Raw genomic sequence first — 113,853 nt, forward strand, 5'->3', positions numbered from 1 at the left:
ACGGGCCCGCCTGGGTTCGCCTTGACTCGGCTGGACCGATTATCCCGACCACCGTTCCATCTTCTCTTCATCCAGAACCATGCCCAGCCCCGGACCCTCGATAGGAGCGAGTTCACCGCCCTCGACGGTGAAGGGGTTGGCGCATACATCGTCCTGAAGCAAACCGGGCCCCACCAGGTCCGAGGGCACCTCGACGTTCGTCGATGAAACGGCGAGATGCACCGACGCCGCGGTACCGGGTCCCAGTTCTATGGTGCTGCCCAGCAAGGCGGGCATGCCCGCGGTCTCCGCGGCGTGGAGCAGGCGGCTCGCGCGGCGAAGCCCGCCGGCCTGGCAGGGGACGACATTGACGATGTCCACGGCGCGGTGGCGGATCAGGGCCGTCAGGAAGGCGTCCCCGAGATCAGCGACATGCTCGATAATGGGAATGGGGGAACGGTTGCGTACTTTCGCCAGCGCTTCGGCAATACCCTCGGCATCCGCTTCGATACGGGCGGGATCCTCCCGCGACATGGGCCGCGATAGCGCGCGAATCGGCGTCTCGCACGCGTCGGCCCCGGCCTCCGCCATGTCGCGCAGCCTGGACAGGGCTTCGTCTTCCTCCCAGAAACCGCTGGCATCCACCTTGATGTAGGCTACGGTTCCCGCGATCTTGCGAGCAAGCCTCACCCGCTCGAGGTCCCTTTCGTGGTCCTCGCCCACCTTGAGCTTGAAGGCCTTCATGCCCGATCCCACCTGGTCGGCAACCTCCCGTTCGAGAGCCTGCAGTTCGTCCTCGAGCGTGGCGTCTCCGCGCAGGTAGGCCACCCAGGAAACGGATGCGGCGCGCCGGCACCGGCCGCCCAGGAGTTCGTACAACGGAAGGCCGTGCGTCTTTCCGACCAGGTCTAGCAACGCACATTCGACACCGAAGAGCATCAACTGCCGCAGTTCGGGGTACCAGTCGCCGGGAAGCGCCTCGTCGACCCCGTCATAGAGGTTGCGCCACGCACGCACGTCGCCTCCGGCCAGCACGCCAGCGTCGACCAGCACGCCGGCCGACACGCCAGCGCCGCCCGGCACGCCAGTGTCGACCAGCACGCCGGACAACAGGTCCTGGAGCGTCGCCGGCGAAGGAGCGTCCATCCGCGGCGCGATATCGGAGACCTCGCCGATACCGGTCAGGCCGTCAGAAGTCGTCAATTCGATGATCTGGTAGGTGGACCGCCCGTGGTCGATGGTGGCCTTCAGTTGCTTGGGGTCCGCACAATAGGTGTCGTAGATGCGCGGGACGGCCACCTGGCGCACGCGGACGTCGGAGATTCGCATTTCGGTATGTTACCGCCGTCGTGTTCCGGGGTCAATGGCATCTTCATTCGTCGTTCGCGCGGCTTCCCTGCCCGTTGCCGGGCGCATTCCGGCAGATCAAGTACGTGAATCGCCCGGACCGCCGGACCGCCTGGACCGCCTGGTTACGTACCGGTTTGCAACTTGCCAGCGGGGTTCGAAGTCTTTATCTTTAGAAAGCCAGAATCCGAACACACATTCCGATTACACAGGGGAAGTACCTCATGTCTCGACATATGAAACTGGTCTTGATGACCGGCTTGATCGCGCTGATGGGTGGATTTCTGCAGATCGGACCGGGTGCGGAGCGTTCGGTGGCGACCGATCGCCTGCGTTCGGCCGATGACGCGGCGCGGATCACAAAAGGCGCAGTCAACGCGGAAAACACAGAAAATGCAGAACGAGCGATCCGGGAGATCACCGGACTGTTCGGCCCATTCGGTCCGGAGGAGGCCTACGCCCGCCGCGGTTTCGGCGGTTTTCGAAGTTCACGGTCCCTCTGGAATCGCCGCAGTTCATTTGGCCGGCGCAGCCCCTTCGCCCGGAGAAGCACGCCTGCCGCCACGCGCCAGACGCCGGCGCGCAGCACGTCGGCCGGGCAGCCCTCGGCCACCGCGGCGCGGTCGACCCGGGCAGGCGCCGCAACCGCCGGCCGGGCCACGGCGCGGTCTTCGGTCATGGGCCGGCGGGTCCAGAGCGAAACGGCGCGCCGGTCGCTGGCCACGCACCAGTCCAGGCAGGCCGGTTTCGCCCAGTCGTCCAATTCGGCCGCCAATACGAGCACCTACCGGGATAAGGGCCTCTACAACCGGGGCTCGCAGAACCGCACGTCCTATGACAACTACTACGCAGGCCGGGACAGTTATTACGGTGGCATGGGCTGGAGGACGCCGGGATACGCCTTCATGTCATACCCCAGCTTCGGCATGTGGGACGCCCTGTTCATGTGGTCCATGCTGGACATGATGAGCAGCCGCCGTCATTACGCCGTGGCCCATCACCACGCCAATGACCCGGGATACCAGGAATGGCGCGGCGAGGCCGAGCGCCTGGCCGAGGACAACGCGGAACTGCGCGCGAAGCTGGACGAGCTGGACAAGCAGGTCGCCACGCTCGAAGGCACGCCGCGGGATCCCGAATACCTTCCGCCCGGCGTCACCCCGGCGATCGCACTGGCCGCCGAAGTCGTGGCCACCGCCGATCCGAACCAACCTCGCATCACGGTGAATACGGGGGTGGCGAACGGCAATTACCACCGATTCGGCCAGATCCTGCAGTCGCACCTGCCGGATTTCGACGTGATGCTCGAGACGACGGCGGGTTCGGAGGAGAACCTGAACAACCTGGTCCAGAACCAGGTCGACGCGATCCTCGTGCAGAGCGACATCCTGAACTCCTACCTGCGCAGGAACCCTGACGCGGAAAACCAGCTGGTCGGACTGCAGTCGACCCTGTACACCGAGTACGTTCAACTGATCGTCAACGAGGACAGCGGCATCGCGAGCGTGTCCGACCTCGAACCGAACACCCACATCGTGTACGTCGGCCCCCGGGGTTCGGGGACACACCGGGCCTGGGAGGGCTTCGTCCTGCAGGATCCGAGGTACGGGGAATTCAATACGCGGTTCGCAGGCTACGAGGAAGCGTTGAGCCAGGTGGCGGGAGATGCCAACGCGGTCATGCTGTTCGTCGCCGGCCTCAACTCGGAACTGCTCAAGGATGCGGACCGGCAGTACGGACTGCAGTTGAGCATGGTCGCCGTGGACGAGCACTATTTCAGCACGGCCGTGGACCAGTTCGGCAACACGATCTACGAGGTGGCGACGATCCCCCACGAGACCTATCCCGAGCTGCAGGAAGGCTGGCTCTTCGGATATTTTGACAGCAGCGTGGAGACACTGACGGTGGACGCCATCCTGATCCTGTCCAAGCGGTGGGTGGATACCTACGGCAGCAAGCCGATGACCCTCTTCGAAGACGCCCTGTGGAGGTCCATCGACGACATCAAGCCCATCGTGGGCGAGGAGTAGCGCGAAGGCCCGATGAGCTTTCACATCATTCGTTCCGTAGCGAAGAAGCAGGCGAAAGAGGCGGCTGGCTTCTTTCGAAAGAAACCCGTGCGGGTCGACCAGGATCTGCCCCTGGGCGTCGCCATCGACCGGCTGGTCGACATCGACGCCGTCGCGTCGTCCACTTTTACCGGCCTCGTACACTTCAACTTTCCATCCTTTCCCCTGGCCATCGAGGCGATCGGAAAGATCGACCTCGGCGAAGGGGCCATGGCCTACCGGTGCTATCTCCAGGGCACCTCGGCCTTCCTCCAGGTGGTGTCGGACCACGGGGAGCCCGTGGAATGCCGCCTGTACGTGCTCGACCGGGATCTGTATCCCCATTCCGAGGAAGTCTGGGAGCTCTGGCTGAACGGCGAGAACGGCATCATCGGATCCCCGGAAGTGCTGCACGGCGACGGGGAGGAACGGAGCTACCAGCGGGAATGGATGGACGGCGACGGGCAGTCGGCGCCGATACAGGTCGAAGAACGGATCATCCGCGACGCGTACGGAGAGCAGGTCTTCGAGGAAACCCAGCAGGCCATGTCCTACTTCCGGGTGGCAAGCGGGGATCCCCACAACCCGGAAGATCCCGAACGCGAGGACGAATTCCTGTTGATCAGCGCGGGCGACGGCGTTATAGAACTGTATCTGGGCGTGGCATTGATGCTCGAGGAAGTCACGGTTATTTAAACGCGAAAGGATGAAAAAATGATCTGGAAGTTTCTCTCCCGCGTCGGCAAGAAACAGGCCGGCAACGCCCTGGAGTCCTTCACCCAGGCCGTGGTGGCCTTCGACCCGGAAACCGCCTCCGAGGCGCAGATCTCCCTCATGGAAGAGGAACTCGACAAGCTCGGGAAGCGGGTCGGCAAGGCCGAGATGGACGTGAAGAAGGACCATGAAGAGACGCAGGCGCTCTTGACGCAGTACGACCGGTACCTGGCCGCCGCAGAACGGATCGAAGGCCAGCTCGAAGGGGCGGAAGAGGGCCAGCGTTCCAAGCTGGAGGAGAGCCTTGAAAAGCTGGTCGCGGAACTGGAGCGTCTGAACCCGGAGATCGAACGGGAACGCCAGGAGGACCAGGAAGCGGAGGCCTTCGCGACCGAACTGCGCCAGGCCTACGATGTGGCGGCGGAGAAGCTCAAGAAGGCGCAGGTCCAGCTGAAACAGGCCCAGCGCCGCATGGAGCAGGCCCGGATGAAGAAGGAACGGGCCCTCGAACGCGCAGAAGGCGTGCGGCAGGCCTCTGGGCTGAGCAGTTCAATGGGCGGGCTCGACACGGCCCTCAACGCCATGGACAAGGAAACGGAGAAGGCGGAGACGACCTCCCGTGCCGCAGAGCTGAAGATCGGCGCCTTCGGCCAGACCGAAATCTCCGACGATCCCAACATCGCGGCGGCCCTTGAAGCGGCCGACAAACCCGCGCTGCCCGCTTCTTCGACGCGGGACCGGCTGGCGGCCCTGCGTTCCAGGAAGTCCTGAGACCGCCGCAGGACCTGAAATCAAAGGCTCACCCGATGCGAAAAGCGGACGGTGGGCCTTTTCTTTAAATATGCCTTAGATAAGCCCACCGCACTCTCCCAGGAGGCAAACCATGCCGGGAATCCTGTCCTCCCTCCTTGCGGCCGTACACCGTTTCGGTCCCTACGTACTGGCCGTCAACATGATCCTCTATTTCATCGAGTTGCAATATACCCAGACGCGCAGCAGCCTGGACGCCGGCGCCTGGGCGGGGTTCATCTGGATCGAACGGGTCATCGCCGGGTTCTTCACCCTGGAGTACGTGTTGCGCATCAAGCTGGCGCCGCACAAGGGGAAGTACCTGCGCAGCGGGCTCGGGTTGATCGACCTGGTCAGCATCCTGCCCTTCTGGATCGGATTCTATCCCGGCCTCACCCAGGAGCAACTCGGCCTGGTGCGCGGCGCGCGGACGCTCCGGCTGCTCAAGATGTTCCGTTACAGCCCCAAGCTGGCGGAGTTCGCCCGGTCTATGTACACCAACCGCGTCCGGGTCATCCCCATCTTCCTCATTACCATCATGTACCTGATGATCAGCTCCACCGTGATCTACGAGGTGGAACGCCGCGCCCAGCCGGAGGTATTCAATGTCTACGGCGACAGCATCTGGTGGGCCGTGGTGACCTCCACCACGGTGGGGTACGGGGACAAGTACCCGGTCACTCCCCTGGGTCAGGGGGCCACCGTCCTGATGATGATGGTGGGCATCGGTATCGTGGGCATGATATTCGGGTTCTTCGCCGACAGCTTCCACGACTCCCGGCAACCGCTGGAACCGACGTTAATGGAGGAATACTGCAGAGGGGTTCGCGAAGAGGGGACGGAAGGCCGCACGGTGCAGGCCCTGCGGCAGACTCACCGCAGCAACCCGCAATTCCTGATCTTCGCCGATACGGTGGACCGATATATCGGTTAGGCGGAAGGAGCGAACTAGCGGAAGGAGCGAGTCAGGCTGACGGAGCGAACTAAAGGGATGAAGTTTCTTCGGACCCGGTTTCGGGATCGGTCTCGGGATCGGTCTCGGGCTCCGGCTCGAACGTCCCGATGGATTCCTTGAGGGAAATCAGCCTCCGGAGCCGTCTCCGGTCCTTGGGCGTGAAACGATCCGTGTAGGCGTCGTAGATGGGTTGCTCGGGCGCGCCGTCGATGCGCGTGACGATCACGTACAGAAAGAGATTGTCCACGTCCTCCGGGGCGTTCTTCCAGACGGGCGACAGCAGGGCGAAATTCCAGACGGCCCGCTCGTCCGGCCCCAGGTCCTTGCCCTCCGTGTGCCGGATGTTGTAGTTGAAATCGTCGTCCAGGATCCACTTCCGGGGTTCCCTTCTCATGAGCGAACCGCGGAAGTACACCTTGGAGATCCGGTGTTCCGTCCGGTTGTGTATGGAGAGTTTCACGACGGACCGGCCCCGCTGCACGTAGTACTCGACCCCACGCACCCTCACGTCCTTGAGACTTTCCATGGCGGAATCCGTGTTCTCCTGCTTCTCCTCCAGGGCCTCGATGGCCTTGTTCACCCGCTCGTTCCACTCCGCGAAGATGTCCGTCGCGTCCATGCCGTCCAGCCGGCCGCGGATCCGGTTCTGTATGGCGTCTGACGCGTTCAGCGAGCTGATTACGTTGTCGCTGTAAAGGTACACGAACGCTTCCAGCACCTCGTCGAGTCTTTCCTGGTCGTCCTCGGCCAGGGTGGCCTTGACCTCGGCGGTGGATGCGTCGAAGGTCTCGACGTCCGTGCCATCTATGGTAGGACCGGACTTGCAGGCCATCGCGACCAGCGCGAGACCCGCGGTAAACAGACTCAGGCGCACCATCGTTCGTCTCCTGCCCGTTCGTCTCCTGCCCGTTCATCTCCTGCCGAATACGCTGAAGTATGTTCTTCGCTCATGTAAATACTATCCGGTTTGTGCTGGATGTACAAGGTTAAACGTCCCCGGCGGTACGCAGTTGCTCCGCAGGTTTACGCCCCACGAAATCGTGCAGTTCACGCCGGGAAAGGACGGACGTGGCCGGTTTCTGCACGATGACGGCTGCCGCGTCGTTGGCGAGTACCCCCGCCTCCTCGAGTGGAAGTCCCAACGCCGCGCCGATGGCAAGTACCGCCCGTACCGTGTCGCCGCAACCGACCTTGTCCACGGGCTCGACCCGGTGCCCGGGCGCATGGAAGAACCCACCCGTGCCCACGCCGCAGAGTCCGTGCGCGCCGAGGGTGACCACCGTGTTCCGGCAGCCCAGCGCGTCGTGCAGTCGCCGGCAGTCGGTTTCCAGCCGTTCCATGGAGAACCCGCCGATGAGTTCGGCGGCCTCGGCGGCGTTCGGCGCGATGATGTCCACGCCGGAGAAGGCCTCCCGGTTGCCCGGTTTGAAGTCGACCACGACCGGGATTTCATGGAGGCGGCATTCACGGATGATCTGGCCGGCGTTCTTCGAAGTAAAGACGCCCTTGTCGTAGTCGCTCAGGACCACCACGTCGGTTTCCGGCAGCGCGCGAAGGACTTCCTTCACCAGCGCGGCCGAGATCCTTTCGCCCACCCGGTCGTTGCACTCGGAATCACGGCGCAGCAGGTAGTCGTCGTCCAGGTACAGCCGGACCTTGGTCGTGGTGGGCCGGCCGCCGTCCCGGATCAGGCCGTGGCGGATGGATAAACCGTCGGCCAGCTCTCGGATCTTGAAGTAATGTTCGTCGTCGCCCGTCACGCCCACGAGGGTGGTGCGCACGTCCAGGGAAGCCAGGTTGGCGGCCACGTTGCCCGCGCCGCCCAGCACCTTGATCGTCTCCTGCGCCTGGTAGGCCCGCTTCCCTGACTTCTCCGAATCGATGGGCTTGCTGTCGCCGGTCCGGCAGAACTCGTAGACGTCGAGCATGACGTCCCCGACGACGAGGGCGCGCAGTTCCGGGAAACGATCGATGACCTCGAGCGCACTTCCGGGGTTGTAGTCCGGGTTCCGGTTCATGGGCTTTCCACTCCGACGCTCTTCATCGTTGCGATGCGGGCGATGAGGCCGGCCTGGTCGAGGATGGCAAAACCTGAGCGTCGCGCCAGCGCGTGGTCGTCCGGTCCGATATACCCCCAGGAGGCCAGCATCAGTTCGAGCGGGGGCTCACCGGCGTTACCGGACTCACCGGCGTTGAAATGGGCGTCGAGTTCCACCAGGTTGCCGATGGAATCGTCGACGAACCCGTAACGCTCCCGGCCGAACCGCGCCTGGATCGCCTCCAGGTTCTCGATCTTGGTGGCCCCGTGATCGCCCGCGTACACGTTCTCCGGCCGAACGGCCAGGCCGAAGTGGTGGCACAGGGTCACGGTGGCCTCCCGGTTCTTGTTGGTCAGGATCACAATCCCCTCGGCGTCCACCCCTTTCAATTCGTCCCAGACCGGTTGGTAGACCGTGTTGAGCAACGGCCACTGGACGGGATCGTGGGCGACGAACCGCTTCCGAGCCGCGAAGAATCGGACCGTGCGCTCCTTCAGGGTAACGTCCGACGATTCGCGGATCGTTCGGTATTCCGCCGGATCCAGCCGGTGGTCGCCGGGCAGGCCGGCGTTCTCCACGCACCAGGCCATCAGGTTGATCGCGTCGCCGGCCGGCTGGACGTGGTACCGGTTGGTCACGAAGAGCGCCGCGGCGTTGCCGGGCAGATCGTCCGGGGAGGTGGCCAGTCCGCCGGTGACCGTATTGTAGGCCGTGATCGACATCTCCACGACGGAGTTCAGCAGGACCCCGTCGAAGTCGAATATGAGCATGGACTCGTTGTCGGAGGCGTGTAAACGCGTCACGGCCGCTGCACCCCCTGGGCTTCGACGTAGAGGGCGTACAACGACTGGCTGGCGGTCATGAACAGGCGGTTCTTCTTCACCCCGCCGAAACACAGGTTGGCGCAAGGCTCGGGCAGGTGGATCATGCCCAGTCGCTCGCCTTCCGGGGAGAAGCAGATCACGCCGTTCGTGTCCGGACCGCCCCAGCCGGAGGCTGCCCACAGGTTGCCGTCCACGTCGGTCCGGATGCCGTCGGAGGAGGCCGGTTTCATGTCGGTGAATACGCGGGAGTTCGTGGCTCGGGTGCCTTCGATGTCCAGTACCCGGATGTGGGCGGGTCCGTCGGGGTCGTGGGAAGCGCCTGTATCTACAACGTATAGACATGATTCGTCGGGCGAAAAGCAAAGCCCGTTGGGACGCATGAAGTCGTCGGCGATGACGGTCGCGCCGCCCGTGATCGGGTCCAGTCGATACACCCGGGTGGGCAGTTCGAATTCGGCCTTGTGCCCTTCGTAGTTCATCAGGATGCCGTACCCCGGATCGGTGAACCAGACCGAGCCGTCGGAGTGCACCACCACGTCGTTCGGCGCGTTGAGCCGCTTGCCGTCGAACCGGTCGATCAGCACGGTGATCGTCCCGTCATGTTCCGTGCGGGTCACCCGCCGGCTGTCGTGCTCGCAGGAGACCAGCCGCCCCTCGCGGTCCCGCGTATTGCCGTTGGTGTTGTTGGACGGCTTGCGGAAGACGCTCACCGCACCGGTCTCTTCGTCCCACCGCAGCAGGCGGTTATTGGGGATGTCGCTCCACACCAGGCATCGGGCGTCGCCGATCCAGACGGGGCCTTCCGACCACCGCGTCCCGGTGAACAGCCGCTCGATCCCGGCCGTGTGCAGCACGTAGGGCTTGAACCGGTCGTCGATGATCTCCACATTGGGATCGGGATAGCTCACGAGACCCCGGTCCCAGTCCCTGCCATGGTCGTTCATATCCGCTCCGTGATGAGGCGTGTCGTATCCATTCGATCGGCGTCAACGCAACGGCTCAAGATATGACGCAGGCGGCCCGCGGACAAGCGAGAAATAGGCTGGCGTCAGGTCCCGCGGGTGACCCCGTAGAGGTCGATATGTACCCGAGGGCAGTACCGGAAGCCACGGGATTTGCAGGCCTCGGCGACCCACGCGCCACGGTTGCTCAACTCCTCGGCCGTCCTCCCCTGGGGCATGAGAAGCACGCGGTTGCGGTCCGCATCATCCAGTTCCACGAGGAGCGATTCGACTTCGTCCAGGTCTTCCTGGCGGTCGACCACGAACTTCAGCTGGTAGGGATAGGCCGCCATGAACCTGCCGAGGACGGGCAGGTTGATTCGGAGTTTCTCGTGGTTCGCGGCGAACTTGCCGTTCTCCTCTTTCCAGGGCGTGGAATTGGACAGCTTGGGGCTTAGGGAAGCGAGGTCGCAGTGCAGGTCGGCGTATACGGTGCCGGCCGTCTCGATGGTCACGTGATATCCCCCGTCGCCGAGTCTCTCGGTCAGTTCGGGCAGATCCTTCATGAGAAGCGGTTCGCCACCCGTGATTACCGCGTGACGGGAGGGGAAACCTGCGATGTCCGCCATGATCTCATCCACGGAGCGCTCCACACCTTCGGGCGACCACGACGTGTATGGCGTGTCGCACCAGCGGCACCGCAGGTTGCATCCCGAGGTGCGGATGAAGACGGAGGGCACACCGGTTAGCAGGCCCTCGCCCTGAATGGAATGAAAGATCTCGGAAATGAACATGGTCAGTATGCCGTGTCCTGACGCTGCCCCGTGCTTGTACGCCGCACGGTGCTTGTACGCCGCCCGGTGCTTGACACCCCTTTCTATCGGGAATATATAGAGCGTGGACCGGTTTTCAAAGCGCCGCGCCGGGAACGCGACGGACCCGCGATGGGCGCCGGTGAAAAACAAGTATCGTACAAAGTAGAGACGACAGGAGTTAGCCGATGGAAGGCCCGAGGGGATTGAAGGCGCAGGAGTTCGATTCGCTCTGCACCCTGGTCAATACCGTTTTCCGCGGCGACGGCGTGGGACGCATGGAGGAGCAGTATCCGCTGCTCTTTGCACCGGATAACTACGATGAACTTTTCGTCATGGTCGACGAGGGCGTTGTGGTTTCCCATGTGGGCGCGTTGACGCGGGATATCTCCGTGCTCGGGTGCCGGATGTCCACCATGAGCATCGGCGCGGTGGCGACCTATGAATCCCATCGGGGACGGGGACTGGCGACGCAGTTGATGGAAGCAGCGGTCCGGAAGGCCGTTGCACAGGACGCCGTGCTCATGCCCATATCGGGCGGAAGGGGATTGTACACTCGCCTCGGCGCGAAGCGAATCGGTCAGTACGCCCTTTATACCGTTCCCCGGGACACGCTGCCCGCCTGCGATGGCCCGGGCTCGGGCGAAACGGGCGCGGATGAAACGGCCGTGGGCGAAACGGACATCCAACTGGCGGGCCCCGAAGACCTGCACGAAATGACCCGGCTGTACGCGGAAGAGCCCAGCCGGTACGTGCGATCGACGGCCGATCTCCGGATGGCGGTCGACGCCGCGTGGATCTGCGACCGGGACGGCGAGACCGTGGTGATCCGCGAGGAAGGCCGTCTGGTGGCCTACGTGGCCATCCAGAAGCGCCGGCCCGACCGCGATGACGAAGCCCGCAGGGCCAGGCTGGCCGAGATAGCCGGTTCACGATCGGCTCTTGTGCGCGCGTTGCCCTGTCTGTACGACCGCTACGATGTGGATTACCTCGAAATCGTGACCACGGCGTCAGACATAGAACTGTCCTCCCTGCTCCGGCCCCACGGCGTGACCGCGGCGCCCCAGGGATTCTCGGGCACGGTACTCGTCCTCCAACCGGAACGGCTGCTGCAGGTATTTGAGGATTACATCACGGATGTGCTCGGCAGGGACGTATTGACGTGGGACGCTTCAGCGGACGCGGTGGTATTCCGATGCGGTAAAAAGGACCATGCCGTCGCCACGGGCGACCTTGGCACTCTCGTCTTCGGCGTGGTACCGCCCGATCAGGATCCCATCGAGACGATACCGCCCGGACTGCTCAGGACCGCGCTGGCGCGCGTATTCCCCGTCCAATTGCCCTGGTACGGATTCAATTTCGTTTGACGAGCCGCGTCGGGCGAAGCGCGACGATCTACGGACCGTAGATTCCCAGCCGCCCCGGCCGCACCACTCGCGCCGCCCGCGCTTCCGCCCCGCGCCGGTCCGGCGACCCATCACTCCAGTAGTTTCATCTTCAGATGCGAAGGCGCGCTCCGAGAGAAGTATATCCGGTGCGTGGCCGCCTGGTAGTCCTCTTCCTTCGCTTCGTAGATACTCGGCACCCAGGTCTGGGGATTGCGGTCCACCATGGGGAACCAACTGCTCTGCACCTGCACCATCATGCGGTGCCCCGCCTTAAAAGTGTGGGCGACGTCCTGCATGTCGAATTCGATTCGCGTGACGTTGCCCGGCCGCATGGGCTCAGGATGGGTGAAACTGTTCCGGTACCGTGCCCGCATGACCTCGCCTCGCACCATGAGCTGGAAACCTCCCATCTTCACATTCATGGGGTTCTCGCCCACGTAGCTCGCCGTATCGGGATACACGTCGATCAGCTTGACGATGAAATCCGCGTCTTCCCCCGTCGTGACCACGTAGAGGTTGGCGAACAGGTCGCCGGCCACGGTGACGTCCTCCTGCAGCACGCCGGACTCGAAGACCAGCACGTCGGTCCGAGTTGCCGCGAACCGCTGGTCCTGGATGAGGTACCGGTCGTCCCGGTTGATGACGACCTGGGAGGTGTGGGGCACGGGTTTCGCGGGATCGCTGACGTACTCGGCATAGTCGTCCGCGCCCGTCGGCCGGTCGAAGGACAGTCCGCCGCCGGGCGCCAGGTAGAGGTTCGCTTCGCGCGCCTCCCTGGGCGGCCAGCGGTCGAAGGCGTGCCACTCGTTCGAACCCGTGACGAAGATGCTGGCTTCAGGCAACTCCGGATCGGGACCGTCCTTCAGGTAGTGGTTGAAGAAGGGCAGTTCGATGGTTTCCCGGTAGTGCGCCGCCGTGGGCTGTTCGAAATAGATGTCCTGGTACCGCAGGCCGCTGCCCCGCGCCCACCCGCCGTGCCACCACGGACCCATAACGAGGTGGTTCACGAGGCCCGGGTTGTTGTTCTCCACGGCGGCGTACGTCTTCAGCGGGCCGTACAGGTCCTGGGCGTCGAAGAACCCGCCCACCACGAGCACCGCCGGCTTCACGTCTTTCAGGTGGGGCAGCGGTGTGCGGGCCTGCCAGAATTCGTCGTAGTCCGGATGCTCCATCATGGCGTTCCAGATCTTGTTCTCCCCGTGCAGGTATTTCTCGTTGACGTTAGACAGCGGACCGAGATCCAGGTACCACTGGTAGCCGTCCGGCGTGCCGTAGTCCCGGAATCCCGTGGCTCGCCGGGTCGTGGGCTCGGGACGCGGCTGGCCGTAGAAGGACAGGAAACTGAAGCTCGCCTGCAACTGGAACGCGCCGTTGTGGTGACGGTCGTCGCCGATCCACCAGTCGGTCACCGGCGCCTGGGGCGAAACGATCTTCACGGCGGGATGGGCGTCGATCAGGGCGTGGGTGGCGTAGAAACCCGGCGCCGAAATGCCCCATACGCCCACGCGGCCGTTGTGATTGGGCACGTTTTCAAGGAGCCAGGAGACCGTATCGTAGGTATCGGTGCTCTCGTCGATGTCGGTGTCCGATGTCTTGTCCGGATTATGGGGGCGCACGGCCTCGAATTCCCCTTCCGACATCATGCGGCCGCGCACGTCCTGGTAGACGATGACGTACCCGTCGCGGGCGAACAGCATGGACGGACCGATCTGCGTCCTGTACGCCGCCCCGTAGGGCGCCACGCTGTAGGGCGTGCGCTGCAGCAGGATGGGATAGGTCCGTGAATCGTCCTTGGGCACGTAAATGGAAGTGAACAGCCGGGCCCCGTCGCGCATGGACACGTGGCGTTCCATCTTGTTATAATGCTCCGCGATGTAACGCGCGTCGGCGTTGGACTGGCCGATGACGGTGCCAGGCAGGAGCAAAAGGGCCAGCAATCCGATGAGTAAGACGGGACAGGGTACGGTTTTCATGAGGGGAACTCCTGCAGGAATCATGGATTCAGTTAAACCGGGACACCGGAAATATGGAGGGATTCCGCGGGAAGATCAAGGACGGCCCTTGTCCGTCAGCCGCTCGTAGGCGTCTACGACCTCGATGAAGGCGTCGTGGTCGCCGCCGTGGTCGGGGTGGTGGACCTGGGCCAGTTCCCGGTACCGTTGCTTGATGTCCTGGAGCGTCGCGTAGGGCGGCAGGCCGAGGAGGGAAAGCAGTCCCGGGTCGTAGGCGTCGGCCATGGAGAGGCCGTGTTCCTTGAAATACTGGAAGTAAACGCGGTAGAAGAAGGCCTCGTAGACTATTTTAAGCTCGTCGTGGTTCATATTCGCCAGCCGTTTCAGGGGATAGGCGACCCGGTCGTCGTCCGCGGTCCGCGTGGAGAAGAAGGCGTTCCAGACCAGCGTCTGGTGGTCCTCCTGCGGACGTGTCCTGAACCGGATGCGACACTCGGTCTGTTTGAGCTGACGCAGCTTGCGTTTCAGCTGGGGAATGGTCATGGCGTGGTCCGTAGAGCGTAAGCCGAGTAAGGCTGTTTCTAGTCGACAAATCTAACAAAGTCAACTATTTTGCGCTCCAGAAGTGTGTTTCTCCGGAGTCAAAAACCCGACTTCATGCAGAATCGATATCCCATGCCTGACTACGTGACACACAAAGCCATTGCACTTGTGCTTCGACCGGATAGTGCGGGGTACAGTCTCCTTGCATTGTCGGGTTATGCTCCTAGCACGTAAAACCCGTCTCCCTTGCGTTTTCCGGGCGGGAACCTGGATCCCGGAGAAACGCCCGAGGAAGCAATGTACCGGGAACTGTTTGAAGAGTCAGGCTTGGGACCACTGAAACTACTGCGCAAACTAGGCGTGCACCGTTACTACAAAGAGTTCATTCGGTCACAAGTCGAAAGACACGACTTTCTACTTCTCGCTCCGAACCATACTCCAGATCAATGGTCTCACAGGGTCACAGGAGGAGATGGCGACATCAAATGTATCTTCTCATACCGGTGGTTACAGAAAGACGAATTTGACCTACTATCTGATGAACTCACCACTTTTGTCACACTGGAACACATACCCGAACTGTTCAATGGCAAGACTCCTAGGTCATCTCATAAATAAGAGTCAGCCGTTGAGGACATAGGCTAGTTCAGCATAGACGGCAGATTCTCCATCGACTCCGCACGGGGCAGGGGATGGTCCCAGGGCCACCCCACTTCCTGTCGCAGGTACCAGGCCGCCTGGATCGCCGTCATGCCGGCGGCTGCCGCGCCGCGCAGTTCGTCAAAGCCACCATCTCCGACGAAATACGCATCGGACGGCCGGACACCCATGCGCGCGCAGGCGAGATCGTAGATCTTCCTGTCCGGCTTCATCAATCCGACTTCACAGGAAAAAACGACTTCGTCCACGTGATCCCGAAGCGGACAGGCGTTCCATGCCAGCGCTTCCCAGGGCATGGCGTTGCTGATGATTCCGATATCGAGCCCCAGGGCCCTGACTTCGCCCAGCATCTCGAACACTCCGGGATCCACTTCGGATAAGACTCGGCTCTTCCACTGTTCGTAATCCCGGGCGATTTCGCCGAGTTCCCGGTCCGAGACCGGCGAGCCGACTTCATCCCGCATGTGCAGGAACTTGGCGAGGCAGTTCGAAAACTCGCCGGTCATCACACGCTCGCCGAAATCGTCCCACCACTGCACCACCCGGTCCTGCGTGGTACGCAGTTTCACGTAGTTCGGGGATCTCGAACGAAAGGCGCTTTTCGTCTTCTCGGTGATCAGCGTTTCGAATAAATCGAAGAAAACGACTTTCATCGCGCCTCGTATTCAGGTGATCTATCAGGTGATCCCGAACTCCTGTATGGACTGGATGGCGGACATGTCGTGCACGCCGCTGTCGTCGAGGGACACGTTGGACTGCAGTTCCAGGACGGCGTCCCGGTGCAACGCCTCGATCGTGGCGCAACCCGCCGTGGCCATGCCCGACTTGAGCATCTGCATGACGATGGGCAGCTTGTCGTAGACCGACCCCGCATGGGGCACCTGGCCCACGATGCCTTCCTCGAAGAAGGTGCTGGCGAGCTGCGCGTAGCGCCGGTTGTTGAAGGCCTTCCGGCTGCCTTCCATCCAGTATTCCTTGACCAGGTCCCCGGCCGCGTTGCGGACTAGTTCGCCGTGGCTCTCGGTGAACCGTGCCAGGAGGTTGCCCATCATCAGCGTATCGGCGCCCAGTGAAAGGGCGATGAGCATGTCCGCGGGACCCTGGATGCTGCCGTCCGCCACGAGGGGGAGATAGTCGCCCGATGTCTTTGCCCGTGCGTCGCGGGCCGCGGCGACTTCCCGGATGGAGGTGGCCTGTCCGCGGCCGGTGGCCTTCACCATCTGCGTCGTGCAGCCCGACGCGATGCCCATGCCGATCTTGACGGCGTCCGCGCCGCAACCGGCCAGGTAATCAAAGCCTTCCCGCGTCACCACGTTCCCGGCGATCACCGGGATGTCGTAGTGGGACTTGATCCATTTCAAAGTCTCGCCCTGGTACTCGGTATGGCCGTCGGAGGCGTCGATGACGATCACGTCCGCCTGGTGCTCGACCAGTGCCTCCACCCGTTCCCGGTCCTCGGGATGGGTCGATACGGCGGCGCCTACCACGAGGCGCTTCTGTGCGTCCTCCGTGGAATGGGGATGGCGGATGTGCTTGTCGAGGTCCCGCTTGAACACCACCGAAACCAGCGTCCCTTCGGAAGAAACCATGGGCAGGAACCCGCGGCCGTACTCGATCATCCGCGTGTTCGCCGTCTTCAGGTCGTCCTCCTCGGCGCCGGTCTGCACGTCGGTCTTCATGCGATCGCCCACCCGCAAGCCATGATCGTACCGCTCGTCGAAGTCCTTGTCCGTGATCACGCCCACCAGCTTGCCGTGGAATACGCCCGTATCCGTCACCGGGAAGGTGTGGTAGCCGGTATCGTTCATGATGCCGATCACCTCGCCGATGGACTGTTCCGGCGACAGCGTGACGATATCGGTCTGAAACCCGGCCTTGAACCGCTTCACCGCGTCGATCTTGCCGCACTGTTCCTCGATGGTCTGGCTCACGGCGAACACGCCCATGCCGCCCAGTTGGGCCATGGCGATGGCCATCTCCACGCTGGTGACCGCCTGCATGGCCGCACTGAGGAAAGGCGTGCGCAGCTCCAGATAGCCGTCCCCCTGCCGGCAGAGGCGCGTCTCCAGCGACACGAGCTGGGCGTTCGCGTCGGCCTGCGTAAGGCGTGGCAAAATACGGTATTCCTTTAGACTGTGAGAAACGGTAGAGGCTATCTGCGCCATTTATGTCCTCCGTGGGAAGCCGTTTGAGGATCCATTTCCCCGTTTGGAATCCCGGTGCGGTGATCCGAGGTTGTGCTAATCCATTTTCACGTCAATCGACGGCTCTAGATACCTGACAAAGGCACGTCCACATTCGAGTCATTCAATATACATCATTCCGCCGATTTTGCCTTGACATAATACCGGGTTTGATATATTAGTCAAATTAATAATTTAAATACGCGCTATTACGTGGATGAATAAATGAACCTGTCCTACGATCAAGCCGTCGCCTTTCACGCCGTGGCCCGTCACGGAAGCTTTTCTCTGGCGGCAAAAGCCCTCTTCCGGTCCCAGTCCGCCGTGAGCATCCAGGTGGCCAAGCTCGAGGGCGAAATCGGCCAGCCGCTTTTCCACCGGACGACCCGTCATCTCGCGCTCACCGAGGCCGGCAAGGTGCTGCTCAAGTACGTGAGCGAGATGGAAGGGCTGATGAAAGAGGCCGTGCAAGAACTGGAAGACCTGGACCGGCTCGAGGCCGGCCGTCTCGTGCTTTGCACGTCCGACACCACGGGCTGCTACCGCCTGCCGGCCATCCTTAAATCCTTTCAGGACCGTTATCCCGGCATCGACATTGTCGTGAAGAACGCCACGTCGCTGCGGACTATCCAGGCCGTGGTCGACGGCGAGGTGGATCTCGGCGTGGTCACGCTGGCCTACCTGCCCCGGGAGATCGAGTCGATCCCGCTGTTCTCCCGCCACGACGTGCTGATCACGCCGCCGGACCATCCCCTGGCGAAACGGCGGACCGTGCATCTCAAGGACATGGAGCAGTACCCGCTGATCCTGCTCGACCAGCACTGCGCTTCGCGGCGGTTGATCGACGATTTGTGCGAGAAATCGCGGGTACAGCTCGACGTCGCCATGGAGCTCAGTTCGATCGAGGTAATCAAGCACTTCGTACGGATCGAAGCGGGCCTGTCCATCGTCCCTTCCATAGCCATCCAGGAGGAACTGGAAAACGGCACGCTCGCGCAGGTCACGATCGGGGATTTTCGAAACCGCCCCCGCCAGAAAATGGGGGCGGTCTACCTTAAGGGCCGGTATCTGTCCAGGGCGGCCCGCAGTTTCCTGGAGGCCCTGCAGGCTTACTTCAGGCCGGGGCGCAGGAAGATCGCGGCGGACCGGGGCAAGCCGGCGGCCTGATCGGGCGGACAGTTTCGGTGGCTCATCGGTAGCCCGATCAGGGTCGAAACCGGAAACTTCCCGTGCCCCACAGCGTCTAACCAATGTGAGTGCTCAGTAGCTAGAATTTAACGTACAGTATCTGCCACGCTTTGAAACTAACGAGGATGACAAGCGGTCGTACCGCGGGAAGGTCGGCTGATTTTGATCCAGACGGTTACGAACGATCTGTTGTTGTTGATTCAGCCACACCTGGCCCCTCTACTCGCCATTTGCGGAATCCTGGTAATCTGCTACGGGCTTTTTCGATTAGCACGCTCCCCACGCCGTGGCGGCGGCAGCGCGACCGTTTTCTTCGTGGGTACGACCGACGCACTACGGAACATGGACCAGCGCACGGCGGCCGAGATCATCGTACGTCAACAGACCGGGGACCGTTTGAAGGAAGAAGAAAGAGGCGGGGCGGGTAAGTGAACGGAACCAGGAGGCGGCGGAGGGAAACTCGCCCCAATCATCCGATTCACCTGGTGGGGCATTGAGGATAAGAGTAAATTCGATATAGGTTTACAAGGAGTCATATTCCGGAGGTGCAACATGTCTCTTCCCGGCACCCAACACACTACCGCCCTTTCAGTCATGGCGGTTCTCGTTCTGCTTACCGTAGTCGGATGCGCCGCCCGCAAGCCAGCCCTGGTGGAATCCAGGGATCTGGTCGCGGTGACGGTCATGCCGGCCGGCCCCAACAACTGGCGGTACACCATCGAGACGAAAAACGCCGAGTACCTTACGAGCGTGGAGTTTATCTCCCCGGACCTGGAGGGCTGCAAGGTGCTCGCACTGCCCGAGGAAATCAAAATCATACAGCAGACCACGCCCGATGGCATCAAAGTAAACCTGTGGGGAAGCATCTATGGCGAACGGTACACCCAGTTCCGCAGCCTGCAACTGGTTCTGACCAGCGATCAGCCTAGAAGTCGGGGTGAGATAGACATCCGCGTTACCGATTTTCGAGGAAACACCACGACGATTGAATCTATTGCGGGGCCGGTCGCCGCCAGAATAGGCACGCCACGATACGCATGGCAACGTGCCTGGCGGTCTTACGAGGTTATGCCCCAGCATTTCGGCCGGTTTCCGGATAACCTCGGGGGCATCAGTTTTATAGGGAATTGATGCTTGCTGTCGGTGACGGGAGTATCAACCCACTTCCAGTACACTAACCCCTGGCAGCACCTTGCCTTCCAGCAGTTCAAGCGAAGCACCGCCGCCCGTGGATACGTGGCTCATGCGCCCGGCTAGACCAAGGGCGTTGATAGCCGCTGCCGTATCACCGCCGCCGATGATGGACACGGCTCCCCGGCCGGTTGCCTCCGCGATTGCTTGGGCGACCTCTTGAGTGCCCTCCGCGAACGCCTCGATCTCGAAGACGCCCATGGGGCCGTTCCACAGTATGGTACCCGCTTTGCCAATGGTTTCGACAAATTGACGTCGGGTTACCGGCCCGATATCGAGGCCCATCGATCCGTCGGGGATCCGGTCGACATGCAGCGGAGTCGCACCGGATTCGATTGAGTCGGCGACAATATGATCCACGGGCAGCACGATCGGTTTATCCATCTCAGCCGCCCGGTCCAGGATCTCTGCCGCGAATCCCAGTTGATCCTCCTCCAACAGGCTTCCTCCGATGGCCTCGCCATGGCTTGCGAGAAAAGTATAGGCCATGCCGCCCCCGATGATCAGGGCGTCGGCGATCTCGATGAACCGGCGTGTTGCCCCGATCTTGTCCGACACCTTGGCCCCGCCGAGCATAACAACCAGCTTCCCTTTCGGGTTTTCGATCGCTCCGGAGAGGTAGTCCAGTTCCTTCTGCATGAGGAATCCGGCCGCGCGTTCAGGCAGCAGTCGCGCAACGCCTTCGGTGGATGCGTGGGCGCGGTGGGCCGTTCCGAAGGCGTCGTTCACGTAGGCGTCCCCCAGCGCAGCCAGTTCGCGGGCGAAGTCCGGATCGTTCCGGGTCTCCCCGTCGTTAAACCGGACGTTCTCCAGCAGGAGGCATTCGCCGTTCGCCAGGTCTGCTGCGGCACGTTCCGCGACCGGTCCGACCGTCTCCCGCACGTAGCCTAACGTTTGGTCCAGGAGTCCGGACAACCGGTCCGCCACCGGCCGAACCCTCAGGTTCTCCGCGACCCCTTTTGGCCGTCCCAGATGGGTCATCAGGATGGCCCTGCCACCATGGTCCAGGATATGCCGCAGCGTGGGGAGCGACGCCCGGATGCGCGTGTCGTCGGTGATGTTGCCCGCTTCGTCAAGTGGCACGTTGTAGTCCACGCGCACGAGTACGCGCTGGCCGCGCAATTTGAGGTCGGTGAGGGAGCGGACGCTCATGGACAGGACCCATCAAAGGCCTTGCTGGGCGGGCAATGGCGTGAGATCGTGGAGTGTATGTTCACGGTCATTTTCTCGGTGGAACGGTGCATTTTCTACTTTACTTAGTTGATCGCACAGGTTATATACAGGGTTTCAACCGGAATTTGGTACAAGTGCGAATAACGGACTATCCTCTCTTTTTCCTCCTTCAAGAAACCGTGTCTGTTATTGCGAATCAACGGTATTCCAGTACTCCGGTTTGAATTGAGAAACTGGAAATCGCGTTCCCGTATTCGATTTTCGCAACCGAAAGGATGCGAAAAAGGGGCGATCTTTATATGAAAAAACCCCGGGGTCTCTACGATCCAGCCTATGAGCACGACGCGTGCGGCGTGGGTGTCGTGGCGAATCTGAGCGGCGAGAAGTCGTACGCCATCATTCGCAACGCCATCCGGGTGCTGGTCAACCTGGAGCATCGCGGCGCCTGCGGATGCGATCCCCACACGGGGGATGGCGCGGGCCTGCTGTTCCAGCTTCCCCATGACTTCTTCCAGCGGCAGTGCCGGCTCTCCGGCATTTCACTGCCGGAAGCGGGCCAGTACGCCGTGGGCATGGTGTTCCTGCCCAGGGGCGCCGAACATCGCCGGTGGTGCGAGCGGGCGATCGAGAAAACTGTCTGGGAGGAAGATCAGGTTTTCCTGGGATGGCGCGACGTGCCGGTGGATTTCAGCCAGGCCGGGGAACTGGCGACCCAGGTGTCCCCGCTGATCCGGCAGTTCTTCATCGGAAGCGGCGAACAGACGGACGACCAGGATAGATTCGAGCGCAAGCTGTACGTCATCCGCAAGGTCATCGAAAACGCCGTCGACGCGAAGCTTCCCGAGGACAACCGCGACGACTTCTACATCGCCAGCCTGTCGAGCAAGACCATCGTCTACAAGGGACTGCTTCGGGCGGACCAGCTGGACTCCTTCTACCGCGACCTGTCCGACGAGTCCATCGTCACGTCCCTGGCCCTGGTGCATTCCAGGTACAGCACCAACACGCTGGGGTCGTGGCGGCTCGCCCATCCCTACCGGCTGCTCTGCCACAACGGCGAAATCAACACGATCCGCGGGAACCAGAACTGGATGCGCGCCCGGGAGGCGCTCTTCGCGTCTCCGCTGTTCGGCGACGACATGGCCAAGCTGAGCCCGATCATTCGCGAAGGGGCCAGCGATACGGCAGGGTTCGACAATGCGCTGGAACTGCTAGTCTCCACGGGACGGTCGCTGCCCCACGCCCTCATGATGATGATCCCGGAAGCCTGGGAGAATCATGAGTCCATGTCGGACGAGAAGAAGGCCTTCTACGAATACCACGCCTGCCTAATGGAACCGTGGGACGGCCCCGCCCTCATCGCGGCATGCGACGGCGACCGCATCTGCACGACCCTGGACCGCAATGGACTGCGGCCTTTCCGGTACGTGGTGACGAAGGATGATTTCGTCGTGGGCGCGTCTGAAGCCGGCGTACTGGATATCCCGCCCGAACGGATCCTCACGCGGGGACGGCTGCAGCCCGGACGCCTGTTCCTGATCGACACGGTCCGCGGCCGCATCGTCACCGACGACGAGATCAAGCACGAGATCAGTTCGCGCAAGCCCTATCGCGCCTGGCTGGACGAGCACATGGAGAACCTGGACGACCTTCAGGAGCCGGACGACGTACCCGGACTCGACCTGGCGACGCTGGAAGAACGGCAACGGGCCTTCGGATACACCAGCGAGGAGCTGAAGATCCTCATCGGCCCAATGGCGGCCCATGGGTACGAACCCGTGGGGTCCATGGGCAACGACGCGCCGATCGCCGTCCTGTCCAACAAGCCGCAACTACTGTTCCACTACTTCAAGCAGCTGTTTGCCCAGGTCACCAATCCTCCCCTGGACGCCATCCGCGAAGAACTGGTCACGTCCGTGGACACCTCGATCGGGCCCGAGCAGGACCTCTTCGCCGAAACGCCCGATCACTGCCGGCAACTCCGGATCCCCCGCCCCGTGCTGTCCAACGGGGAACTAGCCCGCATCCGGGCGCTCGACCTTCCCGGGCTGAAATCGGAGACGCTACCGGCCGTGTTCCGGCGGTCGGCCGGGGTCGCGGGAACAGATGAGTCTGCGGGACCAGGCGGGGCCGCGTCGGCCGGCGATCCAACGGAAACTGCCAGGTCCGCGTCCGCCGGCACCCTCGAGGAGGCCGTGGACGAGCTCTGCTTCGAGGCGGGCCGGGCCATCCGGGAACGGGGCGCGACGCTGCTCATCCTTTCGGACCGGAAAGTCGGACCGGACTGGGTCCAGATCCCTAGTCTGATCGCCACTGCCGCTGTGCACCATTATCTCATACGGGAAGGACTGCGGACCAGCGCGGCTATCGTCGTGGAATCGGGCGAACCGCGGGAGGTCATGCACTTCTGCCTGCTCATCGGCTACGGGGCCAATGCCATCAATCCCTACCTGACCCTCGAAACGGTGGAATGGATGAGCATCGACGGTCTGATCGATCCGCCGGCCAGCACGGTCAGCCCGGCCAGCGCGGCCAGCCCGGTCGGCCCAGGCGGTCCAGGCGGCGCGGACAAGGCGCGGAAGAACCTGATCAATGCCCTGTGCAAGGGCGTCCTGAAGACCATGTCCAAGATGGGCATCTCCACCATCAAGTCCTATCACGGCGCGCAGATCTTCGAGGCCATCGGCCTGAAGCAGTCGGTCATCGACAAGTACTTCACGTGGACCGCGTCCCGCATCGAGGGCATCGGCTTGCCCGAGATCGAAGCCGAGTACCGCCAGCATCATCACCACGGCTATCCCGAACGTCCCGTGGCGAACGGCCATACGCTGGACGTGGGGGGCTACTACCAGTGGCGGAGCGACGGCGAGCACCACCTCTTCAACCCCCAGACCATCGCGCTCCTGCAGACGTCGACGCGCACCGGCGATTATGAACTCTTCCGCCAGTACACGGACCAGATCGACGATCAGACGCGCCTGCTGGGCACGCTGCGCGGCCTGTTCGACTACAGGCAGGTGCAACCACCGGTGCCGATCGAGGAAGTGGAGCCGGCCTCGGAGATCGTCAAGCGCTTCTCCACCGGCGCCATGTCCTACGGCTCCATCAGCAAGGAAGCCCACGAGACGCTGGCCATCGCCATGAACCGCATCGGCGGCCGGAGCAATTCCGGCGAGGGGGGCGAGGACCCGGACCGCTACTATCCGGATGATAACGGCGACTGGCGGAACAGTGCCATCAAGCAGGTGGCCTCGGGCCGGTTCGGGGTGACGAGCAACTACCTGGTCAACGCCACGGACCTGCAGATCAAGATGGCCCAGGGCGCGAAGCCCGGGGAAGGCGGTCAGTTGCCGGGCCACAAGGTCTTCGAAGAGATCGCGCGCGTGCGGAAGTCCACTCCCGGCGTGGGGCTCATCTCGCCGCCGCCCCATCACGACATCTATTCCATTGAGGACCTGGCACAGCTGATCCACGACCTGAAGAGCGCCAACGACCGGGCCCGCATCCACGTCAAGCTCGTGGCCGAGGTGGGCGTGGGCACCGTGGCGGCCGGCGTGTCCAAGGGCAAGGCCGACGTGGTCCTCATCAGCGGGTACGACGGCGGCACCGGCGCCTCGCCGGAATCGTCCATGAAGCACGCGGGCGTGCCGTGGGAGCTGGGCGTCGCCGAGACGCAGCAGGTGCTGGTCCAGAACGACCTGCGGGGCCGCATCGTGGTGCAGACCGACGGCCAGCTCAAGACGGGCCGCGACGTGGTCATGGCCTGCATGCTGGGCGCCGAGGAGTTCGGCTTCGCCACGGCCGCCCTGGTGGTGAGCGGCTGCATCATGCTCCGCAAGTGCCATCTGAACACCTGCTCCGTGGGCGTGGCTACGCAGGACGAGGAGCTGCGCAAGCGCTTCACGGGCAAGCCCGAGCACGTCATCAACTTCATGATGTTCATCGCCGAGCAGATGCGGGAGCAGATGGCCCAGCTGGGCTTCCGTACGGTGAACGAGATGGTGGGGCGCACCGACTGCCTGGATACGCGCAAGGCCATCGACCACTGGAAGGCGAAGGGCCTGGACTTCACCCGGATGCTCGCGCCCGTGGAGGCCCCCGACCGCGTGGCCCGCTACTGCTGCGAAAGCCAGGACCACGGCCTGGAGAAGAAGCTCGACCAGCGGCTCATCGAATTGTCCACGGAGGCCCTGGAGGACCGCCAACCGGTCGCGCTGCGGCACGCGATCCACAATATCGACCGGACGACGGGCGCCATGCTCAGCGCGGAGGTATCGCGCAGGCACGGCGAGGAAGGCCTCCCGGAAAATACGATCCGGGTCCGGCTGCACGGCTCGGCTGGCCAGAGTTTCGGCGCCTTCCTGGCGCCGGGCATCACCTTCCTCCTGGAAGGCGAATCGAACGACTACACGGGCAAGGGACTGTCCGGCGGCATCATGGCCGTTTTCCCGCCCGAGAACGCGAGCTTCGTGCCCACCGAGAACGTGATTATCGGCAACGTGGCCCTCTACGGCGCCACCGGAGGGCAGGCCTATTTCCGCGGCCGGGCCGGGGAACGGTTCGCCGTGCGGAACAGCGGCGCCGAGACCGTGGTCGAAGGCGTCGGCGACCACGGCTGCGAATACATGACCGGCGGCCGCGTGGTCGTCATCGGTCCGGTGGGACGCAACTTCGCCGCGGGCATGAGCGGCGGTGTGGCCTACGTCCTCGACGAGAAGGGCGTCTTCCCCGGGCTGTGCAACCAGGAGATGGTGGACCTGGAACCGCTGATCGAGGAAGAGGACGTCGCCGAGGTGCGGCGGCTGATCGAGGCCCACGTGCGCTATACCGGCAGCGACCGGGGCGAGGACGTGCTGGCCCGGTGGTCCGAACTCCGGGACACCTTCGTCAAGATCATGCCCGTCGACTACCGCCGAGCACTCAAGGAAATGGCGGAACGGGCGGCGCAGGAAGCCGAGACCAACGGACATCCCGCCGAGACGGTGCCCGAAGCGGTCCCCGTGGGCGTCAACGGCGGCAAGGGATAACTTTCAACAGACGGATTTATGGGTAAAACAACCGGCTTCATGGAGTACGAGCGGGGGACGGCAGGTTATAGGGATCCCCACGAACGTGTCGGCGACTGGGAAGAGTTCGTCCTGCCCATGGCGGAAGATTCGCTGCGGGAGCAGGGCGCCCGCTGCATGGACTGCGGCATTCCCTTCTGCCACACCGGGGTTCCGATGGGCAAGGGACCCGGCGCGTCGGGCTGCCCCCTGAACAACCTCATTCCCGACTGGAACGACCTGGTCTACCGGAACCACTGGAAGGAAGCCCTCCAGCAGCTGCACAAGACCAACAATTTCCCCGAGTTCACCGGGCGTGTCTGCCCCGCGCCCTGCGAGGGATCCTGCGTCCTGGGCATCAACTCCGATCCGGTGACCATCAAGAGCATCGAGTGCGCCATCGTGGACCGCGGATTCGAGGAAGGCTGGATCCAGCCGGAGCCGCCGCCGAATCGCACCGGAAAGAAGGTGGCCGTCATCGGGTCCGGGCCCGCCGGCCTGGCCTGCGCCGCCCAGCTCAACCGCGCCGGCCACCACGTGAAGGTCTACGAACGGGCCGACCGGCCGGGCGGACTGCTCATGTACGGCATCCCGAACATGAAGCTCGACAAGGAAAAGGTCGTCCAACGCCGTCTCGACCAGATGTCGGCCGAGGGCGTCGAGTTCGTGACCGGTGTCGAAATCGGGAAAGACGTGCCCGCGGCGGATCTGGGCAGCGAAAACGACGCCGTGGTGATCTGCACCGGCGCCACCAAACCCAACGACTTCGTGCGCAACGCGCCGGGCCGCGGCCTGGACGGCGTCCATTTCGCCATGGAATTCCTCCACGCGAACACGAAGAGCCTGCTGGACTCGGGTCACGAGGACGGCAACTACATCTCGGCCAAGGACAAGCACGTGATCGTACTGGGCGGCGGCGATACGGGCACCGACTGCGTGGGTACGGCTATCCGCCACGGCTGCAGGACGATGAACCAGTTCGACGTGATCCCCAAACCGCCTCCCGAACGTGCGCCGAACAACCCCTGGCCCCAGTGGCCGGTGGTCTACAAGCTCGACTACGGCCAGGAAGAAGGCAAGGCCCTCTTCGGCGCCGACCCCCGGCGCTACGACACCAGCACCGTCGAGTTCATCGACGACGGCCAGGGCCGGGTCAAGGCCCTGCGCACCATCGACCTCGACTGGTCGGTCCCCAGCAATGGCGCGCCCTTCAGCCCGAAGAAGGGCACGGAGCAGGAGTGGCCCGCCGACCTCGTCCTCCTGGCGATGGGCTTCTCCGGTCCGGAAGATCCGGTGATCGAGCAGCTCGAAGTGGAACGGGACGCCCGGTCAAATGCCCAGGCCGAATACGGGAAGTACGCCACGAGCGTGGAGAACGTCTTCGCGGCCGGCGACGCCCGCCGCGGCCAAAGCCTCGTAGTCTGGGCCATCCACGAAGGCCGGGGCGCCGCCCGGGAAGTGGACCGCTACCTCATGGGGAGCACGGACCTGCCTTAGGCGGACCTACCGTAGGCCCCATAGTCACGCCGACTTCCTCGACCTCTCCTGCAGATCGTACAGCGACGCGACCTCGTCTTCATAGCGCGGAATGGGGAAATCCGCCATGGTGAAGCGGGCCTGTGAAGCCCGTTCGCCGCGGACCAGCCGGCTGTGCGCCTCGACCTTGTCCGACATGACCCCGCAGTGGATGGGGAAGGCGTCGGCCGCGCGGTAGCTGAGGATGAGCGTCTTCCGCGGCCGGTCCGACGAGTTGATGGCCGAAGCGTGGGGCGTCATGGCGCTCATGAAGATCGCCGTGCCCCCGGTGCCTTCCAGCAGCACGGCCTCGGTATCGTCCACTTCCTCCGTGACCTTGCCCCGGAAGAATCCCTCGGTGCTGTGGCTCATCAGCGCTTCCGTGTGGCGCCGGGGAATGACCTTCAGGCAGCCGTTCTCCTCGGAGGTGTCGTCGAGGTAGAAGAGGATGGACACAGAATCGCGGTTGGTCAGGGGGTAGTAGGACAGGTCCTGGTGCCACTCCACGATGGACCCGATGTTCTGGGGTTTCATGTTGATCTTGCTGTAGTGGAAGAGCAGGTTCGGGCCGAACAGCTGTTCGACGCAGTCCAGCAGGGCGGTCGATTCCGAGAAATCCCGGAAGGGCTGATAGTAGGTGCACGGTTCATAGATACGCCGCACCAATGTGCCGTCCGGTTCCTGGTTCGGTTCCATCTCCATGCGCGCGGCGTCGTGATTCGCCTTCGTGTTTCCTTCCGATGCCCGGTCTATTTCCGACTTCAAGGCTGCGAGGTCCTCACCTGATATGAAATCCGGGTAGACGACGTATCCCTCGCGGTTGTAATGATCGATTTGATCCGGGGTGAACATGCTTAGTCTCCGGGGGCTTCGTGGGAGTTTTTGGCTGGTCGATTATGAGGAGGAAGGTAGGCGGACAGGGGAGGAGCGTCAAGGCCGAAACGGCTCATGGCACCAGCCACCCAGGCACATTCGAGATGCCCGCCAAACGGCGCACCATCTGCCGCCGCGAGATGGCCACGGTCGCACGGGAGCGCTGCTCGGTGACCGCCCCATCGATTTCCCTGGCCGCCCGAAGGCCAGACTCGAGGGCGCGCTGCATCCACCCCCGATGCCCCGAGGCATGCTCGCCGGCGAAGTGAATGGGGCCCTCGGGCGATGCCAGTTCAGGATGCTCCGAGAACGGAGGATTGTAATTGGCGAAGGCCGCCCCGATCCAGGGCTGATGCTCCCACGCGAAGTGGGTACCATGTTCCGCCACCTCGCGCGTACCGGGGAACAGGTTATTGAAGCGACCGATGAAGCCGGGCACGATGGCACCGGGAGAGGTCGCCGCGATCCTGCGTGCCAATTCTCCAAACATATAGGACATCAGAATACCCCGAGGCCCCTCCTGGTTCCAGGTGGGATGCCAGAACTCCGAGTATCCCTCCGAGAACGTCAACCCCCATCCGTTCAAGCCGTCGCCCTCCCAGATTCGCTGCGCATACTGGACGTAAACCCGGGTGACGTCCTGGTAGGATGTGGCTTCGAAGGCCGCTTGCTTCGATGCCGAGAGGACGGGGTCAAACTCGATCTTGTCGATGACCGGGAGGGGGACCGTGCAGATGAGTTTGCGGCCCCGCAGTTCCTTCGCGGCGGGTCCGTAGGTGGCCCCCACCCCGCTCTCGTCCCGGACTACTTTCGTCACCGGCAAGCCGGTCCGCACGCGGTCTCCGAGCGCTTCGGCAAAGGCCATCGGCAAGGCATCGATCCCGGCCGGAATCTTGAGCCATGCGTCCCGACCCCCACTGAGGAACACGGCCGGTGTCTGCCGCTGGCGGACCCCCTGATTGGAGACGACGAGGTACTCACCCTCCTGGGTATAGAAGGGCGATGTCTCGATGCCGAAGTGATTGATGTAACCGAGCGTCAGATCGTGGGAGGGCGGGATGCGGGCCGGACCGGTTTCGGCGATGAGCCCGTCGTCGAAGGGCTCGCGAAGTGTCTGTGCCCGGCCCCCGATTACGTTTGATGCTTCCAGGACCTGGACGTTGTGCCCTGTCCGGACCAACTCGTACGCGGCGACCAGCCCCGACAGACCGCCGCCCACCACGATCACGTCGACCCGTTCTTCAGGTGGCGCCGGTGTCGGCGACGTCGGTTCGGGCGGCGCCTCGGTCGGGTCACTTTCGTCGGGGCCCATGACGTTGTCCGAGCAGGCGGTGCCCAGGACTAGAGGAACCAGGGCAGTGCCGCTCCGGGCGAGAAAGTTCCGGCGGCTGAGCGAATTCTTTTTCTTGTTGGCCGTCATCTAGTCGGAAGTCATCGGTATTCGGTCACCATTTGGCGAAGGTTCATGATAGATGGTCGGCCGTCGGCGGACGGTAGGTGTAAAGTCCGCGCGGCTTGGACTGGCCGGATCGTGCGTTGGCGCTTCGCGCTGATTATGGAGTTTAAACGACCACTTCATTTACTTCAATGTTAAAAGTTAGTTATGTTTCATGATAGTCGTGGCTGGGAAGACGCTTGCCGCCAACGCGTCATACTGTTTCAATATAGGCAAGGGAGTCTAAACAAAACTGATGCCAACGCCATTCGTATCCAACGCCCGTATGTACGCCTTGAGCCCAGAAGCCGAGACGTTCTGGAAGGATCTCATCGCCCACATCGCCGAGGATGTCGGCACGGCAGATCCTGGAACCCTGATGCAGTGATGTGTTGCGTCAAGCGTATCGAGTTTTAGTGAAATCGCTAACCTGATGACAATTGATGACGGATATTGTACATTCCAATAAGAAATAGCAGATGAGAAACGATGGAAAATGAGCGGATTCTAGATGAATTCTAGGGTAAGATAAAAGAAGAGAAAAGACAGGATGCGGTCCGCTTTTGCAAAATACGATCGAAAAGACGATATTCGTGATTGCCGGACCGAATGGTGCGGGGAAGACGACATTTGCTACCGAATTCCTGCCCAACGAGGCTGACTGCTCCGTCTTCATAAATGCCGATTTCATCGAGCAGGGTCTGAACCCAATTCGTCCTCATCAAACAACCTTTACGGCCGGACGGTTAATGCTGAAACAGATACACGAACACGTTCGAAAAGGCGAAAGTTTCGCATTTGAGACTACACTGAGCGGACGTATCTATGCCCGCAGGATTCCTCGCTGGCGTGAACAAGGATACCGGATTCGGCTGTTCTTCTTGCGTCTTCCGAACCCGGAAGCAGCGATTGCACGCGTTGCGCAACGTGTGTCAGAAGGAGGATACGATGTGCCCGAGACCTTGATTCGTCGTCGGTTCGATGCCGGCTGGAGAAACTTTAAGAAGATATATCGAGACCTTGTAGACGAATGGGCTCTATATGATAACTCAGGCGATGAACCAAGACTACTGCAGGAGACTGTCAAAGGATGAGTTCGGGGAATCGACAACAGCCTGAAGCGCAACGCGATCCGGTTTTTATCGGTGCCGAGGCCGCCATGCATAGGGCCGCCAAACGCGCACGCATACGAGCCGAGGCCTTCGCCAGGACCACTACGGTTTCAGAGCAATCCGTGGCGGAACCTGGTGTAATGAATGCAGCATGGCCTGTTCTCTACGCGAGAAACAGGGCTCTTGACTTAATGAGCAAAGACACCGTCCTGAATATGTTCCGAACGCATAAGGCGACCCTCATGAATCTATTCGGTGTTACCAAACTCGCCCTTTTCGGTTCCTTTGCCCACGACCAGACAATTGACGGCAGCGACATCGGTGTTGTAGTACGTTTCGACTCGCGGGCGACATCGGATCGGTATCATGGTGTCCAGTTTTACCTGGAAGACCTGCTGGGTTGTCCGGTCGATCTGGTAACAGACAAAGCGTTGCGTGCGGAGATACGACCGTATGTAGAAAGGGAAATGGTCGATGTCTGAAATCCACAACGAAGCGCATTATTGCCGACTTCATATTCAGGATATGATCGACTACTGCGAGAAAATACTTACGTATACGAAGGGGCTGAAACATGAGGCGTTCAGTGCCGATACACTCGTCTATGATGCCATACTGCGCAATCTCGTACTGATCGGCGAGGCGGCAATTCATATTCCTGACGATATACGTGGTGCGCACCCCGAGATATACTGGCGCCGCTTCATAGCAACACGTCACCGTCTGGCTCACGGATACCCGGGTATAGACGTCGACGTAATCTGGGACGTCATCCGGACCGACGTACCAAATCAGCTGCCCGAACTGCGAAACCTGTTGAACGAGGTGAAAGAGGAATCCGGGTAGAGGATTTCACTTTTCAGTGTTCCGGCCGGTTATTCGCATCCTCCATGAATCAATCTTCTGCAGGTTTCCGTTCCTCGATCCATATTTAGTGACGTGTTGGTCTTCGAGATATCAGTTCTGGATGACCAATAGACACCCTGTCATAATTGCTTCCCGCATCCGTACCTTGCTTCTCCATCCTTCGCCCAATTCGAAAGTCCTTGGCCCATGCCATTCGTATCCAACGCCCGCATGTACGCCGTTAGCCCCGAGGCCGAGACGGCCTGGAAGGAACTCATCGCCCACGTCGCCGAGGATGCCGGCACGGCGTTCGATTACGTCGCCTACCCGGCGCCGCGGCCGCTCGAGGACCTCTGGCGCCGCGATGACCTCGGGTGCGTGCAGATGTGCGGATACCCGATCGCGCTCGACCTTGCCGACGTCGTGCCCCTGGCCTCGCCCATCCCCGCCGCGTCCTGGGCCGGTGGCAAAGCGCTTTCCCGGACCGACCTGATCGTGCGCGTCGATGCGCCCTTTCGCACGCTGTCCGAGACCTTTGGCGGGACCGTGGGATGGACCGTGGTCCACTCGCAGTCGGGCTTCAATGCGCTGCGCTATCATCTTCTGCCTTATCGCAAAGAGGACCGCCCGCGCCTCTACCGCCGTTCGGTCGGCCATCTCGTCACAGCCCGGCGGATCCTCGACAGCGTGGCGGACAGGAGTATCGACGTAGGGCCACTGGACGCCTACTGGCACATGTTGGTCAGGAAGTACCTGCCGGGGCTTACAGAGAAGGTCCGCATACTCGAATCGACCGAAACCGTACCGATGCCGGCATTCGTCACCGTCCCCGCGATGCCCCGGCACACGGTCGATCACCTGCGCGAGGCTTTTGCGGCAGCCCATACGCGGCCCTGGTTCGCCCCGTTCCGAGCATCGCTTCTGATCGATGGGTTTGAGCTCGTGACGCGCGAGGCGTTTCATCGTACTTTGGAATGGGCGCGGGCCGCAGAAGTCACGGGTTACCTGGAACCGGGGTGATCCCGGCCGCCGATATGCCGGCAACCGCATAGGTTCCGGCCGCCAATCAACCACGAGCAACCCACCATGAGCTACCCATTCGATCTTGGAACCTGGTCCCGCAAAATCACGACGGACTCGGATGCCGCCCAGCGCTGGTTCGACCGCGGGTTGAACTGGACTTACGGATTCAATCACGAAGAAGCGGTGGACTGCTTCAGGCGCGCGGCCGACGCGGATCCCGCCTGCGCGATGGCCTGGTGGGGGATCGCCTATGCGAACGGACCCCACTACAACCGGGCCTGGATCCGATTCACCGAAGCCGAGATCGCCCGGGTCCTGCCAGTTTGCCACGACGCGGTGACGACCGCGGTCTCGCTCGCCGGTGACGGTACGCCGGCCGAGCAGGCCCTCATCGAGGCGCTGGCAAAACGTTACCTGAATGGCGACGAGCGCGACGCGGGGGTGCTGGACGCCTGGCACCGGGACTTCGCCGATGCGATGCTCGACGCCCGTCTGGCGCATGAGGATGATCCCGACATCGCCGCCTTCTATTTCGACGCGGCGCTGAACTGCACGCCTCGTCAGCTCTGGGATCTACGCACCGGGCAACCAAACCCACGCGGCCACACGGTCGAGGTATTGCCGGTGATGAAATCCTGGATAGAACGGATCGCGCGTGAGGGGCCCGTCCATCCGGGGATCTGCCACCTGTACATCCATATGCTGGAAATGTCGCCCATGCCGGAGCAAGGGCTCAACGCGGCCGACCTGTTGCGCGGGTTGCTGCCCGACGCCGGCCACCTGGAGCACATGTCAGCGCACATCTACGTCCTTTGCGGCGACTGGGCGCAGTCGGTTGTCCAGAGCGAACGGGCAGTCGCCGCCGACGACAAGTACCTCGACTACGCCGGTGATCAGAACTTCTACACCACCATGCGGTGTCACGATCTCCATCTCTACATGTACGTGGCCATGTTTCTGGGACAGTTCGGCAAGGCCACCCATGCCGCGGAGCGGATCCGCGCGATGGCCACGCCCGAACTGATCGCCGGGAGCGCGCCATTTATGGCCTCCATCCTCGACGGCTACGCCGCCATGACTACGCACGTACTGGTTCGCTTCGGCCGCTGGCACGACCTGATCGCATCGCCCGAACCGGAGGAGCCCGATCTTCGCCCCATCGAAACCGCCATGCACGCCTACGGTCAAGGCGTGGCGCACGCCGCCCTCGGTCAGATCGAAGGGGCCGAAGCCGCCCGCGAAGAATACGATCGAGCGGTGGCCGCGATTTCCGAGGAAGCGATATTCTTGAGCAACACGGTGCGCGACATGCTCCGCATCGGCGAGGCCATGCTCGACGGCGAACTCGAATACCGCAGGGGGAACTACGACCGGGCGTTCGATAGCCTGCGTCTCGCCGTCTCGCGGGACGACGCACTCAACTACACCGAACCCTGGGCCTGGATGCATCCCCCGCGCCACGCCCTCGGCGCGCTACTCACCGAGCAGGGCGAGTTCGATGAAGCCGAAGCCGTGTATCGCGCCGACCTCGGCTATGACGGAAGCCTGCCCCGATGCTGCCAGCATCCCGACAACGTGTGGGCGCTCCAGGGGCTGGTGGAATGCGTCGAACACGCAGGAGACGCCAACGAGCTTCGGTTCCTGAGACAGCGGCTGGCGTTCGCCAAGGCCCGGGCCGACGTCCCCATAGAAACGTCCTGCTTCTGCCGGTAGGTGGCGGCAAAGGTGAGAGGGGTGAGTGGACCGGGTCTCTATTCTGATTCTGCGGAAATTACGCTATTGAGTGATTTTACTCAATACAGTAAACGGGAGAGTACTGGCTGTTGGCCGTAAGGCCGAAATCCCGGGAGCCGGCAGTTCTCTCCTACAGTCGTTATGGACCTATAATCTCGCAAAGTCCTTCTATGATCCTATCCAATTCGTCACCGGTGGCATGGCCCAACCTGCTACCGATTCTCTGTGTTGAAAGGGTTCGGACCTGGCCGATCTTAACCCACGACTGTTTTGGAAGATCTGCCGAATTGAGCGAAAGGGTCAGCGGGAAACCGGCACGTTGAGGCTGACTCGTAATCGCCATGGAAATTACCGTCTCGGTTCGCTGATTAAAAATCTCGTGGCTCAAGATTAGAACAGGCCGTCGTACAGCTTGCTCCCGGCCACGTGTGGGACTCAAATTCGCCCAGCGGATTTCACCCCTCAATATTCGGGCCAATTATCCGCATCCTCCTCTATTCCTTCTTCAGCCAGTTCCCGTTCCTCTACCGGGTCCAGTTTCGCACATTCCCGCGCCAGCCTTCCCCGCTTGAGACGATCCAGCTTCTCCGACACGGCTTCCTCAATCGCCTGACTTCTGTTTTTATATGACTGCTGCATGATTAGATAGTCGAGTTGCCTGACGATTTCCTCGTCCAGCGTTATCGCGATTTTGGATTTCATAACTTAATCCTCCTGGTATGATAATATGTCATACCTTCTGATTGTCAAGTGCGATACCAGGTTTTATTCGGATGACGTTAGGATTTTGCAGACGACCCAGTTGTGTCAACTTCCGCGGGTCTGACGATAAGGTGTGATTGACGATGAGGTGTGAATATGGAATGCTTGCCCAGGGTACCGAAATCGGTGTAGGTTTTAGAAGAAAGTCGACCCGTCGAGTTCGGAGCCTGACACCATGCGCATCTGGGACCTTCCCCCCGAAATCCTGTGCCGACAGCACCTCCTCGGTGAGCACCGGGAGTTGCACGGGCTATGGAACGTCATAACGCTGGGGAAAACAGGATACCGGAAGCATCCGGAGACGAAACGTTGGGTCGGCCGACTCGCGGCGCTGTACGACCGGCACGAAGCATTGGTTGCGGAGATGCAACGGCGGGGTTACCGGCACAATACACCGCTGGATGGTACGCTTGCCGATGGCCGGAAGGAGCAGGATGTTCTGATCGACAGCCTGGATGAACAGATCCAGATGTTGACCGAGAAGCCTTGTCCGTGCCCGATGGCGCCCTGGCCATAGGATATAACGCCGCCTTATTCCGCCCCTTCACTCGTTCTCCGTTACGTTTTGCGTCCTCTTCTAGATTTTCAGTGTCTATACGGACTCCCAATCCTCGTTCTCCAACGCCCTTCGTACTGCATCGGCCATACCCCTCGGGCGGATGGGGAATACTTCCAGAGCAGACTCGTCGACAACGACCGTTTCGTTCCGGAGGCTTTCGACGAGTTTTCGTCCGACCCGCGCGTAGACGGGTGTGAACAGGCCGAGCCACAGGCTGGAGAGGCGGGGTGAAAGGACAGGCACGGAGATCAGCATGCGCTTCAAGCCGCGCAGCCGGGCGTATTCCGTCATGAGATCCCGGTAGGAGGCGCGGTCCGGTCCACCGATTTCGAATACCTGACCGCGGTCAGAGTCCGTGCTGGAAATATCGAGTGCGGCGGCCAGGTAGTCGAGAACGTCATCGATGGCAATGGGCTGACACTGGGTATGTACCCATTTTGGAGTCAACATCACCGGGAGTTTTTCGACAAGGGCCCGGATTAATTCAAACGATAGACTGCCGGAGCCGATGATGATGGATGCCCTGAATTCGATCGTCGGCACGCCGGAGTTTCGAAGGATTTCCCCGACTTCCCGCCTGCTTGCCAGGTGGCCGGACAGTGGCCGTCCATTGCCCAGGCCGCCAAGGTAAACGATTCGCCCTACCCCGGCCGCAAATGCCGCCGCCGCAAAGTTTGTCGCGGCCTTTCGATCTTCCAGTGCGAAGTCACCGCCGGACGCCATGGAATGGACCAGGTAGTAGGCCGTCGATACGCCTCGCAGGGCATCCGGCAGTGTTGCCGGCCGCAGCAGGTCGCCGCCTGCTACATCGACATCGTTCGCTGCCAACGAGGACAACGCATCCGGGCGTCGAACGAGACAACGCACCCGATGTGATCCGTTTACCAGACGCCGAAGCAACCGGCTCCCGATGTACCCCGTGGCTCCGGTGATGAGGACTGTCTCTGGCTGCGATGAATTCGTCGGCTGGGACCCGGTCATGCACCCTCTGTCCAGAAACGAGATGAGCAGGCCTTCAAAACCCACGCCAGCCCGGCATGTCGGCCGCCTGCCGGATCCACCTCGCCATCTGCTCTGTATCGAGTTCATCCTCGTAGATGTCGATCCAGCGCGAGTCCCTGTCCTTGCCCGAACCGGGAGGAACGGGTCTCAGTGCCGCGCCCTGGAAGAACGTCACCTTCACGTAGCGGGTGAATACGTGGTAACTCAGGAACCAGCCCTGGTCCTCGATGCCGTAGAAGGGCGAGTTCCATCGTACGGCCTTGCGCACGCCGGGTACGGTGCGGACGATGAGTTCGTCGAGGCGGCGTCCCACGTCGCTCTTCCAGCCCGGCATGGCCGCGATGTAGGCCTGCACGGGGGCGTCTCCGTCGGCCTTCGCGATTTGAGGGTTGCCGCCCGAGAGGAGGACCGGCTTCGGGCCAGCCTCTTTTGCGACGGCCTTCACTACCGCCTTCGCCGGTTTCCCGGCCGTCTTGCCTTCCATGATGTTCACTCCAGTCCGCGCCTTTTGGCCGTGCGTGGCACCAGGGTCGGCACTTGGTGCTCTAACGTCGTAGCGCCACCGGCTCCTGGCGTCGATGGCGGATCCTGTTCCGAAAAGAAACAGGAGACGGAAGCGGCGTCAAGCGGACTTCCCGGCCGGGCGCAAAAACCAACAATCATGCATGATCACGCGACAGGCACAGGGCGTCCGCCCGGTCGTTATACTGCATTGGCACAGGAAAGATCGCCCGCCAGGCCTGAGCGTCCGACTTCCCGTGGTTTTGCGTTGACACCGATAGAACGCGGTGGGTAATTGGATGGACGAGCGTGGATGAGTGCGGACGAGCGTGGAAGGACAAGGACGGCCTGCGGGTAGTCCAGGACAAAAGCTATTAGACACGAAGGGTGGCTTGATGGATTTCGAATGGATCACCATTGCACTGGGTGACATCACATGGCTCGCCGTGGCGTTCGCGCTGGGTCTGCTTTCCCGGGCCGTAGGGCTGCCTCCCCTGGTTGGATTCCTCGCTGCGGGATTCGTGCTCAACCTGTTCGGCATCGCCAGCGGGGATGTGCTCCGGAAGCTGGCCGATCTCGGAATAACGCTGCTGTTGTTCGTCGTCGGCCTGAAGCTCAACTTGCGGACCCTGGCGCGACCCCAGGTATGGGCCGTCACCGGCCTGCACATGGCACTGGCTGTGTTGATCCTGGGAACGATCGTCCTATTGCTCGCCATGCTGAATGCGCCTTCCTTCTCCGATATCGGGATTTACCCGTCGTTGCTGATTGCCTTCGCACTGAGTTTTTCCAGTACGGTCTTCGTCGTGAAGGTCCTGGAGGACAAGGGGGAGACGGCCGCCTTGCATGGCCGTATCGCGGTCGGCATTCTCATCGTTCAGGACCTGGCTGCCGTGGCTTTTATCGCGATCTCGGTGGGCATGTGGCCATCCCTTTGGGCGTTGCTCGTCCTGCTCCTCATACCGGCGCGTCCGCTGCTGTTGTTCGTTCTGCAGAAAGTCGGCCATGGCGAGCTCCTGGTGCTGAGCGGGCTGCTCCTGGCCCTGGGCGGCGCGGAAGTATTCGAACTGGTCGGACTGAAGGGCGACCTGGGCGCACTCGCCCTCGGTGCGCTGATCGCCAACCATGCGAAAGCCAATGAAATGGCGAAGACCATGATCGGATTCAAGGACCTGTTCCTGCTCGCCTTCTTTTTGTCCATAGGGCTTTCAGGTCCGCTGACGCTGGACGCGGTGCTCATCGGCGCAGCCGTCACGCCGCTTGTTTTCCTGAAGTCGGCCCTGTTCTTCGGCCTTTTGACGGCGCTCAAGCTGCGTGCGCGCACCTCGCTGCTCGCGACGCTGAACCTGACCAACTTCAGCGAGTTCGGACTCATTGTGGCGGCCATCGGGGTAGCCAATGGCTGGATCGACGGCCTTTGGCTGATCGTCATCGCGATCTCCCTGGCGCTGTCCTGTGTCATCTCGGCGGCGCTGAACGTCGCCGCCCACCAGATCTATGCCCGGCACCGGGCGTTGTGGGACCGGCTTCAAAAGTCCGAGCGTCTTCCCGACGACCAGCCGCTCGATACCGGTGGAGCAACGATCGCCATCATCGGCATGGGCCGCGTGGGCACCGCGGCCTATGACAACATGCATCAGGAATTCGGAGACACCGTCGTAGGCGTAGACCTCGATCACGTCAAGGTGGAACGGCAGCAGTCGAGTGGCCGCCACGTACTGCTCGGCGATCCCAGCGATGCGGACTTCTGGGACCGCGTTCAGGCCGCCCACACCCTCGAACTGGTTCTGCTGGCGTTGCCGAACCTGGCGTCCAACCTCGCCGTACTCGACCAGCTCAAGGCTTCCTCGTCCTACTGCCGGGTCGCCGCCACGGCAAGGTTCCCTGATGAGATCGAGGTGCTCAAAGCGGCCGGCGCATCGAGCGTGTACAACCTCTACGCGGAGGCCGGCTCGGGATTCGCTGCGCACGTGGCGGCGCAGACGCCGAATGCGGGTACGTAATTGGGAAGAGCGGTATGCTGCGAACTTCCCGGCCACGAAACTTCATGGTGAAATCAGTTTGTATTTTAAACTTCGTGTGGTAAATTTGGCCAATCTGCGCCCGGTAGCAACCATGATTCACTTGGGATGCCTCCAGTCATTCAGTCAAATCCGCTAAGGGAATTCTCATATGCTTTTCGACCATGATACCAGGGGAAAATCAGCTTCGCCCTCCTCAGCCGGTTACGGTATTGCACGATACACCAAAAAGGCCATCCTATGGAATCCGATCCGCCTCTTCTGCTTACTCGCGCTTCTTGTGGTGACCTCCTGTGGCAAGGATAGTCCAACCGGACCGGCCGGACCGGCAAACGTCGTCGTGACGCCCAACACAGTCACACTGACCGCGATCGGCCAGACCGTGCAGCTCGACGCAAAGGTGCAGTACGAGGCCGGCGCGACATCATCAGGACACACGGTGGTCTGGGCAAGCCGGAATCCATCCGTGGCATCCGTGAATAGCGGAGGGCTTGTCACCGCGCTCAGCAACGGTACGGCCGATATCACGGCCACCGCGGGACAGAAACAGGGCAAGTCCACGATTACCGTATCCCAGGCTGCGCGAACGATAACGGTTGAGCCGTCGTCGGTAATACTGACCATGGCCGACGAAACCGCGACGCTGAAGGCATCGGTGCTGGACGAAAACGGCCGAGCCGTGGAAAACGCGGTGGTGAAATGGTCGATCAGCGACGAGTCCGTGGCGACGGTAAGCGACGTCGGCCTGGTCACGGCCGTGCGAAGCGGCAGCGCGGTCGTGACCGCTACCTTCGGCGAGGTTTCGGCCAGCGTGACGGTCACGGTATCCATCGATGTCAGCAATCGCACCACGCTGATCGATTTCTACCACGCGATGGACGGTGCGAACTGGAATGAGCGCGATAACTGGTTGAGTGAAGAACCTCTGACCGAGTGGCACGGTATCACGACCGACGCCAACGGAAGGGTGATCCGGCTGGAACTGCGCTCGAACAACCTGTCGGGCACGTTACCTGAAAACCTGGTCAATCTGTCGCTGTTGCGGGAACTGGATTTAGCGGGCAACCAGGTATCGGGCGCCATCCCGGTCATTCTTTCTCAACTCGAGGAGCTTAGGATTATCGACCTGGGCGCCAATGAAATTTCTGGATCCGTTCCGGCTGCGCTCGCGTTGCTTGACCATCTGGAAATACTGAACCTCGGAAACAACAGCCTGTCCGATTCGGTCCCCGCGGAACTGGGGCAGATGACCACCCTGACACGGCTGGACATTGGCGGCAACGACCTGACCGGTACGATTCCGCCGGAACTGGGCCGGCTTTCCAGTCTGGAGCACCTGGAGTTGGACAAAAACGAACTGGATGGATCGATTCCTGCCGAACTGGGCGACCTGTCTCAACTGGAAATACTGCACTTGGACACGAACAAACTGACCGGTCCGATCCCGCCGGAACTGGGTAATCTGGAAAGCCTGGAGTTTTTGAACCTCTGGCGGAACAAGCTTTCAGGAGAGATTCCGGTTGAATTGAGTCAACTGGAAAACCTGGAACGTATGGATCTGGATGAGAATCAGTTGTCTGGACCGATCCCCACCGACCTGGGACAGTTCCACAATCTCGAGATACTCTACCTCAATTCCAACAATCTGTCGGGCGAGATCCCGGCGGTCTTAGGCGATCAACCCAGGCTGCGTCTACTGAGTCTGTATGGAAACGAGCTCACCGGACCACTACCGGTCGAGTTGAGCCAACTCCCCAATCTCGAAATTCTTTATCTCCATAACAACGAACTGTCCGGACCGATCCCATCCGAGTTTGGACGGCTCCAGGATCTCGAAGCGCTGTATCTCCATGGCAACGAACTGTCCGGGGCTGTTCCATCCGGACTGGGACAACTCGACGATCTGGAGGTATTGTACCTTCATGACAATCAGCTCACCGGTTTGATACCCGATACGTTTTCGGGCCTTACGGACGTCACCCACTTTTTCTTTCAAGAAAATGACGGCCTGTGCCTACCGAGCACCCCGGCCTTGCTGAACTGGGTCGACGGCCTGGATGATTGGAACGGGTCGCGGTGCGACGAAGCCGGCTTCGCCGAGGGGCTGCTCATGGTGGGCAAAGGCGCCGACCGGCTGTACCAATTGAATCCGAATACGGGGGAAGCCAAACCCGTGGGAGAAGCCGTGCGATTCGGCGTCGACGAATATGAGCCTTACGGCCTGGCCGCGCATCACGGCACGTTGTACATGACGGGCGGATGGAACGCGGCGCTGTACACGCTGGATCCGGAAACGGGCGTGGCAACGCGGGTCGGCGACGCCGTGGAATTCGGAGTCGGCGAAAGCCAGGCCTTCGGTCTGGCGTCCCACAACGGAACGCTGTACATGTCCGGCGGGACGAATTCCAGACTCTACACGCTGGATACGGCAACGGGGGAAGCCACCCCGGTCGGCGACGCCGTGGAATTCGGGGTCGGCGAAGACCACCCCTTCGGCCTCGCATCCCACGAGGGCGATCTGTTCATGGTCGGCTACAACTCGGCCCGGTTATACGTACTGAATCCTGCCACAGGGACCGCGTCACCCGTTGGCGACACGGCCGACTTCGGCGTCGGAGAAGATCTGCCGACCGGGCTGACCTCACACCGAGGCGTGTTGTACATGGCCGGCGGGTGGACGGCGAAACTATATACACTGGACGCGGAGACAGGGATGGCCTCGCCGGTCGGGAATGAAGATGAGGAAGTCAGTCAGTTCGACGTCGACGAAAACGGTCCAACGGGGTTGGCCTCGCTGATGCGGGAGGTGTCGGCGCGGAGAACGGTAGTACCGGTTTTGAATCTGTACAAGGAGTGAGGACTTCTTTAGGTATAGCCCATTAAGGAATGGCCTGTACCGTCGGAAATAGCCGGCGTCAGCAAGTGGATAAGAAGGGTCGTAAAAGGTCCGGCCGATGAAGAGAAAGTGGATCTGGTGGGCAGGCGGCGCTGTACTGGCAGTACTTGTGCTTGCCTACACCGTCTTGTTCTGGTTAGATCCGGCGCGGCGCACGACCGACCCCGAATTCTCCGGATTGAGCAGAACCGTTACCGGAAATACGCTTTTCTCACAAAGCGATCCGCCGGTGCGAATGACATTTGACGAGCGATTCCGGCATATCGGAGGGCAGAAGTTCGTGCTCTACGGCACCGCCAACGTCGAGCAACATTTCTTTGTCGAAGAACATCCGGACGGTACCCTGAAGAGTTTTATCTGGATCCAGTTCGAAGGCTTCCTGCCCGATAACGACTACACCTACGACTATTCCGGTTCTCCGATGCGATTGCGGATCGGGGCGTTCGATTTCTACTCCGACACCGAACCTGGAGCGTCAAACCGGTTTCTGCGACTCGGCTGGCCTGGGACCGACGGGTATCTCGCCCGCAAGTTTGCGGCCGACAAAGGCTATACCATGCCGGACAACTACGCCTACGCGCGGCTTGTACACATTCCGGACGACGCCAGCCGTAAAGAGCTGTTGATCATCTTCATGGAAGACCTGGCGCCAACGGGCTGGACCGGCGAGGCATTGCGCGAGGGTGGGGAGCACGAAGAACGCTGGCCCGAGGTCGAGGCCGCTCATCTTGATCGGATCAAGCGGGTGATGTCGCTGACGCGGCCCGGGTAATGCTGAAGTAGCACAAGTATCGAGTTCTGGGCCTTTGGGTATTTGGGTATTTAGGCAAGCGTTCTAAGGCGGTATATGAAGTATGGATCACAGGAAGGAGTCGGGTCGTGCGTTCACTGAGTCTTCAGGGCTTGCCTGACAAGAGAAGGCAGAAGGTCCTCGTGCCGGATTGGCCGGACCCGGAAGGGCCATCGGGCAACGAAGTAAAGACCAGAACGATTTACACGGGCGTGACGAACGGAACGGAACGCAATCAGCTGACTGGCGGAAATTACGCCCCAGCCGACAGCGAACTGCCCACCGGGGGCAACGGCTACCAGAACGTGGGGAAAGTCATCGAGGTCGGGCAGGACGTCTGCGAACTGAAGATCGGCGACGTGCTGTATATGAGCGCGGTCCACGCCGAGTATGCCGTGATGCCGGAAGACGGCCTGCTCGTGAGGCTGCCCGATTCGATGGATCTTACTGAGGCCGCCCTGCTGGGCATATGCAGTGTCGCGATGCGTACCTGCCGCAACGCGGAACTGAGCGTGGGCGAACGCGTGTTGATCGTGGGCGCGGGCATCCTCGGACAGGTCGCCGCGCAGGTCGCCGCCGGCATGGGCGCGCGCGCTACGATCTGCGACATCGATGGAGGGCGGCTGGCGATCGCGAGGGAGATCGGAGCAGCGGAAGCTGTGCTGGATGTTTCGGGGGAGCAATGGACGCAGAATGTCAGTGAGGCCTCATTTGACGTCGTGATCGATTTCGCCGGCGTTCCGGGTATGGAAGACCAGCTGATAACCTCGTTGCGTCCGCAAGGCAGGATGCTGTTCATCGCCGGCCGGGACAAAGTGACATATACCTTCAATCTGGGTCAGGGCCGTGAAATCCGTATAAGGCAGAACAGTCATTTCGATCGAGACGACTTACACAATACGTGCCGCCTGGTTGCCAGGGGGATGATTAAGATTGGACCGCTGATCCGCGATGTCGTCCCGGTCAGCGAAGCCAAAAGGATCTACGACACCTTGCGGGATGCCCCGGATCAACTGCTGGGAACGGTGTTTGCCTGGTAGGTGTGCGTTTATATGTAAGTGCGCAACTTCCGGTCGCAGGATTTGGACCGGAGGGCAAAGCTGCCTCTTCGGTCCGCGAGGGCCGAGTCTTCACAAAGCACTTGCGTAGTGAACGGTATTACCGTACACTTAAGTATGGTAATACTTTCGGTACGTCACAAGGGCCTGCGTCGGTTGCTAACAGACAACGACCCCCGGTTTGTGAATTCAGACCTGGTCGCCCGAGTGCGTAGAATCTTGACCGTGCTTGTCTTGGCCGAGGATATAGAAAGCTTCGCGGCAGATGCACCTCGCGGCTGGCGGCTTCACCGCCTCACGGGTGACAGGCAGGATGTGTGGAGCGTTTCGGTTTCAGGTAATTGGCGAATAACCTTTAGTGAAGTTGACGGTTACATCGAGCGATTAAATCTGGAGGATTACCACTGATGACTACCACCGGAATCACTGTAAAAATGACCCCGTCCCATCCGGGTGACTTCATTCGTTCAGAGATCATCGAGGAATTGGACCTTAGTGTCACGAAGGCTGCTGAGATTCTTGGCGTCCGAAGAGCAACGCTATCCGCACTGCTGAATAGCAACGCCGCTTTATCGGCGGAGATGGCCCTTCGCATCGAGAAGGCCTTCGACGTGAACATGGACATGTTGTTAAGGATGCAGGCGTGGTACGACGCTACGCAAATGCGTGCTCGCGCAGGAGAGATTGACGTAGAGCGCTACGAGCACCAGACGGCGTGAAGTAGTTTTTCTAATGTGGTGATGAGTGCAATTACTTAGCGAGAGGGGATTTTGACTAGTAATGTCGGGGTAGCAAAATTCAGGATTACAACTCCTCGGGTTGGATTCGAACCAACAACCTAGTGGTTAACAGCCACCCGCTCTGCCATTGAGCTACCGAGGAAAACGCTGTCCGCGCAATGCGAAAAAGCGCGGTCACAACAGCAACGGAATATAGCGCGCAGACGCCTTTGTGTCAAGCGATATGTAAGCCATGTAAGCCGCTCCACGTCCGACGAATCTGAGGCTATACCCCGAGTGCCCGCACCCACACCTCAGAAACTGTACATCATATTCAGACTGACGCCGACCATTGAAAGCTCGTCGGTCGAAATCCCGTAAATGACGTCGAATCCCCGCCCCACGGACGAGGCGTGGCTTCGAAGCTGCGTCCACATTTCTTCGTCGTCGAATTCGCTGAACTTTGACCAGCGAACCTTTGCCCCGATCCCCAGGTTACCGCTGAGGGCGTAGTCCACGCCCACGACCGCCTGGTAGGCGGCCAGGAGATCGTTCATCTTGTGTCGGCCGATGGTGGTGGTCCCGGCGAGTCGCGCTTTTCGCTCCGGATGCAGGAAGGTCGAGATCGCGGCCGGGTCGTCATTGCGCTTGAATCGTCCGTAATAGTCGAGCGAAGTGCTGGAAAGCCCCACGCCGACCCCGATGTAGGGCGTGTAAGGCGAGTTGCTCTTGAACTCGTAATACACGTTGGCGAAGACGCTGTGCGAAAGCAGATCTTCCAACCCGCCGTCGATGATTTCGAGTTCCTGCTGCTGCTTTTCCTGGGTCACGGCATCCAGGATCTGACCGTCGCCCTCGCCGCGTGTGTAGGTCGTGGTCCGGTAGAGGTATTCACCCTCGAACCGCAGGCTTTTCCAGGTGTATCCCAGGGCCAGCACGCTCTGCACGCCATCGCCCGCTCCGACTTCGTGCGTCCACTCCGCGGGCGGCGGCGCGCTCGCGCATTCATCCGGACGTGTTTCGGCGAGCCCCGGATTAGACAGCTTGTCGCAACGGGTCCCCCAGTCATTGTCCCTGGCATGGACGGTCAGGCCCGGGGCTACCGCGAAACCCAGGTTGGTCCGCAGGTACCAGCCATCCTGTGATAAGGCCTGTGCCGATGCCGAAGTGGAGGTCTGCGCGGATACCGGCGTGGTGGCCTGAGCGGATGCGCGTCCGGTGATAGCTGCTACGATCAGGCACAGGGTCAGAACCCCGATTCTGTGTATCATGATGCGGTCTCCTTTTGATTCGGGGAGAGGAGGCCCCGGTTGAAGCGATGCTCTCCGGTGGAAGAGGCGCTCTTCTGCAGAAGTAGTGCGCTCAGATTGAAGCGGCGTGCTCCGGTCCGGTCGCGATGTACGCAGTAGTCCCACCGTCACGCCGCGGTCGGCGCATCCAGACCGCTTCCGGTCTCCTCGACCACGAGATCCACCACGGCCCGCAGGGCTTCCTCTTCGGTGTCTCCTTCGAGGCGGCGCAACCTGTAGTGATCGATCTGCCGGTCCGACCCGGTGCCGTACCGGATGAGGTCGAGAATGTGGCGCAGTTGGTCCTCGCACTCCATGGCGCGCGCGTCATCGGACAGTGTTTCGACCAGGGCTTCGGCGTACTCGTCGATATCGAGCCGGCCCGATCCCTCCGTATCCCCCAGGAAGGCCACCACGCCGTACCGCTGGGCGAGCCAGCAGTTCTCCTTAATCAGTTCCGTCGGCGGTTCCGGCGGAAGGCGGCCTTCCATGTCCAGGCGAAGCAGATACCGAACGAGACAGGTGTAAAGCGCCACCACGCACATGGCGTCGTCCACGGTCTGGCAGATGTCGCAGATCCGCAGTTCAAGGGTGGGGAAAGCCCGGGACGGCCGGATGTCCCACCAGAGCTCGCTGCTGTCCTGGATGAACTCCATCCGCTGGAAGTCTTCCACCAGTTTCTCGAATTCCTCCCAGGAGTGCAGCGGCCCGGGCAGCCCTGTGCGCGGCATGCTGCCGAAGAGGGTCAGGCGGTAGGATTTGAAGCCGGTCTCCCGCCCGCTGCTGAATGGCGAGGATGCCGAGAGCGCGTGGAGCAGCGGCAGGTAGCGGCGCATGGCCGTCATCACCCGGACGCGGCTGCCGCCGTCGCCGAAACCCGCGTGGATGTGCATCCCGCCCACGAGCAGTTCCCGGACGGCCTGCTGGTAGGTCATGGCGAACTGTTCGTAGCGACGCCCCGCCGTGACGACCTGGTTGTGCCAGGCCGCGAAGGGATGGGTGGAGGCGGCCAGCACCGCGGCGCCGTGCTGCGTAGCCGCGTCGATGACGAGGCGGCGGGTCTCGATGAGGGCCGAATGGACGTCCGCCACGGACGTGCAGACCCGGGTGGTGGTTTCGATCTGGGACCGGAGGAACTCGGCCACGACCTTGTGTTCCCCGCGGTTTTCGTTACAATACTCGAAGATCCGTGGATCGGGGTCGGGCAGCAGGTCGCGCGTATCCGGGTCGACCAGGAAGAACTCTTCCTCGACGCCGAGGGTGATGGAGAGGGGATCTGCGGTGCTGCCTTTTGCCATGGTTCCTCCCGGGCTGGATTCCGGGGAGATTTTACATGGCGGGCAAGACATAGTCAACCTGTATCGAGTAACGCGTTCCGGACCTCTTGCCAGTCCATGGTGCTGTCTGCGGGGTCTTGCAGACGCTCGTCGGCCAGGTTGAAATCTTCAACGTCTTCTACGTAACGCTGAAGTGCCCGGCGAATCAGGGTTGATCGGCTTGTATCGAGTTCCGCGGCGGCCCTGTCCAGTGCTTCGAGGAGGCTGTCCGGTACCCAGACTGAGATTTTAACCATGTGACGGTTTCCTTTGTGGATTGAAGGTGAGTTTGAAATCGTTACAATCCATAGTAGGAAACCTCACTGGATTTCTCGAATGTCCACGAAAACTCTCACTTTTTAGGAACGCTCTATCAAGTTGACACTTCATGACTTATGGGCTAACTTCTACGAACCCAATCGGTATGGCGGGAGTGCCCCATGTCAAATAAGACTCCTAATGAACGTCCCCTAGACGATGAATCCTCTACGACGAAAGATCGAGCCTACTGGCTGAGCAGGACGTCTGAAGAACGCCTCGCTGAAGTTCAACGTCTGCGTCGTCAAGTATATGGAGACAAACTCGACGACCCCATACAACACGTTGCTCGGATCGTCAGGCGAACCTCAAGAGGAGTTGTTGAAATTCGAAATTTACCGTCAAAGTCCTCGACATCAGACGCGACAAGCTCGATAAGACCAACTCATCAAGAACAAGCGGGCAACGGGGAGGCACCGGGACCTGGCAGACCTGGAGATGCTTGAAGTTGAGAAACGTAATTCAATAAAGGAAACCACCATGCGACGTTTATTCTTCCTGCTGGCGATGCCCTGTATGCTGGCGATGCCCTTTCTGACGGCCGGCAAAGCCCAAGCCCAGGTTTCACTTGAAATCGAGGGGCATGCGTCTTTCGCCCTGGAAGAACTGAGCAGGCTGGCGGACGGACAGGGGGTCGGTGGATTAGTGACGGCTGTCTATCCGGTCCGGCCTTCGAGTATGTTCAACATCATCGGCAAGGTTGGATTCAATCATTATGGTACCAAGTCGGGTGAGGTTGAACGAGGCATATCCGTGAGGTTCGTCGACTCGGTGTACCAGGGCATTCCGATCACCGCGGGCGGCAGGCTGTATTACGATCAGGACCGGCTATTCTACACCGAAGGACATATGGGCCTGGAGATCAAGCGGGGCGACCTGGACCCCTTCGACGATAATGACCAGACTTTAACGATCCATCCAGTGCTGGCGATAGGCGCCGGATACTCCGTCTCCCAGAGACTGGCCTTGATTGCATCGCTCGGCTTGAGCAGTGATCTGTGGAGATATGCGAATCTGGGGGTATCGATTCGATTGAGGGATTGAGTAACCGTCGAGGTTCAGGTACGCTGCTGCGGTAGCGTGATGCTTCGTATGCCGCCGGCGTTCGTGTGCGTTATTTGATTTAACATCAAAAAACGCGGGACTCACCTCGAGCCCCGCGTTTTGGTTTTTCTAAGCTAATGAACTTCGGCCCGACCTCGGGCCCTCCCTCAGTTCACCACCTCGTAATCCGCGTCGATGGCGCCGTCTTCCTTCTTCTTTTTCTGCGCCTGCGGATCGCCGTCCTGCTGTGGGCCCGGCGGGGGAGGTGGCCCCTGCGGACCGTCCTGCGGACCCTCGGGACCGGCCGCGCCCGCCTGTGCAGCCTGGGCGGCGGCCTGTTCGGCCTGGGCCTGCTGGTAGAGGACTTCCGCGAGCTTCTGGGAGGACTGGGTCAGCTTCTCTGTGCCCGCCTTGATGGCCGTCGGGTCGCTGCCCTCCAGGGCCGTCTTCAACTCGGCCAGGGCCGAATCGATGGCGCCCCGGTCCTCCGCGGATAGCTTGTCGCCGTGCTCTTCCAGCGACTTCTCCGTCGAGTACACGAGCTGGTCGGCCTGGTTGCGGGCTTCCACCTCTTCCTTCTTTTTCGAGTCCTCGTCGGCGTGGGCCTCGGCGTCCTTCACCATCTTGTCGATCTCGGCATCCGACAGGCCGCTGGACGCCTCGATGCGGATCTGCTGCTCCTTGCCCGTGCCCATGTCCTTGGCCGAGACGTGGAGGATGCCGTTCGCGTCGATGTCGAAGGTCACCTCGATCTGCGGCATGCCCCGGGGCGCCGGCGGGATGCCGTCCAGGTGGAACTTGCCCAGCGTCCGGTTGTAGAGGGCCATGTCGCGCTCGCCCTGGAGGACGTGCACCTCCACCGAAGGCTGGTTGTCCGCCGCGGTAGAGAAGACCTGGCTCTTCTTCGTGGGTATCGTCGTGTTCCGCTCGATGAGCCGGGTGAAGACGCCGCCCAGGGTCTCGATGCCCAGGGAAAGCGGCGTGACGTCGAGCAGGAGCACGTCCTTCACGTCGCCGGACAGCACCGCACCCTGGATCGCCGCGCCGATGGCCACGACTTCGTCCGGGTTCACGCCCCGGTTGGGCTCCTTGCCGAAGAGTTCCTTGACGATCTCCTGCACCTTGGGCATGCGCGTCGAGCCGCCCACGAGGACCACTTCGTCGATGTCCGAAGCCGAAAGGCCCGCGTCGGATATCGCCTGTCGGCACGGCGCCACCACCCGCTGGATGAGCGGATCCACGAGCTGTTCGAGCTGGGCCCGCGTCATGGTGCGGTTCAGGTGCTTGGGACCGGAGGCGTCCGCCGTGATGAAGGGCAGGGCCACTTCGGTCTGTCCCGCGGTCGACAGCTCGCACTTGGCCTTCTCGGCTGCTTCCTTGAGCCGCTGCAGAGCCATGGCGTCGTTGCGGAGGTCGATGCCGGCCTCCTTCTTGAACTCGTCCGCCAGGAAGTCCACCAGGGCATCGTCCAGGTCGTCCCCGCCCAGGTGGGTGTCCCCGTTGGTCGCCATGACCTCGAAGACGCCGTCGCCGATTTCGAGAATCGAAATGTCGAAGGTGCCGCCGCCGAGGTCGAATACCGCGATCTTCTCGTTGCTCTTCTTGTCGAGCCCGTAGGCCAGCGACGCGGCCGTCGGCTCGTTGATGATGCGCTTGACGTCCAGGCCCGCGATGCGGCCGGCGTCCTTGGTGGCCTGGCGCTGGCTGTCGTTGAAATAGGCCGGTACGGTAATCACGGCCTCCGTGACGGTCTCGCCCAGGTAGTCCTCGGCCGTCTGCTTCATCTTCTGCAGGACCGCCGCGGAGATCTCCGGGGGCGAGTACGACTTCTCGTCGATTTTTATGCTGACCTGGCCGTTCGATCCTTCCACCACGCTGTAGGGCATGCGGGTGCGCTCGTCGGGCACCTCTTCGAAGCGGCGTCCCATGAACCGCTTGACGGAGTAGACCGTCGCGTCGGGGTTGGTGACCGCCTGGCGTTTGGCCGTCGCGCCGACGAGCCGTTCGCCGTCCTTCGAAAAGCCCACGACGGAGGAGGTGGTCCGGCTGCCTTCCGCGTTCGGTACCACGGTCGGCTCGCCGCCTTCCACCACCGCCACGCAGGAGTTGGTCGTGCCCAGGTCGATTCCAATGATCTTGCCCATGTGTTTCGCTCCTTAGAAACGGGTGAAGCCCGCCTCCCTATGGAGACGAGCCGTGCCCGTTTGCGTGATGAGGCGGGTGCTCCCGCCTCGAGTTGTGCCGGTCCCGCCTGGTCCCGCCTGGTCCCGCCTGGACCCGTCCAGTCCCCGGTTGGAGGACCGGCCGGGTTCGTCCATTTCCAGCCGCGCGGCCCCTCAGGCCACGGTAATCGGAATCTGCCTGGGCTGCGACTCCTTCGACTTCCGCAGCGTGAGGGTCATGACGCCGTCCTTGTACGTGGCGTCGATAGATTCGGTATCCACTGCGTCCGGCACAGGAAACGCGTGCTCGAACTTTCCGCGGGGCTGCTGCTCCGCGTCGCCGTTGAGACCGAAGGGACTCTTGCGCTCGCCGCTTACGGTGAGCACGCCCTTTTCCAGGCTGATCGACACGTCCTCCGAGGCCACGCCCGGAAGGTCGACCGCGACCAGGAAGGCGTCCTCGGTCTCGTGGGTGTCCACGCGAGGCGACCAGCGGGACGGGAATCCGGACCGCAGCGGGAACGGCCGGAACATGCCGTCGAGTTCGGTCCGCAGGTTATGCAGGTTCGACAGTGGGAAAATGGTCGTCGCTCTCATGATGCTCCTCCCTTTAAAGTTACCAACTGACCTCTTCACCATCTCTTCGAAATCTCTTTGCCCCTTTCGGAACCGAATGGCCATCCCCGGCGTACATTAGTTTAGAAACGCGGGTGATGCGGCAGTTCCGTCATCTGCAACATAGTTAGCGCAAAGAGCGTGCCAGTTCGAAAGGATGCATCCGAAAGTAAGTAAGGGGAGCACCGTAAGTCGTTGATATTGGGCTGGTTAGTTTGTTGTAAAAAAAAGCGCAAGATTTGCGTGGTGGAATTTGACTAATCTGATGTAAGAGCACATTGAATATGCCAAATTGGCAGAACATGACAAAATGGCATATCGTGACTGCCAACAATAATCGCGTAACAGGGCTGGCAGGGAGGTGATACGGTATGAAACTGACCACGAAGATCCAGGTCAGAGATGACGAGTCACTTGATTTATACCTGAAAGAGATCGGCGATACGGAACTGCTCACGCCCGAGGATGAGGAGGAACTGGCCCGCCGCATCCGGGACGGCGACGAGAAGGCACTGGAGACCATGATTCACGCGAACCTGCGTTTCGTCGTCGTGGTCGCCAAGCAGTACCAGAACCAGGGCCTCGCCCTTTCCGATCTGATCAGCGAGGGGAACATCGGCCTGATGAAAGCCGCGCGTCGTTTCGACGAGAAGAAGGGGTTCAAGTTTATCTCATACGCAGTCTGGTGGATCCGGCAGGCGATCCTCCACGCGCTGGCCGAGCAAGCCCGGCTGATCCGGCTGCCCGTCAACAAGATCGAGGAATTGCGACGGATCGAGCGTTCCATCAAGAAGCGTGAGGCCGAAATCGCACAGGCCGGGGAAGCTTCCGGTGACGGCGCCGACGAGAGCGAAGAGCGGATTTACGGCAAGGGTCGCCACCACGCCCTGCCGGAATGGGCAAGCACGCCGCTTTCGCTGGACGCGCCGGTCGGCGACCAGGATGCCTATACCCTGATGGACCGGCTCCGGGACCAGGACAGCAAGATGCCGGACGAAGCGCTGCAGGAAGAGCTTCTGCGTACGGAAGTGAGGCGTGCGGTTTCGAACCTGACCGATCGCGAGAGCGAGGTGTTGAACCTGTACTTCGGTCTGAACTCGGACCGGGCGTACACGCTGGAAGAGATCGGGGTTCGATTCGGCCTGACGCGGGAACGGATCCGCCAGATCAAGCAGAAGGCCATCAACAAGCTGCGCCATACCCGCCACGGCAGCCGCCTGGCCGCCTACGCGGACTAATTCGCGGACTAGACTAAAACGCGGACAATGAGGAGTTAAGAAGGAAGGGTCCGGTGGGCACGGGATATGGCCGACCGGGCCGACCGGGCCGACCGACGATCGAATCGGCCGGCGTATGACAAAGCGGCCGACTTCGAGCAATCTGCGGCGTCACGTGAACTCTTGAACGGATTTGACACAGTCCGTCTGCCATTGCCCCGGCGGGAGTTCACCGGCGCCGCTTTGTTTATTTCTCGCCGCGCTTCTCCCGCTCCATGTACATGTCGAAGTCCATCTTCTCGTACCATCCGCCTTCGACGAAACGCAACATGGGCGCGAAGAGATCGGGACCGTAGTATCCCATGACGGGTAAGAGGGGACGGCCTTCCGAGGTAAGAAACCACGTGGTGGGATAGCTGCCCACACGGAACATCAGGGCTACCTGGTATTCCGTCAGGGTCCGGCCTTCGATGATCAGCGGTTGGGAGGACTCCGCGTTCAGTTTCACGGAAATGAAGGATTTGGCCAGTTGCTTCAGGATGCCCTCGTCCCGGTAGGTCTTCTCGTTCATCCTTCTGCAGTTGGGACACCAGTCGGTGTAGAAGTTGACGATGATGAGCTTGCCGGAGTCCCTGGCCATCGCCAGGGCCTTGTCGAGCCGCTGCCAGTCGGGTTCGGCCAGCTTTTTCTCATTGACTTCGCCAGCCGTGGCGACCGGAACACCAATGGTCGCACCGGCAAAGATCGCCATGCAGAGTATGGCCAAGAGGATGACCGCAAGGGCGGTACCTGGCCGTCGTCCTGTGCATCTTTTCACGGACCGCGTTTCGATTACTACTGAATGCTTGGACGGCATGGATTGAAATCCCGGATGGGTAAGTCATCGGTCATCTTGGTACTGAGATTTCCAATAACCAACCTACTATCTACACGCCGAAAGTCAAGCCGAAACCCCCGCATCGCCCCGTTTAGATAGGCCTTGTCATCCCCCCGCATACCCCGTATTTTTAGGGATTCGACAACCACGCCACACTTCCTGTCATAGCACGGCACACGGCCGGTCATTGCACTCCAAAGACTCCGGCGTTTCCGGTGCGGAGGGCAGTTTCTGCGGGACGACCTCCATGACCATGCTCGAAACAACTTATCGGCAGGCCTTCGGCCAGTCGGCCGCGCTGTATGAGCGCGCGCTCGAGCGGTTCCCCAACGGGGTGACCCACGACGGCCGGTTCATGCGCCCCTTTCCGGTGTACATCGACCGAGCCCAGGGGTCGCGCAAGTGGTCGGTGGAGGGCCGGGAGATCATCGACTACTGGATGGGGCACGGATCCCTGATCCTGGGTCACAGTCATCCGGTGATCGTCGAGGCGATCGCGGAACAGGCGGCCCGGGGCACCCATTACGGCGCCTGCCACGAACTCGAGATCGAATGGGCGGACATGATCCGGCAGCTCATGCCCTCCGCGGAGACGGTCCGCTTCGTTTCTTCCGGCACGGAAGCCACGCTCATGGCCATCCGGCTGGCGCGGACCTTCACGGGACGGCGCAAGGTCATCAAGTTCCGGGGGCATTACCACGGCTGGCACGACCAGGTGCTGGACGGGGTCGGACCGGGGAACAGACAGCCCATGCCGGGCGTGCTGCGGGAGGTGTTCGATACACTGATCAGCCTGCCGGAGGTCAACCTGGACCGCGTGGCGGACATCCTCAGGCGCGACAACGACGTCGCTTGTCTCATCCTGGAGCCGACGGGTGCCATGTTCGGCGGCGTCGAGCTGTCCGACGACATCGTCCCGGGTCTGCGGGAGCTCACCGAGCGGTACGGCGTGATCTTCGTCATGGACGAGGTGGTCACGGGGTTCCGTTGCGCGCCGGGCGGCGCGCAGGAGTATTACGGGGTCCGGCCGGACCTGAGCACGCTGGCCAAGATCGTGGCCGCGGGCCTGAACGGCGGCGCCCTGGTGGGTCGCGCAGACATCCTGGAACTGCTGGAACTTCGGGACGACGCGGAGTGGCAGACCGACAAGAAGATGCTGCACTACGGGACCTTCAACGCGAACCCCCTATCCGCGGCTGCGGGCATCGCCATGCTCAGGCGCATCGCCGATGGCCGCGATATCGCCGTGGCCAACGAACGGGCGGCGGAACTGCGTAAGCGCATGTCGGAGGTGCTGGCCGCCAACGGGCTGGATGACTGGCGGGTCTACGGCTCCTTCTCCGGGTTCAAGATCCTGTCGGCGGGAACGGCCACCGCGGACCGCCGGGGCGACGCGGACATGCTGCACGCCATACGCCAGGCTTTGCTCTTGAACGGCGTGGACTGCATGGGGGTCGACGGTCTTACTTCTTCGGTCCATACCACCGAGGACGTGGAACGTACGACAGAGGCCTTTGACGGCGCGATTTCGCTACTTAAGCGGGACGGGATAATCCCTTGACAGCGCGGGTGCCCGCGCGTAGGTTGCGCCGGTGTTGAGCAAGCCGTTTCCAACCAACGATTCGTACAAGGAGAACAGACATCATGGCGACTGAAAGAGCCGGTGCGGCGACCTTTCAAGGCAATGGTTTGACCCTGGTGGGCGACGAGGTGAAGGTGGGAGACGCGGCGCCGGACTTTTCGGTGCTGGCTGACGACCTTTCCGCCGTCACGCTGGCGAGTTACGCAGGCAAGGTGAAGGTCATCTGTCTCGTGCCGTCCCTCGACACCCCGGTCTGCGACACCGAAATCCGCCGGTTCAACCAGGAAGCCTCGGGGCTGGGTGACAACATCGCGGTGCTGGCGGTGAGCGCGGACTTGCCCTTCGCCCAGAAACGCTGGTGCGGCGATGCGGGTGCCGACAACGTGACGGCACTGTCCGACCACCGCGAAACTTCCCTGGGCGTGGCCTACGGCGCCGTGATCAAGGAACTGCGCCTGCTGTCGCGCGCCGTCTTCGTCATCGACGCTTCCGACACCGTGCGGTACGTGCAGTACGTGACGGAAATCACCGAGGAACCGGATTACGACGCCGCCCTGGCGGCCGCCCGCGCTGCCGTCTAAACGCCGTCTGATCGAGGAACTTAAGCCATGGCCGAACTCACCTATCACGCCCACGCCAGTTACTCGCTGTCGGACGGCCGCCACGACCTGCTTTTCGATCCCTTCATCACGGGCAATCCACTGGCGACGATTTCAGCGGACGACCTGAATCCCGACTACATCCTGCTGACCCACGGGCACGGCGACCATATCGGCGACGCGGTGCCCATCGCCCGGCGCAGCGGGGCGACGATCATCGCCTCCTACGAACTCGCCAATTACTGCGAGGCCCAGGGCGCCGAGACGCACGACCTTGGGATCGGCGGTTCGTACACCTTTCCCTTCGGGCGGGTCAAGCTCACGCAGGCGACCCACAGTTCGTCGATCACCACGGACGACGGGACCATTGTGTACCTGGGCAATCCGGCGGGTATCATCGTGCGTTTCGACGGGAAGACGATCTACAACACGGGCGACACGGGGCTCTTCGGCGACATGGCACTGATCGGCCGCCTGGAGAAGCCGGACGTGGTGATCATGCCCATCGGGGACAACTACACCATGGGGATCGACGACGCCGTGGAGGCGGTGAGGATGATCGGCGCCGGCACCGTGATCCCGGTCCATTACAATACCTTCCCGGTGATCGAGCAGGACCCGAACGAATTCGCCGACAAGGTGGGCGACCTGGCCCGCTGCGTCGTGCTGAATCCGGGCGAGTCGGTCCGGTTGTAGGTTGTCTCAGTCCATCCGCCGTAGCCGCACGGCCATCATGGGCGGTGTTTCCCTGAAGTTCGCCCAGGACAACTCGCGGTCGGCTTCCACGCTTTCGTCGAAGGCGCGTTCCTCCAGGCCGTCCAGCACGAACCCCGCTTCGAAGCACATGGCCAGCAGTGCGGACAGGGGCCGGTGAAAGATCAAGTTGGGCACGGGCTGACCCACGATGGCCAGTCCCTCGAAGGGCTGCGGCGTCAGATAGCGGTCGATCTTGATTCCGACTTTCTGAATCATTCTCCCATCCTGGTCCACCTGTTCCGCATACCGAACGGCGTACGGCGCCTGGAAACACGGGTGCGTGAGACTGAAGACAAAAACGCCGCCAGGTTTGAGAAGGCCGTGAACGGCGCCTAACATCGGTCCGATCTCGGCCATGTCCATGACGGCCATGTTCGACACGGCCGCATCAAAACAATTCGTCCCCAGTGCCACCAACTCCTGTGTATCCGTCACATCGATCACGCGGTAGTCGATTTCGCCCGCGGTTTCGTTTTCTGATGCGCCGGTCCCATGGCCTTCCGAACGATTCCGCGCCTTTTCGATCATCCCGGCGCTTCCGTCGATCGCCGTGACCCGGGCGCCCAGCCCGGCGAGAAAACGCGAGAAGTTCCCGTTCCCGCAAGCAATATCCAGCACTTCGTCCCCGGCTTCAACGGCCAGCAGCCGATCCATGGCGGGCCGCACCAGCAGGTTGTGGAAATCGTTGCTGTGTTCGCCCATGTAGTCGTCCCAGAACCCGGCGTTCAGGTTCCATCTATTCTGCGCGTCTTCGGCTAGTTCCGGCCAGTCTGACGTGGGCATGTTGGCTCCTTTCTACGGTCACGCGCTGAATAACGCCCGGCCCGCTACACAAACACTCGCATGGGCGGATCTTCCACCGGCAGGCCGTGTTCCGCCGCCCATGCGCGCAGGGGCACGTCGTCGCCCTCCCGGGGCTGGCAGAAGAGCTGCGCCGTGATGGGATCCATGGTCTCGAGCACCTCGTCAGGCGGGGTGGGATGCTGCTGGGCCCACCAGCGGTAGGCGTAGCTGACGAGCAGGGCCTTGGTGGTATCACGGGTGAAGTTGACGGCGGGCGTGTGATAGGTACTGGTGCTGAAGAGGTAGGCGTCGCCCGCCTTGAGCGATGGCTCGATGAACTCCGGAGGATCGAGCGCACCTTTCTTGAACCGCAGGGCCTCGTTCAGCCTGTGGCTGCCGGGGACGAGCATGGTCACCCCCGCGTCGGGCGAGGGGAAATCCGTCAGGCAGTAGCCCACGCGGATCGCCACCGTGCCCCGGATGGGGTGGTCCGGCGTGAAGTTGTTCAGGTCGCGGTGCCAGTTGCGGAACGAGCGACCATCGCCGTCGGGATAGAGCGGCTCGTCGGAGGCGGCCTGTGGGTACTTGTAGATGAGGTGTCCCCGCATGAGGTGTATGTTATAGGAAAGCAGTTGGACGACCAGGGGTACCGTACGGCTGTTGGTGGTGAGTTCGACCAGGGCGTCGTCAAAAGTAAGGTCGATATACCGGTTGGCGTAGTAGTTGTGGATCGGCCCGGCGGTCTCCATGAACCGATCGCCGACGGCCACGACCCGGTTCCGCAGATTGTCGTCGAGGGCGTTCTTGACGATCAGGTAACCGTGTTCCCGGAAGTGATCCCGCTGCTCGGGGGCGAGTGGTGTGAACTCCATGGTGTACCCTTGGAAGATGTCGGAGGATTCGGGCGGCATGCGCAAATATAGAACCCGGTAAGAGGTCCGTCAACGCTCCGGTACATTGGCCAGGACGCCATCCTGCGGCGTTGTCATCCTGCCGTCCGCGGTCGGCATCCTGAATCACGTTGGCCAATACACCGGTTTGATACGCTACCTTTTTTCCACATTCCTTCGCAGTTTACAAGGATTTAACCTCCGGGAAATATCCCTGTAACAGATGGGGATTATATTGGAAGCTCAGTTTTACATGGAAGTTTCCAATCCATCACAACAGGGAGGTTTTCCGTATGTCCCTTAGCGGCATATTACGTATCACCGCGTGCCTGGCGCTTGCCGTTCCCGGCGCGGCCATCGCGCAGGAAGAGGCGGCGGCCCCGGCGGCCGTGCTGAACTCCGGAGACACCGCCTGGATGCTCGTCAGCTGCGCCCTGGTGCTGCTCATGCTGCCCGGCCTGGCCATGTTCTACGGCGGGCTCACGCGCACCCGGAACGTGCTGGGCACCATGATGCACAGTTTCGCGGCCATGGGCATCATGGGCGTGCAGTGGACGATCTTCGGATTCGCCCTGGCCTTCGGCGCGAGCTCGATCATACCGGGCGTCCTCGGCTGGAGCACCGACTACTTCCTGCTGGGCGGCGTCGATCCCGGAACCCTGTGGGACGGGACGAACATACCGACGTACCTGTTCGCCATGTTCCAGGGCATGTTCGCCATCATCACCCCCGCCCTGATCGCCGGGGCCATCGCCGAACGCGTGAAGTTCGGCGCCTACTGCCTGCTGATCCTGCTCTGGGGATTCGTGGTGTACGAACCCCTGTGCTACATGGTGTGGAACGCGGACGGCATGCTCTTCAAGGACGGCGCCATTGACTTCGCCGGCGGCACGGTGGTGCACATATCTTCCGGCGTGGCGGGCCTGGTGGCCGCTATGGTGCTCGGTCCCCGTCTCGGCTATCCCTCCCGGGCCATGAAGCCCAACAACCTGACCATGACCCTCATCGGCGCGGGCCTGCTCTGGATCGGCTGGTTCGGCTTCAACGCCGGTTCCGCCGTGTCCGCGGGTGAAACAGCCGTCCAGGCCCTGACGGTGACCCAGATCTCCGCCGCAGCGGGGGCTGTAGGCTGGATCGTCACGGAACTGATCCACCACGGCAGGGCCTCGAGCCTCGGTATCGTCTCCGGCATCCTGGCCGGCCTGGTCGCCATCACGCCGGCCGCGGGCAGCGTAACCCCGGCCTGGGCCCTGGTCTTCGGATTCGGCGCGGCCGTGGTCTGCTTCCTTATGGTGCAGCTCAAGGGCAAGCTGGGGTACGACGATACGCTCGACGTCTTCGCCATCCACGGCATCGGCGGCATGTTCGGCGCCCTGCTCGTCGGTCTGGTTGCCACAGACGTCGGCGGGTGGTCTCAGTTCCTGATCCAGATCAAGGGCGTGGTCATCGCCATCGCGCTGTCGGCCGTCGGTACGGGCGTCCTCGTGTGGTTGATCGATCGGACGATCGGGCTCCGCGCCACGGACGAGGATCAGCTGGTCGGCCTGGACCACTCCCAGCACGGGGAGGACGGTTACGGACTGACGCACCTGTAGTCGACCACGCTGAGGTCACGTGCCTGGAACAGGCCCGAATCTATCATTAGACCTTTACTTCAGGAGTCGTCAGACCTATGAAACTAATCGTAGCCATCATCAGACCGGAGAAGCTCGACGACGTCCGGAACGCGCTCGACGAGAAAGGCATCCCCGGCATGACCCTGTCCAGGGTGTCGGGGCATGGCCGCACCGCCCATCGCACGGGGCTTTACCGGGGACAGGAGATCGACATCCCCCTCGCGGCCAAGATACGCATGGAAATTGCCGTAACCAACGATCAGAAGGACGAGATCGTGGACGTGATCTGGAAGGCCGCCAGGTCGGGCGGCGACCGAACAGGAGACGGCAAGATATTCGTCGTGCCCGTCGAAGAGAGCGTCCGCATCAGCAGCGGGGAACGCGGCGAGGACGCGGTGTAGGGGCGTGGTGCGGAGTAGTGTTAGAAGGGGTTTGTAAGTGCTTAAGTAGTGACCGCCGGTCCGGTGGCGTCATCGGGCCGGCGGTTTTCTTTACCTGGCAACAGCCGTCGCCATTCCCTGGCATCGGGCAGGCGTTTTACGGCCAGAGGACGACGTACAGGGTATCGGCCTCAACTCCCCTGGTCCACGAACCGTACGTGGGTGTTCGGTCGATAGACCTCGCCTTCCGTGTACGGCCGTTCTTCTTCTTCCGTCCTTAGCACGATCAACTCCAACTTTCGGTCCTCACAGTCGCCGAACAGCAACAGGGAATTCCTGTACGGATCACCCACCAGAAAATCACGGTAAACCCACGTCCCGCCCGGTTCGATGGGGTCGAATATATACTGGTAACCTTCCTCCTCCGCCACGGCGGCGCTCCAGCCGGTAAATCCGTCACTGCGTGAATTACACTGGAAATCCAGCAAGACCATGATGATGGGCTGATCCATCTGGTTGCGAAAACCCCAGTCCACAAAAGGGAATCCATCGAGGCTCCTTTTGGTGATGATGAGCACGACCTCTATGGGCGGGTTGTCGTTTATACCAACAGACGGAATCGGGTTAGGTGCCGGGTGGTTATATGTAATGGGCGAACGGACGGGATCAGGCTCCGAAACCGGATTACCGCAGGACAAGGCAAAGGCAGTGAGCGCGAAAAGAAGCCGCGGAAACTGTTTCGACATGATTTGTTTTACCAACGCTTTAAAACAGGACATTTGGACGGTAAACACTCAAAGCGCTTCGGCCCGCGCTCTGAGATCTTCAATTCCTTCTGCCATGGTCCGCAGGCGCGGGCTTTCCGACCGCATGATCCGCTCATGGGGCTCCAGGGTGTAGGGACTGAACCGCTTGATGGACGCCAGGTGGGCGTCCGAAGTGGGACGGGCCGCGTACTTGAGGGCGACATAGCGCCTCCGCCCGGCCTTGCCGTAGACGGCGTGGTAGAGACTTTGGTTGAATACGACCGCGTCGCCGGGATCCGTCTCGAGGGGGTGACAGGGGACCTCGCTGCCCGGAGATCCGAAGAAGGCGGGATCGTCGAGTCCGTGCCGCTGCTGGAACGGGGTAAGTTCTTCGTGGAAGGGAGACCGGTGCGATCCGGGTATGACGCGCAGCGCTCCCCCGTCCTTCCGCATGGGATCCAGGTACATCATGACCTTGATGCGCAGGTAGCCGAGTTCCTGCGGCCCGGGCCGGTCCGCGTGCCAGTGGTGAAAGGGTCGCCGGGTCATGGTGCCCTGTACGCCTTCCGACCCCGACCAGATCATGTCCTGGCCGAGCAGCTGCACCATGGGCGTATAGAATCGGTCGTCCTCGATCATCGGCAGGGCGGCCGGGTGCAACTCGAGGAACGGCGCGATGGACACGTGCTCGTCCTCCGAGGGCTGATGTCCCAGCTCCGCCGTCCATATCACGTCCGCCAGGCGTCCCAGTTCTTCGGTTTCCTCCACATTCAACACCTGCCTGAGCATGATAAATCCGAACACCCTGAAATGATGGATATGGTCTTCTGTCAGCATGGTGGGATCCTGCCTGAAGGTGGTTTACGTGGCCGCGTGATGTTGCAAGAAGGTCTTGAACAATAGCCGTATCCTTAATAACATGGGTGCATTGCGAACCGCAAGACTAATTCAACTGGACACGTAGCCGGCGCGGCGCGACCAGCCCAAGGGCCGACGCGACTGATTCAAGCGCGGCGCCACCTGCTCAGGTGCGACGCGGCCTGCTCCAGTGTTGCGCGACCGGCTCATGCGCGACCTGCCTTGCATGGTGTGGCCAACCTTAGCGCGGCCGACCTATCACTGGATCAATTGACGATGGCCCTTACCGAAGGCAAGACCGTAAACGGCAAGAAGGACGGATACTGGGTCACCTATTTCGCCAACGGAAACAAGCGGTCCGAAGGCAACTACCGCATGGGCGTGAAGGACGGGAACTGGATCCAGTACCACAGCAACGGAAAAAAGAAGAGCGAAGGACGGTTCAAGAACGGCCTCAACGAGGGCTGGTACGTCTGCTGGCACGAGAACGGAACCAGGCAGTGGGAAGGCGATTACGGTCCCCACGTGGGCAAGTCCTACGACGGCAAGAAAGAAGGCCGTTGGATGTGCTACTCGGCGAAGGACGGCGAGACCGTGTGGCGCACCATTGAGTACAAGCACGGCACGCGAACGAAACCCGACGAGTATCCCCTCGGACCGTGTTCCTCATGCGGAGATCCCATCCACGATCTCGATACGGATCTGTGCCCGGTGTGCGGCCGCCCGTGAAACCCCGGATGACGCGCCGCGCATTCCTCCAGTCGTCGACCGCCGCGGGCCTGGGCCTGGCGGCCGGCTGCAACCCGGCGCCGGCGCCCGGCGTCATCTTCAAAGGCTGGGTCTACGAACCCGACCTGGTCCGTGAGAACCTGGACTACTTCGAACGGCAGACCGGCATCCGGGTGGACTACAACGCGGTGTCGGGCAACTACCACGACAAGATGGTGGCGCTGCACGTGGGCGGCGCACCCATGGAATGCTGCTACGTACGCGACGACGACTTCGCCGAATGGGTCGAGGCCGGCTGGCTGCGTCCCTGCGACGACCTCCTTGCCGCGGATCCTGATATGTCGGCGACGACCGCGGATCTCTTCCCCTACAACCTCTCGTCCATGACCTACGGCGGCAAGCGCTACGGGCTGCCGTACTACACCGACTTCAACATCTGGATCTACAACGCGCCCATGCTCGAGGCGGCGGGGTTCGACACCCCGGCCCGCACGCTGGATGAACTGACCGAGCAGGCCATCAAGGTCCGGGAGGCGCGGGTCCGCACGCCGGCCGGGGACGTCATCGAGTACCCGATCATGCTGAACTTCCGGCAGAGCGTGCTCGGATTCCTCGACTGGTGGACGCTGAATTACGCCAGCGAGGCGACGCTGTTCGACGATGACCTCAACCCCACCTTTCCGGACGACGAGGACCGCCGGGCCGAGACCATCCTGCAGTGGCTCACCGATGGGATCCACCGTCACCGCATCATCTCCCCCTCGTCGCTCACCGCGGGGCAGATGCGCGATCACGTCGCCAGCGGCCGCCAGGTCTACGGCATCCTCAACAAGTACGACCTGGAGTACGTGAACAATCGCCGGAACTCGGCGGCCGCGGACAACAAGCTGAAGCGGCGGGGATCCGACGCGCAGCACTCGAAGGTGTACCGGATGGCGCCGGTGCCGTCGATCTCGGCGGAACAGAACGGCACCCTGGGCTGGACGCGCATGTACTGCCTGACCTCGAGATGCCGGGAAGACCGGATGCAGGACGCCTGGGCGCTGATGAAGTTCCTGGGCGCAAAGGACGCGGAAGGGGAGTACTACACGGCGCGGCGCTGGTTCCGCCTGCGGGGACTGGGGTTCGCCTACCGGTCGCTTCTGGACGATCCCGACATCGTCGCGCAGACGGAGCAGTGGGGTGAAATCGACAAGGTCCGGGAGCAGTCCCGCCACGTCCGGCCGCGGGAGAACATCAAGGCGCCGTGGTTCCCCGATTTCAAGATCTACTACCAGCCGGAGATCCAGAAGGTCCTCCTGGGACAGCTGACCCCCCGCGACGGTCTCGCCCGGATCGCGGGGCGCTGCCGCCAGCTGATCGCGGAATGGAGCTGAACACGCAAATATGACCGTATTGAGACCCTCCCTTCTAATGACGAGGACGCGGGACTTCCTGCCCCTGCTGCTGAACCTGCCGGCGGTGATCCTGCTCCTCGCCTTCATCGCCTATCCCATCGGCATCTCCTTCTGGATGAGCCTGCACCGGTACAACCTGCGGCGGCCCGACCAGGTGTATTTCCACGGCCTGGAGAACTACGCGACCATCCTGGCGAGCCCCGAGTTCTGGAACGCGCTGTGGATCTCGCTGTACTTCACCTTCATGGCCGTCCTCCTGGTCATCGCGACCGCCATGGCCATCGCCCTGCTGCTCCACGAGTCCTTCCGCGGCCGCGGCGTCGTGCGCGCCTTGCTGCTCATACCCTGGGCCATACCCGGTGTGGTGAACGGTCTCATGTGGGTGGGTCTGCTCGGGGACTACGGCGCCTTCAACGCCATGCTGGAGGACACGGTCGCCGCCGTCAACTACCTGTTTGGTATAAACATTGTATATACGGGCATGGCGTCGCCCTTCGTGGCGCTGAACGCCGCCATCGGCGCCCACGTGTGGCGGAGCGTGCCCTTCGCCTGCATCATTTTCCTGGCGGCCATCCAGGCCATTCCGACGGAACAGTACCGGGCCGCCCGGGTGGACGGCGCCACGTCGTGGAACCGCTTCCGGTTCATCACGCTGCCCTGGCTTTACCACGCCGTGCTCGTCGTCGCCATCTTCGAGACCATGAACGGCTTCCGGGCCTTCGACCTGATCTATGCGCTCACGGGCGGCGGGCCCGGCGACGCGACCCACGTCATCGCCTGGCAGACCTACAAGGAGGCCTTCGCCCGGCTCGATTTCGGCGGGGCCAACGCCTATTCCTACCTCATCACGCTGATTACCATGACCCTGGCCATCATCTACATCCGGCTGCTGTACCGCCGCGGACTCGTCCAGGGATAGGGGATTTGCCATGTGGCGACGCGCCTCGCTCTATATCTACGCTTTGGTGGCCGTGATCTACCTGACCCTGCCCTTCGCCTGGGTGGCGGCCGTCAGCTTCATGCCCGAACGGGAGGTGACGCAGCAGCGCTGGTGGCCCGAGGAGCCCACCATCGGGAACTACAGCCTCTATTTCGACGTGGAGGGACAGTCAGCGGACGTGGGCGCCGCCATCGCCCGGCAGTTTCCCCGGGCCATCGTCAACAGCCTGATCATCGGGACCGCGGTGATGCTCCTGAACCTGACCTGCGGTTCCCTGGCGGCCTACGCCCTGTCGCGCCTGCCGTTCCGGGGCAACCTGCTGCTCCTGCTGTTCTATCTGGGTTCGCGGAGCGTACCCGGCGTGGCCATCATGATCCCCATGTACCTGCTGATGCGGAGCTACGGACTCCTGGACACGCACCTGTCGGTGATCCTGTCCCACACGACCTTCACCCTGCCCTTCACCATCTGGATCCTGAAGGGCTATTTCCAGACCGTGCCTCTGGACCTGGAACGGGCCGCGCGGGTCGACGGCTGCACGCCGCTGGGCGCGCTGCTGCGGGTGTTCCTACCGGTAACGACCCCCGGGCTGGTCGCCGTGGGCATCTTCGCCTTCATTGCATCCTGGGGCGAGTTCCTCTTCGCCCTGCTCTTCACCACCACCATCGCCTCCCGGCCGGTGACGGTGCTGGCGTCGGATTTCGCCCAGGAACTGCAGGTGCCCTTCACCGTCATCGCCGCGGGCGGCGTGCTGGTCATCCTCCTGCCCCTGGTCCTGTCCTTCCTCTTCCAGCGGCTCATCATCCAGGGTATCGGCGGGTCGGTGACGGGGTAAGCGGGCGACTGAATAACTAGATGTCCGATGATCCCGCGGCCGGTTCATCGTTAGTTAAGGAGAAACTTCATTGGCTCGAGTCCGGTTGAACAACCTTACGAAGCACTTCGGCGACGTGGTGGCCGTGGACGACGTGACGCTCGACATCGCCGACCGCGAGTTCCTGACGCTTCTGGGCCCCTCGGGCTGCGGCAAGACCACCCTGCTCAACATGATCGCCGGCCTGGAATCGCCCACGGCGGGCGAGGTGTGGTTCGACGACCGGAACGTGACGGCCGTGCCGCCCGAGCGGCGGGACATCGCAATGGTATTCCAGACCTACGCCCTCTATCCCCACATGAGCGTCTTCGACAACGTGGCCTTCGGTCTCAAGATGCGCGGCGTACCGGCGGAGGATCGAAAAAGACTCGTGCTGGCGGCGTCAAAGACCATGGAGATCGAACACCTGCTGGACCGCAAGCCCCGGGCGCTGAGCGGCGGGCAGCGGCAGCGGGTCGCCCTGGCCCGCGCCATCGTCCGCGATCCGGGCGTGTTCCTCCTCGACGAACCGCTGTCCAACCTGGACGCGCAGCTTCGCGTGGTGATGCGCACGGAACTGAAGCGCCTCCACGGCGAGCTCGAAATGACCTTCGTCTATGTCACCCACGACCAGGCCGAATCGCTCATCCTCTCCGACCGTATCGTGGTCATGAAGGATGGGCAGATCCAGCAGATCGGCACCCCCGAGTCCATCTACGACAGCCCCGCCAACACATTCGTGGCGGGTTTCGTGGGGAGCCCGCCCATCAACCTGCTCAAGGGTACGCTGGAGCAGACGGCCGGTGGCGCCTGGCGGGTGGTCGGCGAGGGGTACACCTGCGGCGTGGCTAAGTCATTGGTCGAGCGGATGGAACCGCCGGAAGGGCGGGAGGTTTACCTGGGCGTTCGGGCGGAGGATATCGAGGTGGGCGAGGTGACGGCTGCGGAATCGACCGATGAGGCGCCGGTTGCGGCGACTGCGGTAGTAGCGGCGTCTGATTCCGAGTCGGACAACCCCGCGGCGAATGCCCGGGCCTCCGTGGTCGTGCGCGAACCCATGGGCAGCGACCTTTACCTTACGGTTGACGTCGGAGGTATCAACGTCAAAGTGCGCACCCGGCCGGACGTTCGTTTCGACCGGGGCGACAGCGTGGACCTCTCTTTCGACACTGAGAAGATTCACCTGTTCGACGGGGAGAGCGGGACGTCGTTGACACCTGTTATTTAAGTCAGGGAAGTCCGGCCAGGTGTTCTTGCGCACGTATTCTGATCCCGGTTTGAAATCACGAGGTTAAAATGACCGCAACATCACAGCGCGTATTGGTGGTACTGGCTTGGGCTTGTGCAGGTTGCTGGCTGATCTATTGCCTGATGCTCAGGAGCCAGTTGCCCGCTGACATGGCCATTAAGTTCAGCATGGACGGCGATCCGAACCTGTGGCTGGGGCGCGAGATGTTTATATTGATAACCGTCCTGTTGATCGCTGTCGATGCCGGAATTTTCCATCGCATGGTCAGCCAGGTCGGTGACGCATTAACTTCAGTGGTTGTTTATGTTTTCTTTCTGTTCTACGGGGGTGTGATCGGTGTATTCTGGGAGGTCCTGGCGTTTAATTTGAGTGATTCACCCATCCAATGGATGTGGATCGGTACATTCGCTGTCGTATCGGGTCTGATTACCCTGGTGGTCGATATGGCGGGGAGGATGTCAAAATGAGATTCGGGGCACCCTGGAGTACGTCTGTAAAAGTAACCACGATGCTGGTAGTCGTGACGATTGCCATCGTAGTGATTGTTGGAATTTCCCTTTGGGAGGATGTTAGATCCGGTTCAAGCGTCCTGATTGCCCTGTTTGCGATCGTAATTCCTGCGCTGACGCTCGTCGTGTCCGCATGCTGGATGATCCGGGGCTACACAGTCACAGGTGAAATGCTATTGGTTCTACGCCTGGGCTGGCAATCGAAGCTGGACCTGAAGGCACTGGAGTCCGTGGAGGCCGATCCGGAGGCGATGGCTCGCTCTCTCAGGACGTTCGGTAACGGCGGGTTGTTCTGCTTCTGCGGCCGTTTCAGGAACAAGCAACTAGGCGCCTATCGCGCATACGCGACCGACCCGAAGCGGTCCGTCGTTCTGAAGTTTCAGGACCAGACTGTCGTGGTCACGCCGGACAGGCCGGATGATTTCGTCGCCTGTATTAAAGACCGGACCGGGCTTTAAAATGCCACGTGTCCGAACATCGCTGCGGAGTTTTTCAGTGTGTACAAGAGGTCTGTAATGGACGGTATACAGGCTGCCAGAACTTTTATGAACGTTTACTTCCCAGACTGCATCTCGGTCGTACTATTCGGCAGCGTTGCGAGAGGCGAAGCGTCACCCCGTTCTGACCTGGATCTTCTCGTGCTCATGCCCCATGAGGTTCAACCATATCGCAGATCGTACGCCGAGTACGGATGGTTTATCGAAGTATGGGTCGTTTCCCGGCGGTATGCTGAGGCAACAGTACGCCGACCTGATCGTAACCAAAACCCGGTCGCATTAACTGCCTACGCCGAGGGGCTCGTTCTGAAGGACGAGCAGGATTTCGCCAAGTTACTCCGAGGAAAAGCCCGCGCGATCCTGAAAGAAGGGCCACCGCCACTGACAAACCAGGAGATCGATACGTACCGCTACGTGATTACAGACTGGCTGGACGATTTCGTGGATACGTCACAGTACGACCAGGCGATTTTGGTCGCCCACGACCTGACGGTGAAGGCAGCAGAATTCATGGTAGCCCTGCACGGCCATTGGATCGGAGAACGCCGATGGTTGTATCGGGCGCTTCAAGATATCGATCACCCGCTAGCAGGCCGGTTTCTGGAGCAACTTGTCGGATACTGCAAGACCGGGAAAAAGGACGGCCTGGCCTCACATATAGAAGCCGTTCTGGCGTTGGCCGGTGGCAGGTTATACGCGGGATTTCAACAGGCTTTGGATGATTGACCCATCCTCCCCCTATACGAACCCCACGCGGCATCCCCTCAATACTTCTGCTCATCCGGCGCGTTCGGCTGGCCCGGATGGGATCCGCCCGCGTTCTTGGCCGTGTTCCCGCCGTCCAGCGGCATCAGCGCCCCGGTGACCCAGCTTGAGGCGTCGGAGGCGAGGAAGATGGCCAGTCCCTGGATGTCTTCCGACTTGCCCAGGCGGCCGATGGGGATGCCCCGCAGGTAGGTGTCGCCAAGCTTGGCGTCGGCGTCGATGCGCTTGCGCAGGCCTTCATTCATGATCTGGGCGCATACGATGGCGTTGACGCGCACGCCCTTGCTGCTCCACTCCGTGCTCATCTCCCGCGTCATCTGGGCCACGCCACCCATGGCGATGCTGTAGGACATGTGGCCGCGGCCGAGGGCCGACAGTCCGGCGATGGACACGATGTTGATGATGCTGCCCCGTCCGCCCTCGATCATGCGCTTCGCGCCTTCCTGGCAACTGACGTACCTTCCGACGACCAGGGTGTTCAGGGTCTGGATGAGCCCGGCCTCGGTGATTTCCAGCGGCAGTTGGTTGATGCCGCCCTCCCCGGCGATATTGGCCAGCACGTCGATGCGTCCGTAGGTTTCGTCCAGCCGTGCGAACATCTTTCGGATCTGCGCCCCGTTGGAGACGTCGCATACCACCGGCTCCGCGCGCCGGCCCCGGCGTTCGATCTCCCGGACCGTATCCTGCATGCCTTCTTCATTGATATCGGCCAGCATGAGATCCGCGCCCGCTTCGGCATAGGCGATGGACGTCGCCCTGCCCATGCCGGCGGCCGCGCCGGAGACCAGGGCCACGCGTCCGCTCAGGTCGAATAATGGATGAGACATTGCCACTCCCCCTTTGCATTTGAGACTTCTACGGCTATATTATATGGGTCGTTGCGCCCATTTATCCAGTCGAAATTACGGCCAGCCATCTCGACGGACATTCGTATGCCTCCCTTCACTGTCGTCTCCGATTACGAGCCCCGGGGTGACCAACCCAGGGCGATCGAAGAACTCGTCCAGGGCGTGAACCGGGGGGACAGGCACCAGTGCCTCCTCGGCATTACGGGCAGCGGCAAGACCTACACCATGGCCCAGGTCATTGCCGAGTTGCAGAAACCCGCCCTGGTGATTTCGCCCAATAAGACCCTGGCCGCCCAGCTTTACGGCGAGTTCAAGGGGTTCTTCCCGAAAAACGCCGTCGAATACTTCATCAGCTACTACGACTACTACCAGCCGGAAGCGTACATGCCGGTGACGGATACCTATATCGAGAAGGATTCGTCGGTCAACGAGGATCTGGACAAGCTCCGTCTTCGGGCGACGAGCGCGCTGCTGGAACGGCGGGACGTGGTGATCGTCGCCTCGGTGTCCTCGATCTACAGCCTGGGGTCCCCCGACGAGTGGAAGGAGTTCATCCTTCTCGTGGACCGGGGCGAGGCATACGAGCGGGACATGATCATGCGCAAGCTGATCGACATGCACTACAACCGGAACGATTACGATTTCGCGCGGGGCACGTTCCGCGTGCGGGGGGACACCCTCGACATCCTGCCCGCGGACCAGGAGAAGGGCATCCGCATCGAGATGTTCGGCGACGAGGTCGACCGCATCACCGAATTCGATCCACTTACGGGCGAGGTGCTGGCCGAACGGGACCGCATCGCCGTGTACCCGGCCCGCCACTTCGTCACCACGGCGCCTCGCCTGGATCAGGCCATGAAGGCCATCGAGGAGGAACTGGACGAGCGGCTTCGGGTGCTGTACGACGAGAACAAGTTGCTCGAGGCCCAGCGACTGGAACAGCGCACGCGCTTCGACCTGGAGATGATGCGGGAGATCGGGTTCTGCGCCGGCATCGAGAACTACTCCATGCACCTGTCGGGGCGGTCCCCGGGCGAGCGTCCCTTCTGCCTCTTCGACTTCTTCCCCAATGATTTTCTGCTGGTCATCGACGAGTCCCACGTTTCCCTGCCCCAGCTCAGGGCCATGTACAACGGCGACCGGTCGCGGAAGACCACGCTGGTGGAGCACGGATTTCGGTTGCCGTCGGCGCTGGACAACCGGCCGCTGACCTTCGAGGAGTTCGAGACGATGGTCAACCAGGTGATCTACGTGTCGGCCACGCCGGCCGACTACGAGCTGAGCCAGTGCCAGGGCGTCGTGGTCGAACAGATCATCCGGCCCACGGGGCTGATGGACCCCGAGATCAGCGTGCAGCCCGTGGAAAACCAGATGGACGATCTCCTGACCCGGATCCGGGAGCGCGCGGACCGGCAGGAGCGGGTGCTCGTGACGACGCTGACCAAGCGGATGGCCGAGGACCTGACCGACTATCTCAGGCAGCTGAACGTGCGGGTGCGCTATCTCCATTCCACCATTGATTCCATCGAGCGCGTCGAGATCCTCCGCGACCTGCGCCTCGGCAAGTTCGACGTGCTCGTGGGCATCAACCTCCTCCGCGAGGGGCTCGACCTGCCCGAGGTCTCCCTGGTCGCCATCCTGGACGCGGACAAGGAGGGGTTCCTGCGGTCGGAACGCTCGCTCATCCAGACGGCGGGACGGGCGGCGCGGAACGTGCGCGGCGAGGTGATCTTCTACGCCGACAACATCACCGACTCCATGCGGCGGGCCATGGAGGAGACGAACCGGCGGCGGGTGCTGCAGCAGGAGTTCAACGAACTGAACGGAATCGAGCCCGAGACCGTGTACAAATCCATCGAGGAGATCATCAAGACCACGGCCGTGGCCGACGTGAAAGCGGTGGACGACGACATGCCGATCCTGAACACCATCGCGAAGATGGACCAGAGCACCGTTCTGGAGGAACTAAAGCACGCCATGTACGAGGCCGCCGCCAACCTGGAGTTCGAGAAGGCGGCCAGGCTGCGCGACGAGATCAACCGGCTGGAGTCCCAACCCACGAAATGAGGCGGGCCGTTGCCTGCCGGGTCGGTTCGCTCCCTCCCGGGCCGGCCGCGACCCGTCCACCTGCCCATGCTCCTACCTCTCCAGGCTGAAAGCCCGTCCTATGGCCGGCCCGTGATCACCTACGGGCTGCTCGCGGCCAACGTGGCCGTCTTCCTGTTCCAGTTCGTCCTGGGACCGGTGGGCGAACAGATCTTCATCTTCAAGACCGCGGCCATTCCCTTCGAACTGACCCATTTCGTCGACCGGAACGAGATACCCATTCCGGGCACCTCCCTGCTTTATCCGGACGCCCTCGTGCCCTTCCCCCTGACCCTTTTCACGGCCATGTTCGTCCACGGGGGGTTCATGCACCTCGCCGGCAACATGCTGTACCTATGGATCTTCGGCAACAGCGTGGAAAGCGCCATGGGGGCGGGCCGCTACCTGCTCTTCTACCTCCTGACCGGCCTGTGCGCCACCATGGTGCACGTGGTATCCGAGCCCGATTCCGCTATCCCGATGATCGGCGCCAGCGGGGCGATCGCGGGCATCCTGGGCGCCTATTTCATCCTGTATCCCAGGGCCTACATCAAGACCTTCGTCCTGCTGTTCATCTTCATCCAGATCATCCACGTGCCCGCCATCATCGTACTCGGGATCTGGTTCCTGCGGCAGATCCTGGGCATCGGCAGCGACGGCGTGGCCTGGTACGCCCATATCGGAGGATTCCTCGTCGGCATGGCTCTCGTGCGGCGCTTCCTGCAGCGGCGGCCCCGAACGATTCATATCCGTCCGGGGGGCGAGTGGTGAGCGGACCTGCGGCGGAAACACCCTTTCTCGACACGCTCGGGATTCGCCGGGGAGACGCCGTGGCCATTGTCGGAAGCGGCGGCAAGGCCACGCTGATGTACCGGCTGGCCGGCGAGGCCGTCGACCGGGGTTACGCCGTCATCACGACGTCCACCACGCACCTGCATCCGCCGACGTCGAGGCAGACGCGCGGGTTCTACGTGACCGACGAGACGCCGGAGTGGCTGGCGCTTGTACCCCCTGACCTGAAAACGTGCCGCCACGTGACCGTCCTGGGCGCCCGGCCCCGGCCCGACAAGCTCAAGGGGCTGGACGCGGAGGAATTGGCGAAGTTGCGGGAGGTCTGCGCGCCCGACTTGCTGCTCATCAAGGCCGACGGCGCCCGCGCCCGTCTGTTCAAGGCGCCCGGGGACCACGAGCCCGTGGTGCCGGCGGGGACGACACGGGGCGTGGTCGTCGCCACCCTGAGGGCCGTCGGCATCCCGCTGGACGAGCGGCAGGTGCACCGGCCGGAACGCGTGGGCCGTCTGACCGGGTTGGGGCAGGACGAGCCGGTAACGCCCGAGATCATCGCCGGCGTCGTGAGTCATCCAGAGGCGTACCGGCGGGCCTTTCCGGAATCCGTACCCCTTTCCCTGTACCTCTCCTGCACCGGCGACGGGGAAAGCCTGGACCTGGCCCGGCGAATCGTCGCGGCCGTGCCCGGCTCGGTATTCGAAGGTGTCTACTGCGGGGATATACAGCGGTCGAAGGCGGTGGTGTATCGGCTCGCATGACCTGGCGTGCGCGAGGCAGGTGCGGCCGTGTCCCCGCTGTCTCGTGCGACCCGCCATTCCGCTAAATCCGCGTTGACACTCGACGCCCGCCGTGGTACTTTCTTGCCACGTCCCGGGGCTTTCCGGATTCGGAGAAACGGAGCGCCGCAGCGAAGGTTACGCGGGATTACCAGGGAAATCAGAGGAACGCGATGAAGACGGGTATGCGCTTTTCGACACTGGTACTGTGTGCGGCCGTTTCGGCATGCACGGTCATCCTCGCCTGGGGCTGTGGCGGCGGCGATCCGGACCGGCGCGTCGTGACGGTCTATTCGCCCCACGGCAAGCCGATCCTGCCCGAGTTCGAGAAGCTCTTCGAGGCCGCTCATCCCGATGTGGACGTCCGCTGGCTCGACATGGGCTCGCAGGATGTGCTGGACCGGGTGCGTTCGGAGCGGTCCAATCCCCAGGGCGACGTCTGGTGGGGCGCGCCGGCGACCAATTTCATCCAGGCCGCCGACGAGGGCCTGCTGAGTCCCTACCGGCCGACCTGGGCGGACGCCCTTCTTCCCGAATTCAGGGACGAGGAAGATAGGTGGTACGGCACGGCGCAGTTGATCCCGGTCATCACCTTCAACAATCTCGAGCTGACGAAGGAGACGGCGCCCGGGGACTGGGACGAACTCCTCGATCCCCGGTGGCGGGACCTGATCGTGATCCGGTACCCGCTCGCGTCCGGCACGATGCGGACGGTCTACTCGGGGATGATCTGGCGCACGTACCGGGACACCCAGATCCCAGATGCGGGTTACGAGTGGCTCACGCGGCTCGATGCCAACACGAAGGACTACGCCGCCGATCCGAACATGATGTTCCAGAAGCTCGCCCGCAAGGAAGGGCTGGTGTCCATCTGGCTGATGAGCGACATCATGCTGCAGGTGGACCGGTACGGCTATCCCTTCGATTTCGTGGTGCCGAGGAGCGGCGCGCCCGTGCTGACCGACGGCATCGCGCTGATCGCCAACGGCAAGAACCCCGACGACGCCCGGCTTTTCTACGAATTCGTCACCAATGTGGACCACACCGTCCTGCAGGCCACGGAGTACTACCGGATCCCTACCCGGGGCGATATCCCGAAGGACCGCCTGCCCGCGTGGATGGCCGATCTCTCCGTCGCCCCCTTCGATATCGACTGGAAGGTCTTCTCCGAACAGTCCAGAACCTGGATGAAGTACTGGGACGACAATATCAAGGACCGGGGATAGCTCTATTCGCCCGCCGTTACGGCCCGTTTCGATCTAAGCCTTGTTCTGATCCGCGCCCCATTCTGATCTCCGCCCATGGCCCAGGTCACCCTCAATCGCCTCACCAAGCACTTCGATGACACCCCGGTCGTGAAGGGCATCAGCCTGACGGTGGCCGACGGCGAGTTCTTCAGTCTCCTCGGCCCGAGCGGATGCGGCAAGACGACCATACTCCGCATGATCGCCGGGTTCATCTTCCCCACCTCCGGCACCGTGCTCTTCGACGACCAGGACGTCACCCACGTACCCGCCAACCGGCGGAACACCGGGATGGTGTTTCAGAACTACGCCCTCTTCCCCCACATGACCATATTCGAGAACGTGGCCTTCGGCCTGCGCACTCGGAAGGTGGCTGCGGCCGAGGCTTCGGATCGCGTGGCGCGGGCTCTCGACCTGGTGGGACTGGCCGGCTTGGAACAGCGCCCCGTACCCCAGTTGTCCGGCGGACAGCAGCAGCGAGTGGCCCTCGCGCGGGCCGTGGTCATCGAACCCGACCTGCTGCTGCTCGACGAGCCGCTGTCCAACCTGGACGCCAAGCTGCGGGAAGAGACCCGGGACCAGATCCGGGAACTGCAGACCAAGCTGGGCATCACGGCCGTCTACGTCACCCACGACCAGGAGGAGGCGCTGGCCGTTTCCGATCGGATCGCGGTGATGGAGGAGGGCGAGTGCCGGCAGCTGGACCGCCCCGACGCGATCTACCGCAGGCCGGCCAACCGGTTCGTGGCCGCCTTCATGGGCAACATGAACCTCTGGGAAGGCGTGCTGGAGAAGGACGGGGAAAGGACGGTTTTCCGGCACGCGAGCGGACTGGCCGTCACCTTGTCCGCGACGCTCTCGACGTCTTCGCCGGCCGAGGCCGACACCGCGCCGGCCGATGACGCGCCGGCCGGTCCCGAAGGCCCCGTTTTCCTGGCCCTGCATCCCCAGGCCGTGCGGTTGACCGACGAGGATACGGAAGACACGGTGGACGGCGTCGTGACCACCCGGCGTTTCAAGGGCGCGACGGTCGAGTTCACCGTCGATGCCGGGGGCGTTTCCATCCAGGTCGTGGAGAACGCGGAAGGCCCGATGGCCGGGTGTCAACCCGGCGATGCCGTGCGCGTCCGCACCCCCGGCGACCAGGCGGTCATCCTGAGGGATTGAACCGGACCATGAACCTGTACGCCGTCCTCCGGCAACCCCGAGTCCTCGTCTTCATCCTGCTGGGATTCATCCTGCTCGGCTACATCGTCTATCCCGCCGCGCTCGTACTGTGGGAGAGCCTGTTCCGGGACGGACAGTTCGGCTTCGGCAACTACGGGGAGTTCTTCGATCCGGACAGTCCGTCCTACATGGAAGGCCTCTTCAACAGCGTCATGGTCTCCGTGGGCAGCGTGCTGCTCTCGGCCCTCATCGGCGTCCCCCTGGCCCTCATCTTCACCCACTACGAGTTTCCCGGGCGGTCCGTGTTTTCCGCGCTGGCCATCCTGCCCATCGTCCTCCCGCCCCTGGTGGGCGTGCTCGCATTCCTGTTTCTCTACAGCGAAAGCGGCATGGTCCCGCGCCTCATCCAGGCAGCCCTGGGACTGGAGCGGCCACCCTTTTCGCTGAACGGGGTGTGGGCCGTGCTGCTCGTGCACGGTTACACCATGTACGTCTTCTTCTACCTCTTCACTTCGGCAGCGCTCCGGGGCATCGATCCCGCGGTCATGGAGGCTGCCCGCAACCTGGGCGCGTCGTCCTGGTTCAGCTTCCGGACCGTCACCCTGCCCCTGCTCACGCCCGCCATGGTGGGCGCGACGCTCCTGGTCTTCATGACGTCCATGAACTCCTTCAGCGCACCCTTCATCTTCGCGGGTGGATTCCGTTTCCTGAGCCTCAACATCTACACGTCCAAGCTGAACGGCGACATGGCCATGGCCGTCACGCAGACCGTGGTCCTCTCCGCCTTCTCCATCGCCTTCCTGTTCTGGATGCGCCGGTACGAGGGGCGGCGGCAGTACGCCATGAGCACCAAGGGCACGGCGAACGTCCGGCGCGAAATCCGGGGCCGCTGGGCGCGCCTGCTCGCGGGCGCCGCCGGCATCGTCATGGTGGTGGTACTCCTGCTGCCCCACCTGACCATCCTCCTGCTGTCCTTCGTCCAGGACGGCACGTGGACCCACCAGATCCTGCCCCAGGTATATACATCGGACAACTACGGCCGGCTCTTCCAGGATCCCACCTTCTGGGAACCGATCCGGAACAGCCTGAACATGGCGGTGGTTTCCACGGCGGCCGACGTGGCGATCGGCGTCACCGCGGCCAACCTGGTCGTCAAGGGCACGTTCCGGGGGCGCAAGCTGCTCGATGCCCTCGTGATGGTGCCGTGGGCCCTGCCCGGCACGGTGGTGGCCATCAACCTGATCGTCGCGTTCAGCCAGGGCACGCCCTTCAGCTTCGGACAGGTGCTGGTGGGTTCATTCTGGCTGCTGCCCATCGCGTACTTCGTCCGCCACCTGCCCATCGTGTTCCGGGCGTCCTCGGCGGCCTTCAGACAACTGGACGACTCCCTGGAGGAGGCGGCGCGCAACCTGGGGGCGGGGTGGTTCTACGCCTTCCGCCGGGTCACGCTGCCCCTCATCGGCCCGGGCGTGCTCGCCGGTACGCTGCTGGCCTTCGTCACCGCCCTGGGTGAATTCGTGGCCTCCATCCTGCTCTACGTCTACGACAACCGGCCCATCGCCATGGAGATCCTATCCCACCTGCGCCAGTTCAACATCGGCAGCGCCGCGGCCTACGCCGTCCTGCTCCTGCTCCTCGTGTCCGTCGTGCTGCTGGGTTCCAACTACTTCTCACGCGGCACGGCACAGCGAAGCCTGTCATAGACCCGCGGATGCAAGCGTCTCCCTCCACCCAGGCCACCCGGAGTCCTACGTAACCCGTGCTCAAGCGTTCCGACTACTTCCTCTTCACTTCCGCTTTCGTCATGGACTTCTGCACGGGCCTGGTGTCCTTCGCCGTGCCCCTCCGGGCCCTCGACATGGGCGCTTCCGTGGTGGAACTCGGGTTCATAGGCACGGCGGGCTCCCTCAGCTTCACCCTGGCCTGCACCTTCACGGGCAAACTGGCCGACCGCTTCGACCGGCGCCGGATCCTGGCCATCGCCGCCGGGTTGACCGCGCTGGTGTTCGGCATGCTCTTTCTGGCGGTGAACTACTGGATGCTGCTCGCGGGCACGGCCATGGGCTGGGGGCTGCTGGCCCTCTTCTGGCCGTCGGTGCAGGCGATGCTGGCCGAGGGCCGCAGCCGGACCCAGCTGGTCAAGACCCTCGGCACGTTCAACATGTTCTGGACCATGGGATTCATGCTGGGCCCTTTGGCGGGGGGCTATCTCTACCTCGTGGGTCCGACAGTGCCCTTTGCCACCGGCACGATCGGCATGGTCGTGCTCACGGTGGCGATCACGTTTCTGCGCTTCCGGTCCGTCACAACGCAGGTTGAGGATCCGGCAGAGGAGGCACAGGGACGCACGCGCGAGGACACGGCGCGCTTCCGCTGGATCGCCTGGACGGCCAATTTCACGGCATTCTTCATGATCGGCATGCTCAACAACCAGTTTCCCAAGCTCGCTACCGAACTTTTCATCCGGCCCGATACGCTCGGCATTCTGCTCGCCATCCCGCGGCTCCTGCAGATGTCGGTCTTCCTCATCGCGCGGTACACGACGTGGTGGCAGTTCCGCCTCAGGCCCCTCGTCATACCCCAGATCGCCGCCGTAGCCGGCATGATCGTCGTCGCGACGCAGGATGCCACCGTGGTACTGGCCTTCGCCTTCGGGACTGTCGGGTTGCTGGTCGGCGCCGCCTTTTCGGCCAGCCAGTTCTATTCCTTCTTCCAGGAGGAACGCAAAGGGGAAAAAGGCGCGCGCAACGAGATGATCGTCGGCATGGGCATGGTTTCGGGACCCCTGGTCGGCGGCCTGCTGGCGCAGCTCATCGGACTGCGCATGCCCTACGTACTGTGCTGCATCGTGCTGATCGCGGGAATGATCGTCGAGTACCGGTGGTACCGGAAGCGGAAATAGGGATAGGGATCAGGGGCTTGGGATCGGGGACTGAGGATAGCTCGAACGCCGCAATTGTGGTCCCAATAAAAAGATGCCGAGATGTCTTCGCTCAAATCTGACTAATCCGTAAACAGTCCGATTTACCGCATTCAACCGATGCAGGAGACGCCGTGTCCTATTATCCCATTGATACCCACGCCACGGTCCGCGAATTCGAAGCGGCGGGCATCGAGACGAGGCAGGCGGAAGCCATCGTCAAGGCGATGTCGTGGAGCCGCAACGACCTGGTGACGAAGACGGATCTTTCTGGATTCGCGACCAAAGAGGATCTGGCCGGGTTCGCGACGAAGCAAGACCTGGAGCGATTCGCAACCAAGGAAGATCTGACCGGGTTCGCGACGAAGCAAGACCTGGAGCGATTCGCAACCAAGGAGGATCTGGAGGGACTTAAAACGCGTCTGGATTCTTTAAGTGCGAAGATGGAGCGATTCGCGACCAAAGAGGATCTGGCCGGGTTCGCCACCAAGGAAGACCTGGAGCGATTCGCGACGAAGGAAGACTTTGAACTGTGCGCCACGAAAGAGGACCTGGAACGATACGCCACGAAGGAGGATCTGGTTGTTTTAAGAGCCGAGATGGCTGCGATGAAGTCGGACTTGGAAAAGCAGATCAGCGGCGCTGTCAACAAGATGATGGTATGTATGATCACCATGTCCGCGCTGATCGTCGGTATGATGAAATACCTTTGACCACTGAAGGGCACACAGGGCACATGGGGCAATACAACGATTAAAACGCCGGTTATCCTTCGGCGATCCGCTTGATCTCGTCCAGTCCCTTGGGCCAGGTCTCGTTGAAGTACTCCACGTAGTCGTTAAACGTGTCCGTTTCAACGGTCAGGTGGGTGCCGCCTTCCACGTCCTTCAGCGTGTAGTTCTCGAACGCCGGCGTCCATGCTTTCACCTCGTCGCTTTCCGTGTCCTCCACGCCATTGACGATATACCCGAGATGCCGAATGGACATGAATTCGTGGGGCCGGTTTACGTCGATCATGCTGATCATGCCGTCGCTGCCCGCGTTCAGGAACCGTATTTCACTGCCTTCGCTCCAGTCTCCGACAAAGTAGGAACCCTCGGCAAACAAGCTCGTCCACTTCCGAAATGACTCGTCCTCGAACAGGGCCTGCCACACCCGGTCCCTCGGAGCGTTTATTGTAATCGAGTAGCTGAGTTTCTCGGTGGCGTTCTGTTCTGACATCGCTTTACCCCTTCTCCAGGTCTGTTTCTCTAGTGTTGTTTGCTTTCCAGGTCTGTTTTCGTCAATCACTTCGCGCTTCGTCTTGCGTCATGGGCATTATCCTCCACCAACCGCCGCCTGTTCGACCACCTCCGTCAGGCGCGCCAGTGCCTTTTCCAATCGCTGAACACACGCCTCTTTCCCCAGGGCGGCGATCAAATGGAACAGGGACGGTCCGGCCATTTCCCCGGTTAGCGCCACGCGGCAGGGATGGATGAACTGGGCTGCCTTCAGTCCTTCCCGTTCCGACAGGTTCCGGACGACCTCCTCCACCGCTTCCGTGTCGAATTCAGCAAGCGCGGCGAATTCGTCGCGAAGCCAGCCGATCCGCGTAACCACGCAATCCGGATCTTTCGACCAGTGCTTCCGGACGGCCTTTGGATTGTAGTCGAAGTCGTCCGTGAAGAAGAACCTGCCCTGGACCGCGAATTCGGCCAGCGTGCGGCACCGTTCCCGCAGCAGGCCGATGACCTCCATCGCGTAGGCGTGGTCTACGGGCCGTCCGTCCGAATCTACATCGGTCTGTCCGCCCGGCTCTCCCTCGCCGATGAGACCCGCGCGTACCAGGAACGGCTTCGCCAGCGTCCACAGCTCCTCGTTGGACAGGGCCATGATGTGCTGGCCGTTGAGCCACTCGAACTTGCGCAGGTCGAAGACGGTGTCCCGCTTGTGGACCTGGTCCAGGGAGAACCGCTCCATGAGCTCGGCGCGGGTGAAGAACTCCTGGTCGTCGCCGGTCTGCCACCCGAGCAGCGAGAGGAAGTTGACCACGGCGTCGGACAGGTAGCCGGCGTCGCGGTATTCGGAGACGGACACGGCGCCGTGGCGTTTCGACAGCTTCTTCTTGTCCTCTCCCAGGATGCTGGGCAGATGAGCGAACTCGGGAAGTTCGGCGCCCAGAGCATGGAACAAGTGGATATGCTTGGTGGTGTTGGTGACGTGATCGATGCCGCGGATGACGTGTGACACGTTCATGTCCACGTCGTCGGCCACCACGGCCAGGTGGTACAGGGGCGTGCCGTTGGACCGCACGATGACGAAATCGTCGATGGTCTCGTTCTCCACCGCAATCTCGCCCAGAATCCGGTCCTGGAATACGGTTTTCCCTTCGGGGATCTTGAGACGGATGACTGGTTTGCGGCCGTCGGCCTCCAGGGCTTGCGCCTCGCCATCGGTAATGTCCGCATAGCGGCGGTCGTTCCGCCAGGACCGGCCCTCCGCGAGGGCTTCCTTCTTTTTGGCGTCCAGCTCTTCGGGCAGATAGTAGCACCGGTAGGCTTGGCCGCTTTCGACCAGTGCCCGGGCCCGGTCGACGTGCCGGTCGAACCGGCGGGACTGGTAGACCACCTCTTCGTCCCAGTCCATGCCCATCCACTCCAGCACCTCGAAAATGGCATCTACCCACTCGGGCCGGGAGCGGGCGGTGTCGGTGTCTTCGATGCGAAGGAGGAATCGGCCCTCCTCCCTGCGGGCGAAAAGCCAGTTGAACAGGCCCGTGTGGGCGCTGCCGATGTGGAGCAGCCCGGTGGGACTGGGAGCGAAGCGAACGCGTACGGTCCGGGACATGGGTCGTCAGGACGCCTGGGGATTCGAACCGCCGGCGTCTGCTGTCGAGGTCGAAGCATCAGAAGCGGGGGACGAGGCGGGAGGCGTGGCGTCCTCCGATGCGGGTGTTGTCGTCGGTGCGGGTGTTGCCGCCGGGGCGGCCGCCGGCACGGCTGACGGTAAGGCTTCGAAGGTCAGGTTCAATCCGCCTATTGCGCCTGCCAGCAGGTTGTACAACCAGGTCGCCAGAGAGATCACCAGGGCGCCGAGCACGGCGTACAGGACGGTAATCACGATCCACGCTATGACCGCGATCAAACCCGTGGCTCCCACGATATAACCCATCTCGTCGGGCATGCCTTCGGACATCCCCATCACGCCCATGAAACTCGCCATCAACGTGATCATCACGGCGTACAGCGCTCCGACCACGAAACCCACGGCGCCGGCGATGAGAAAGGTAATCTTGCACGCGGACCATGGGTCGATACGCTTCAGCTGGTATCTCATAATGGTACTCCCGGTGGCATTACGTGGAAGGGGCTTCCGGACCGGACCGCAAACCCGCGGCGGCCGCTATGCCGCCAATGAAGAACAGCGAACTGACTACGAACGGAGAGGGAGGGATTCGAACCCTCGGTAGGTTTTTGACCCACAATCGCTTAGCAGGCGATCCGATTCAGCCACTCTCGCACCTCTCCCAAGGGATTTCCGCGTCGCTGGACGGTGGGGGTGGGATTCGAACCCACGGTACCCGCAAAGGTACAACGGTTTTCAAGACCGTCTCTTTCGGCCACTCAGACACCCCACCTGACAGGCGGCAATATAGGCTGATCAAGCGGCGGGTGTCAAACGAAAACGGCTGTCAGCATGGCCTGTGAGGCCCCAGTTGAACGTCCTGCAACTCCCCGGAGCGCTTGACCTGATCTAAAGGTCCATTTAGTTTACATTTTTAACCATTGGCATGGCTGAAAACCCTTGTATGCGGAGCATCGATTACGAAACACCGGGCAGCACCGCATCCGGCCCGAATTCGGGATCGCCGCGGGATGTCCAAATAGACTGCAATACAGTGCCCGTGAACAGTGCCTGTGAGAAGTGCCCGTAAAAAGTTCCTGTTACTGGAGACCAGTTCCATGATACGGCGAATCTGGCGACTCATCGGTTACGTGCTGTGCTCCCTGTTCATCGGGACGTACCCGGCTACCCACTACGCATCGCCGGGGGATGCCGCGCCGGGTAATGCCGCGCAAGTTGACGAAGACTGTTACGTGGAGATCGCGTCCATCGACTTCGGGGACGGGAGCGGAAAGCTCGAGAACAACCGGTTCCGCCATGTCTTCCAGTACATCGATACGCATCCCTACTATCGTCGAGTCAGCGACGTGTACGTGGGCATCGAGACGGTCCGGTACTTTCCGAATTCGACCCGGCCGAACCGGTCCTACTGGAGCATCGTGGACGGAAGAAAGGGCGTCGGCGCCGAGGAACATTACTCGCTCATCCAGGACTTTCGCGGTGAAGCAAACGTCCTGGGCGTCGCGGTCGGTATCAATGTAGCCGACGAGTTCGCGTTCTTCCTCTACGACCGGAACAGCGATACAAACGCCGGTCACTATGCGCACGGCGCGAGGGACGGCCTGCTCGGTGTGATGACGACCATCGAAAACAAAGCGGAATTCATCAACGTGGAGAAGGCGTCGAGCTGGCGCATCGGTTCCAATACGAAGCTACGAGCATGGAGCGCGCGCTTCGTGGATTCGGACGGGGATTGGAACGAAGGGATTTACTCGAACAAGCTGTTCAGGACGTTGTACTTCATCAACAGCAAGGTGACCGTTGCGGGCGTCGAGCGTGAAGTGAACAAGATCTGCAGGCTGGCCTGGTCTCCCGTGGTGGTGACGAATTCAGACAAGCTGGTCCCGGCCATCGAGGCAGAACTGGCACGCCGGGCGGACCGAATTCACGCGTTGCGGATCGTCAACAACGAAGTGCCGGCATCGCCGGCGGAATGGAGGGCCGCTTTCAACAGCTTGCGTCCCGAGACGTTCATTCATGTGCTGACAGTGCCCAGGAATCATTCCGGCGACATCGGCGTGATTACGGAAGTCGGTGAAATCGCGATCACCTTTACGCGGGACCCCTACAGCGACCTGATCTACTACCGCCCTGAGAAGGTGTGGAGGCTGGACGGAGCACAGCACAACACAACTCCGGGTTGTATCACTTTTACATTCAGGGACGTCTGTCCGTTGACGGACGGGACCTGGGATGGATCATCGAAGCCATGATCGGCACCTACTGGCGATGCTGCGACGAGAACACCCACAATCTGAAGCACCAGAAGTTCAAGATGCAGTGGAAGAATGTAGACCGGGATGAATTCCGTATGCGGTGCGGATCCGACGCGTGCGAGGTTTATATCAGGAAGCGAAGCCTGCAGTTACGCTGACTGAACAGATATCTCAATGTATGTGATGCCCAATCACGGGTCCGAGATCCTCTTTGTGAATTTTCCTCTCAATCCATTTTGCAAGCTTCTGATAAAAAGCTGGTTATTGTACCTCAGCCAGATCTCTCAATCAATCGCATCAGATTCGACACATGATCCTTCAGGCGACGTCTGCCCTTATCGGTGAGCTGGTACCAGGTCACGGGTCGCCTATCCCTGAACGTCTTCTCGATCTTCAGGTATCCGGCGTCCTCGAGCTTGCGCAGGTGCGTACCGATGCTTCCGTCCCGCTCATCGAGCACCTGCTTCAAACGGCTGAAGGACATCATTTCGTGTTTCGATAGCAGTACGCAGATGGCGAGGCGTACGCGGTGTTCCAGGAGTCCCGCCAGTCCTTCCAATTCCTGCAGAGACGATATGTCGGGATCAGTCGGTGGCATCGGATTTTCCCCCGCCGTATAAGGCTACCACAAAGAGGGCTGCTGCAATGACGATACCCGAGGCGGTCGAACCATAATCCGGAAGGTACAGGATGATGGGGAAACAGATCCCTATGAGAATACCGACCGGTACTAGACGTCGATCCAGGTGCAAGCCAGCATGAAAATAGGATAGGGCGAGCAGAAGCACCGAGAGGGCGCCTATGCCGGAATCGGTTAACTTCCCACCCGCGACCAGCAACCCGCCTAGCAAGCACGCGACTACATATGCCAGCCAGTGCTTTACCCAACGCATCCCTCTTTCCCTATCCGCCTGGCCTATGCGTGCGCTGGTTCGTGAGCCTAGCCACATGGACAGGAGGAATCCGACTGGAACGGCGACCCACCAGTACCAACCTATCCAACTCTTATCATCCACGAATTCTCTTAAGGGAATACTGATGAGAATGATGACTGCCCAAAGCATATAAACCGAACGGAAGGGGACGTTATCCGAACGGTCCGTCGCGGCGCGGACATACGCCACGTCTTCCCTGAGCTTATCGATGTCTGTCATGATATTCTCCTTATCAATGAGTACTATTATTAAGAGATTACTCTGGAATATAGAGTATAAACCCGCTCATGTCAACAGAAAAACGAAATACGCTAAGATTTAAAGGGATATGAGAGGAATTTGAAGTCGTCGCTAACCTGCTGCACTGGTTGGCTGGTACGCCGTCCTAGTCCGGTATCGAACCTGGTGGCCGGGTTCGAGCTGAAAGCCCCTACACCCGCACGGTCAGCCCGTCGTGGAGGGCGGTGCGGTAGGCTTTGATGGCGGGGACGAAGCCCATCAGGAAACCGGCCGTCACCACAGCGCCCATGAAGAGCAACTCGACGGAGCCGGGGGGCCGGATTGGGATGAACAGACCAACCTGTGCTTCGACGAGAGACTGTCCGATTGAGAGCAATACATACACCAGGGCAAGTCCGGCGATTGCCCCTGCCGCGGCCAGGCACACCGACTCGAGCACCAGCAGGGCGACGATCCGGTTGGGACCGGCTCCTACGGCGCGCAGGATCGCCATCTCCCGGCGGCGCTCATTGAGCGAGGTGTAGAGCGAGACGAGCATACCCAGCAGCCCCACCAGCACGACGAAGATGGTCACGAGACGGAGGCCGGTCTCGGCGTATCCCAGGCTTCGCCACATCTCGTTCAGGGCGACACCGGGGATCACGGCCATCATCGGCTCCTCCTCGAAGTCGTTGATCTCGCGCTGCAGCATGAGTACGTCCCGGCGGTCGGTCGTGCCCACGAAGAACGAGGTCACCTGCGTAACTTCGACATCCTCGATCGAGAGTTCCGCTTCGCTGTGGACGTGTCCGTCGTCTGCGGTAGCCGCCACCGTCTCCTCATCGTCGTGCCCGTGGTCGTCGTCCGTGGTAGCCGTTCCCACCTCCTCGTCATCATGCCCGTGTCCTTCGTCCGCGTCAGCCGTCTCCTCGTCGTGGGCGTGTCCGTCATCCGTGTCAGCCGCCTGTACTTCATCGTCGTCGTGCCCGTGTCCTTCGTCCGTGTCAGCCGTTTCCACCTCGTCATCGTCGTGCCCGTGTCCGTCGTCTGCCGCCTCCTCCTCGTGCGTGTGTCCTTCGTCCGCGTCAGCCGCTTCCACCTCATCATCGTGTGCGTGCCCGTCGTCTGCGGCAGCCGACTGCACCTCTTCGTCGTCATGCTCGTGTCCGTCTTCCGCCGGGGCCGCCTCTGTCTCATCGTGGACGTGCCCATCGTCCGTCGGCGCACCGTCCTCCCAGTGGATGGCCTCCATGCCCTCGAGGGTCACGTAGAGGGCGCGGTCAACGGGGGTGAACGTCTTGGCGAGGACGCCCACTACCGTGAAGGGCATGTGGTCGTGGACCAGGAAGCCCACCTCGCCGATTCCGTGCGTCACCGCGATCTCGTCGCCCAGTGTATAGTTCAGTTCGGACGCCACGTCGGCGCCCAGGGTCACGTCGTACAGGTTCTCGCTCGCCCGTCCCTCCGCGAGCACGATTTCCTGACCGCCTCGATAGCGATAGTGGCGATAGAAGTCTTCGTTCGTTCCGATGACCCGGAATCCTCGGTGGCTGTCCCCCAGGCTGTAGGGGATGGTCCACTCAACGGCCGGGTGATCCGCCCACTGCCGGTAGGCCTCCCACGAAACGTTCTCCGTCGGCGCGCCCATGCCGAAGACCGAATACAGCAGTAATTGGATCGTGCCGCCCTTGGTACCCACGATCAGGTCGGTCTGGCTGATGGTGTTGGAGAAGCTTTCGCGCATGCCCACGCGCACGTTCTCGACGCCGATCAGGAGGGCGACGCTAAGGGCGATGGAACCCACTGTGAGCGAGGTGCTGAAGGCGCGGTTGCGGAGCGACTTGAGCGCGAGGTCCAATACCAGCATCAAAGCACCGCCTGGTTGACGTCGGGGAGCGAGATGGTGCGGGAGAACATGCCTTCCAGGGCGCGGTCGTGGCTCACGAACACCAGCGTTGCGCCGGCGCGCTCGCACTCCTGGAAGAGCAGCTCGAGAAAGTCCTCGCGCCGGTCGAAGTCCAGGGAGGAGGTCGGCTCATCGGCGACGATGAGCTCCGGCGCGCCGATGAGCGCACGGCAGGCCGCCACCCGCTGTTGCTGGCCCACCGAGAGTTCGGTCACCGGCTTATTCAGCAGATCGCCGATGTGGAGATGACCGGCCAGCAGCGCGGCGGACTCCTTCACGCCCGCGCCGTCCAGCCGGGCCCGGCGCCCCGCGTGCATGCGCACCGGCAGGATGATGTTGTCGAGCACCGACAGGTAAGGGATGAGGTTGAACATCTGGAAGACATAGCCGATGTGCTCCGCCCGGAAGGCGTCCCGCTGTGGGGCCGAGAGTGAGGCGAGGTCCTCGCCCAGCACCGTGACGTCGCCCTCGTTCGCTTCCAGGACCCCCGCCAGCACGCCGAGCAGCGTCGTTTTGCCGCTGCCGCTGGGGCCGAACAGGAACGCGCGTGTCCCCCGTTCGAGGGCCAGCTCGGGGATGTCCAGCACCCAAGGGCCGCCGCCGTAGCGGAAGCGCAGATGCCGGATGTCGATGGCGAGGCTCATCTAAAACATATTCCTGCGAATCGTAGCTTCAAAAAAACCGGCGCATCCCCGGAAAAAGCGAGTGCGCGCGCTGAATGCATGCAGGCGTCCTGGTCGTGTCGAGCAGGCGTCCACATCGTGACGTGCGGATGTTCGCGTCGCGTCATGTACGTGTTCGCGTCGCATGTTGCCGGCGTCCGCGTCGCGGATCAATACTCGTATGGATAGACCCGCTTGCCGGTGATGGTGAAGCCGACGTAGCCGTACACGCTCTTGGTCATCTCGATCTTGAGCACGCCTTCGACCCACACCGGGTTCCACCCGTTTAAAAACGCCCATTTGTCCTTTTCCATCTCGATGTAGATGAGCTGGTTGGGCGGGGGAGGCGGCGTATGGATGCAGGCGCCGACATAGGGTACGAGGAGGAACTCCGTTACCGAGGACGCCCAGTCTTCAAGCGGTACCGCAAATCCAGGGACCTTGACGACTTTACCGTCGAGTTCCGCCAACTCCTCGCCCGGCTTGCCGGTGCGGTAGTTGAGGCTGGCCAGGAGGTGCCAGCCCACCTTGATGGGCTCGTCGGCCGGCGCGACCGGCGGTGCGTACGCCGGTGCGTCGACCGGGGGCTCCGGATCGGCCTTCGGGACGGCCTCCGGAGGTTCGGGCACAATGCTGAGGGTTACCACGACCAGCAGGGCGGCGGATACAAAGAGTAGTTTACGGGTGACGCCGATCATCGAAAAACTCCGGTTGTCAGGTCGTCTGTTCGATATATATAGCATTCAGCCAACTATTGGCAATATAAATGTATATGTTCCGTTTAACGCGTTAACTGCTTGAAATGAAAACACGAGCCTGTCATTTCCATCTGATCCTTCTCCTGGCGTTCGCGACTCCCGCTTGCGACAAACCGACGTCCAGCGTCTTCAGCGAACTGCAGATCCGGCTTGCGGCGCAGTCACCGAACCAGCAGCACGTCGGATCCGTAGTCGTGCGATTCTCCGAGATGGCCGTTCGCTCCGCCGCGAACAGCGAGTACGGGACCCCTGGCGCCGTGCCCCACACGATCGACCTGGCCGAACTCGGCGGGAGTGAAACCCGTATCCTGGACGTGTTTTCCGTGGCCGAAGGCAGGTACGACGCGGCACGGCTCAAACTCGACGGCGTAACCGTGACGCTGACGAACGGTTCGCAGTTCAGCGAGGTGTTCTCGCCACCACTCGGCGTGGAGATCGTCGTCCAGGGATCTACCCCCGTAGTCGTCGAGCGAAATCGAAAGGCCGATGCGGTCATCGATTTCGATCCGATGCGATCGATCACCCTCGAGGGGGACACGCGGCAGGTCCACGACATCACCGGCTTCAGGTTCCAGCCCAGGGCCCGGCTGGTCGACCTGGCGAGTTCGGGACAGGTCTCCGGAACCGTCAAGCACGATAACGGCACGCCGGCAGTCCTCCGGGACGACGTGCCATTGCCCGGATACCCGATTACCCTCTTTCAACCCGGCGGGACGGATTCGGTGACGGTCCGTACCAATGACTCCGGCCGGTACACCGTTTTCTTCATGCCCGCCGGGTCTTACGCCATGTACGTACCGCAGACCGAAGCAACCGAAGCCTGGACATGGGAAAACATCGAGGTGACGACCGCCAGTACCACCCGCCAGGACATCGTCCTCGCCAGGCGCTGAAGTCGCGGCCGGGCGGCTGATCTCGCCAGGCGCTGAAGTCGCGGCCGGGCGGCTGATCTCGCGGGAAATGAAGCCTTGACGGTACCGGGACCGGCCTGCACATTGTCTTTCTGTTTTCAAGGAAAATGGCTGGTCCGAATGCGAGCGATTCCGATACCGCGGCCCGGTGCGCCTGCCACCGCGTGGGAAGGGGCGTTTGATGGCTTTTTACATGTACCTGTCCATTACCGGCGAGGGTAAAATCACCCTTTATGAAATGGACCCGGACAGCGGCGGACTGACCTTCAAGGAAGATGTCGCCGCGGGCGCCGGCGTGATGCCCCTGGTTGCGGGTGACGGCCTTGAACGTCTGTACGCCGGACTGCGCGGCGAGCCATCGGTACAGACCTACAGCCTGGATCGTGGAACGGGCCGCATCACGCTGCTGGGCACCACGCCTTTCGACTGGGACACGACGTACATGTCCCTGGACAACACCGGCCGATTCTTGCTGTCGGCTTCCAACGGGCACGCCGTGGCGGGCGTCCATGCCATCGGTGACGACGGCATCGTCCAGAAAGCGCCGGTGGACCGGCAAAAGACGGCGCGGGGCGCCCACTACATCCAGACCGACCGGTCGAACCGTTTCGCCTTCGTGCCCCACGTGTCCGAATCGAACACGATCTGCCAGTTCAAGTTCGACGAGCACACCGGCAGGCTGACACCGAACGATCCGCCCCGGGTGGAGCAGCCCCCGGATACCGAGCCGCGGCATTATTGCCACCATCCCACGCTGGACGTGCTGTACGTCGACAACGAGAAGGCAAGCAGCGTGACGGCCTACCGGTTCGATCCGGACCGGGGGACGCTGGAGGCGATGCAGACGGTGTCGACGTTACCCGCGGGTTTCACCTGCGAGAACACCTGCGCGCAGTTCCATATCCATCCGACCGGCCGGTTCGTATACGTGAGCAACCGGGGCCATGACAGCATTGCCGGATTCGCGATCGACCAGGACTCCGGACTGCTGCGTGCCATCGGGCAGGCGCCGACCGAGAAGACGCCCCGCGCCTTCAACCTGGACCCGCAGGGCCGGTTTCTCTACGCCGCGGGACAGGCAGAAGGAAGACTGGCGTCCTACCGAATCGACCAGGACACCGGCGCGCTTGCGCCGCTCGACGTGTACGACGTAGGACCTTCGCCGGCCTGGGTGATGGTTCTGGATATGGATGCGTAAGGACCGACGGGAGTAAGCCATGGCATCCACCTTTGATCTCCTCGTAACCGACGGCCTGGTCGTCAACCAGGATGGCGTGACACCCGCCACGATCGCCGTGCGGGACGGACGCATCGCGGGCGTGCTCGAACCCGCCGCCAGGCCCGACAGCGCACAGCAGCTTTCCGCGAAGGGCCTGCACGTGCTGCCCGGCCTGATCGATCCCCACGTGCATCTCCGGTCGCCCGGCCACGAAGAGCGGGAAGACCCCGTATCCGGCACGAGCGCCGCGGCCGCCGGCGGCATCACGACCCTGCTCGAGATGCCCATCTCTCCGGTCGCTGCCAGCTCCGCCGAGGGTCTCCGCACGCGGGGCGAGGCCATCGGCGCGCATGCGCTGATCGATTTCGGTCTCTACGGCGCGGCCGGCCATGAGAACGTGGACCTCATCGCCGAGGTGGCCGAGGCGGGCGCCGTGGCCTTCAAGACCTTCCTGACCGCGCCCCCGACCCATCGCGAGGGTGAGTTCTTCGGCCTCTGGTGCCTGGACTACTCGCTGCTGCGGGACGTCATGGCCGCCACGGCCGCCACGGGCCTGCGCCACAGCTTCCACTGCGAGAACTGGCCCATGATCGAGACGCTCATCGCACGGCTGTCCGCCCAGGGCCGCAACGACGGCCTGGCCCACGCGGAAAGCCGGCCCTCCATCGTTGAAGACACCTCGGTCGCCGTCATGATGAGCCTGGCCGCCGAGGCGGGCGGTCCGGTGGAAGTCGTGCACCTGTCGAGCCCGCGGGCCGCGCAGATGGTGAAGGAGGCCAAGGCGCGGGGCCTCGACGTCATCGCCGAGACCTGTCCCCAGTACCTCTTTCTGACCGACCAGGTCCTGGCCGCGCACCGCGGCTTCGCCAAGTGCAACCCGGCCCTGCGGCCGGCCGAAGAGGTCGAAGCGCTCTGGTCCTACCTGCACGACGGCACCCTGGAGTTCGTCGGCAGCGACCATTCCCCATTCCGGCCGGAAGAGAAGGAAGGGGACGATATCTTCGCCATTCCGCCCGGCCTGCCCGGCCTGGAATCCATGGCGCCCCTGATGCTGACCGCCGTCAACGACGGCCGCCTGTCGATCACCGATCTGGTGCGGCTGATGTCGACCCGCCAGGCCGAGATTTTCCGGCTTCCGGGCAAAGGACGCATCGCCATCGGTAACGACGCCGATCTCACCTTTGTGGACCTGGACGCGCGGTGGACTTTCGACCGGAACCAGTGCTTCACCAAGGCGAGGGATGTCATGCGCATCGTGCACGGCATGCCCATGAAGGGCCGCGTCCAGCGCACCATGGTGCGGGGGGAGACGGTGTACGAGGACGGCAAGATCACGGGCCGGCCCGGTTACGGCCGCTGGCTTACGCCCAACTGACCGCGGAAACCCGGCTGATCGAAAGGACAAAAATGGCAGTTCCAGATCCCAGGGGCGTATACACCATTGCGCCGACGCCCTTTGAAGAAGACGGCAGCCTGGATACGGGCAGCCTCTCGACCCTGACCAACTTCCTCATCGACCTGGGGATCGACGGGATCACCGTCCTGGGTGTCATGGGTGAAACCAGCAAACTGGTCGAAGCCGAACGGGACCGGGTCATCGCCGGCGTGGTCGAAGCCGCCGCGGGTCGGATCCCGGTCTGCGCCGGAACCAGCCACACGGGGACGGACGGATGCGTCGCGCTCAGCCGGAGGGCCGAGGAACTGGGCGCCTCCTCGCTCATGGTGGCGCCGTCGAAGCTGGCCAGGGGCACGGACGAGGCCCTGCTCGCCCACTACCTAAAGGTGGCCGACGCCGTATCCATACCCCTCGTGATCCAGGACCATCCCACCAGCAGCGGCGTCCAGATGAGTATCGACTTCGTCGCGACCGTCGCCGACCGGTCTCCGCAATGCCGCTTTCTCAAGCTGGAAGAAGAACCGTCGCCGCGCAAGGCCAGCCAGGTGCTCGCGGCCAACCCCGACGTGGAGATCTTCGGCGGCCTGGGCGGCGTCATGCTCCTGGAGGAACTCCGCCACGGGTGCATGGGCACCATGACCGGCTTCGCCTACCCCGATATACTGAAGGACATCCACACGAAGTACATGTCGGGCGACGTCGACGGCGCCACCGAGACCTTCTACCGGTATTGCCCATTGATCCGCTTCGAAGGCCAGCCCGGCATCGGGCTGTCCATCCGCAAGAACGTCTACCAGCGGCGCGGCGCCATCAAGACCGCCCGGGCGCGCCAGCCCTTCGTCCCCCTGGACGACGGGACCCTGGCGGACCTGAACGATCTGCTGACGAGACTCGGGTTGGAGTGATCGCAGAGGGAACCGCTCAATCCCGCCAGTCGAGCAGGACCCCCAGCGCTTCGCCCGGTTTCTGATAGAGCAGCGCGAAGGCCTCTGCTGCCTCGTGCCAGGGGAAACGGTGCGTGGTCATTCGATCGGTCAGGATCGCGCCCGACGCGAGGAGTTCCATGGCGCGGCGGGACTGGCGGGCCCCCGCACGCGTCCGGTAGTACCCGCCCAGTAATTTGCGCCCCTGGATTTTGTTCGAAGGCAGCGAAAGCGGCTGGTCCTCGTAGAGCCCGATCAGGTGCATCAGCCCGCCAAGGGCCAGCATGTCGAGACCCTGACCGAAGGCGGCCGGACCCGCGGGACCGCCCACGGCGTAGATCACGATATCGGCGCCGAGGCCGTTGGTCAGGCGCTTCACGGCCCTTACGGGATCTTCCTCGCGTGCGTTGATCACCGTGTCGGCGCCGCATTCCGCAGCCATGGCGCACCGGTTGGCCAGCGCGTCCACGGCCACCGCCCTGCCCACACCATTCGCCTTGATGACCTGAAGGATCAGGTTGCCCACGAGACCCTGGCCGAGCACGACCACGGTGTCATGGGGCTTGATATCCTCCAACTCCACCCAGGTGACCGCGCTGCCCGTCAGCGGATAGTAGGGGGCGCGGTCGAAGGAAAGGTCCGCCGGCATGGGCATGACGATGGTCTGGTCCCAGGGAAAAACGAGCCGGGCCGGCCGGACCACGTACTGGGCGTGGGGCGCCAGGGCGACGACGCGATCGCCGGTTTCCAGGTGTTCGACCCCTTGCCCCAGCGCATCCACCGTCCCCGCCATGGAATAGCCCATGATGTCCGGGCTCACGGCGTGTTCCCGCGTGTACCGGCCGCCGAGTTCGGAACCCCGGCTGATGAGGCTGCACGCCGCCTTGATCCGGATCTCTCCGGGACCGGGTTCGGGAATCGGTACTTCCTCGAGTTCGATCCGGTGGAGCCCCTCGGGCTTGATGACGCGTTTCATGGTTGAGATCTGCTTTCCGTCAAACCCCAAAATCAATCCAATGTGAACTTCGCCAGGGTTCTTTGTACGTCGGTGACGTCAATTCCCTTTTTGAACTCTTTCTTAACCGGCAATTCGTTACCTGAAATCCATACTTTCATCTCGGAGTCGAGATCAATCCGCCCCGCCGTCTCAAACGAAAAATGGGCGATTGACTTATACGGAATGGAGTGGTATTCGGTCTTTTTACCGGATATCCCCTGTTTATCCACCAGGATCAGCCGCCTGTCCGTGAAAGCGAACAGGTCTCTGACCAGCTTGAAGACCCTGACCAGTTTCTCATCCTCTATCAGTATCTGCGAGAACTCCTTCTCGATCTCTTCAACTTCGACCTCCGAAGCGTTGCCCATGATGGAGTTCAGAATCGACACAATGCCTCCCTGTGGTTTCTTCCGATATACACTCTCTGGTTTATACACTCTCTGGTTCTAGCTGAACAGCACCGGTTCTTCCTGAACAGTAATGCCGGTAAAGCGGCTGTCCGTCAAGACCGGTCTTCCTCATCCAGTAGCGCCGCGGCCTTTCGCAGGACGTCATCCATGGCCTCGGCGGGCAATGCACAGATTCGCACTACCGCGCCGGACCGCCAGTCCACGCTTTCGAGCTGGTCGGCCAGGATGATCCCGGTCGCCGCAAGCCCCGCGGGGATCGCGACTTCGAACGGATACCCCTTCTCCTCATTGGTAATCGGACAGAAAAGGGCCAGGCCGGCCCTGCGGTTGTAGGCCTCGGGCGAAACCGCCACGGCGGGCCGCCCGGAAGGCAGGTAGGTGCCCTTCCCCGACCTGGAATAGATCCACACGATTTCACCCCGAACCGGTACGTAGCTTGATGTAGCCATTGTTCGTCTCCTTGTATCTCGCCTTCAGCCGTGGCTGCCGATGCTGATTCTGCCGTGCAGGTTGCGTTTCGAGATGCCCGGCAGCAGGTCGGGCAGTTTGAACCGGGTTCGTTCCAGCGGGACGAGGGTCAGTTCCTTGCCCCGGAGCACGAGTACCACCGGTGAATCGTCCCGGACGCCCATCTGGACGGCGACCGGTTTCGGGATGCGCAGCGCAAGGCTGTTGCCCCATTTCTTCACGCGGGATTTCATGCAAGCCTCCTGTGAATGTGATGTAGTGCCTCGTTTAGACACACCGCCAATGGGTGTATCTACCATGGTTCGTTAATTGATTAGTCGAGGCTATCTGAAGGGTCTCGACTGAATAGATAACGGATACGAGAATCTCCGCTGTTGACATGAAACCCGTTATGTGCATATATTTGCACAAATAGGAAGAAGTAGACTACAGGAGGAATAGAGTTGCTTAAAAATGACTCAGTCCGGTATCCTGCACTGATCGATGGCGAAAAAGGCGCCTATGGCGTGGCCTTCCCCGATCTTCCGGGCATCGTTGCCATGGGAAACACCATAGACGAGGCCCTGCTGAATGCGGAAGAAGCACTCAGGGATTATGCAATTGAAACGGAATTGGACGGCGATACCATCGCACGACCGTGCGAACTGGACGAAGTCCTGGTTGAACCGGGTCAGATCCTGACGGCCGTTCCACTGATTCGTCAGTCCGGGCGAAGCGTACGCATACACATGGCCATCAACGAAGGTGTGGCCGTTTTCATAGACAGCGAAGCGAATCGGCGAGGAATGACACGCACCGCCTACGTGGAATGGATGGCGAGGCGTATTGCCATGATGGGTGGATAAGGCAGGTTACTTCACCGTCTTCCGCAAGGTATACCGTCCCGGTTCGGGGACGTACCCCAGTTTACGGTTGAGCGCCAGCATGGGACTGTTCGTCGAGTCGTTGTGCGTACTGATCGACCGTGCGCCCTGGCTTCGGGCATAGCGTATCGCGGCGAGTTTCAGCGCGAGGGCTATGTTTCGCCTGCGGTACGACCGGATCACCCCGGTATGCACGTTGAAAGCCTGGCGCACCTCCGGGTAAAGCCGGACGGCGCAGATCCCAACCCAACGATCGCCGTCGGCCGCGAGTAACTGGCCGTCCGGACGGTACCAGCCCGCCTCGTAGACCCACTCGTTGAACTCCTCGAAGGACAGCCCGGGCCCGGTCCAACCCGGCACATCCCGGTCGGTGATCGCATTGACTTCGTAGAGTTTCCCGCGCGCCTCCGGCGTATCTCCGAAATCTGCAAGCGAGTGTATCCGCAGACCCGAAGCCGCACTGTCCGCGATGATCTGCGCATAAGGTGATTCGTCGAAATGTTCCAGGTCCAGGCTCGACTGAAACAGATGTCGGTCGTTCTCGAATCCCCGCCGCCTTGCGAAGGCCTGCGAAACGGCGCAGTCGTCCCGGACTTCGCTCGTAACCGTGCTGGCGTTGTGGTGCTTCAGAAACTCGAGCATATCCGAATAGAGCGCCGCGCCGATGCCCCGTCCGCGCCACGCCGGCGCGACCCCTGCCCAGGCGTAGAACTGTCCTTCCGGGTCCCAGGTCTCGTGGACCGACACCGCGTAGCCCACCACGGCGTCCTCCCCGTTTACGGCGACTCGGCGAAAACTGATTCTGCCCGGCGCATCGTGGATCAACCACTCGTGCACGGTCTCTACTGATACGGGATTCTGCTCGAAGGTATTGACGACGGAAGCGATGCCGGGTTCGTCGGTGGAGGGAAGGGCGGGGCGGAGGCGGTACATGTCGAGTGACTACAGATTATATCAACGAAGATCAGGCGTCCTGATAAGCATCCAGAAACTCCTGTCTGGTAATTCGAGCTTGGGTGCAGATACGGCGTAACGTAGAGGATTTGAGCTTACGATGATTTGGCATGGTCAATGGAGTCCGTGTTCCATCTGGGTTATCTCTGACCATTGAAATATGATTGCCTTCGCGAACGATTTTGAAACCCAGCTTCTTCAGTGCAGTTGTCACCCGTTGGCGAGGTGCGTCGACAGGGAAAACCGCCATCAGTCCGTGAGTTCCGTATCTGTTACGTAAGCACTAATGACCTCAGCGTCATCCTCAAATGCTTCCGACCCGAAGCTTTCGATATGAAACACGATGGCGGAGGTCACATCCTTTAGCGCCTCGTCATATGTATTTCCCTGACCTACAACCACTCCGGCGAGACCCAATGGATACGCAACGAAACCGTCAACGTGTTCTTCAACGATGATTTTTAATCTACGCATTGCAATCTCGCTTTTCCTAATACGTGACTTGTTACTTTGAATATCATCTCCACTATAAAACAAACAGACGGAATCGCATCACATCTCGCAATTAAAACATAATTGGGAACTTAGTCAATTGGCACTCCGACACGAAAATACGATACTTAGCCGACAGACAGGCCCCTACACCAGCACCCCGGGCATTGGCTTGAACTGGCAGGCCTCGACGAAGATCTCGAAGAAGTCGGGGGTGGTCTCGAGTTCGACGTGCTCGATGTTCTTGACCAGCGCCTCCAGCTCCGCGCGGCGGGAGCGGGACAGGAGGATCTCCCGAGCGCCCTGGACGGCGGCGTTGCCGACCTTGACGATGCGGTCCTCGGGCACGGGGGCCAGGAACCCGATGTCGATGGCGTTGCGCACGTCCACGTAGTTGGCGAAACCCCCGGCCAGGAAGAGGCGGTCCACGTCGCCGGGCGCGACGCCAAACCTGCGCAGCACGATGTACTGTCCGCAGTAATTGGCAGCCTTGGCCTGGGCCAGGTTGCTGGCGTCCTGCCGGGACAGGGTGATGCCGGACTCGGCCACGACGTCCACTTCGAACTGTTTCCGGTCGGAAAACACGCCCTTCGGGCTCATCATCTCGTGGCGGCGCAGTTCGGCGAGGAGGTCGATCAGGCCGGAGCCGCAGATGCCCTGGGGCGTGGCATCACCGATGGTGCTCCAGGCGAACCGGCTATCCTCCCACTTCAGCGATTCGATGGCGCCTTCGTAACCCGGCATGCCGTACTGGATGCCGCCGCCTTCGAAGGCGGGTCCGGCGGGGCACGAAGCCGTGATCATGCGCCCGTTGCCCGCCACGACCACCTCGGTGTTGGTGCCCACGTCCACGAGCATGGATACGCCGGGCTGCGCGGCCAGTTCGACAGTCGCCAGATCGCCAGCCACGTCGCCGCCCACGTGGCTGGCGATGAGGGGCAGGCCGTAGACCCGTGCCTTCGGGTTGGCCCGGAGTCCCAGGCGGCGGGTGCCGATGGTGAGCGCCGTGGTCTCCCGTTTACCCGCGAGATATTCGTTTTCGATTTGTGACTTGTAAGGTTTCTGTCCGATGCTCTGCACGTCGAGCCGGAAGAAGAGGTCCCGCATGGTGGAATTGCCCGCGACGACGATCTCGTAGATCTCCTGCCGCGCCGTTCCCGTGCGCTCGCACCAATCCATGATCTCGTGATTGACGGCGTTGATGATGGCGTTCCAGAGTTCGTCCTCGAAGGCGCCGTCGTAGGAAATCCGGTGCATCACGTCGCTGCCGCCGAAGCGCTGGGGGTTCTCGAAGGAGCAGACGTGGACGCTCTTGCCGGTCTCGAGGTCCACGAATTCCATGACCACCGTGGTCGTGCCCAGGTCGATCGCGAGTCCGTAGACGTGTCCGCGGTACTGGTCCACCTGCTCGCCGTCGTAGAAGACGTCATCGCCTCGCCGGGTGACCATTGGGTCGAGCGCCGTGTCTTTTTCTTCGGTAAAGGTCAGGATCTTGGGCGTGCGGCGCAGGGGTGAGAAGGCGACGTCCATGTTCGGGTCGATGACGCGGGCCTGGCAGGCGAGGCGGTAGTTCTCCCGCAGGAAGGACTCCGGCTTCGTCCGGGGCGCCAGCCCTTCCATCCCCTGCCGGATTTCCACGATGCATTCGTGGCAGATGCCGTTGCGGAAGCAGGACGTAGGCACCTGCACGGCGAGATCGTCGGCGTAGTCGAAGATGGACTTGCCGATAACCGCGGGCCGGGTCGTCGTGCCGTCGGTCACCGATCCGCCTGTCAACGATCCGTCGGTCGGGTCCGCGGATATGTCCAAAGGCGTTTCCTCCGTCTCCCAGGCGCTGCGGTAGTCGAGCTTGTCGTCGCCGCCGCATACGAGCAGTCCGCCGGCTTCCCGGGGCTTGCGCTGGTTGCGGCACCCGAACCGGGCCGTGCATTCGTCGAAACGGTTCTTGTAGGGGCAGCGGTAGGTAGCCTGCTCGGTCGCGTGGGCCATCATGTCCTTGAAGATGGCCGTAATGCGGTCCAGCCGCTCCTGATACGCCGCCTTGTCGATCTTTTTCATGGGAGAATGTAGGGAGGTTGCCGGCGCTCAGGCTTCCTGTTCCTGCTTGAGCTCTACGAGGAGGCGCTGGGCCAGTTCCACGCAGCCCACCGCGTCCTCGGCGGTGCCGTCGGCGCCCATGTCGTCGGCGAACTCCTGGGTGACCGACGCGCCGCCCACCATGATCTTGACGTCCTCCCGCATGTCGTTGTCGATGAAGGCGTCGATGGTCTTGCCCATGTTGGGCATGGTCGTGGTGAGCAGGGCCGACATGCCCAGCAGGGGCGCTTCATGCTCCTCCACCGCGTCCATGAACTCGTCCTCGGAGGTGTCCACCCCCAGGTCGTGGACCACGAACCCGGCGCCGCGCAGCATCATGATGCACAGGTTCTTGCCGATGTCGTGGAGGTCGCCCTTGACCGTGCCCATGATGACGGTGCCGACGGGTTCGATACCTGAGGCGGAGAGGATGGGCTCGATGTGGGCCATCCCGGCCTTCATGGCCCGGGCGCAGGCGAGGACTTCCGGGACGAAGATGAAGTTCTCCCGGAACTTGATGCCCACGACGCTCATGCCGGCGATCAGGCCGTCGTCCATCACCTCCAGCGCCTCGACCCCGCCATCCAGCGCCGCCCGGGTCAGCGTGTCGACCGTCCCGTTGTCCCCATCGATGAGGGCCGCGGAGATCTCCTGCATGGCGGGCGTCGCCCGGGCGAACGCGTCAATGATCCGCGTCCGCTCGTGGGGTCGTTCGATGAACTCTTCTATCTCGTCCTTCAGAAAGTCGTTGGCGATATCGTTTAGTGCTGCCATGCGCTCCTGTCCGGTCCTCCCGGTTTCATGCCGTGTGAGTCTTGTGCCAGTCCTTCACCGCCTGCGGGATCGCCTTCAGGTTCTCGACGGACGCCTGCAGGGGCACGGCACACTCCGGTCCCACCATGTGAATACCGTGTTCCAGGTTCTGACAGACTTCCTGGCCCACTTCTTCGGGACCACGCGCGAAAAGCGTCTCGGGATTATTGATGTTGCCCACGAGGGAGATCTTGCCGTCGACCGCCTCCATGGATTCCTGGGGCTTGTTTTTCGAATCGAAATGAAAGGCCGCGAAACCGGTCTCCGCGATATAGCCCATGCGGTCCACGGTGCGCCCGCAGATATGCATGATCAGCGGGATGGGAATCCGTTCGGCCATCTCGATGTGCAGGTCCCGCAGGAAACGGCGGTAGTATTCGCCACTCACCAGGTCGCCCGTGGCGTGGTCCGGCAGGGTCAGGGCGTCCGCCCCGGCTTCGATCTGCGCGATGCCGAACTCCACCGTGGCTTCCTTCATGCGGTCCAGGGCGAGATGGGTCCGGCCTGGGTCGTCGAGGGACATGAGCAGGAAGGGTTCCACGCCGAAGCAGTGGTAGCCCAGGGACCAGGGCCCCATGGTCTTCCCGACGACCGCCACCTCGTCGCCGTATTCCTTCTTGAGCTTTGTGATGGCGTCGAGGACGCACTTCGTGTCCCGGTGCGTCAGGAAATCCGCAGGGATCTTGATGTCGTCCACGTCGGTCCAGATAGGTTCGCGCATCTTGACCGTGGGCCAGTTGTCCTTCTGCTCCCACTGGATCTTGCACCCAAGCGCGGAGGACTCCTGGATGATGGTGAATACCGGCATGATGGTGTCGAATCCGAGTTCCGTGTAGCTCGTGGCCGCGAGGCGCGCCATGAGCTCCGGGTCCCGGTTGGCATCCGGAAAAGGTGCGTCGACGAGATCCATCAGTTCCACCGTGGCGACTGACGTCGGATTGCACACGGGCGTGCGGTCCACGGGCTCTCCCCGCAGGGCGGCCAGGACCCGGTCCCGGCCCTTCATCGGCTTGATGATGTCGTCGCTCATGACTGCCTCCTTATCCATCCTGCTGGCTCGGCGCGGCCAGGACGCCCCGGCTCGCGACGGCCTCCTGTTCGCGCAGGACGGCCCGGACGTTGGGCGCGCGGACCAGCAACAGCCCCACCAGGGCGTCGTGTACCTGGCCGCAGGGGAAGACCACCTGGTCCAGGGTGCCGCTTACTTCGTCCATCTCGGCTAGCTTCATCAGGCCGCCCGCGATGAAGGAAATGCGGCGCTCACGGTCTTTTCCCTCGCCGTGGGCCGTGACCCGGTAGACGCCGTCGCCCTCGCTCAGGACCTGGATCTGCAGGCCCGATTTCTTATCCAGGATCTCCAGCGGCCGAGGTTCGACGGGACCCGCCGGATCCAGTTTGCAGGCTTCGAGGAACACTCGCTTTACCGCCAGATGGTGTGCATAGCCGCAATGAAACCGCAGGCGCCCGCCGTCGGCCGGCTCCATACCTCCGAGTACTTCCATGGCCTCCACCACGAAGGCGATCCGGTCCTCGACGCCTTCCCGCCGGCTGTAGGTGAATACCTGGTAGACCGGTCCCGTATCGTCCTGCTGGCGATACAGGCCGATCGAAATGTCGCCGAAATGTGTATCCAGCGGAACCAGTTCGATGCGCCTGCCTATGTCGACCGTCTGTCCCAAATCCCTACCTCGTTCATGGCCGTTCGCGGCCGATCACATTCTCGATTGCTGCAGCCAGCCCTCTCACCTAATCATTGCTCCATTCCCGGCCGCCGCGGCCGGCCCTATCCCTTGTCGTAACCGTCTTCCAACTGCTTCAAAAGGGCTTCGGCCACCGCTTCGGCCTCTGCTTCCTGACCGGGCCAGTCCTGCTTCTCGGACCAGTGCCACTCGTCCAGGTAGGCGTCAGTGCCGGTCAGCCCGTCCCGCATGGCCACCCGGTCGATTTCCTGCTGGAACCAGTCGGGCATCTGGCGTGAAAGGGGCCGGCGACCCCCATTGCGCCCTTCGTAGACGCGCACCTGTGCCGGGATGTCCCGCCAGTACAGTACTTGGTACACCGCCATGCCGACCGATCCCGTGCTCAGACCGCCCGGTCCATCGCCTCGCGAAAGGCGCGGATATGGGCGACACCCGTGCCGCAGCAACCGCCGATGAAGTAGGCGCCGGCCTCGAGGAGTTCCGGCACGTGGGCGGCCATCTGTTCCGGGGAATTTTCGTAGTAGGTCCGGTGCTGCTCGTCCAGCCGGGCCCTGCCCGCGTTCGGATAGGCCATCATGCGTCTCGGCGCCTCCCCCCGGGCATCCATGGCGCGCTTCAACTGCCCGATGCCGTTGATGGCGTAGGGCATCCCCGTGTGCTCGTCACGCCGGGACTCGGCGCCGCAGTTCAACCCGACGACCTGAATGTGCCCGAGCAGGTCGCGTCCGCCGGACTGCGCGCCGGCCGCAAGGATCTCCAGGAGATCGGCCGCCGAATGGCCCCAGTCCGTCTTGTAGATGACCTCGCCCGTGGCGCGGTCCTTCGTATACTTGTACGTCTGGTTCACGGCGATGGGCAGATCGAACTGCCTCAACACGTCCACGGCCAGGGCCGCCTCGTTGGCGGAGAACATGGTCTCGACGCAGAAGAAATCCACGCCGCCCTCCGCGAGCGTCGTGCCCACGCGCTCGTGAGCGTCCCGCGCGATGCTGTTCGCGATGCCGAACTCCGTGTCGCCGCTGTCGGCCTCGATGGCGCCAGGCAGGGGACCGATGGAACCGGCGAGGTACACGTCCCTTCCGCTGCGTTCGATGGCGGCCCGGGCATGTTCCACGGACAAGCGGATCAGCCCGTCGGATTCCGAGGCGTCCTTGCCGGCCATTTCGAGATGGGGAAAAGACGCCACGAACGTGTTCGTCCCGATCGCTTCCGAGCCTGCTTCAATATAGTCGAAATGGATGTCCCTGACAATGTCGGGGTACAGTTCATTGGCCAACGCGCTGTTGGCCAGTTCGATGCCGCGGGCGAAGAGTTCGGTACCGAAACCGCCGTCGTAGAGGAGGGGGCGGTCGTCGGCGATGCGTTCAAGAAAAGATTTCATGCGTTATGCTCCGGAAGCCCGGTCCGGCCGCCGGGCGACAGAATGGCTGCCGGCGCGGCTCAGGGCGCCTCGAAGGGCACCTGCTCGCGGGTGCGCAGTTCCATCGGCCGAAGCGCATGGTAGATGAATTCGTTGACCGGCGTGGGCACGTCCGCTTCCCTGCCCATGCGGACCAGCGCGCCGGTCTGGGCCTCCAATTCCGAGAACCGTTCTTCCATGATGTCCCGCTGCATGGAGGCGGTACCGCCGTATTCCACGCTGTCCAGGATGGCCAGGGTCTGGGCCACGATGTCATCGGGGAGGTTGACCCCCAGGGCGGTGGCCACCTGGTGGATCTCCTCCATGGCCGTCTCGAGGAGTCGCCGTGTTCCGGGCTGGCTGCGGACGACACCGATCGGCGCGCGGGTCACGCCGCCGATCCCGCTCCACGAGGCGATGAGAATGTACTTGCGCCACATGGCGGCCTGAATATCCGCCGGCGTGTCGACGATGAGTCCCCTGGTGCCTTCGAAGGCCCGCCGCAGCCGGTCCACCCGTTCGCTGGGCTGGTTGTCCCATTCGCCGAAATTGACGAAGGGTTCGTAGGCGACGTGCCGGATGAGTCCCGGTTCGGCGATGAACGAGACGATTCCGCATACGCCGCCGAGTACGTGACGCCAGCCGAATTCCTTTGCGAGTTGCTCCGGGGTCTCCACCCCGTTTTCCATGGGCAGGATGCAGGTGTCCGGGCCGAGCAGGGGCCGGAGTCCGTCGAGGGCGTCGGGCACCTGCCAGCACTTGACGCAGAGCATGACGACGTCCACGTCGCCGGCCTGCCTGGAATCGCCGAAGGCCTCGATGGAGGGCAGCGTAAAGTCGCCCTTGGTGCTTTCCACGCGGAGACCGTCCCGCTGGAGGGCTTCCAGGTGCTCGCCGCGCGCGATGAAAACGACCTCTTCCCCCGCCTCGGCAAGCCGTCCGCCGTAATAACCGCCTACGCCTCCTGTACCGAATACCGCAATGCGCACATGTGCCTCCGCTGGTCCGGGAATCCCGGTCGATGAATCAATTTCCTTATGACGCCTTCCATATGACGCCGCGCCGGGTCGTTAGCCGCCTTCGACTCCGGTCCGGCTCCGTCAAGCAAGCAGGCCAATATAATGGCATGAAGTTCGGGAGAGCAACTGCTTTTCAAGTGATCCGGCGGGAGACCGCGGCCGGTGAGACGCACGGAGTACAACTCGCTCGTGCCGCTGTGTTCGTCAACCCCCGCCGCGCTCGAGGACGAAGGCTTCCATGGCGTAGTACTGGGGGAAACCGAGCTTGTCGAGACGCCGGGCCGTGTGGGTGTTGCGGTCCTGCACCCGCTCCCAGAATTCCCGGTCGTCGTACGCGCCGGGGAACATGGCGGTGTCCTTCTGGGATTCGTGCCGGAAGATGGCCTGGATCTTGCGCTGGAGGTCTTCGTAGGAAAGGGGAATGAACACGTCCGCCTCGTCCACTTCCCACTCCTGCCAGGCGCCCCGGTAGAGCCACACGTCCGGATCCGTCCTGTCGTAGACGGCGAGGGCCTGGTCGATGACCTCCTTGCACATGCGATGGGTGCCGTGGGGATCGGACAGGTCTCCGGCGACGAAGACGACTTCGGGGCGGATGTCATTGAGCAGATCGAGGACGATCCCCACGTCTTCTTCGCCGATGGGAAGCTTCTTCACCTGGCCGGTCTTGTAGAAGGGCAGGTCCAGGAACCTGGTCTTTTCCGGCGGGATGTCGAGCGTCGAAGCCGCCGCGATGGCTTCGGAACGGCGGATATTGGTCTTGATGACCTGGACTTCGGGGATGTCCACCTGGCCGGCCTGTTTCGTCTCGATGAAAGACCGCACCTTGTCCACGATGCCGTCGAACTTCGCGTGGGTGCATCCCAGGTCCCGGAAGGTCAGGCCGATGAAATCGATGAGCCGTTTCACGTCCTCGTCGAAGACGGCGATATTGCCGCTGGTCATGTAGGCGATGGTGATGTCGTTCCCGGCGCCGGACAGACGGTACAGCGTGCCGCCCATGGAGATGACGTCGTCGTCGGGGTGGGGCGAGAAGCAGATGCACCGCTTGTTGGAGAAGAAGTCCTCGCGGCCGTAGATCTTGGCGCGGACCGCCTCGAAGGTCTTCCGGTTGAGTTCATCGACCGAAGGGACGGTATCGACCAGGGAGTAGAGGTCGCAGGCGTTGTAATCCCTTCGCTGCAGGTGCAACACCGGTTTCTCCACCTGCTCGCACAGCCAGAGCACGGCCCGTTGCGAGAGCTGGTCGGTCCAATCCACCGCGTGATTGTTCAGCCAGGGACGCTTTACCCGGGTCAGTTCGGTGGACGCGGGCGGATCGATGAAGACCGTCGCGTTCGGGTGGTTCTGGAGGTAGCTGGCCGCCACGAGGGGGCTGACTTCGCCCTCCACCGCCTGCCGGATGATGGGCGCCTTGTGTTCGCCCGTGGCCATGAGGATGATGCGTTCCGCGTCGAGGATGGTTCCAACGCCCATGGTCACCGCCTCGATGGGCACGTTGTCCTCGCCGAAGAAATCGGAAGCGGCGTCCTTGCGCGTGCTCTCGTCCAGCCGGATCAGCCGGGTGCGGGTGTTCGGCAGGGAACCCGGCTCGTTGAATCCGATGTGGCCGGTGCGCCCGATGCCCAGGAGCTGGATGCCGATGCCGCCCACGGACCGGATCCGTTCCTCGAACCAGGCGCAGTGATCCTCGATTTCCTCCGGGGCCAGGTCGCCCAGGGGGATGTGGATCTGGTCCGAGGGTATGTCGACGTGGTCGAAGAGATACTCGTGCATGTAGCGGTGATAGCTCTGGGCCGACTGCCGCGACATGGGGTAGTACTCGTCGAGGTTGAAGGTGACGATGTTCTCGAAACTGACGCCGCCGTGGTGCAGCGCGATCAGTTCCCCGTATACGTCGATGGGCGTGGAACCCGTGCAGAGCCCCAGAACGGCCATCTTCCCCGCCTCGGCGCGCGCCTGCGCGTAATCGACGATCTCCCTGGCGACGGTCCGGGAGAGCGCCTTGTGGTCGGGACAGATGGCGACGGGAATGTGTTCGGTGGCAGGATGCATATAACGTTCCGGTCAAACGTCTGACACTGTGTGGCGACGGTTACGCCGTGCGGCGACGGTTACGCCGGGCGGCCACAGTTACGCCGCGGGTTTCTGCCCCGAGGCCATGAAGATCCCTATGCGGGCGAAATCGTCACAGCAGGTCGACTGCACTTCGCAGCAGGTGCCGGCGTCGTCCACGCGGACGTCCCGCAGTCCCGCGGCCTCGAACCAGGTCCTGATATCGGTTCGCTTGAATCCCAGCCAGCGGTCGTGGTGCTCTTCGCGCAGAAACTCGAACTTGTGTTCGTCCGCGTCCGTGATCACCAGTTTCCCTCCCGGTTTCAGGATTCTTGACATTTCCCGGATGGCGTCCGGCGGTGATTCAACGTGATGGAGGCACATGTTGGCGAAGGCGTAGTCGACCGTTTCAGCTTGAACGGGCAGGTCCTCGGCGTTTCCGACGCGATAGTCGATCGCCGGGTGCCCGGCGAATTTCGTCTTCATTTCGTTCAGGATGGCTTCGGACTGGTCGACGGCAATCACCCGCAGCCCTTCCTCGATCAGGCCCTGTGAGATTAACCCTGTGCCGGCGCCGATGTCGGCGGCGACTTTGCCCGCTTCGACCGCGGCGGCCGCCAGGGCGCCCACCCGGACGTCGTCAGAATAATACCCTTCGCGCATTTCGTCCCAGTCCCGGGCGACGCGATCGAAGAAGTCCCTGCTGCTCATCGGCATGCCTTCCTTGTGTGTGCCATGGCTGGCCTGTGTGCCTTGCGTGTACCATCTCGCGTACGCGCAGGCTTGTATTATAATTGCACGCGTTCAATATACATATATTATCAAATTACACGCGAAAGTGTCAATTCCTTCACGAACCCGTGCCCGGACGTTCACGTAACTGACTTGAATAACGGGAGTTATTCATCGTTTCCCATTCCTCATGAGACTATGCCTGGATAGTTTCGTCCCGCCGCTCGAGCGAATCACGAAGGGAACCGCAAGCTGGGTCAGGGAGCTGGGTTTCGACGTCATCGGCGTGGACCTGGAACCGGCCGTGCCGGTCGATGCGAACGCCTGCCGCGCAGTCCGCGAGATCCTCGAGGATGAAGGCGTCTCTATCGGGCAGGTCTGGAGCGTGGGCACGCCGCTCGTGCGTCCGGATCCCGATGAATCCGCGGCTCATCTCGAGGTCCTGCGCGAGCGCGTGCCCCTGGCCGCGGCCCTCGGTTGCCGCGTGCTGCTCACGGAGGCCGGCGGCATGCATCCGGCGAACGCCTGGTATCCCCACCCGGAGAACCACGGCGAAGAAGCGCTGGCGCGTCTCGTCGCGGCGTTGAAGGAGATCGCACCCTTCGCCGCGGACCACGGCGTTATCATCGCGCCGGAGATGTCGCTGATGACGATCCTGTCCACGGTGGCCCGGGCGGAAGCCATGGTCGCGGAAGTCGGCCACCCCGGCGTAGGGGTCAACTTCGATCCCGCCAACATACTGGATCCCCTGTCCCTTTTCGGTTCCGGCGCGTTCGTGGACGATGCCTTCGACCGCCTGGGAGGCCACATCGTGAACGTCCACGCCAAGGATGCGGCGGCCCGGAACGTGCCGCTCATCGTGCACCTCGAGGAACGGCCCGCCGGGCAGGGCGTGCTGGACTACGAGCGCCTGTTGCGCCGCGCGGCATCCCTGCCGGAATGGACGTGCATCGTCGTGGAGCACCTGACCGATTACGGACAGGTGGATGCGGTGAGGCGGTTCCTGGTGGAAACGGCCGAAAAGGCGGGCGTGCGGTTCGAGTAACCGGCCGCGGGTGACCTCCCGGCTCGGGACAGGTTGGTGCGCTGCGCGCTGCCGGCATCATGGGCAACCGGCCGCGGGCGACTCCTACGCGCAGAGCTCGTGGTCTTTGCTCCACCGGTTGAAGGACGGGTTCGGCAGACCGGCGAGGGCGTCCCTGGCATCCAGCCACATCTGGTTCCAGGCCACGGGATCAGTCAGGATACGCTCCGGGTTGGCCTGACTGCGTGCCACGAATCCGGGAAAAGCGCCTCGTCCCGACGCCTGGCCGATGGGGTTGTAGCGCAGGTCGTAGCTCCACCGGATCTCGTTGCTCTTGTTGGGCAGCGACGAGTGGCAGGTGTGCTTGTGCAGGAACAGGACGTCGCCGGGCTTTGTCGGCTGGGGAACGGCCGTGGACCGGTCCTTTACCTTCTCGGGGATTTCGAGACCCCAGATATCGGGGCAGTGGTGAAGCAGCCCGTCGCGGTGGCTTTCGGGGATGACGGCCAGGCATCCCTGGTCGACGGTCGCCTCTTTCAACGAGAACCAGACCGTCAGCATGTCGGTGTCGTCGGCCTCTTTCGTGACGACGCCGTTGTCCTGGTGCCACGGCGAGATGCCGAGTTGAATGCGTCCCGTGTTGGGGTTGATCGGCGTCAGGTGCTCGGGCAGCTTGATGCGCACGTGCTGGACCGGGTTGGAGTAGATCTCCGGACCGATGAAGCACTCCACTGCATCGAGCAGCCGGGGGTTGGTCAGGACGTTGAACACCGCGGGACCGCACCAGAACGGTGTGTCTTCCTTGATATTACCCTGGGGCAGGGTGAAATCGAAATACTGCTGGTGTACCATGCCGCTCTCACCCCAGACTTTCGTGATGCGTTCGCCGAACGGCAGGTCTTCGTACCTGGATTCGATTCTACCGGCCAGGAAGAGCTCTTCCGCCAGTTGATCGAGCACGGTTCCGTACTCCTCGATCACGGGGTCGAGTACAGATTCCTGGTCCAGCAGGCCCCGCACCATCAGGTATCCCTGGTCTTCGAAGAAGGCCATCTGTTCGTCGGAAATGGGTGACATTACAACCTCCCTATCGCCTTTCGCCGGGGTCTGGCGGGTCGTCCGCGTCAGGACGCGTCAACATATAGACAAGAATTCGGCGCGTCAGCGGTATATTCTGGGTGGAACCGGGTTCGACGTTATACTATTCATATTGTATAGTCGGCAAGTATAGTCGGCCGGTCTTATTATAGCGGCCGTTCGGACCGCGCGCAAGGGAAGATGGCTCGCGGTTCTCGATAGCGGTTCCTTAAGTTCGCAACCGGTGTTTGTGTTGGCGGCGCCCGCGTCATGCCCGATCCGCCGCATTGACTGAAAGGTGCCGTTGCCCGTGGCCGAAAACCATCGATCCGGACCGGGACGGGATGATGCGCCGGATGACCGGCAGGAGGTCTTTCAAAGGCTCTTCGACGCGTGGCACGGACGCATCTACCAGACCTGCTTCCGGCTCATGGGACACCCGCAGGAGGCGGAGGACATCACCCAGGACGTTTTCGTACGGGCCATGCAGGCTTACGACCGGTTCCGGGGCGACGCCGACCCGGGCACGTGGCTTTACCGTATCGCGGTGAACCAGTGCCTCAACGTCCGGCGCCGAAAACGCCGGCTGCAGTGGCTGGCCCTGGACTTCTGGAACGAGGGCGTCGACGAGACGACATCGACCGGAGACCGGAGCGGCGGTGTCGAGGACGAACTTCAGCGGACGGACCGGGAGCGCATCGTCGGGAAGGCTATCGACGCGCTCCCCGAACGGCAGCGCACGGCCCTGATCCTCTCCCATTTCGAGCGCATGTCCTACAAGTCCATAGCCGAAACCATGGACTGCACGCCTTCCGCGGTGGAGTCCCTGCTGCACCGGGCCAAGACCAATCTCGCCAGGCGCCTGCGGCCGCACCTGGGCGAGCTGTGATTCGTTCGCGCGGCCCCGCCGCAATACGTGGGCCGGTCCAGTCGCATCGAGTTGCACAAAAAACGAATGGATCGGGCGATCGGGTTGTCTAAGCGAACAGATAGGGACAGTCAGTGAACCGACCGCACCGTCCCACGGACCCACAGGACCATCAACAGGCGGACGAACATCATGAATCAACGGTACTTCGAAGACCGGATCATGCTCTATATCGACGGCGATCTTCCGCCCGATGAAAGGGCCCGGTGCGAAGAGTACCTGCGTTCCCATCCGCGATACCGCGAGCGGGTCGACGCGCTTCGTCAGGCCTGGAATTCGGATAACCTGCTGAACGTGACCGGGCCTACCCTGCGACTGCGTATGCGTTTCGAGGCCGCGCTCCGGGGCGAAGACATCATCGAAACCGGCCCAACAGTGGGGACGCGGATCGCCTGGCTTGCCCGTCCGGCGCTGATGGCCGTTACGCTGGTCGCGGGCATCCTGATCGGGACCTATCTCGGCAGCGGCACCAACGGAGATATGGCGGGGATCGAACCGTTACCCGTGCAAACCGGCGTAGTGGCTTACTCTTTTGCCAATGACCTGCAGGAAATCTCATCCGAGCCGGTGGAACAGGAATTCCTGCTGCTGGACTGGGTCGAAACAGGGGACGATACCGGACGATGAAGAAGAAGCTGATCATATGGGGCGTGGTCCTGCTGACGGTCATCAACCTGGCTTCGCTGGCGACGCGCGCATACCATCGCTGGGGCGACGACGAGCGCCGCAGCCGGGAGGACCGGCGCGAGGCAAGGATGTCCATCACCGAACGGCTCGGCCTCACCGAGGCCCAGGTGGAACAGGTCAGGCAGATGCGGACCGAACTCGGAGATCAACTGACGCCCTACCGGGATGGTTACCGTGAAAAACGGGACCAGTTGTACGATCTGCTCATGGCGCCGGACGTCGACCGCGGGGAGATCGACCGGGTCAAGGCGCAGATGGATTCGCTCCAGGCGGAGCGGGAAGCCATCGTCTTCGACTACATCGTGGCGCACAAGGAAGTGCTTACCCCGGAGCAGCAGACGGAATTCTTCACCATGATCAAGGAGCGGTTCCGAAGCGGATACCGTCGTAGATAGCGGGGCCGGCCGCGTGTGTGCCCGGGAAAGCCTGGAGGGCGTCGGAAAAAACCCGCGGCGCAGCTGGGAAAACGTTGAAACCGGATTGTGAAGGATCTACCATCGGAGGAGCAGTTCATGTTCAAGCGGCTTGGGATAAGTAAACTGGCGTACTGGCCCGTTGTGCTGGCGATCGCAGGCGTCCTCGCCTGCGGCGGCGGCGAGGAGGAGTCGGAAGACGCGGCGCAGAATCAGCGCGGCGGCCGGCCCGGGATGGGCGCCATGGCGCGTACCGGCGCTTCCATACCGGTGGAGGTGAAGACCGTGGGCCGCGGCAACATCGCCGCGACGCTGCTGACCTACACGTCCCTCGAGGCGGAGCGGCACGTGGACGTGGTCTCGCGCACGCAGGGGCTCGTGAAGTCGATCCTGGTCGAGGAGGGAGACCGGGTGACGGAGGGGCAGCCGCTGGCCCAGCTCGACACCGACGCGCTGGAATTGACGCTCAGGGAGCGGGAAGTGAACATGAACAGCCTGGAATCGAACTACAAGCGGTCCCAGGAACTGTTGGAGCAGGAGCTGCTCAGCAGCCAGGAATTCGAACAGACCAAGTTCCAGTACGAGGCCGCCGCGACCCAGTACGAGTCGGCGAAGCTTCAACTGGCATACGCCACGATCCGCAGCCCTTTCTCCGGCATCGTCACGGAGCGGTTGGTCGAGGTGGGCAACCTGGTGAATGCGAATGACGTGGTATTCCGGACGGCGGATCTCGATCCGCTGCTCGCCCGCATTCACGTGCCCGAGAAGGACATCGGACAGGTTCGGCCGGGGCAGTCGGTGCGTATCAACGTGGAAGGGTCTGACCAGACTCACACGGGCCGGGTCGCTCTGATCAGTCCCATCGTGGATCCCGAGAGCGGCACGGTCAAGGTCACGGTGGAAATCCGGGACCGGATGGGCACGTTGAGACCGGGCATGTTTACGACGGTGAACCTGGTGATCGCGATCCAGGATAACGTGCTGCAGGTCGAGAAGAAGGCCCTGGTAGCCGAGGCCGAGGGATCCTACGCCTTCCTGTTCCAGGACGGCACGGCAGAAAAACGGCTCCTTGAGATCGGCATCGCGGAAGGGGATTACGTGGAGGTGCTGTCGGGTCTGTCCGACGGCGACTCCATCATCACCGTGGGCCAGGAGGGACTCCGAAACGGCGCGCCCGTCCGCATCGCGGGACAGATACCGCCCGCCGCGGAAGGCATGGGCGGTGGACCGGCGGGCATGGGCGGTTCAGCCGGTGAAGCGTCCCAGGCGCCCTCCGCGCGGCCGGCGAGCGCAGGAGAAGGAACCGGCGGGTCCGGCAGGCCCGGCATGGCCGGCGCGAACCAAGGCGGCGGACAGCCAGGCGGGATGGGCGGCGGACGCATGATGGCCATGGACCTCGACCAGATGAAGGAGCGGATGTTCCAGAACCCGGACATCAAGGCGGCTTATGACAAGCAGGTGGAAGAAGATCCGAGCTTCGCGGAAGACGAAGAAAGGCAACGTACGTTCCTTATCCAGCAGATGCGCCAGATGCGTGCGCAGCGCGGAGGGGGACGGCAGCAGTAACATGTACGCTCTATCAACTTTCACATTCGTGGGAGGTGAGTTATGCGTTGTTTGATCATTGCACTCATATTGGTGATTGCGTTACCGGCCGCGGCCCAGGACGATCAGAAACTCGAGGAACTGATCCAGCGGTCCCTGACCTTGGAAAGCCCCGATCCGGCCAAGCTGGAAGAGGTCGAAAAACAGTTTCGGACCGCCTATGCGAAACTGCACGAACTGTGCAACTGCGAACCGGCCGATATAGGCGAGGTGCTGGCCACTGCATGGGATGAAGTGCGGAAGGCGGAATTCAAGGACGGTTTCCTCGAGACGGTCGAGATGTTTCAACTGACGCTGGACGGCGTTCGCGGCGAGCTGGATTCGGCCGGCGCATACACGCCGTCGCTTCAGATATGTCAGCAGTATGCAGACCTCTACGTCTCCGCCCGCCGCGAGGCGCCGACCATGGATGACGCGCGAAAGGCGCTGGTCGAGATGATTCACAATCTGATCGGCGACGAGCATTGAAACGAAAGGTAACACGGTAAAGGATTCATGAAAATTATCGGTTTCTCCATCGGCAGGCCCGTGACGATCATCATGCTGATGACAGCGATGCTGCTCTTCGGCACCATCGCCTTCTCGCGGTTGCCCATCAATCTGCTCCCGGACATCACGTACCCGACCCTGACGGTGCGCACCGAGTATGTCGGCGCCGCGCCGAACGAGATCGAAAACCTCATCTCCGAGCCCATCGAAGAGGCGGTGGGCGTGGTGACCGGCGTGGTACGCGTCAGCTCCATTTCCCGCCCCGAGCGGTCCGACGTCATCCTGGAGTTCGAGTGGGGCACCAACATGGATTTCGCCAGCCTGAACGTGCGGGAGAAGATCGACCTGCTCAACCTGCCCCAGGCGGCGGAGAAACCCATCCTCCTCCGATTCGACCCGAGCCTCGATCCCATCCTGCGCATCGCGCTGTCCGGCAACGAAAGCCTCACCGCCCTGCGGATCATGGCGGAAGAGGAGATCAAGCGCGAGCTGGAAGCCCTCGAGGGCGTCGCCGCCGTCAAGATCAGCGGCGGCCTGGAAGAGGAGATCCACGTGGAACTGAACGAGTCCCGGCTGGCCAGCCTCGGCATACCCATCACCCAGGTGGCCACCCGGCTCGAGCAGGAGAACGTCAATCTCGCGGGCGGCACCATCAAGGACGGCGAGACGGAATACCTGGTGCGCATCCTGAACGAGTTCCAGGCCGTGGACGAGATCGGCGACATCATCGTCGGGCAGGTCAACACCGTGCCCATCCTGCTATCCGACGTCGCCTCCGTTACGAAAAGTCACAAGGAACGCAAGCTTTCCGCCCGGATCAACGGCCGGGAGAGCATCGAGATCGCCATCTACAAGGAAGCCGGGACCAATACGATCCAGGTGGGCGAGGTGGTCAAGAACCGGCTGAACTCGGTGCGGGAGACCGTGGCTGGACTCACCTCCGGGGTGAACCTGGAGGTCGTCTTCGACCAGTCGATCTTCATCCAGCAGTCGGTGGACGAGGTGCTCAAGACGGCCATGTACGGCGGTATCCTCGCCATCCTGGTCCTGTACCTTTTCCTGCGCAGCTCGAGCAGTCTCATCATCGGGGTTTCCATCCCCATCTCGGTGGTCACCACCTTTTTCTTCCTCTACGCCTTTGACGTTTCGCTCAACATCATGTCCCTCGGCGGCCTGGCCCTGGGGGTCGGG

111 protein-coding genes, 3 tRNA genes and 1 pseudogene (1 of these 115 cut by a window edge) are annotated in these 113,853 nt (G+C 62.1%); 60 read left to right on the forward strand and 55 right to left on the reverse strand.

Going from position 1 to position 113,853, the window contains the following annotated elements; translation table 11 throughout:
* Positions 1-39: 39 nt before the first annotated feature.
* A complete protein-coding gene (locus tag F4Y38_06665; GenBank protein MXY48972.1) occupies positions 40-1,308 on the reverse strand; it encodes a hypothetical protein in 1,269 nt (422 codons plus the stop codon).
* A gap of 242 nt (positions 1,309-1,550) precedes the next feature.
* On the opposite strand from F4Y38_06665, the gene F4Y38_06670 reads away from it, so the two are divergent.
* The 4 genes from F4Y38_06670 to F4Y38_06685 all read left to right on the forward strand — a co-directional run bounded on the left by F4Y38_06670 (position 1,551) and on the right by F4Y38_06685 (position 5,811).
* Positions 1,551-3,356: a hypothetical protein gene (locus F4Y38_06670; protein MXY48973.1), complete on the forward strand. Its 1,806-nt coding sequence runs from the start codon at positions 1,551-1,553 to the stop codon at positions 3,354-3,356.
* Between the two features lie 12 nt (positions 3,357-3,368).
* A complete protein-coding gene (locus tag F4Y38_06675; GenBank protein ID MXY48974.1) occupies positions 3,369-4,070 on the forward strand; it encodes a DUF2491 family protein in 702 nt (233 codons plus the stop codon).
* A gap of 18 nt (positions 4,071-4,088) precedes the next feature.
* Positions 4,089-4,859 carry a hypothetical protein gene (locus F4Y38_06680; GenBank protein ID MXY48975.1) on the forward strand — a complete coding sequence of 257 codons (771 nt, stop codon included), beginning with the start codon at positions 4,089-4,091 and terminating at the stop codon, positions 4,857-4,859.
* 112 nt (positions 4,860-4,971) lie between these two features.
* Positions 4,972-5,811, forward strand: a complete 840-nt coding sequence (locus tag F4Y38_06685) for an ion transporter (GenBank protein MXY48976.1) — start codon at positions 4,972-4,974, stop codon at positions 5,809-5,811.
* A 49-nt stretch (positions 5,812-5,860) separates the two neighbouring features.
* Here F4Y38_06685 and F4Y38_06690 read toward each other — a convergent pair whose 3' ends face one another.
* From F4Y38_06690 to F4Y38_06710, 5 genes are all read right to left on the reverse strand, one after another.
* Positions 5,861-6,709 carry a hypothetical protein gene (locus tag F4Y38_06690; GenBank protein MXY48977.1) on the reverse strand — a complete coding sequence of 283 codons (849 nt, stop codon included), beginning with the start codon at positions 6,707-6,709 and terminating at the stop codon, positions 5,861-5,863.
* Positions 6,710-6,818: 109 nt separating this feature from the next.
* Positions 6,819-7,850 carry a hypothetical protein gene (locus F4Y38_06695; protein MXY48978.1) on the reverse strand — a complete coding sequence of 344 codons (1,032 nt, stop codon included), beginning with the start codon at positions 7,848-7,850 and terminating at the stop codon, positions 6,819-6,821.
* Positions 7,847-8,674 carry a hypothetical protein gene (locus tag F4Y38_06700; GenBank protein MXY48979.1) on the reverse strand — a complete coding sequence of 276 codons (828 nt, stop codon included), beginning with the start codon at positions 8,672-8,674 and terminating at the stop codon, positions 7,847-7,849. Before F4Y38_06700 ends, F4Y38_06695 begins: the two co-directional genes overlap by 4 nt.
* Complete coding sequence (locus F4Y38_06705; protein MXY48980.1) at positions 8,671-9,639, reverse strand: SMP-30/gluconolactonase/LRE family protein; 969 nt, start codon at positions 9,637-9,639, stop codon at positions 8,671-8,673. Before F4Y38_06705 ends, F4Y38_06700 begins: the two co-directional genes overlap by 4 nt.
* 104 nt (positions 9,640-9,743) lie before the next feature.
* Complete coding sequence (locus tag F4Y38_06710) at positions 9,744-10,430, reverse strand: 7-carboxy-7-deazaguanine synthase QueE (GenBank protein MXY48981.1); 687 nt, start codon at positions 10,428-10,430, stop codon at positions 9,744-9,746.
* A gap of 206 nt (positions 10,431-10,636) precedes the next feature.
* Between F4Y38_06710 and F4Y38_06715 the strand changes: the two genes are divergently transcribed.
* The gene (locus tag F4Y38_06715) at positions 10,637-11,815 is read left to right on the forward strand and encodes a GNAT family N-acetyltransferase (GenBank protein MXY48982.1); all 1,179 of its coding nucleotides are present in this window, start codon (positions 10,637-10,639) and stop codon (positions 11,813-11,815) included.
* 110 nt (positions 11,816-11,925) lie between these two features.
* On the opposite strand, the gene F4Y38_06720 is transcribed toward F4Y38_06715, so the two are convergent.
* Complete coding sequence (locus F4Y38_06720; protein ID MXY48983.1) at positions 11,926-13,809, reverse strand: CocE/NonD family hydrolase; 1,884 nt, start codon at positions 13,807-13,809, stop codon at positions 11,926-11,928.
* A 75-nt stretch (positions 13,810-13,884) separates the two neighbouring features.
* Positions 13,885-14,331: a DnaJ domain-containing protein gene (locus F4Y38_06725; GenBank protein MXY48984.1), complete on the reverse strand. Its 447-nt coding sequence runs from the start codon at positions 14,329-14,331 to the stop codon at positions 13,885-13,887.
* A 297-nt stretch (positions 14,332-14,628) separates the two neighbouring features.
* Between F4Y38_06725 and F4Y38_06730 the strand changes: the two genes are divergently transcribed.
* Complete coding sequence (locus F4Y38_06730) at positions 14,629-14,949, forward strand: hypothetical protein (GenBank protein MXY48985.1); 321 nt, start codon at positions 14,629-14,631, stop codon at positions 14,947-14,949.
* 23 nt (positions 14,950-14,972) lie between these two features.
* Here F4Y38_06730 and F4Y38_06735 read toward each other — a convergent pair whose 3' ends face one another.
* Positions 14,973-15,644, reverse strand: a complete 672-nt coding sequence (locus F4Y38_06735; protein MXY48986.1) for an HAD-IA family hydrolase — start codon at positions 15,642-15,644, stop codon at positions 14,973-14,975.
* 24 nt (positions 15,645-15,668) lie between these two features.
* Positions 15,669-17,156 carry an IMP dehydrogenase gene (locus F4Y38_06740; GenBank protein MXY48987.1) on the reverse strand — a complete coding sequence of 496 codons (1,488 nt, stop codon included), beginning with the start codon at positions 17,154-17,156 and terminating at the stop codon, positions 15,669-15,671.
* A 243-nt stretch (positions 17,157-17,399) separates the two neighbouring features.
* Here F4Y38_06740 and F4Y38_06745 point away from each other — a divergent pair, with 243 nt between their 5' ends.
* From F4Y38_06745 to F4Y38_06755, 3 genes are all read left to right on the forward strand, one after another.
* A complete protein-coding gene (locus F4Y38_06745) occupies positions 17,400-18,341 on the forward strand; it encodes a LysR family transcriptional regulator (GenBank protein MXY48988.1) in 942 nt (313 codons plus the stop codon).
* A gap of 183 nt (positions 18,342-18,524) precedes the next feature.
* Positions 18,525-18,794: a hypothetical protein gene (locus tag F4Y38_06750; GenBank protein ID MXY48989.1), complete on the forward strand. Its 270-nt coding sequence runs from the start codon at positions 18,525-18,527 to the stop codon at positions 18,792-18,794.
* 120 nt (positions 18,795-18,914) lie between these two features.
* Positions 18,915-19,493 (forward strand): hypothetical protein, encoded by a 579-nt coding sequence (locus tag F4Y38_06755; protein ID MXY48990.1) that lies wholly within the window; start codon positions 18,915-18,917, stop codon positions 19,491-19,493.
* 24 nt (positions 19,494-19,517) lie between these two features.
* On the opposite strand, the gene F4Y38_06760 is transcribed toward F4Y38_06755, so the two are convergent.
* Entirely contained in the window at positions 19,518-20,705 is a 1,188-nt protein-coding gene (locus F4Y38_06760; protein MXY48991.1) for a phosphoglycerate kinase, read from the reverse strand.
* A gap of 296 nt (positions 20,706-21,001) precedes the next feature.
* On the opposite strand from F4Y38_06760, the gene gltB reads away from it, so the two are divergent.
* The gene (gene gltB / locus F4Y38_06765; GenBank protein ID MXY48992.1) at positions 21,002-25,753 is read left to right on the forward strand and encodes a glutamate synthase large subunit; all 4,752 of its coding nucleotides are present in this window, start codon (positions 21,002-21,004) and stop codon (positions 25,751-25,753) included.
* Between the two features lie 18 nt (positions 25,754-25,771).
* On the forward strand, positions 25,772-27,268 hold the full coding sequence (locus F4Y38_06770) for a glutamate synthase subunit beta (GenBank protein ID MXY48993.1): 1,497 nt from the start codon (positions 25,772-25,774) through the stop codon (positions 27,266-27,268).
* Between the two features lie 24 nt (positions 27,269-27,292).
* On the opposite strand, the gene F4Y38_06775 is transcribed toward F4Y38_06770, so the two are convergent.
* Positions 27,293-28,138 (reverse strand): phytanoyl-CoA dioxygenase family protein, encoded by an 846-nt coding sequence (locus tag F4Y38_06775; protein MXY48994.1) that lies wholly within the window; start codon positions 28,136-28,138, stop codon positions 27,293-27,295.
* A 94-nt stretch (positions 28,139-28,232) separates the two neighbouring features.
* Complete coding sequence (locus F4Y38_06780) at positions 28,233-29,579, reverse strand: FAD-dependent oxidoreductase (protein ID MXY48995.1); 1,347 nt, start codon at positions 29,577-29,579, stop codon at positions 28,233-28,235.
* Between the two features lie 578 nt (positions 29,580-30,157).
* Here F4Y38_06780 and F4Y38_06785 point away from each other — a divergent pair.
* From F4Y38_06785 to F4Y38_06805, 5 genes are all read left to right on the forward strand, one after another.
* On the forward strand, positions 30,158-30,688 hold the full coding sequence (locus tag F4Y38_06785; protein MXY48996.1) for an AAA family ATPase: 531 nt from the start codon (positions 30,158-30,160) through the stop codon (positions 30,686-30,688).
* A 209-nt stretch (positions 30,689-30,897) separates the two neighbouring features.
* The gene (locus F4Y38_06790; protein MXY48997.1) at positions 30,898-31,188 is read left to right on the forward strand and encodes a nucleotidyltransferase family protein; all 291 of its coding nucleotides are present in this window, start codon (positions 30,898-30,900) and stop codon (positions 31,186-31,188) included.
* 43 nt (positions 31,189-31,231) lie between these two features.
* Positions 31,232-31,552, forward strand: coding sequence for a DUF86 domain-containing protein (locus tag F4Y38_06795; protein ID MXY48998.1), 321 nt, complete (start codon positions 31,232-31,234; stop codon positions 31,550-31,552).
* Positions 31,553-31,759: 207 nt separating this feature from the next.
* Entirely contained in the window at positions 31,760-32,572 is an 813-nt protein-coding gene (locus F4Y38_06800) for a phosphate/phosphite/phosphonate ABC transporter substrate-binding protein (GenBank protein ID MXY48999.1), read from the forward strand.
* 66 nt (positions 32,573-32,638) lie between these two features.
* Positions 32,639-34,288 (forward strand): hypothetical protein, encoded by a 1,650-nt coding sequence (locus tag F4Y38_06805; GenBank protein ID MXY49000.1) that lies wholly within the window; start codon positions 32,639-32,641, stop codon positions 34,286-34,288.
* 160 nt (positions 34,289-34,448) lie between these two features.
* Here F4Y38_06805 and F4Y38_06810 read toward each other — a convergent pair whose 3' ends face one another.
* Together F4Y38_06810 and F4Y38_06815 are read right to left on the reverse strand one after the other, a co-directional pair.
* Positions 34,449-34,787, reverse strand: coding sequence for a type II toxin-antitoxin system PemK/MazF family toxin (locus F4Y38_06810; protein MXY49001.1), 339 nt, complete (start codon positions 34,785-34,787; stop codon positions 34,449-34,451).
* Complete coding sequence (locus F4Y38_06815) at positions 34,772-35,011, reverse strand: ribbon-helix-helix protein, CopG family (GenBank protein MXY49002.1); 240 nt, start codon at positions 35,009-35,011, stop codon at positions 34,772-34,774. The genes F4Y38_06810 and F4Y38_06815 overlap by 16 nt, the downstream gene beginning before the upstream one ends.
* Positions 35,012-35,246: 235 nt before the next feature.
* On the opposite strand from F4Y38_06815, the gene F4Y38_06820 reads away from it, so the two are divergent.
* Complete coding sequence (locus F4Y38_06820) at positions 35,247-35,588, forward strand: pyrimidine dimer DNA glycosylase (protein MXY49003.1); 342 nt, start codon at positions 35,247-35,249, stop codon at positions 35,586-35,588.
* A gap of 75 nt (positions 35,589-35,663) precedes the next feature.
* Here F4Y38_06820 and F4Y38_06825 read toward each other — a convergent pair whose 3' ends face one another.
* Together F4Y38_06825 and F4Y38_06830 are read right to left on the reverse strand one after the other, a co-directional pair.
* Positions 35,664-36,611, reverse strand: a complete 948-nt coding sequence (locus F4Y38_06825; protein ID MXY49004.1) for an NAD(P)H-binding protein — start codon at positions 36,609-36,611, stop codon at positions 35,664-35,666.
* 34 nt (positions 36,612-36,645) lie between these two features.
* Complete coding sequence (locus F4Y38_06830) at positions 36,646-37,116, reverse strand: DUF1801 domain-containing protein (GenBank protein MXY49005.1); 471 nt, start codon at positions 37,114-37,116, stop codon at positions 36,646-36,648.
* A gap of 412 nt (positions 37,117-37,528) precedes the next feature.
* Between F4Y38_06830 and F4Y38_06835 the strand changes: the two genes are divergently transcribed.
* The 6 genes from F4Y38_06835 to F4Y38_06860 all read left to right on the forward strand — a co-directional run bounded on the left by F4Y38_06835 (position 37,529) and on the right by F4Y38_06860 (position 44,617).
* On the forward strand, positions 37,529-39,136 hold the full coding sequence (locus F4Y38_06835; GenBank protein MXY49006.1) for a potassium transporter Kef: 1,608 nt from the start codon (positions 37,529-37,531) through the stop codon (positions 39,134-39,136).
* Positions 39,137-39,305: 169 nt separating this feature from the next.
* On the forward strand, positions 39,306-42,011 hold the full coding sequence (locus F4Y38_06840) for a hypothetical protein (protein MXY49007.1): 2,706 nt from the start codon (positions 39,306-39,308) through the stop codon (positions 42,009-42,011).
* A 97-nt stretch (positions 42,012-42,108) separates the two neighbouring features.
* Entirely contained in the window at positions 42,109-42,822 is a 714-nt protein-coding gene (locus tag F4Y38_06845) for a hypothetical protein (protein ID MXY49008.1), read from the forward strand.
* A 107-nt stretch (positions 42,823-42,929) separates the two neighbouring features.
* Positions 42,930-43,880 (forward strand): zinc-binding dehydrogenase, encoded by a 951-nt coding sequence (locus F4Y38_06850; protein ID MXY49009.1) that lies wholly within the window; start codon positions 42,930-42,932, stop codon positions 43,878-43,880.
* Positions 43,881-44,015: 135 nt separating this feature from the next.
* On the forward strand, positions 44,016-44,306 hold the full coding sequence (locus tag F4Y38_06855) for a plasmid maintenance system killer (GenBank protein ID MXY49010.1): 291 nt from the start codon (positions 44,016-44,018) through the stop codon (positions 44,304-44,306).
* A 26-nt stretch (positions 44,307-44,332) separates the two neighbouring features.
* Positions 44,333-44,617, forward strand: a complete 285-nt coding sequence (locus F4Y38_06860; protein ID MXY49011.1) for a HigA family addiction module antidote protein — start codon at positions 44,333-44,335, stop codon at positions 44,615-44,617.
* Between the two features lie 91 nt (positions 44,618-44,708).
* Here the strand turns inward: F4Y38_06860 and F4Y38_06865 are convergent.
* The 4 genes from F4Y38_06865 to F4Y38_06880 form a co-directional block, all read right to left on the reverse strand.
* Positions 44,709-44,780, reverse strand: a tRNA-Asn gene (locus F4Y38_06865).
* A gap of 151 nt (positions 44,781-44,931) precedes the next feature.
* Positions 44,932-45,888, reverse strand: a complete 957-nt coding sequence (locus F4Y38_06870; protein MXY49012.1) for an outer membrane beta-barrel protein — start codon at positions 45,886-45,888, stop codon at positions 44,932-44,934.
* A 146-nt stretch (positions 45,889-46,034) separates the two neighbouring features.
* On the reverse strand, positions 46,035-47,255 hold the full coding sequence (locus F4Y38_06875; protein MXY49013.1) for a carboxylate-amine ligase: 1,221 nt from the start codon (positions 47,253-47,255) through the stop codon (positions 46,035-46,037).
* 2 nt (positions 47,256-47,257) lie between these two features.
* A complete protein-coding gene (locus F4Y38_06880; GenBank protein MXY49014.1) occupies positions 47,258-47,479 on the reverse strand; it encodes a ribbon-helix-helix protein, CopG family in 222 nt (73 codons plus the stop codon).
* Positions 47,480-48,020: 541 nt separating this feature from the next.
* Between F4Y38_06880 and F4Y38_06885 the strand changes: the two genes are divergently transcribed.
* Positions 48,021-48,584 carry a hypothetical protein gene (locus F4Y38_06885; GenBank protein ID MXY49015.1) on the forward strand — a complete coding sequence of 188 codons (564 nt, stop codon included), beginning with the start codon at positions 48,021-48,023 and terminating at the stop codon, positions 48,582-48,584.
* 167 nt (positions 48,585-48,751) lie between these two features.
* Here F4Y38_06885 and dnaK read toward each other — a convergent pair whose 3' ends face one another.
* Entirely contained in the window at positions 48,752-50,728 is a 1,977-nt protein-coding gene (gene dnaK, locus F4Y38_06890) for a molecular chaperone DnaK (GenBank protein ID MXY49016.1), read from the reverse strand.
* 192 nt (positions 50,729-50,920) lie between these two features.
* On the reverse strand, positions 50,921-51,427 hold the full coding sequence (locus F4Y38_06895; protein ID MXY49017.1) for an Hsp20/alpha crystallin family protein: 507 nt from the start codon (positions 51,425-51,427) through the stop codon (positions 50,921-50,923).
* A 305-nt stretch (positions 51,428-51,732) separates the two neighbouring features.
* On the opposite strand from F4Y38_06895, the gene F4Y38_06900 reads away from it, so the two are divergent.
* Positions 51,733-52,599 (forward strand): sigma-70 family RNA polymerase sigma factor, encoded by an 867-nt coding sequence (locus F4Y38_06900; GenBank protein MXY49018.1) that lies wholly within the window; start codon positions 51,733-51,735, stop codon positions 52,597-52,599.
* A 226-nt stretch (positions 52,600-52,825) separates the two neighbouring features.
* On the opposite strand, the gene F4Y38_06905 is transcribed toward F4Y38_06900, so the two are convergent.
* A complete protein-coding gene (locus tag F4Y38_06905; GenBank protein MXY49019.1) occupies positions 52,826-53,434 on the reverse strand; it encodes a thioredoxin family protein in 609 nt (202 codons plus the stop codon).
* Between the two features lie 268 nt (positions 53,435-53,702).
* On the opposite strand from F4Y38_06905, the gene F4Y38_06910 reads away from it, so the two are divergent.
* From F4Y38_06910 to F4Y38_06920, 3 genes are all read left to right on the forward strand, one after another.
* The gene (locus F4Y38_06910) at positions 53,703-55,016 is read left to right on the forward strand and encodes an aminotransferase class III-fold pyridoxal phosphate-dependent enzyme (GenBank protein ID MXY49020.1); all 1,314 of its coding nucleotides are present in this window, start codon (positions 53,703-53,705) and stop codon (positions 55,014-55,016) included.
* 83 nt (positions 55,017-55,099) lie between these two features.
* Positions 55,100-55,618: a thiol peroxidase gene (locus F4Y38_06915; protein ID MXY49021.1), complete on the forward strand. Its 519-nt coding sequence runs from the start codon at positions 55,100-55,102 to the stop codon at positions 55,616-55,618.
* A 27-nt stretch (positions 55,619-55,645) separates the two neighbouring features.
* Positions 55,646-56,332, forward strand: a complete 687-nt coding sequence (locus F4Y38_06920) for a metal-dependent hydrolase (protein MXY49022.1) — start codon at positions 55,646-55,648, stop codon at positions 56,330-56,332.
* Between the two features lie 6 nt (positions 56,333-56,338).
* Here F4Y38_06920 and F4Y38_06925 read toward each other — a convergent pair whose 3' ends face one another.
* A complete protein-coding gene (locus F4Y38_06925) occupies positions 56,339-57,175 on the reverse strand; it encodes a class I SAM-dependent methyltransferase (GenBank protein ID MXY49023.1) in 837 nt (278 codons plus the stop codon).
* 44 nt (positions 57,176-57,219) lie between these two features.
* The gene (locus tag F4Y38_06930) at positions 57,220-58,086 is read right to left on the reverse strand and encodes a hypothetical protein (protein MXY49024.1); all 867 of its coding nucleotides are present in this window, start codon (positions 58,084-58,086) and stop codon (positions 57,220-57,222) included.
* 272 nt (positions 58,087-58,358) lie between these two features.
* Between F4Y38_06930 and F4Y38_06935 the strand changes: the two genes are divergently transcribed.
* Both F4Y38_06935 and F4Y38_06940 read left to right on the forward strand, forming a co-directional pair.
* Entirely contained in the window at positions 58,359-59,660 is a 1,302-nt protein-coding gene (locus F4Y38_06935) for an ammonium transporter (GenBank protein MXY49025.1), read from the forward strand.
* A 77-nt stretch (positions 59,661-59,737) separates the two neighbouring features.
* Entirely contained in the window at positions 59,738-60,082 is a 345-nt protein-coding gene (locus F4Y38_06940) for a P-II family nitrogen regulator (protein ID MXY49026.1), read from the forward strand.
* Between the two features lie 170 nt (positions 60,083-60,252).
* Here the strand turns inward: F4Y38_06940 and F4Y38_06945 are convergent, their stop codons facing one another.
* Both F4Y38_06945 and F4Y38_06950 read right to left on the reverse strand, forming a co-directional pair.
* On the reverse strand, positions 60,253-60,597 hold the full coding sequence (locus F4Y38_06945) for a hypothetical protein (protein ID MXY49027.1): 345 nt from the start codon (positions 60,595-60,597) through the stop codon (positions 60,253-60,255).
* A 258-nt stretch (positions 60,598-60,855) separates the two neighbouring features.
* A complete protein-coding gene (locus F4Y38_06950; protein ID MXY49028.1) occupies positions 60,856-61,644 on the reverse strand; it encodes a phytanoyl-CoA dioxygenase family protein in 789 nt (262 codons plus the stop codon).
* Positions 61,645-61,941: 297 nt separating this feature from the next.
* Here F4Y38_06950 and F4Y38_06955 point away from each other — a divergent pair, with 297 nt between their 5' ends.
* The 8 genes from F4Y38_06955 (at position 61,942) to F4Y38_06990 (ending at position 68,565) form a co-directional block, all read left to right on the forward strand.
* A complete protein-coding gene (locus F4Y38_06955; GenBank protein ID MXY49029.1) occupies positions 61,942-62,394 on the forward strand; it encodes a hypothetical protein in 453 nt (150 codons plus the stop codon).
* Positions 62,334-63,770 carry an extracellular solute-binding protein gene (locus F4Y38_06960; GenBank protein ID MXY49030.1) on the forward strand — a complete coding sequence of 479 codons (1,437 nt, stop codon included), beginning with the start codon at positions 62,334-62,336 and terminating at the stop codon, positions 63,768-63,770. Before F4Y38_06955 ends, F4Y38_06960 begins: the two co-directional genes overlap by 61 nt.
* Before the next feature lie 10 nt (positions 63,771-63,780).
* The gene (locus F4Y38_06965; GenBank protein MXY49031.1) at positions 63,781-64,710 is read left to right on the forward strand and encodes a sugar ABC transporter permease; all 930 of its coding nucleotides are present in this window, start codon (positions 63,781-63,783) and stop codon (positions 64,708-64,710) included.
* Positions 64,711-64,720: 10 nt separating this feature from the next.
* The gene (locus tag F4Y38_06970) at positions 64,721-65,566 is read left to right on the forward strand and encodes a carbohydrate ABC transporter permease (GenBank protein ID MXY49032.1); all 846 of its coding nucleotides are present in this window, start codon (positions 64,721-64,723) and stop codon (positions 65,564-65,566) included.
* 70 nt (positions 65,567-65,636) lie between these two features.
* Positions 65,637-66,812 carry an ABC transporter ATP-binding protein gene (locus tag F4Y38_06975; protein ID MXY49033.1) on the forward strand — a complete coding sequence of 392 codons (1,176 nt, stop codon included), beginning with the start codon at positions 65,637-65,639 and terminating at the stop codon, positions 66,810-66,812.
* 68 nt (positions 66,813-66,880) lie between these two features.
* Positions 66,881-67,300, forward strand: a complete 420-nt coding sequence (locus F4Y38_06980; protein MXY49034.1) for a hypothetical protein — start codon at positions 66,881-66,883, stop codon at positions 67,298-67,300.
* On the forward strand, positions 67,219-67,800 hold the full coding sequence (locus tag F4Y38_06985; GenBank protein ID MXY49035.1) for a hypothetical protein: 582 nt from the start codon (positions 67,219-67,221) through the stop codon (positions 67,798-67,800). The genes F4Y38_06980 and F4Y38_06985 overlap by 82 nt, the downstream gene beginning before the upstream one ends.
* A 57-nt stretch (positions 67,801-67,857) precedes the next feature.
* Positions 67,858-68,565 carry a hypothetical protein gene (locus F4Y38_06990; protein MXY49036.1) on the forward strand — a complete coding sequence of 236 codons (708 nt, stop codon included), beginning with the start codon at positions 67,858-67,860 and terminating at the stop codon, positions 68,563-68,565.
* Between the two features lie 38 nt (positions 68,566-68,603).
* Here the strand turns inward: F4Y38_06990 and F4Y38_06995 are convergent, their stop codons facing one another.
* Positions 68,604-69,431 (reverse strand): SDR family oxidoreductase, encoded by an 828-nt coding sequence (locus F4Y38_06995; protein MXY49037.1) that lies wholly within the window; start codon positions 69,429-69,431, stop codon positions 68,604-68,606.
* A gap of 105 nt (positions 69,432-69,536) precedes the next feature.
* Here F4Y38_06995 and uvrB point away from each other — a divergent pair, with 105 nt between their 5' ends.
* The 8 genes from uvrB (at position 69,537) to F4Y38_07035 (ending at position 79,146) form a co-directional block, all read left to right on the forward strand.
* Positions 69,537-71,519 carry an excinuclease ABC subunit UvrB gene (gene uvrB / locus F4Y38_07000; GenBank protein MXY49038.1) on the forward strand — a complete coding sequence of 661 codons (1,983 nt, stop codon included), beginning with the start codon at positions 69,537-69,539 and terminating at the stop codon, positions 71,517-71,519.
* Positions 71,520-71,585: 66 nt separating this feature from the next.
* Positions 71,586-72,308: a rhomboid family intramembrane serine protease gene (locus F4Y38_07005; protein MXY49039.1), complete on the forward strand. Its 723-nt coding sequence runs from the start codon at positions 71,586-71,588 to the stop codon at positions 72,306-72,308.
* On the forward strand, positions 72,302-73,084 hold the full coding sequence (yqeC, locus tag F4Y38_07010; protein ID MXY49040.1) for a putative selenium-dependent hydroxylase accessory protein YqeC: 783 nt from the start codon (positions 72,302-72,304) through the stop codon (positions 73,082-73,084). Before F4Y38_07005 ends, yqeC begins: the two co-directional genes overlap by 7 nt.
* Before the next feature lie 191 nt (positions 73,085-73,275).
* Positions 73,276-74,328, forward strand: coding sequence for an extracellular solute-binding protein (locus tag F4Y38_07015; protein MXY49041.1), 1,053 nt, complete (start codon positions 73,276-73,278; stop codon positions 74,326-74,328).
* Positions 74,329-74,403: 75 nt separating this feature from the next.
* Positions 74,404-75,513, forward strand: coding sequence for an ABC transporter ATP-binding protein (locus tag F4Y38_07020; GenBank protein ID MXY49042.1), 1,110 nt, complete (start codon positions 74,404-74,406; stop codon positions 75,511-75,513).
* A gap of 8 nt (positions 75,514-75,521) precedes the next feature.
* The gene (locus tag F4Y38_07025) at positions 75,522-77,216 is read left to right on the forward strand and encodes an iron ABC transporter permease (protein ID MXY49043.1); all 1,695 of its coding nucleotides are present in this window, start codon (positions 75,522-75,524) and stop codon (positions 77,214-77,216) included.
* Between the two features lie 56 nt (positions 77,217-77,272).
* On the forward strand, positions 77,273-78,415 hold the full coding sequence (locus F4Y38_07030; GenBank protein MXY49044.1) for an MFS transporter: 1,143 nt from the start codon (positions 77,273-77,275) through the stop codon (positions 78,413-78,415).
* 167 nt (positions 78,416-78,582) lie between these two features.
* On the forward strand, positions 78,583-79,146 hold the full coding sequence (locus F4Y38_07035) for a DUF1640 domain-containing protein (GenBank protein ID MXY49045.1): 564 nt from the start codon (positions 78,583-78,585) through the stop codon (positions 79,144-79,146).
* 52 nt (positions 79,147-79,198) lie between these two features.
* Here the strand turns inward: F4Y38_07035 and F4Y38_07040 are convergent, their stop codons facing one another.
* From F4Y38_07040 to F4Y38_07060, 5 genes are all read right to left on the reverse strand, one after another.
* Positions 79,199-79,654: an SRPBCC domain-containing protein gene (locus tag F4Y38_07040; GenBank protein MXY49046.1), complete on the reverse strand. Its 456-nt coding sequence runs from the start codon at positions 79,652-79,654 to the stop codon at positions 79,199-79,201.
* A gap of 96 nt (positions 79,655-79,750) precedes the next feature.
* Positions 79,751-81,259 carry a glutamate--tRNA ligase gene (locus F4Y38_07045; GenBank protein MXY49047.1) on the reverse strand — a complete coding sequence of 503 codons (1,509 nt, stop codon included), beginning with the start codon at positions 81,257-81,259 and terminating at the stop codon, positions 79,751-79,753.
* Between the two features lie 6 nt (positions 81,260-81,265).
* Positions 81,266-81,748 (reverse strand): hypothetical protein, encoded by a 483-nt coding sequence (locus tag F4Y38_07050; GenBank protein ID MXY49048.1) that lies wholly within the window; start codon positions 81,746-81,748, stop codon positions 81,266-81,268.
* Between the two features lie 103 nt (positions 81,749-81,851).
* Positions 81,852-81,939: transfer RNA gene (locus F4Y38_07055), tRNA-Ser, on the reverse strand.
* Positions 81,940-81,962: 23 nt separating this feature from the next.
* Positions 81,963-82,049 (reverse strand) — tRNA-Ser (locus F4Y38_07060).
* A 325-nt stretch (positions 82,050-82,374) separates the two neighbouring features.
* Here F4Y38_07060 and F4Y38_07065 point away from each other — a divergent pair.
* Positions 82,375-83,529 carry a hypothetical protein gene (locus tag F4Y38_07065; protein ID MXY49049.1) on the forward strand — a complete coding sequence of 385 codons (1,155 nt, stop codon included), beginning with the start codon at positions 82,375-82,377 and terminating at the stop codon, positions 83,527-83,529.
* 274 nt (positions 83,530-83,803) lie between these two features.
* Here the strand turns inward: F4Y38_07065 and F4Y38_07070 are convergent, their stop codons facing one another.
* The 5 genes from F4Y38_07070 to F4Y38_07090 form a co-directional block, all read right to left on the reverse strand.
* Complete coding sequence (locus F4Y38_07070; GenBank protein MXY49050.1) at positions 83,804-84,130, reverse strand: helix-turn-helix domain-containing protein; 327 nt, start codon at positions 84,128-84,130, stop codon at positions 83,804-83,806.
* Positions 84,117-84,686, reverse strand: a complete 570-nt coding sequence (locus tag F4Y38_07075) for a hypothetical protein (protein ID MXY49051.1) — start codon at positions 84,684-84,686, stop codon at positions 84,117-84,119. Before F4Y38_07075 ends, F4Y38_07070 begins: the two co-directional genes overlap by 14 nt.
* Positions 84,687-84,897: 211 nt before the next feature.
* Entirely contained in the window at positions 84,898-86,553 is a 1,656-nt protein-coding gene (locus tag F4Y38_07080) for an FtsX-like permease family protein (GenBank protein MXY49052.1), read from the reverse strand.
* On the reverse strand, positions 86,553-87,236 hold the full coding sequence (locus F4Y38_07085) for an ABC transporter ATP-binding protein (GenBank protein ID MXY49053.1): 684 nt from the start codon (positions 87,234-87,236) through the stop codon (positions 86,553-86,555). Before F4Y38_07085 ends, F4Y38_07080 begins: the two co-directional genes overlap by 1 nt.
* Positions 87,237-87,424: 188 nt before the next feature.
* Complete coding sequence (locus F4Y38_07090; protein ID MXY49054.1) at positions 87,425-87,997, reverse strand: DUF3299 domain-containing protein; 573 nt, start codon at positions 87,995-87,997, stop codon at positions 87,425-87,427.
* A gap of 59 nt (positions 87,998-88,056) precedes the next feature.
* Between F4Y38_07090 and F4Y38_07095 the strand changes: the two genes are divergently transcribed.
* The 4 genes from F4Y38_07095 (at position 88,057) to F4Y38_07110 (ending at position 92,443) form a co-directional block, all read left to right on the forward strand.
* Positions 88,057-88,905, forward strand: a complete 849-nt coding sequence (locus tag F4Y38_07095; GenBank protein MXY49055.1) for a DUF4382 domain-containing protein — start codon at positions 88,057-88,059, stop codon at positions 88,903-88,905.
* A 199-nt stretch (positions 88,906-89,104) separates the two neighbouring features.
* Positions 89,105-90,121 (forward strand): lactonase family protein, encoded by a 1,017-nt coding sequence (locus F4Y38_07100; protein ID MXY49056.1) that lies wholly within the window; start codon positions 89,105-89,107, stop codon positions 90,119-90,121.
* A gap of 19 nt (positions 90,122-90,140) precedes the next feature.
* Positions 90,141-91,517 (forward strand): dihydroorotase family protein, encoded by a 1,377-nt coding sequence (locus F4Y38_07105; protein ID MXY49057.1) that lies wholly within the window; start codon positions 90,141-90,143, stop codon positions 91,515-91,517.
* Positions 91,518-91,549: 32 nt separating this feature from the next.
* Positions 91,550-92,443: a dihydrodipicolinate synthase family protein gene (locus F4Y38_07110; GenBank protein ID MXY49058.1), complete on the forward strand. Its 894-nt coding sequence runs from the start codon at positions 91,550-91,552 to the stop codon at positions 92,441-92,443.
* 16 nt (positions 92,444-92,459) lie between these two features.
* Here the strand turns inward: F4Y38_07110 and F4Y38_07115 are convergent, their stop codons facing one another.
* The 4 genes from F4Y38_07115 to F4Y38_07130 form a co-directional block, all read right to left on the reverse strand.
* On the reverse strand, positions 92,460-93,437 hold the full coding sequence (locus F4Y38_07115) for a zinc-binding dehydrogenase (protein MXY49059.1): 978 nt from the start codon (positions 93,435-93,437) through the stop codon (positions 92,460-92,462).
* 32 nt (positions 93,438-93,469) lie between these two features.
* Positions 93,470-93,847 carry a PH domain-containing protein gene (locus tag F4Y38_07120; GenBank protein ID MXY49060.1) on the reverse strand — a complete coding sequence of 126 codons (378 nt, stop codon included), beginning with the start codon at positions 93,845-93,847 and terminating at the stop codon, positions 93,470-93,472.
* Positions 93,848-93,960: 113 nt separating this feature from the next.
* Positions 93,961-94,317: an mRNA-degrading endonuclease gene (locus tag F4Y38_07125; GenBank protein ID MXY49061.1), complete on the reverse strand. Its 357-nt coding sequence runs from the start codon at positions 94,315-94,317 to the stop codon at positions 93,961-93,963.
* A gap of 24 nt (positions 94,318-94,341) precedes the next feature.
* Positions 94,342-94,569, reverse strand: coding sequence for an AbrB/MazE/SpoVT family DNA-binding domain-containing protein (locus F4Y38_07130; GenBank protein ID MXY49062.1), 228 nt, complete (start codon positions 94,567-94,569; stop codon positions 94,342-94,344).
* Positions 94,570-94,773: 204 nt separating this feature from the next.
* Between F4Y38_07130 and F4Y38_07135 the strand changes: the two genes are divergently transcribed.
* Positions 94,774-95,181, forward strand: coding sequence for a hypothetical protein (locus F4Y38_07135; GenBank protein MXY49063.1), 408 nt, complete (start codon positions 94,774-94,776; stop codon positions 95,179-95,181).
* 6 nt (positions 95,182-95,187) lie between these two features.
* On the opposite strand, the gene F4Y38_07140 is transcribed toward F4Y38_07135, so the two are convergent.
* The 6 genes from F4Y38_07140 to F4Y38_07165 all read right to left on the reverse strand — a co-directional run bounded on the left by F4Y38_07140 (position 95,188) and on the right by F4Y38_07165 (position 100,540).
* Entirely contained in the window at positions 95,188-96,132 is a 945-nt protein-coding gene (locus F4Y38_07140; protein MXY49064.1) for a GNAT family N-acetyltransferase, read from the reverse strand.
* A 31-nt stretch (positions 96,133-96,163) separates the two neighbouring features.
* Complete coding sequence (locus tag F4Y38_07145; GenBank protein MXY49065.1) at positions 96,164-96,403, reverse strand: type II toxin-antitoxin system HicA family toxin; 240 nt, start codon at positions 96,401-96,403, stop codon at positions 96,164-96,166.
* A complete protein-coding gene (locus tag F4Y38_07150) occupies positions 96,403-96,627 on the reverse strand; it encodes a type II toxin-antitoxin system HicB family antitoxin (GenBank protein ID MXY49066.1) in 225 nt (74 codons plus the stop codon). The genes F4Y38_07145 and F4Y38_07150 overlap by 1 nt, the downstream gene beginning before the upstream one ends.
* Before the next feature lie 165 nt (positions 96,628-96,792).
* Positions 96,793-98,703 (reverse strand): DUF4445 domain-containing protein, encoded by a 1,911-nt coding sequence (locus tag F4Y38_07155; protein ID MXY49067.1) that lies wholly within the window; start codon positions 98,701-98,703, stop codon positions 96,793-96,795.
* Between the two features lie 27 nt (positions 98,704-98,730).
* Positions 98,731-99,378, reverse strand: coding sequence for a cobalamin-binding protein (locus F4Y38_07160; protein MXY49068.1), 648 nt, complete (start codon positions 99,376-99,378; stop codon positions 98,731-98,733).
* Positions 99,379-99,520: 142 nt separating this feature from the next.
* Entirely contained in the window at positions 99,521-100,540 is a 1,020-nt protein-coding gene (locus tag F4Y38_07165; GenBank protein ID MXY49069.1) for an MtaA/CmuA family methyltransferase, read from the reverse strand.
* Positions 100,541-100,576: 36 nt separating this feature from the next.
* Between F4Y38_07165 and F4Y38_07170 the strand changes: the two are divergent.
* A pseudogene (locus F4Y38_07170) lies at positions 100,577-100,723 on the forward strand (response regulator receiver protein).
* 594 nt (positions 100,724-101,317) lie between these two features.
* On the opposite strand, the gene F4Y38_07175 reads toward F4Y38_07170, so the two are convergent.
* The 5 genes from F4Y38_07175 to F4Y38_07195 form a co-directional block, all read right to left on the reverse strand.
* Positions 101,318-101,599 (reverse strand): hypothetical protein, encoded by a 282-nt coding sequence (locus F4Y38_07175; GenBank protein MXY49070.1) that lies wholly within the window; start codon positions 101,597-101,599, stop codon positions 101,318-101,320.
* A gap of 17 nt (positions 101,600-101,616) precedes the next feature.
* Positions 101,617-102,615 (reverse strand): homocysteine S-methyltransferase family protein, encoded by a 999-nt coding sequence (locus F4Y38_07180; GenBank protein MXY49071.1) that lies wholly within the window; start codon positions 102,613-102,615, stop codon positions 101,617-101,619.
* A gap of 59 nt (positions 102,616-102,674) precedes the next feature.
* Positions 102,675-103,622, reverse strand: a complete 948-nt coding sequence (locus F4Y38_07185) for a 2-dehydropantoate 2-reductase (protein MXY49072.1) — start codon at positions 103,620-103,622, stop codon at positions 102,675-102,677.
* A 234-nt stretch (positions 103,623-103,856) separates the two neighbouring features.
* Entirely contained in the window at positions 103,857-105,707 is a 1,851-nt protein-coding gene (nagB, locus tag F4Y38_07190; GenBank protein ID MXY49073.1) for a glucosamine-6-phosphate deaminase, read from the reverse strand.
* A 78-nt stretch (positions 105,708-105,785) separates the two neighbouring features.
* Complete coding sequence (locus tag F4Y38_07195; protein ID MXY49074.1) at positions 105,786-106,418, reverse strand: class I SAM-dependent methyltransferase; 633 nt, start codon at positions 106,416-106,418, stop codon at positions 105,786-105,788.
* A gap of 211 nt (positions 106,419-106,629) precedes the next feature.
* Between F4Y38_07195 and F4Y38_07200 the strand changes: the two genes are divergently transcribed.
* Positions 106,630-107,484, forward strand: a complete 855-nt coding sequence (locus F4Y38_07200; GenBank protein ID MXY49075.1) for a TIM barrel protein — start codon at positions 106,630-106,632, stop codon at positions 107,482-107,484.
* 84 nt (positions 107,485-107,568) lie between these two features.
* Here the strand turns inward: F4Y38_07200 and F4Y38_07205 are convergent, their stop codons facing one another.
* Complete coding sequence (locus tag F4Y38_07205) at positions 107,569-108,540, reverse strand: phytanoyl-CoA dioxygenase family protein (GenBank protein MXY49076.1); 972 nt, start codon at positions 108,538-108,540, stop codon at positions 107,569-107,571.
* 298 nt (positions 108,541-108,838) lie between these two features.
* On the opposite strand from F4Y38_07205, the gene F4Y38_07210 reads away from it, so the two are divergent.
* The 6 genes from F4Y38_07210 to F4Y38_07235 all read left to right on the forward strand — a co-directional run.
* Positions 108,839-109,429, forward strand: a complete 591-nt coding sequence (locus F4Y38_07210; GenBank protein MXY49077.1) for a sigma-70 family RNA polymerase sigma factor — start codon at positions 108,839-108,841, stop codon at positions 109,427-109,429.
* A 171-nt stretch (positions 109,430-109,600) separates the two neighbouring features.
* Positions 109,601-110,095, forward strand: coding sequence for a hypothetical protein (locus F4Y38_07215; GenBank protein MXY49078.1), 495 nt, complete (start codon positions 109,601-109,603; stop codon positions 110,093-110,095).
* Positions 110,092-110,550 carry a periplasmic heavy metal sensor gene (locus F4Y38_07220; GenBank protein MXY49079.1) on the forward strand — a complete coding sequence of 153 codons (459 nt, stop codon included), beginning with the start codon at positions 110,092-110,094 and terminating at the stop codon, positions 110,548-110,550. The genes F4Y38_07215 and F4Y38_07220 overlap by 4 nt, the downstream gene beginning before the upstream one ends.
* A 117-nt stretch (positions 110,551-110,667) precedes the next feature.
* On the forward strand, positions 110,668-112,134 hold the full coding sequence (locus F4Y38_07225) for an efflux RND transporter periplasmic adaptor subunit (protein MXY49080.1): 1,467 nt from the start codon (positions 110,668-110,670) through the stop codon (positions 112,132-112,134).
* A 42-nt stretch (positions 112,135-112,176) separates the two neighbouring features.
* Positions 112,177-112,641, forward strand: a complete 465-nt coding sequence (locus tag F4Y38_07230; GenBank protein ID MXY49081.1) for a hypothetical protein — start codon at positions 112,177-112,179, stop codon at positions 112,639-112,641.
* Positions 112,642-112,668: 27 nt separating this feature from the next.
* Positions 112,669-113,853, forward strand: partial view of an efflux RND transporter permease subunit gene (locus tag F4Y38_07235; protein ID MXY49082.1) — the beginning only. It continues 2,106 nt past the right edge of the window; the window shows 1,185 of its 3,291 coding nt (coding positions 1-1,185); the start codon lies at positions 112,669-112,671; the stop codon falls past the right edge of the window.

The organism is Gemmatimonadota bacterium, from assembly GCA_009838645.1.
Taxonomy (GTDB): Bacteria; JAAXHH01; JAAXHH01; order JAAXHH01; family JAAXHH01; genus JAAXHH01.

Excerpts from the sequence above, each read along its gene's own strand:
- F4Y38_06665 (MXY48972.1), bottom strand. The coding sequence starts at position 1,308 with ATGCGAATCTCCGACGTCCGCGTGCGCCAGGTGGCCGTCCCGCGCATC.
- F4Y38_06670 (MXY48973.1), top strand. The coding sequence starts at position 1,551 with ATGTCTCGACATATGAAACTGGTCTTGATGACCGGCTTGATCGCGCTG.
- F4Y38_06675 (MXY48974.1), top strand. The coding sequence starts at position 3,369 with ATGAGCTTTCACATCATTCGTTCCGTAGCGAAGAAGCAGGCGAAAGAG.
- F4Y38_06680 (MXY48975.1), top strand. The coding sequence starts at position 4,089 with ATGATCTGGAAGTTTCTCTCCCGCGTCGGCAAGAAACAGGCCGGCAAC.
- F4Y38_06685 (MXY48976.1), top strand. The coding sequence starts at position 4,972 with ATGCCGGGAATCCTGTCCTCCCTCCTTGCGGCCGTACACCGTTTCGGT.
- F4Y38_06690 (MXY48977.1), bottom strand. The coding sequence starts at position 6,709 with ATGGTGCGCCTGAGTCTGTTTACCGCGGGTCTCGCGCTGGTCGCGATG.
- F4Y38_06695 (MXY48978.1), bottom strand. The coding sequence starts at position 7,850 with ATGAACCGGAACCCGGACTACAACCCCGGAAGTGCGCTCGAGGTCATC.
- F4Y38_06705 (MXY48980.1), bottom strand. The coding sequence starts at position 9,639 with ATGAACGACCATGGCAGGGACTGGGACCGGGGTCTCGTGAGCTATCCC.
- F4Y38_06710 (MXY48981.1), bottom strand. The coding sequence starts at position 10,430 with ATGTTCATTTCCGAGATCTTTCATTCCATTCAGGGCGAGGGCCTGCTA.
- F4Y38_06715 (MXY48982.1), top strand. The coding sequence starts at position 10,637 with ATGGAAGGCCCGAGGGGATTGAAGGCGCAGGAGTTCGATTCGCTCTGC.
- F4Y38_06720 (MXY48983.1), bottom strand. The coding sequence starts at position 13,809 with ATGAAAACCGTACCCTGTCCCGTCTTACTCATCGGATTGCTGGCCCTT.
- F4Y38_06725 (MXY48984.1), bottom strand. The coding sequence starts at position 14,331 with ATGACCATTCCCCAGCTGAAACGCAAGCTGCGTCAGCTCAAACAGACC.
- F4Y38_06730 (MXY48985.1), top strand. The coding sequence starts at position 14,629 with ATGTACCGGGAACTGTTTGAAGAGTCAGGCTTGGGACCACTGAAACTA.
- F4Y38_06735 (MXY48986.1), bottom strand. The coding sequence starts at position 15,644 with ATGAAAGTCGTTTTCTTCGATTTATTCGAAACGCTGATCACCGAGAAG.
- F4Y38_06740 (MXY48987.1), bottom strand. The coding sequence starts at position 17,156 with ATGGCGCAGATAGCCTCTACCGTTTCTCACAGTCTAAAGGAATACCGT.
- F4Y38_06745 (MXY48988.1), top strand. The coding sequence starts at position 17,400 with ATGAACCTGTCCTACGATCAAGCCGTCGCCTTTCACGCCGTGGCCCGT.
- F4Y38_06755 (MXY48990.1), top strand. The coding sequence starts at position 18,915 with ATGTCTCTTCCCGGCACCCAACACACTACCGCCCTTTCAGTCATGGCG.
- F4Y38_06760 (MXY48991.1), bottom strand. The coding sequence starts at position 20,705 with ATGAGCGTCCGCTCCCTCACCGACCTCAAATTGCGCGGCCAGCGCGTA.
- gltB (MXY48992.1), top strand. The coding sequence starts at position 21,002 with ATGCGAAAAAGGGGCGATCTTTATATGAAAAAACCCCGGGGTCTCTAC.
- F4Y38_06770 (MXY48993.1), top strand. The coding sequence starts at position 25,772 with ATGGGTAAAACAACCGGCTTCATGGAGTACGAGCGGGGGACGGCAGGT.
- F4Y38_06775 (MXY48994.1), bottom strand. The coding sequence starts at position 28,138 with ATGTTCACCCCGGATCAAATCGATCATTACAACCGCGAGGGATACGTC.
- F4Y38_06780 (MXY48995.1), bottom strand. The coding sequence starts at position 29,579 with ATGACGGCCAACAAGAAAAAGAATTCGCTCAGCCGCCGGAACTTTCTC.
- F4Y38_06790 (MXY48997.1), top strand. The coding sequence starts at position 30,898 with ATGAGCAAAGACACCGTCCTGAATATGTTCCGAACGCATAAGGCGACC.
- F4Y38_06795 (MXY48998.1), top strand. The coding sequence starts at position 31,232 with ATGATCGACTACTGCGAGAAAATACTTACGTATACGAAGGGGCTGAAA.
- F4Y38_06800 (MXY48999.1), top strand. The coding sequence starts at position 31,760 with ATGCCATTCGTATCCAACGCCCGCATGTACGCCGTTAGCCCCGAGGCC.
- F4Y38_06805 (MXY49000.1), top strand. The coding sequence starts at position 32,639 with ATGAGCTACCCATTCGATCTTGGAACCTGGTCCCGCAAAATCACGACG.
- F4Y38_06815 (MXY49002.1), bottom strand. The coding sequence starts at position 35,011 with ATGAAATCCAAAATCGCGATAACGCTGGACGAGGAAATCGTCAGGCAA.
- F4Y38_06820 (MXY49003.1), top strand. The coding sequence starts at position 35,247 with ATGCGCATCTGGGACCTTCCCCCCGAAATCCTGTGCCGACAGCACCTC.
- F4Y38_06825 (MXY49004.1), bottom strand. The coding sequence starts at position 36,611 with ATGACCGGGTCCCAGCCGACGAATTCATCGCAGCCAGAGACAGTCCTC.
- F4Y38_06830 (MXY49005.1), bottom strand. The coding sequence starts at position 37,116 with ATGGAAGGCAAGACGGCCGGGAAACCGGCGAAGGCGGTAGTGAAGGCC.
- F4Y38_06835 (MXY49006.1), top strand. The coding sequence starts at position 37,529 with ATGGATTTCGAATGGATCACCATTGCACTGGGTGACATCACATGGCTC.
- F4Y38_06840 (MXY49007.1), top strand. The coding sequence starts at position 39,306 with ATGCTTTTCGACCATGATACCAGGGGAAAATCAGCTTCGCCCTCCTCA.
- F4Y38_06845 (MXY49008.1), top strand. The coding sequence starts at position 42,109 with ATGAAGAGAAAGTGGATCTGGTGGGCAGGCGGCGCTGTACTGGCAGTA.
- F4Y38_06855 (MXY49010.1), top strand. The coding sequence starts at position 44,016 with ATGGTAATACTTTCGGTACGTCACAAGGGCCTGCGTCGGTTGCTAACA.
- F4Y38_06860 (MXY49011.1), top strand. The coding sequence starts at position 44,333 with ATGACCCCGTCCCATCCGGGTGACTTCATTCGTTCAGAGATCATCGAG.
- F4Y38_06870 (MXY49012.1), bottom strand. The coding sequence starts at position 45,888 with ATGATACACAGAATCGGGGTTCTGACCCTGTGCCTGATCGTAGCAGCT.
- F4Y38_06875 (MXY49013.1), bottom strand. The coding sequence starts at position 47,255 with ATGTCTTGCCCGCCATGTAAAATCTCCCCGGAATCCAGCCCGGGAGGA.
- F4Y38_06880 (MXY49014.1), bottom strand. The coding sequence starts at position 47,479 with ATGGTTAAAATCTCAGTCTGGGTACCGGACAGCCTCCTCGAAGCACTG.
- F4Y38_06885 (MXY49015.1), top strand. The coding sequence starts at position 48,021 with ATGCGACGTTTATTCTTCCTGCTGGCGATGCCCTGTATGCTGGCGATG.
- dnaK (MXY49016.1), bottom strand. The coding sequence starts at position 50,728 with ATGGGCAAGATCATTGGAATCGACCTGGGCACGACCAACTCCTGCGTG.
- F4Y38_06895 (MXY49017.1), bottom strand. The coding sequence starts at position 51,427 with ATGGCCATTCGGTTCCGAAAGGGGCAAAGAGATTTCGAAGAGATGGTG.
- F4Y38_06900 (MXY49018.1), top strand. The coding sequence starts at position 51,733 with ATGAAACTGACCACGAAGATCCAGGTCAGAGATGACGAGTCACTTGAT.
- F4Y38_06905 (MXY49019.1), bottom strand. The coding sequence starts at position 53,434 with ATGCCGTCCAAGCATTCAGTAGTAATCGAAACGCGGTCCGTGAAAAGA.
- F4Y38_06910 (MXY49020.1), top strand. The coding sequence starts at position 53,703 with ATGACCATGCTCGAAACAACTTATCGGCAGGCCTTCGGCCAGTCGGCC.
- F4Y38_06915 (MXY49021.1), top strand. The coding sequence starts at position 55,100 with ATGGCGACTGAAAGAGCCGGTGCGGCGACCTTTCAAGGCAATGGTTTG.
- F4Y38_06920 (MXY49022.1), top strand. The coding sequence starts at position 55,646 with ATGGCCGAACTCACCTATCACGCCCACGCCAGTTACTCGCTGTCGGAC.
- F4Y38_06925 (MXY49023.1), bottom strand. The coding sequence starts at position 57,175 with ATGCCCACGTCAGACTGGCCGGAACTAGCCGAAGACGCGCAGAATAGA.
- F4Y38_06930 (MXY49024.1), bottom strand. The coding sequence starts at position 58,086 with ATGCCGCCCGAATCCTCCGACATCTTCCAAGGGTACACCATGGAGTTC.
- F4Y38_06935 (MXY49025.1), top strand. The coding sequence starts at position 58,359 with ATGTCCCTTAGCGGCATATTACGTATCACCGCGTGCCTGGCGCTTGCC.
- F4Y38_06940 (MXY49026.1), top strand. The coding sequence starts at position 59,738 with ATGAAACTAATCGTAGCCATCATCAGACCGGAGAAGCTCGACGACGTC.
- F4Y38_06950 (MXY49028.1), bottom strand. The coding sequence starts at position 61,644 with ATGCTGACAGAAGACCATATCCATCATTTCAGGGTGTTCGGATTTATC.
- F4Y38_06955 (MXY49029.1), top strand. The coding sequence starts at position 61,942 with ATGGCCCTTACCGAAGGCAAGACCGTAAACGGCAAGAAGGACGGATAC.
- F4Y38_06960 (MXY49030.1), top strand. The coding sequence starts at position 62,334 with ATGCGGAGATCCCATCCACGATCTCGATACGGATCTGTGCCCGGTGTG.
- F4Y38_06965 (MXY49031.1), top strand. The coding sequence starts at position 63,781 with ATGACCGTATTGAGACCCTCCCTTCTAATGACGAGGACGCGGGACTTC.
- F4Y38_06970 (MXY49032.1), top strand. The coding sequence starts at position 64,721 with ATGTGGCGACGCGCCTCGCTCTATATCTACGCTTTGGTGGCCGTGATC.
- F4Y38_06980 (MXY49034.1), top strand. The coding sequence starts at position 66,881 with ATGACCGCAACATCACAGCGCGTATTGGTGGTACTGGCTTGGGCTTGT.
- F4Y38_06985 (MXY49035.1), top strand. The coding sequence starts at position 67,219 with ATGGATGTGGATCGGTACATTCGCTGTCGTATCGGGTCTGATTACCCT.
- F4Y38_06990 (MXY49036.1), top strand. The coding sequence starts at position 67,858 with ATGGACGGTATACAGGCTGCCAGAACTTTTATGAACGTTTACTTCCCA.
- F4Y38_06995 (MXY49037.1), bottom strand. The coding sequence starts at position 69,431 with ATGTCTCATCCATTATTCGACCTGAGCGGACGCGTGGCCCTGGTCTCC.
- uvrB (MXY49038.1), top strand. The coding sequence starts at position 69,537 with ATGCCTCCCTTCACTGTCGTCTCCGATTACGAGCCCCGGGGTGACCAA.
- F4Y38_07005 (MXY49039.1), top strand. The coding sequence starts at position 71,586 with ATGCTCCTACCTCTCCAGGCTGAAAGCCCGTCCTATGGCCGGCCCGTG.
- F4Y38_07015 (MXY49041.1), top strand. The coding sequence starts at position 73,276 with ATGAAGACGGGTATGCGCTTTTCGACACTGGTACTGTGTGCGGCCGTT.
- F4Y38_07020 (MXY49042.1), top strand. The coding sequence starts at position 74,404 with ATGGCCCAGGTCACCCTCAATCGCCTCACCAAGCACTTCGATGACACC.
- F4Y38_07025 (MXY49043.1), top strand. The coding sequence starts at position 75,522 with ATGAACCTGTACGCCGTCCTCCGGCAACCCCGAGTCCTCGTCTTCATC.
- F4Y38_07040 (MXY49046.1), bottom strand. The coding sequence starts at position 79,654 with ATGTCAGAACAGAACGCCACCGAGAAACTCAGCTACTCGATTACAATA.
- F4Y38_07045 (MXY49047.1), bottom strand. The coding sequence starts at position 81,259 with ATGTCCCGGACCGTACGCGTTCGCTTCGCTCCCAGTCCCACCGGGCTG.
- F4Y38_07050 (MXY49048.1), bottom strand. The coding sequence starts at position 81,748 with ATGAGATACCAGCTGAAGCGTATCGACCCATGGTCCGCGTGCAAGATT.
- F4Y38_07065 (MXY49049.1), top strand. The coding sequence starts at position 82,375 with ATGATACGGCGAATCTGGCGACTCATCGGTTACGTGCTGTGCTCCCTG.
- F4Y38_07070 (MXY49050.1), bottom strand. The coding sequence starts at position 84,130 with ATGCCACCGACTGATCCCGACATATCGTCTCTGCAGGAATTGGAAGGA.
- F4Y38_07075 (MXY49051.1), bottom strand. The coding sequence starts at position 84,686 with ATGACAGACATCGATAAGCTCAGGGAAGACGTGGCGTATGTCCGCGCC.
- F4Y38_07080 (MXY49052.1), bottom strand. The coding sequence starts at position 86,553 with ATGCTGGTATTGGACCTCGCGCTCAAGTCGCTCCGCAACCGCGCCTTC.
- F4Y38_07085 (MXY49053.1), bottom strand. The coding sequence starts at position 87,236 with ATGAGCCTCGCCATCGACATCCGGCATCTGCGCTTCCGCTACGGCGGC.
- F4Y38_07090 (MXY49054.1), bottom strand. The coding sequence starts at position 87,997 with ATGCTATATATATCGAACAGACGACCTGACAACCGGAGTTTTTCGATG.
- F4Y38_07095 (MXY49055.1), top strand. The coding sequence starts at position 88,057 with ATGAAAACACGAGCCTGTCATTTCCATCTGATCCTTCTCCTGGCGTTC.
- F4Y38_07100 (MXY49056.1), top strand. The coding sequence starts at position 89,105 with ATGGCTTTTTACATGTACCTGTCCATTACCGGCGAGGGTAAAATCACC.
- F4Y38_07105 (MXY49057.1), top strand. The coding sequence starts at position 90,141 with ATGGCATCCACCTTTGATCTCCTCGTAACCGACGGCCTGGTCGTCAAC.
- F4Y38_07110 (MXY49058.1), top strand. The coding sequence starts at position 91,550 with ATGGCAGTTCCAGATCCCAGGGGCGTATACACCATTGCGCCGACGCCC.
- F4Y38_07115 (MXY49059.1), bottom strand. The coding sequence starts at position 93,437 with ATGAAACGCGTCATCAAGCCCGAGGGGCTCCACCGGATCGAACTCGAG.
- F4Y38_07125 (MXY49061.1), bottom strand. The coding sequence starts at position 94,317 with ATGGCTACATCAAGCTACGTACCGGTTCGGGGTGAAATCGTGTGGATC.
- F4Y38_07130 (MXY49062.1), bottom strand. The coding sequence starts at position 94,569 with ATGAAATCCCGCGTGAAGAAATGGGGCAACAGCCTTGCGCTGCGCATC.
- F4Y38_07140 (MXY49064.1), bottom strand. The coding sequence starts at position 96,132 with ATGTACCGCCTCCGCCCCGCCCTTCCCTCCACCGACGAACCCGGCATC.
- F4Y38_07145 (MXY49065.1), bottom strand. The coding sequence starts at position 96,403 with ATGGCGGTTTTCCCTGTCGACGCACCTCGCCAACGGGTGACAACTGCA.
- F4Y38_07150 (MXY49066.1), bottom strand. The coding sequence starts at position 96,627 with ATGCGTAGATTAAAAATCATCGTTGAAGAACACGTTGACGGTTTCGTT.
- F4Y38_07155 (MXY49067.1), bottom strand. The coding sequence starts at position 98,703 with ATGAAAAAGATCGACAAGGCGGCGTATCAGGAGCGGCTGGACCGCATT.
- F4Y38_07160 (MXY49068.1), bottom strand. The coding sequence starts at position 99,378 with ATGCAGGAGATCTCCGCGGCCCTCATCGATGGGGACAACGGGACGGTC.
- F4Y38_07165 (MXY49069.1), bottom strand. The coding sequence starts at position 100,540 with ATGAAGGGCCGGGACCGGGTCCTGGCCGCCCTGCGGGGAGAGCCCGTG.
- F4Y38_07175 (MXY49070.1), bottom strand. The coding sequence starts at position 101,599 with ATGGCGGTGTACCAAGTACTGTACTGGCGGGACATCCCGGCACAGGTG.
- F4Y38_07180 (MXY49071.1), bottom strand. The coding sequence starts at position 102,615 with ATGAAATCTTTTCTTGAACGCATCGCCGACGACCGCCCCCTCCTCTAC.
- nagB (MXY49073.1), bottom strand. The coding sequence starts at position 105,707 with ATGCATCCTGCCACCGAACACATTCCCGTCGCCATCTGTCCCGACCAC.
- F4Y38_07195 (MXY49074.1), bottom strand. The coding sequence starts at position 106,418 with ATGAGCAGCAGGGACTTCTTCGATCGCGTCGCCCGGGACTGGGACGAA.
- F4Y38_07200 (MXY49075.1), top strand. The coding sequence starts at position 106,630 with ATGAGACTATGCCTGGATAGTTTCGTCCCGCCGCTCGAGCGAATCACG.
- F4Y38_07205 (MXY49076.1), bottom strand. The coding sequence starts at position 108,540 with ATGTCACCCATTTCCGACGAACAGATGGCCTTCTTCGAAGACCAGGGA.
- F4Y38_07215 (MXY49078.1), top strand. The coding sequence starts at position 109,601 with ATGAATCAACGGTACTTCGAAGACCGGATCATGCTCTATATCGACGGC.
- F4Y38_07220 (MXY49079.1), top strand. The coding sequence starts at position 110,092 with ATGAAGAAGAAGCTGATCATATGGGGCGTGGTCCTGCTGACGGTCATC.
- F4Y38_07225 (MXY49080.1), top strand. The coding sequence starts at position 110,668 with ATGTTCAAGCGGCTTGGGATAAGTAAACTGGCGTACTGGCCCGTTGTG.
- F4Y38_07230 (MXY49081.1), top strand. The coding sequence starts at position 112,177 with ATGCGTTGTTTGATCATTGCACTCATATTGGTGATTGCGTTACCGGCC.